The sequence below is a fragment of the Malonomonas rubra genome (genome assembly GCF_003247215.1).
GTDB classification, from domain to species: Bacteria; Desulfobacterota; Desulfuromonadia; order Desulfuromonadales; family Geopsychrobacteraceae; genus Malonomonas; species Malonomonas rubra_A.
This window is the reverse complement of the sequence record NZ_QKAP01000121.1, coordinates 1-84273: the sequence shown is the minus strand read 5'-3', so window position 1 is coordinate 84273 and position 84273 is coordinate 1. Positions and strand designations below refer to the sequence as shown.

Annotated in this window: 92 protein-coding genes and 3 tRNA genes; 82 read left to right on the top strand and 13 right to left on the bottom strand. The window is 50.8% G+C overall.

Features of this window, described 5'->3' with window-relative positions; all coding sequences use genetic code 11:
• The first annotated feature begins 234 nt into the window (after positions 1 to 234).
• From Q7J88_RS12910 to Q7J88_RS12855, 12 genes are all read left to right on the top strand, one after another.
• Positions 235 to 864, top strand: coding sequence for a CerR family C-terminal domain-containing protein (locus Q7J88_RS12910; RefSeq protein ID WP_303722644.1), 630 nt, complete (start codon positions 235 to 237; stop codon positions 862 to 864).
• 10 nt (positions 865 to 874) lie between these two features.
• On the top strand, positions 875 to 2311 hold the full coding sequence (locus Q7J88_RS12905; protein ID WP_303722643.1) for an efflux transporter outer membrane subunit: 1437 nt from the start codon (positions 875 to 877) through the stop codon (positions 2309 to 2311).
• Positions 2308 to 3591, top strand: coding sequence for an efflux RND transporter periplasmic adaptor subunit (locus Q7J88_RS12900; protein ID WP_303722642.1), 1284 nt, complete (start codon positions 2308 to 2310; stop codon positions 3589 to 3591). The genes Q7J88_RS12905 and Q7J88_RS12900 overlap by 4 nt, the downstream gene beginning before the upstream one ends.
• Before the next feature lie 11 nt (positions 3592 to 3602).
• Positions 3603 to 4307 (top strand): ABC transporter ATP-binding protein, encoded by a 705-nt coding sequence (locus Q7J88_RS12895; protein ID WP_303722641.1) that lies wholly within the window; start codon positions 3603 to 3605, stop codon positions 4305 to 4307.
• Positions 4307 to 5509 carry an ABC transporter permease gene (locus Q7J88_RS12890; RefSeq protein WP_303722640.1) on the top strand — a complete coding sequence of 401 codons (1203 nt, stop codon included), beginning with the start codon at positions 4307 to 4309 and terminating at the stop codon, positions 5507 to 5509. Before Q7J88_RS12895 ends, Q7J88_RS12890 begins: the two co-directional genes overlap by 1 nt.
• 124 nt (positions 5510 to 5633) lie before the next feature.
• Positions 5634 to 6005 carry a hypothetical protein gene (locus tag Q7J88_RS12885; RefSeq protein WP_303722639.1) on the top strand — a complete coding sequence of 124 codons (372 nt, stop codon included), beginning with the start codon at positions 5634 to 5636 and terminating at the stop codon, positions 6003 to 6005.
• Positions 6005 to 6403, top strand: a complete 399-nt coding sequence (locus Q7J88_RS12880) for a DUF2721 domain-containing protein (protein WP_369682036.1) — start codon at positions 6005 to 6007, stop codon at positions 6401 to 6403. Before Q7J88_RS12885 ends, Q7J88_RS12880 begins: the two co-directional genes overlap by 1 nt.
• Positions 6404 to 6411: 8 nt before the next feature.
• Positions 6412 to 7317, top strand: a complete 906-nt coding sequence (locus tag Q7J88_RS12875; RefSeq protein ID WP_303722637.1) for an AEC family transporter — start codon at positions 6412 to 6414, stop codon at positions 7315 to 7317.
• Positions 7318 to 7542: 225 nt separating this feature from the next.
• Positions 7543 to 7716: a DUF362 domain-containing protein gene (locus Q7J88_RS12870; protein ID WP_303722636.1), complete on the top strand. Its 174-nt coding sequence runs from the start codon at positions 7543 to 7545 to the stop codon at positions 7714 to 7716.
• Between the two features lie 72 nt (positions 7717 to 7788).
• Positions 7789 to 9102, top strand: coding sequence for a multiheme c-type cytochrome (locus Q7J88_RS12865; RefSeq protein WP_303722635.1), 1314 nt, complete (start codon positions 7789 to 7791; stop codon positions 9100 to 9102).
• 176 nt (positions 9103 to 9278) lie between these two features.
• Complete coding sequence (locus Q7J88_RS12860; protein WP_303722634.1) at positions 9279 to 9503, top strand: MoaD/ThiS family protein; 225 nt, start codon at positions 9279 to 9281, stop codon at positions 9501 to 9503.
• A 42-nt stretch (positions 9504 to 9545) separates the two neighbouring features.
• On the top strand, positions 9546 to 11384 hold the full coding sequence (locus Q7J88_RS12855; RefSeq protein WP_303722633.1) for an aldehyde ferredoxin oxidoreductase C-terminal domain-containing protein: 1839 nt from the start codon (positions 9546 to 9548) through the stop codon (positions 11382 to 11384).
• A gap of 55 nt (positions 11385 to 11439) precedes the next feature.
• Here the strand turns inward: Q7J88_RS12855 and Q7J88_RS12850 are convergent, their stop codons facing one another.
• The 7 genes from Q7J88_RS12850 to tmk all read right to left on the bottom strand — a co-directional run bounded on the left by Q7J88_RS12850 (position 11440) and on the right by tmk (position 18877).
• A complete protein-coding gene (locus tag Q7J88_RS12850) occupies positions 11440 to 11661 on the bottom strand; it encodes an Rdx family protein (RefSeq protein ID WP_303722632.1) in 222 nt (73 codons plus the stop codon).
• Between the two features lie 17 nt (positions 11662 to 11678).
• Positions 11679 to 13052 carry a glutathione-disulfide reductase gene (gorA, locus tag Q7J88_RS12845; RefSeq protein ID WP_303722631.1) on the bottom strand — a complete coding sequence of 458 codons (1374 nt, stop codon included), beginning with the start codon at positions 13050 to 13052 and terminating at the stop codon, positions 11679 to 11681.
• 18 nt (positions 13053 to 13070) lie between these two features.
• Positions 13071 to 14459, bottom strand: coding sequence for a TatD family hydrolase (locus tag Q7J88_RS12840; protein WP_303722630.1), 1389 nt, complete (start codon positions 14457 to 14459; stop codon positions 13071 to 13073).
• A gap of 68 nt (positions 14460 to 14527) precedes the next feature.
• Complete coding sequence (metG, locus tag Q7J88_RS12835; RefSeq protein ID WP_303722629.1) at positions 14528 to 16057, bottom strand: methionine--tRNA ligase; 1530 nt, start codon at positions 16055 to 16057, stop codon at positions 14528 to 14530.
• 45 nt (positions 16058 to 16102) lie between these two features.
• Complete coding sequence (locus Q7J88_RS12830) at positions 16103 to 17230, bottom strand: stage 0 sporulation family protein (RefSeq protein ID WP_303722628.1); 1128 nt, start codon at positions 17228 to 17230, stop codon at positions 16103 to 16105.
• A gap of 25 nt (positions 17231 to 17255) precedes the next feature.
• Entirely contained in the window at positions 17256 to 18227 is a 972-nt protein-coding gene (gene holB / locus Q7J88_RS12825; RefSeq protein ID WP_303722627.1) for a DNA polymerase III subunit delta', read from the bottom strand.
• Positions 18224 to 18877, bottom strand: a complete 654-nt coding sequence (gene tmk / locus Q7J88_RS12820) for a dTMP kinase (protein ID WP_303722626.1) — start codon at positions 18875 to 18877, stop codon at positions 18224 to 18226. Before tmk ends, holB begins: the two co-directional genes overlap by 4 nt.
• Positions 18878 to 19096: 219 nt before the next feature.
• Between tmk and rnc the strand changes: the two genes are divergently transcribed.
• From rnc to holA, 19 genes are all read left to right on the top strand, one after another.
• Complete coding sequence (gene rnc / locus Q7J88_RS12815) at positions 19097 to 19807, top strand: ribonuclease III (RefSeq protein ID WP_303722625.1); 711 nt, start codon at positions 19097 to 19099, stop codon at positions 19805 to 19807.
• Positions 19797 to 20690, top strand: coding sequence for a GTPase Era (gene era / locus Q7J88_RS12810; protein ID WP_303722624.1), 894 nt, complete (start codon positions 19797 to 19799; stop codon positions 20688 to 20690). Before rnc ends, era begins: the two co-directional genes overlap by 11 nt.
• A gap of 12 nt (positions 20691 to 20702) precedes the next feature.
• The gene (gene der / locus Q7J88_RS12805; RefSeq protein WP_303722623.1) at positions 20703 to 22022 is read left to right on the top strand and encodes a ribosome biogenesis GTPase Der; all 1320 of its coding nucleotides are present in this window, start codon (positions 20703 to 20705) and stop codon (positions 22020 to 22022) included.
• A gap of 123 nt (positions 22023 to 22145) precedes the next feature.
• Positions 22146 to 23207 carry a DUF4388 domain-containing protein gene (locus Q7J88_RS12800; RefSeq protein ID WP_303722622.1) on the top strand — a complete coding sequence of 354 codons (1062 nt, stop codon included), beginning with the start codon at positions 22146 to 22148 and terminating at the stop codon, positions 23205 to 23207.
• A gap of 74 nt (positions 23208 to 23281) precedes the next feature.
• Entirely contained in the window at positions 23282 to 23647 is a 366-nt protein-coding gene (locus Q7J88_RS12795; RefSeq protein WP_303722621.1) for a response regulator, read from the top strand.
• 13 nt (positions 23648 to 23660) lie between these two features.
• The gene (locus Q7J88_RS12790; protein ID WP_303722620.1) at positions 23661 to 25799 is read left to right on the top strand and encodes a chemotaxis protein CheA; all 2139 of its coding nucleotides are present in this window, start codon (positions 23661 to 23663) and stop codon (positions 25797 to 25799) included.
• A complete protein-coding gene (locus Q7J88_RS12785) occupies positions 25792 to 26595 on the top strand; it encodes an ExeA family protein (protein ID WP_303722619.1) in 804 nt (267 codons plus the stop codon). Before Q7J88_RS12790 ends, Q7J88_RS12785 begins: the two co-directional genes overlap by 8 nt.
• Positions 26596 to 26671: 76 nt before the next feature.
• Positions 26672 to 27343 (top strand): chemotaxis protein CheW, encoded by a 672-nt coding sequence (locus Q7J88_RS12780; protein ID WP_303722618.1) that lies wholly within the window; start codon positions 26672 to 26674, stop codon positions 27341 to 27343.
• A gap of 86 nt (positions 27344 to 27429) precedes the next feature.
• Positions 27430 to 27798 carry a response regulator transcription factor gene (locus Q7J88_RS12775; RefSeq protein ID WP_303722617.1) on the top strand — a complete coding sequence of 123 codons (369 nt, stop codon included), beginning with the start codon at positions 27430 to 27432 and terminating at the stop codon, positions 27796 to 27798.
• Between the two features lie 10 nt (positions 27799 to 27808).
• Entirely contained in the window at positions 27809 to 28330 is a 522-nt protein-coding gene (locus tag Q7J88_RS12770) for a chemotaxis protein CheW (RefSeq protein WP_303722616.1), read from the top strand.
• Between the two features lie 7 nt (positions 28331 to 28337).
• Complete coding sequence (locus Q7J88_RS12765) at positions 28338 to 29135, top strand: hypothetical protein (protein WP_303722615.1); 798 nt, start codon at positions 28338 to 28340, stop codon at positions 29133 to 29135.
• 23 nt (positions 29136 to 29158) lie between these two features.
• A complete protein-coding gene (locus Q7J88_RS12760; protein WP_303722614.1) occupies positions 29159 to 31135 on the top strand; it encodes a HEAT repeat domain-containing protein in 1977 nt (658 codons plus the stop codon).
• Positions 31136 to 31140: 5 nt separating this feature from the next.
• Entirely contained in the window at positions 31141 to 32010 is an 870-nt protein-coding gene (locus Q7J88_RS12755) for a protein-glutamate O-methyltransferase CheR (protein WP_303722613.1), read from the top strand.
• Positions 32004 to 33068, top strand: coding sequence for a chemotaxis response regulator protein-glutamate methylesterase (locus Q7J88_RS12750; protein ID WP_369682035.1), 1065 nt, complete (start codon positions 32004 to 32006; stop codon positions 33066 to 33068). Before Q7J88_RS12755 ends, Q7J88_RS12750 begins: the two co-directional genes overlap by 7 nt.
• A gap of 78 nt (positions 33069 to 33146) precedes the next feature.
• Entirely contained in the window at positions 33147 to 33527 is a 381-nt protein-coding gene (locus Q7J88_RS12745) for a response regulator (RefSeq protein ID WP_303722611.1), read from the top strand.
• A 99-nt stretch (positions 33528 to 33626) separates the two neighbouring features.
• Complete coding sequence (gene infA / locus Q7J88_RS12740) at positions 33627 to 33845, top strand: translation initiation factor IF-1 (RefSeq protein WP_072905543.1); 219 nt, start codon at positions 33627 to 33629, stop codon at positions 33843 to 33845.
• 164 nt (positions 33846 to 34009) lie between these two features.
• Complete coding sequence (gene leuS, locus Q7J88_RS12735; RefSeq protein ID WP_303722610.1) at positions 34010 to 36565, top strand: leucine--tRNA ligase; 2556 nt, start codon at positions 34010 to 34012, stop codon at positions 36563 to 36565.
• The gene (gene lptE / locus Q7J88_RS12730; RefSeq protein WP_303722609.1) at positions 36562 to 37068 is read left to right on the top strand and encodes an LPS assembly lipoprotein LptE; all 507 of its coding nucleotides are present in this window, start codon (positions 36562 to 36564) and stop codon (positions 37066 to 37068) included. Before leuS ends, lptE begins: the two co-directional genes overlap by 4 nt.
• The gene (holA, locus tag Q7J88_RS12725; RefSeq protein WP_303722608.1) at positions 37065 to 38075 is read left to right on the top strand and encodes a DNA polymerase III subunit delta; all 1011 of its coding nucleotides are present in this window, start codon (positions 37065 to 37067) and stop codon (positions 38073 to 38075) included. Before lptE ends, holA begins: the two co-directional genes overlap by 4 nt.
• Before the next feature lie 47 nt (positions 38076 to 38122).
• On the opposite strand, the gene rpsT is transcribed toward holA, so the two are convergent.
• Entirely contained in the window at positions 38123 to 38386 is a 264-nt protein-coding gene (gene rpsT, locus Q7J88_RS12720; RefSeq protein WP_303722607.1) for a 30S ribosomal protein S20, read from the bottom strand.
• Positions 38387 to 38542: 156 nt separating this feature from the next.
• Between rpsT and murJ the strand changes: the two genes are divergently transcribed.
• Entirely contained in the window at positions 38543 to 40114 is a 1572-nt protein-coding gene (gene murJ, locus Q7J88_RS12715) for a murein biosynthesis integral membrane protein MurJ (RefSeq protein WP_303722606.1), read from the top strand.
• A 2-nt stretch (positions 40115 to 40116) separates the two neighbouring features.
• On the opposite strand, the gene Q7J88_RS12710 is transcribed toward murJ, so the two are convergent.
• Together Q7J88_RS12710 and Q7J88_RS12705 are read right to left on the bottom strand one after the other, a co-directional pair.
• Positions 40117 to 40509, bottom strand: a complete 393-nt coding sequence (locus Q7J88_RS12710) for an FxsA family protein (protein ID WP_303722605.1) — start codon at positions 40507 to 40509, stop codon at positions 40117 to 40119.
• A 258-nt stretch (positions 40510 to 40767) separates the two neighbouring features.
• On the bottom strand, positions 40768 to 41463 hold the full coding sequence (locus tag Q7J88_RS12705; protein ID WP_303722604.1) for a MazG family protein: 696 nt from the start codon (positions 41461 to 41463) through the stop codon (positions 40768 to 40770).
• Positions 41464 to 41703: 240 nt separating this feature from the next.
• Between Q7J88_RS12705 and Q7J88_RS12700 the strand changes: the two genes are divergently transcribed.
• The 18 genes from Q7J88_RS12700 to Q7J88_RS12615 all read left to right on the top strand — a co-directional run bounded on the left by Q7J88_RS12700 (position 41704) and on the right by Q7J88_RS12615 (position 56003).
• Positions 41704 to 42261, top strand: coding sequence for a DUF177 domain-containing protein (locus tag Q7J88_RS12700; RefSeq protein ID WP_303722603.1), 558 nt, complete (start codon positions 41704 to 41706; stop codon positions 42259 to 42261).
• A 71-nt stretch (positions 42262 to 42332) separates the two neighbouring features.
• Positions 42333 to 42515 (top strand): 50S ribosomal protein L32, encoded by a 183-nt coding sequence (gene rpmF, locus Q7J88_RS12695; RefSeq protein ID WP_303722602.1) that lies wholly within the window; start codon positions 42333 to 42335, stop codon positions 42513 to 42515.
• Between the two features lie 23 nt (positions 42516 to 42538).
• Positions 42539 to 43519: a phosphate acyltransferase PlsX gene (gene plsX, locus Q7J88_RS12690; protein ID WP_369682034.1), complete on the top strand. Its 981-nt coding sequence runs from the start codon at positions 42539 to 42541 to the stop codon at positions 43517 to 43519.
• 51 nt (positions 43520 to 43570) lie between these two features.
• Positions 43571 to 44548 carry a beta-ketoacyl-ACP synthase III gene (locus Q7J88_RS12685; protein WP_303722600.1) on the top strand — a complete coding sequence of 326 codons (978 nt, stop codon included), beginning with the start codon at positions 43571 to 43573 and terminating at the stop codon, positions 44546 to 44548.
• Positions 44549 to 44589: 41 nt separating this feature from the next.
• Complete coding sequence (gene fabD, locus Q7J88_RS12680) at positions 44590 to 45504, top strand: ACP S-malonyltransferase (protein ID WP_303722599.1); 915 nt, start codon at positions 44590 to 44592, stop codon at positions 45502 to 45504.
• Between the two features lie 39 nt (positions 45505 to 45543).
• Positions 45544 to 46281 carry a 3-oxoacyl-[acyl-carrier-protein] reductase gene (fabG, locus tag Q7J88_RS12675; protein WP_303722598.1) on the top strand — a complete coding sequence of 246 codons (738 nt, stop codon included), beginning with the start codon at positions 45544 to 45546 and terminating at the stop codon, positions 46279 to 46281.
• A gap of 45 nt (positions 46282 to 46326) precedes the next feature.
• Positions 46327 to 46560: an acyl carrier protein gene (gene acpP / locus Q7J88_RS12670; RefSeq protein WP_303722597.1), complete on the top strand. Its 234-nt coding sequence runs from the start codon at positions 46327 to 46329 to the stop codon at positions 46558 to 46560.
• A gap of 141 nt (positions 46561 to 46701) precedes the next feature.
• Positions 46702 to 47934: a beta-ketoacyl-ACP synthase II gene (gene fabF, locus Q7J88_RS12665; protein WP_303722596.1), complete on the top strand. Its 1233-nt coding sequence runs from the start codon at positions 46702 to 46704 to the stop codon at positions 47932 to 47934.
• A 5-nt stretch (positions 47935 to 47939) separates the two neighbouring features.
• Positions 47940 to 48383 carry a ribose 5-phosphate isomerase B gene (rpiB, locus tag Q7J88_RS12660; RefSeq protein WP_303722595.1) on the top strand — a complete coding sequence of 148 codons (444 nt, stop codon included), beginning with the start codon at positions 47940 to 47942 and terminating at the stop codon, positions 48381 to 48383.
• A 56-nt stretch (positions 48384 to 48439) separates the two neighbouring features.
• Positions 48440 to 49693 carry a serine hydroxymethyltransferase gene (glyA, locus tag Q7J88_RS12655; protein ID WP_303722594.1) on the top strand — a complete coding sequence of 418 codons (1254 nt, stop codon included), beginning with the start codon at positions 48440 to 48442 and terminating at the stop codon, positions 49691 to 49693.
• An 11-nt stretch (positions 49694 to 49704) separates the two neighbouring features.
• On the top strand, positions 49705 to 50163 hold the full coding sequence (locus tag Q7J88_RS12650) for a cytidine/deoxycytidylate deaminase family protein (protein ID WP_303722593.1): 459 nt from the start codon (positions 49705 to 49707) through the stop codon (positions 50161 to 50163).
• Complete coding sequence (gene nrdR / locus Q7J88_RS12645; protein ID WP_303722592.1) at positions 50160 to 50618, top strand: transcriptional regulator NrdR; 459 nt, start codon at positions 50160 to 50162, stop codon at positions 50616 to 50618. Before Q7J88_RS12650 ends, nrdR begins: the two co-directional genes overlap by 4 nt.
• A gap of 86 nt (positions 50619 to 50704) precedes the next feature.
• Positions 50705 to 51820, top strand: coding sequence for a bifunctional diaminohydroxyphosphoribosylaminopyrimidine deaminase/5-amino-6-(5-phosphoribosylamino)uracil reductase RibD (ribD, locus tag Q7J88_RS12640; RefSeq protein WP_303722591.1), 1116 nt, complete (start codon positions 50705 to 50707; stop codon positions 51818 to 51820).
• Positions 51805 to 52455: a riboflavin synthase gene (locus tag Q7J88_RS12635; RefSeq protein WP_303722590.1), complete on the top strand. Its 651-nt coding sequence runs from the start codon at positions 51805 to 51807 to the stop codon at positions 52453 to 52455. The genes ribD and Q7J88_RS12635 overlap by 16 nt, the downstream gene beginning before the upstream one ends.
• 42 nt (positions 52456 to 52497) lie before the next feature.
• Positions 52498 to 53703, top strand: coding sequence for a bifunctional 3,4-dihydroxy-2-butanone-4-phosphate synthase/GTP cyclohydrolase II (locus Q7J88_RS12630; protein WP_303722589.1), 1206 nt, complete (start codon positions 52498 to 52500; stop codon positions 53701 to 53703).
• Positions 53704 to 53731: 28 nt separating this feature from the next.
• Positions 53732 to 54196: a 6,7-dimethyl-8-ribityllumazine synthase gene (gene ribE, locus Q7J88_RS12625; protein WP_303722588.1), complete on the top strand. Its 465-nt coding sequence runs from the start codon at positions 53732 to 53734 to the stop codon at positions 54194 to 54196.
• A 4-nt stretch (positions 54197 to 54200) separates the two neighbouring features.
• On the top strand, positions 54201 to 54674 hold the full coding sequence (gene nusB / locus Q7J88_RS12620) for a transcription antitermination factor NusB (protein ID WP_303722587.1): 474 nt from the start codon (positions 54201 to 54203) through the stop codon (positions 54672 to 54674).
• Positions 54675 to 54692: 18 nt separating this feature from the next.
• Positions 54693 to 56003, top strand: a complete 1311-nt coding sequence (locus Q7J88_RS12615; protein WP_303722586.1) for a homoserine dehydrogenase — start codon at positions 54693 to 54695, stop codon at positions 56001 to 56003.
• Between the two features lie 77 nt (positions 56004 to 56080).
• Here Q7J88_RS12615 and Q7J88_RS12610 read toward each other — a convergent pair whose 3' ends face one another.
• The gene (locus Q7J88_RS12610; protein WP_303722585.1) at positions 56081 to 57943 is read right to left on the bottom strand and encodes a long-chain fatty acid--CoA ligase; all 1863 of its coding nucleotides are present in this window, start codon (positions 57941 to 57943) and stop codon (positions 56081 to 56083) included.
• A 215-nt stretch (positions 57944 to 58158) separates the two neighbouring features.
• Here Q7J88_RS12610 and Q7J88_RS12605 point away from each other — a divergent pair.
• The 29 genes from Q7J88_RS12605 to Q7J88_RS12465 all read left to right on the top strand — a co-directional run bounded on the left by Q7J88_RS12605 (position 58159) and on the right by Q7J88_RS12465 (position 80914).
• Positions 58159 to 58233, top strand: a tRNA-Val gene (locus Q7J88_RS12605).
• Positions 58234 to 58312: 79 nt separating this feature from the next.
• Complete coding sequence (gene thrS, locus Q7J88_RS12600) at positions 58313 to 60229, top strand: threonine--tRNA ligase (protein WP_303722584.1); 1917 nt, start codon at positions 58313 to 58315, stop codon at positions 60227 to 60229.
• Between the two features lie 91 nt (positions 60230 to 60320).
• A complete protein-coding gene (gene infC, locus Q7J88_RS12595) occupies positions 60321 to 60833 on the top strand; it encodes a translation initiation factor IF-3 (protein ID WP_303722645.1) in 513 nt (170 codons plus the stop codon).
• A 46-nt stretch (positions 60834 to 60879) separates the two neighbouring features.
• The gene (gene rpmI, locus Q7J88_RS12590) at positions 60880 to 61077 is read left to right on the top strand and encodes a 50S ribosomal protein L35 (protein WP_303722583.1); all 198 of its coding nucleotides are present in this window, start codon (positions 60880 to 60882) and stop codon (positions 61075 to 61077) included.
• 119 nt (positions 61078 to 61196) lie between these two features.
• Positions 61197 to 61553 carry a 50S ribosomal protein L20 gene (rplT, locus tag Q7J88_RS12585; RefSeq protein WP_303722582.1) on the top strand — a complete coding sequence of 119 codons (357 nt, stop codon included), beginning with the start codon at positions 61197 to 61199 and terminating at the stop codon, positions 61551 to 61553.
• 165 nt (positions 61554 to 61718) lie between these two features.
• Complete coding sequence (pheS, locus tag Q7J88_RS12580; RefSeq protein WP_303722581.1) at positions 61719 to 62735, top strand: phenylalanine--tRNA ligase subunit alpha; 1017 nt, start codon at positions 61719 to 61721, stop codon at positions 62733 to 62735.
• Positions 62736 to 62755: 20 nt separating this feature from the next.
• Positions 62756 to 65161, top strand: coding sequence for a phenylalanine--tRNA ligase subunit beta (pheT, locus tag Q7J88_RS12575; RefSeq protein WP_303722580.1), 2406 nt, complete (start codon positions 62756 to 62758; stop codon positions 65159 to 65161).
• A 101-nt stretch (positions 65162 to 65262) separates the two neighbouring features.
• Positions 65263 to 65547, top strand: a complete 285-nt coding sequence (locus Q7J88_RS12570; RefSeq protein ID WP_303722579.1) for an integration host factor subunit alpha — start codon at positions 65263 to 65265, stop codon at positions 65545 to 65547.
• 17 nt (positions 65548 to 65564) lie between these two features.
• The gene (locus tag Q7J88_RS12565; RefSeq protein ID WP_303722578.1) at positions 65565 to 65924 is read left to right on the top strand and encodes a MerR family transcriptional regulator; all 360 of its coding nucleotides are present in this window, start codon (positions 65565 to 65567) and stop codon (positions 65922 to 65924) included.
• A 9-nt stretch (positions 65925 to 65933) separates the two neighbouring features.
• Entirely contained in the window at positions 65934 to 66683 is a 750-nt protein-coding gene (gene surE / locus Q7J88_RS12560) for a 5'/3'-nucleotidase SurE (protein WP_303722577.1), read from the top strand.
• Positions 66683 to 67336 carry a protein-L-isoaspartate(D-aspartate) O-methyltransferase gene (locus Q7J88_RS12555; RefSeq protein ID WP_369682033.1) on the top strand — a complete coding sequence of 218 codons (654 nt, stop codon included), beginning with the start codon at positions 66683 to 66685 and terminating at the stop codon, positions 67334 to 67336. Before surE ends, Q7J88_RS12555 begins: the two co-directional genes overlap by 1 nt.
• A 17-nt stretch (positions 67337 to 67353) precedes the next feature.
• Positions 67354 to 67950: a YqaA family protein gene (locus tag Q7J88_RS12550; protein WP_303722575.1), complete on the top strand. Its 597-nt coding sequence runs from the start codon at positions 67354 to 67356 to the stop codon at positions 67948 to 67950.
• A gap of 23 nt (positions 67951 to 67973) precedes the next feature.
• Complete coding sequence (locus Q7J88_RS12545) at positions 67974 to 68783, top strand: M23 family metallopeptidase (RefSeq protein WP_303722574.1); 810 nt, start codon at positions 67974 to 67976, stop codon at positions 68781 to 68783.
• Between the two features lie 62 nt (positions 68784 to 68845).
• Positions 68846 to 69841: an RNA polymerase sigma factor RpoD/SigA gene (locus tag Q7J88_RS12540; RefSeq protein WP_303722573.1), complete on the top strand. Its 996-nt coding sequence runs from the start codon at positions 68846 to 68848 to the stop codon at positions 69839 to 69841.
• Between the two features lie 15 nt (positions 69842 to 69856).
• Entirely contained in the window at positions 69857 to 70372 is a 516-nt protein-coding gene (locus Q7J88_RS12535) for an adenine phosphoribosyltransferase (RefSeq protein WP_303722572.1), read from the top strand.
• Between the two features lie 57 nt (positions 70373 to 70429).
• Positions 70430 to 70506, top strand: a tRNA-Arg gene (locus Q7J88_RS12530).
• Positions 70507 to 70569: 63 nt separating this feature from the next.
• Positions 70570 to 71913 (top strand): UDP-glucose/GDP-mannose dehydrogenase family protein, encoded by a 1344-nt coding sequence (locus tag Q7J88_RS12525; RefSeq protein ID WP_303722571.1) that lies wholly within the window; start codon positions 70570 to 70572, stop codon positions 71911 to 71913.
• Positions 71906 to 72322, top strand: coding sequence for a PaaI family thioesterase (locus Q7J88_RS12520; RefSeq protein ID WP_303722570.1), 417 nt, complete (start codon positions 71906 to 71908; stop codon positions 72320 to 72322). Before Q7J88_RS12525 ends, Q7J88_RS12520 begins: the two co-directional genes overlap by 8 nt.
• Positions 72323 to 72331: 9 nt before the next feature.
• Positions 72332 to 72883 carry an HD domain-containing protein gene (locus Q7J88_RS12515; protein ID WP_303722569.1) on the top strand — a complete coding sequence of 184 codons (552 nt, stop codon included), beginning with the start codon at positions 72332 to 72334 and terminating at the stop codon, positions 72881 to 72883.
• A gap of 68 nt (positions 72884 to 72951) precedes the next feature.
• Positions 72952 to 73026 (top strand) — tRNA-Val (locus Q7J88_RS12510).
• A gap of 59 nt (positions 73027 to 73085) precedes the next feature.
• The gene (gene lipB / locus Q7J88_RS12505) at positions 73086 to 73745 is read left to right on the top strand and encodes a lipoyl(octanoyl) transferase LipB (RefSeq protein WP_303722568.1); all 660 of its coding nucleotides are present in this window, start codon (positions 73086 to 73088) and stop codon (positions 73743 to 73745) included.
• A gap of 44 nt (positions 73746 to 73789) precedes the next feature.
• On the top strand, positions 73790 to 74572 hold the full coding sequence (locus Q7J88_RS12500) for a TIGR00266 family protein (protein WP_303722567.1): 783 nt from the start codon (positions 73790 to 73792) through the stop codon (positions 74570 to 74572).
• An 89-nt stretch (positions 74573 to 74661) separates the two neighbouring features.
• Entirely contained in the window at positions 74662 to 74823 is a 162-nt protein-coding gene (locus Q7J88_RS12495; RefSeq protein WP_303722566.1) for a hypothetical protein, read from the top strand.
• A 631-nt stretch (positions 74824 to 75454) separates the two neighbouring features.
• A complete protein-coding gene (locus tag Q7J88_RS12490; RefSeq protein ID WP_303722565.1) occupies positions 75455 to 76198 on the top strand; it encodes a TlyA family RNA methyltransferase in 744 nt (247 codons plus the stop codon).
• A complete protein-coding gene (locus tag Q7J88_RS12485) occupies positions 76191 to 76967 on the top strand; it encodes an SAM-dependent methyltransferase (protein WP_303722564.1) in 777 nt (258 codons plus the stop codon). The genes Q7J88_RS12490 and Q7J88_RS12485 overlap by 8 nt, the downstream gene beginning before the upstream one ends.
• Positions 76964 to 77920 (top strand): peptidase U32 family protein, encoded by a 957-nt coding sequence (locus Q7J88_RS12480; protein ID WP_303722563.1) that lies wholly within the window; start codon positions 76964 to 76966, stop codon positions 77918 to 77920. The genes Q7J88_RS12485 and Q7J88_RS12480 overlap by 4 nt, the downstream gene beginning before the upstream one ends.
• 26 nt (positions 77921 to 77946) lie before the next feature.
• Positions 77947 to 78294: a histidine triad nucleotide-binding protein gene (locus tag Q7J88_RS12475; RefSeq protein ID WP_303722562.1), complete on the top strand. Its 348-nt coding sequence runs from the start codon at positions 77947 to 77949 to the stop codon at positions 78292 to 78294.
• A gap of 62 nt (positions 78295 to 78356) precedes the next feature.
• The gene (locus tag Q7J88_RS12470) at positions 78357 to 79760 is read left to right on the top strand and encodes an HD domain-containing protein (RefSeq protein WP_303722561.1); all 1404 of its coding nucleotides are present in this window, start codon (positions 78357 to 78359) and stop codon (positions 79758 to 79760) included.
• Entirely contained in the window at positions 79760 to 80914 is a 1155-nt protein-coding gene (locus Q7J88_RS12465) for a polysaccharide deacetylase family protein (protein WP_303722560.1), read from the top strand. The genes Q7J88_RS12470 and Q7J88_RS12465 overlap by 1 nt, the downstream gene beginning before the upstream one ends.
• Here Q7J88_RS12465 and Q7J88_RS12460 read toward each other — a convergent pair.
• Positions 80852 to 81751 carry a glucosaminidase domain-containing protein gene (locus Q7J88_RS12460; protein ID WP_303722559.1) on the bottom strand — a complete coding sequence of 300 codons (900 nt, stop codon included), beginning with the start codon at positions 81749 to 81751 and terminating at the stop codon, positions 80852 to 80854. The genes Q7J88_RS12465 and Q7J88_RS12460 overlap by 63 nt on opposite strands.
• A 170-nt stretch (positions 81752 to 81921) precedes the next feature.
• Here Q7J88_RS12460 and Q7J88_RS12455 point away from each other — a divergent pair, with 170 nt between their 5' ends.
• Genes Q7J88_RS12455 through Q7J88_RS12445 form a run of 3 tightly spaced genes read left to right on the top strand, consistent with a single transcriptional unit; the run spans position 81922 to position 83068 of the window.
• A complete protein-coding gene (locus Q7J88_RS12455) occupies positions 81922 to 82341 on the top strand; it encodes a secondary thiamine-phosphate synthase enzyme YjbQ (RefSeq protein WP_303722558.1) in 420 nt (139 codons plus the stop codon).
• Positions 82342 to 82400: 59 nt separating this feature from the next.
• Positions 82401 to 82565 carry a hypothetical protein gene (locus tag Q7J88_RS12450; RefSeq protein ID WP_303722557.1) on the top strand — a complete coding sequence of 55 codons (165 nt, stop codon included), beginning with the start codon at positions 82401 to 82403 and terminating at the stop codon, positions 82563 to 82565.
• A 26-nt stretch (positions 82566 to 82591) separates the two neighbouring features.
• Entirely contained in the window at positions 82592 to 83068 is a 477-nt protein-coding gene (locus Q7J88_RS12445; RefSeq protein ID WP_303722556.1) for a ferritin family protein, read from the top strand.
• A gap of 84 nt (positions 83069 to 83152) precedes the next feature.
• Here Q7J88_RS12445 and Q7J88_RS12440 read toward each other — a convergent pair whose 3' ends face one another.
• On the bottom strand, positions 83153 to 84076 hold the full coding sequence (locus Q7J88_RS12440) for an IS1595 family transposase (protein ID WP_303722555.1): 924 nt from the start codon (positions 84074 to 84076) through the stop codon (positions 83153 to 83155).
• Positions 84077 to 84273 lie beyond the last annotated feature (197 nt).

The window sequence follows — 84273 nt, the reverse complement described above, 5'->3', positions numbered from 1 at the left end:
TAAAGTCCCATGTTGAGTCTGTTATGAGGTGGAAGTGGTCGTTTTGTCGGTTTCTCTTTTTTGTTTCAGTGAAATGCCAATGATACGTTAATGGTACAGTTGATGGGGGTATTAATGAACCTTTCGGTTGGTCTGCAGGTAATCTCATTTTTTTCTTTACATCCAAATGACCATTTGAAATATTTGTTTTAAATCGAAGCTTTGGTCGGTCAAATTATGTATGTGGAGTTCCTAATGGCGAGGCAAAAGACTGTTACAACAAAGGAAAAACTGCTTATGGCAGCAAGCGAGGTTTTTGTTGAGAAGGGTTTTCGCGATGCAACGGTTGCAGATATCTGCAATCGGGCAGGTGCAAACGTTGCGGCGGTAAACTATCACTTCGGCAGCAAAAAAGCTCTTTATCAGGAAGCTTGGCGTTTTTCATTCACCGAATCAATGAAGGCTTATCCTCAGGACGGTGGCGTGGCCAAAGATGCTACCGCTGAGGAGCGCCTTCGGGGCCAGTTGATGGCCCTGATTGGACGGATTTCAGATGAGGCAAATAGAAATTTTCGAATTTCGCAAATGGAGTTTGCCAACCCCACAGGCTTGTTGGATGAGGTTGTAAGGTCCGAGGTGGTTCCTTTGCGGGAAAAGACTCTGTCCTTGGTGAGGGAGTTACTTGGCCCCGATGCTACTGAACAACAGGTTGTCTTTTGTGAAATGTCCATTATCAGCATGTGTATTCATCCAATTCTAATGCAACAGCACAGTAAGAAAACTACAAAGTTGGATGTTCCTTTGGTAATCGACGATATCGAAGCTTTTACTGAGCACGTCGTGAACTTCGCTCTTGCTGGCATAAACGCAGTGAAGGGTGGATAAGGCAAACGGTATGCGCACTATTTATTTTAAGCAGATCTTGATCGTGTTTCTTTGCCTGTCAAGCACTGCATGTATTTCCGTTGGCCCTGATTACCAGCAACCAGCGATGGATGTAACGTTTGACTGGAATGGCGCTGATGGAAACGCTGTGCTGTACACAAAAGTCGAGGGTTCGGAAAATCTGAGTCAATGGTGGCAAACATTAAATGATCCGCTGTTGTCTGAACTGGTGGAAGAGGCATTACGGTCGAGCCCGGATCTGCGTACTGCCCGATCTCTTTTGCGCCAAGTTCGGGCACAACGAATCGTAGCCGCTACAGAATATTATCCGACTGTGTCAGCGACTGGCTCGACTAGCCTCAGTAAGTCGGATGGCGAGGCAACGCGTGAATCGTATAGCGTTGGCTTTGATGCGAGCTGGGAGCTCGACCTGTTTGGTGGCGTCCGGCGTAGCGTTGAAGCTTCTCAGGCCAGTCTGGATGCCAGCGAGGCGAATCTGCAGGATACCCAGGTTTCACTTGCTGCTGAAGTCGCGACCAATTATTTTGAAGTGCGTTCACTTCAGAACCGTCTTAAGATTGCTCTGGAAAACCTGGATAGTCAGGGTGAAACTCTGCAACTTACAAAATGGCGCGAACAAGCCGGTCTAATCGACAGTCAGGACGTAGATCAGGCGCAGAGCAATATGGAGCAAACGCGAGCGCAAATCCCGAGCTTGAAGACCAGCCTGGCCGAAGCGGAACACCGTCTGGAGATACTGCTCGGCAAATTGCCTGGTTCACTGCATCAACGGCTCTCTTCGGGAGGGGAGCTGCCGGTAGTTCCCGGTCAAATTGTTCTGGGAATCCCTGCGGACACCTTGCGGCAGCGGCCCGATATTCGTGCAGCAGAACGCAAGCTCGCTGCTGAAACTGCGCGCGTAGGAGTTGCCGAGGCTGCACGCTATCCTTCGTTTAAGCTCTCTGGCTCGATAGGGCTTGACGCCTTAACCCTCAGCGGACTTGGGGAGAGTGGCGCAGGCTCGTTGTCTTTGCTAGGAGGCATTACTGAGCCAATATTTAATGCGAAGCGACTGAAGAAACAGGTGGAAATTCAGGATGCTGTGCGTGAACAGGCCCAGATCGCCTATGAACAGACCGTGCTTAATGCCCTTGGAGAAGTTGAAAACGCCCTCGTTAACCTGTATCGCAGCCAAGAGCGAACGTCATCCCTCGACCAAGCCACAATATCTATTGAAAAGGCTGCTGCAATAGCACGACAAAAGTACGCCGCCGGCTTGATTGATTTCCAATCTGTGCTTGATACGGAACGCTCTGTGCGCAACCTGCAAGACAGTCTCGCAACCTCCCGAACCAATAGCGTCCTCGCACTTATTAGCCTCTACAAGGCGTTAGGGGGCGGTTGGTCGTCACAGGGTTCCGACATACAAAACAAGGACCAGTTATGAATACAAATACGCAAGAGAATCCGGATGCGGCGACATCTTTAGAGGAGCTTATTGGCTCCCAAACGGGCAGGCGATCGAAGAAAAGTTGGTGGTGGCTGCTCGGTTTGCCCGCTCTCGTTGTTGTTGCTGTCCTGTTCTTCCTTATTACAGAAGAGGAAAAAACAGTACCTGTCTACTCGACCAGGGACATCAAAACCGGGAAATTAGTCGTAACGGTAACAGCGACTGGAAACCTGCAACCGACTAACCAAGTGGAGGTGGGGAGTGAACTCTCAGGCATTGTCGAGGAAATATTTGTTGATGTAAACGACCATGTCAAAAGCGGCCAGGTGTTGGCCCAGCTTGATCGATCCAAACTGAATGATGCAGTGACCATGTCGCGGGCCAATCTAGTTGCAGCTCAAGCACAAGTTTTACAGGCTGAAGCTACTGCTGAGGAAGCTCGCGCCGCACTCGGGCGGTATCAGCGGGTCGCGGAACTCTCTGGCGGTAAAGTTCCATCTAAAAACGAAATGGATGTTGCGGAAGCGACTTTGAAACGGGCAGAAGCGAACGTTTCCAGTGCAAATGCGGGTGTCTTGCAGGCCGAGGCCAACCTGCAGTCGGACGAAACCAACCTGGAAAAAGCGCGGATCCGGTCACCGATTGATGGCGTGGTCCTGGAACGTGACATCGATCCGGGGCAGACGGTAGCGGCCTCTTTCCAGGCGCCGGTGCTTTTTTTGCTGGCCGAAGATCTGTCGAAAATGGAACTGCACGTGGATATCGATGAAGCCGATGTCGGTCAGGTGAAGGAAGGGCAGACGGCAACGTTCAGTGTTGATGCCTGGCCGGGACGTCAATATGAAGCGGTCATTACCCGTGTTGAATATGGCTCGCAGGAAACCGATGGTGTCGTCTCTTACCGTACAGTTTTGGCTGTTAAAAATGACGATCTTAGCTTGCGGCCGGGGATGACTGGGACTGCCGATATCACCACCCTGATCCATGAGAATGCTGTACTGGTTCCCAACGCAGCGCTACGTTTTACGCCCCCTGTAGCAAGTGGTGAAGAGTCGAAACAGTCAGGTAGCGTGGTGATGAAGCTTTTCCCCAGGCCTCGGATGCAAAGCCACAAAAAGCAGATCGCAAGCAATGGTGCTTCTCCGCGGGTCTGGGTATTACAAGAGGAGCGACCGATGGCCATAGATGTTACCGTCGGCTCCACCGACGGACAGTCGACCGAAATTCTTGACGGATCATTGAAGCCTGGCATGCAGGTCATCACTGAAGCATTGTAAAGGTTATGGGCATGAACGAGTTTCCGCTCATCAAACTTTCCAGAATCACGAAAACCTACGGGCAGGGGCAGGCTGCTTTTCTGGCGCTCAAGGGTGTCGATTTGTCCATCGACCAAGGTGAGTTCGTTGCCATCATGGGGCCGAGTGGTTCCGGTAAGTCTACAGCGATGAATATACTTGGTTGCCTCGATATTCCCAGTAGCGGCAGTTATCGATTTCAGGGAACCCCGGTCGAAGAGATGGACCGCAATCAGCGGGCATTGCTGCGGAGACACTTCCTCGGCTTCGTCTTTCAGGGATTTAATCTGTTGCCGCGAACCTCTGCGCTGGAGAATGTAGAACTGCCGCTCATCTACAGGGGGGAAAAAGCATCCGTCCGTCATGCCGAAGCACGCACTGCATTGGGAAAAGTCGGCCTGACCGGCTGGGAAGATCATACCCCGGCAGAACTGTCTGGGGGACAGCAGCAAAGAGTGGCTATTGCTCGTGCGCTCGTTACCCGTCCGAAGGTGCTGCTGGCCGACGAGCCAACCGGCAATCTTGATACGCAGACAAGTGAAGAGATCATGGAGCTTATTGGTTCGTTAAACCGTGAGCACGGCATTACGGTGTTGATGGTCACCCATGAGTCGGACATGGCGGCCTATGCAAAGCGTATTGTCCATTTCGTTGATGGCAAAGTCGATCATGACCGTCAAAATGGGGAGCAGTCCTGATGCTTTGGAACACGTTGCTACTCGCGGTGCGGGCCATCCGGCGTAATCTGATGCGCTCCTTTTTAACGATCTTGGGGATCGTCATCGGGGTTGCCGCCGTTATCACCATGGTGACCTTGGGGAATGGTGCTACCCAATCCATTTCTGACCAGATTTCTCGGATGGGAAGCAATATTCTGATGGTGATCCCTGGGCAACGGTTTGGTCCGGGCGCAGCAAGTGCGCCGAAGTTTAAATCCTCAGATGTCGATGCAATTAAAGGCCAGATTTTCAGCGCCAAATGGGTTGCCCCGGTCGCCAATTCTCAGGCTACCGCTGTTTTCCAGGCGAACAACTGGTCGACCACAGTAACCGGTAGTAACAACGACTTTTTCCCTGCCGGGAACTGGGAATTGGCCTCCGGCCGGGATTTCAGTGAAACCGAGATGCGATCTGGCAAGGCTGTCTGCGTGATGGGGGAAACGGTCAGGGAGAAACTTTTCGGCAAGCAAAATCCGGTCGGTAGCAAGATCCGGCTCAAGCAGTTCTCTTGCGAAGTGATCGGACTTCTCAAGTCCAAGGGACAATCAGGAATGGGACATGATCAGGACGACTCAATTATCATGCCGTTAAAGACCGTCCAGCGCCGCCTCACCGGGGACAAGGACATCAACCGGATTACCGTATCGGCACGGAACAGCGATGCGATTAACACGGTAAAAAATCAGCTGGAACTGCTGCTGCGGGAACGGCGCAATGTCAGTGCCAACGAGGATGACAACTTCCGCGTCATGGATACGCGGCAAATCACCGAAACTCTCACCGGCACCACTAAAATTCTGACCATGTTGCTCGGCTCGGTAGCCGCTGTAAGCCTGTTGGTCGGTGGTATCGGCATTATGAATATTATGTTGGTTTCAGTCACCGAGAGAACCCGGGAAATAGGCATCCGCCTTGCCATCGGCGCGTTAGAAAGGGAAGTATTGCTGCAATTTCTGATTGAAGCGGTTGTCCTGTCCAGCATCGGTGGGCTTATTGGCCTTGCTATAGCGACCGGAGCATCGGTTGCCATTGCCAAACTGATCGCAGTCCCTTACATCTTCAGCCCCGGTATTAACCTGCTGGCTTTTATCTTCTCCGCGGCCATCGGGGTTATATTCGGGTTTTTCCCAGCCCGACGGGCGGCAAAGCTCAATCCGATCGACGCGCTCCGCCACGAATAATTTAACTGCAAGCATAAATAGGCAGATGCCTTGGAGTTGTTCGAGGTAAAATGATAGAAGATTTATTTCGGCGTATTTCTTGCTGTTTGTAAGGAGAGGAAAAACAGACAGTAGGAGGTTCGTGATGATGTTTAACTCCCCAAGTAGTTATTTGTTGTTGATAGTTTCGGTCCTGTTTCTCATGCCGGTTCTTTGTTTTATAAAGAAAAACAAGCTAAAAGCCTGGTTGAATGTGGTGGGGTGGTTGACGGTTGTTGGAGGCTTGCTGCTTATCTATTCCCAGTTCAGTACCTACGGACCGGTTGCTTTGATGGCAGGGCTGAGTCTTGTGCTGGCGGGTGGATTGGTTGCCTGTTATGATCATGCTATTGATTTTGAAAATGGCCGTTCCCTGACTTTGGCAGCAAAAGAATGCATAAATATTGATCAGGTAAAAATCAGTTCTGCGAATGAAACATCTTTGTGGATGGATGAGGAATTAATCGGAAAATCATGATGGAACTGACGACTCCCGCTTTGCTGTTCCCTGCTATATCTCTCTTGCTTCTCGCGTACACCAACCGCTTTCTGGTGCTGGCGCAACTGATCAGGCAACTGCATGGGCAGTCTCAAGAGCAAATTCATGATATTACTCTCCGGCAAATCGCCAACTTGCGCCTGCGGATCGTTTTGACCAAGGTTATGCAGGGTTTCGGTGTGCTGAGTTTTATCCTCTGTACGCTGGCCATGTTTTTTCTCTTTCAAAAATTGCCGTTTCTCGCCAAACTCAGTTTCGGGGTCAGTCTGTTGCTTTTAGTGGCCTCCTTGCTCGTCTCTCTGTATGAGATTGTGATCAGCACCAAGGCTATCGAGATTGAACTGGAAGCTCTCGAAAGCCGCTCAAATAAGAATTAGATGTTTTGATGGCGTTCTTAATCATCTTCCAAAAATCGGTTCTGCCGCTTTTCGTTATTATTTGTGTGGCACTTGTCTATCAGCGGTTTTTCAAGCCGGACATCAAAGAAATCACCAGTTTGACTTTGACGGTGTTTGCACCCGTTTTTGTGTTCGATGCCATTGTTAAGCACAATATCAGCTTCGAGGCCCTGAAACTCCCGTTTGTTTTTATGCTGATTTTGACGGGGGTTCTGCTGGTGATGTCTTACTACGTTAGCCGTCTTCTGCAGTTGCAAAGCAACGACCGAATCTCTTTTATCCTCTCCTGCAGCATGATCAATATCGGGAATTTCGGTCTGCCGCTGATTTACTTCACCTATGGAGAACAGGCCGTTTCCTATTCGGTGGTCTATTTTGTTGCGTTTAACCTTTCCCTCAGCACTATCGCCATTTACGTCAGCAGTAACGCTTCCGGTTTTAAGCCAATCATGCTGGATCTGTTAAAAATGCCGCTGTTTCATGCCTTTTTTTTGGCAATGATCGTGGTCCAGTGCGCCGTTCAACTCCCTGAATTTGCTCTGAAGAGTTTTTCCCTCATCGGTCAAGCTACCATCCCGTTATTGATTTTTATTCTAGGCTTGCAGCTTGCCACCACCCGGTTTCAGGCAAAATTTCTAAAAATCATTGCTGTCGCCGTGATCATCCGTTTATTGCTCTCCCCTGCGGTCACTTACCCCTTACTTGGAGTTCTGGGTGTGTCCGGCCTGGAACAGAAGATTGCTACTCTGCAGACTTCAGCCCCTTCCGCCTTACTGCCCCTGATGTACGCGATCAAATTCAACCGCTCGCCAGACCTGCTTGCATCGATCATTCTTGCCACGACAGTCCTCTCTAGCATTTCATTGACCGGTTTAATTCAATCGATGGGCTGAGAGGGTGTGGCCTAAAGCAACTAGCCTGAACGCTCGATACAGACCTCCAGCTCAACCTAAAATATCTGTAGATTGATCCCCTCAATTCTCTACCTACAATCTGAGTTTCATATTTTATTAGTCCTCATAGAAGTTGTACCTTTTTTGACTTGGGTCAATTGTATGCTGAATGGTTCCTGTTAATCTTGCCCTTAACATCTAATTAAAGAGGGAAAGGAGAGAGGAATGGGAACTCATTGGATTGATGAAGGTTGTATCAACTGTGGGGCCTGTGCTGAAGTTTGCCCGGTCGATGCAATCAGCGAGCAGGGAGACGTGCATGTAATCGATAAAGAAGTCTGCACCGATTGTGGTTCTTGCGACAGCGTCTGCCCGGTAGATGTAATCAAATGGGATTAGCAGAAACGCAATTCAAGCCATAACGGTTTACTACGCGCTCAACGACCCCTATATCGTCAAGGAGGCAATATCGTGAAAAAGATAGCTTTTTTAGGATTACTGTTGTTTGTGGGAGCCTATGCAGCCGGCTCTTCATTTGCGGCGACTGACTGTATCAGTTGCCACAAAGAGAGTAATCCTGGGCTGTATCTGCAATGGAAAAATTCAAAGCATGGGCAGAGCGAGATTGGCTGCCTCGATTGTCACGGTGCGGACGCTGCTGATGTTGATGCTTTCGAACATAATGGCGCCACTATCGCGACCCTAGTGACCCCAAAGGATTGTGGCAAGTGTCACCCGAAAATCGAGCAGGAGACCTCCGCTTCCTACCATGCTCATGCCGGCGAGATTCTGGAGTCGAACGACGCCTATTTGGCACATGCAGCGGGCGGTGAGCCGGTGGCTATTGTCGGCTGTGCCTCTTGTCACGGTGGCAAGGTGGTGATCGATCCTGATGCCCCGAACAAGTTGTCGCCGAAAACCTGGCCCAACAGCGGCATCGGCCGCATCAACCCAGATGGTTCCAAGGGGGCGTGTAACGCCTGTCATGCCCGCCATTCGTTCTCGGCCGCCCAGGCCCGCCAGCCTGAAAACTGCGGCAAGTGCCACCTCGGTCCCGATCATCCGCAGAAAGAGATCTACGAAGAGTCGAAACATGGCATCGCTTACTTCAACAACAAGGAAAAGATGGCCCTCAACAGCGATGACTGGGTGGTCGGCAAGGACTATTATGAAGCCCCGACCTGCGCCACCTGCCACATGTCGGCGACAGCGGATATGCCGATTACCCATGATGTTGGCCAGCGGATCTCTTGGACTCTGCGTCCGCCGGTCTCTAAGAACAAAGACAACTGGGAGAAAAAACGTCAAAACATGCAGAACGTTTGTCTGAATTGTCACCAACAGCGTTTTGTTGATGGCCACTATTTCCAGTATGATGCCCAGGTCAAACTCTATAACGAGAAATTCGCCAAACCGGCCGGAGAGATTATCAAACTGGTCAAGGAAGAGAAGTTGCTCGAAAACGTAGCCGCCTTTTCCAACCCGATCGAGTGGGAATACTGGGAACTCTGGCACCATGAGGGTCGTCGCGCCCGGATGGGAGCCGCAATGATGGCCCCCGATTATGCCTGGTGGCATGGGATCTACGACGTAGCTCACAACTTCTACTTCAAGCTGATCCCAGAAGCGCGTAAGTACAACAACGCGAAGGTTAATGCCTACATCGATAACCTGCTGAAAAACGATCCGATGCATACATGGCTGAGCACTAATACCGGGGAGATCAAAAAAGCGATCAAAACCGGCGATTTTCAGCAAATTTACAGCAAGTTGTTTGCTCAGTAGCCTTTCGAATATCTTAAATATACAAACCCCGCTGTCAGGCGGGGTTTGTATTTGTCACAATATCAGAGCAATAATTTCATAAGTCGCCTCAACTCGGCAGTTTGGATTTTCCTGCTGGTCGTTTTTTGTTATGCTGCATACGTTTTTGTATACAGAAAAGGTGCAAGGTTGTTGTGATGCAGATCAGGGTACGGTTGGTCGGAGCGTTTCGCGTTGGTCGGTTTACCGAACAAACGCAAGATTACCCCTGCGGCTCGTCAGTTAAAGATGTCGTTGCTCGTTTACAATTGCCGGAACAGATTCTCGGTATTGCCTTGATCAATGATACCCATGCGACCTTTACCGATCTGTTGCATGACGGGGATAAGCTGACGCTGCTACCGATCCTGGAAGGTGGTTGAGTAATCCGTTGCAGTTTTTGATGCTATGACAGGGAGAGTGCTATGAATATCTTGACGAACGATCCTACAGCAAATCCGTCCGCAGTTCTGTATAAGCGCTGTACGGTTGATCTGAAAACCGGGGAAATGGTTTTTGTCGAGGTGCCATGCCGGAATCTGGAAGATGTCCTCGGCGGCTTCGGGCGTTCCTTTCAGGACTTGGCTCTGCGAAAAATCACCCACGCCTATTGTGAGCAGAACCCGCTGATCGTCAATACCGGCCTGCTGACCGGCTCAACCGCGATGACCGGCATGCGCACATATTTCTCCGGTTATAGCCCGATCAAGGGTTCGAAAATCGGCTTGCCCGCAGCGATGTGGTCGACCGGCAGCGGAAAATTTGGCGCCAAATTCAAGTGGGCCGGCTTGGATGAGCTGATTTTCGAGAATCGCTCAGAGGAGCCGGTCTATGTTGTTATTACGGAGAGTAAAGCCGGCCCCCGTGTCGAGTTGAAACCGGCCGAGCAGCTGCTGGGACTTTCTACCCACGACAAAATTATGGCCCTGCAGAAAGACTATCCTGATGCCCACTTCGCCGCCATCGGCCCCGCAGGTGAGAACTGGGAACATAATTATATGGGCGCGGTGGCCCTTTCCACCGAAAATCAGCTGAAATCCAAAGAAGACAAGTGCCGTTTTGCAGGTCGCGGTGGGATGGGTTCGCTGATGGGCTACAAGAATATCCTTGCTCTGGTTGCGCAGAGCAAGGATAAGGTTAAACCGGTTAGCGATGCGGTCAAGGCGGTGAATCTCAATGTCATCAAGGGAGGTGGCTCGGCACGCATTCAGCCGATCAGTCGCGGTGGCGGTGGCGGTACCTGGGCCGCCTACGATGTGTTGCAGGAATTTAACGCGGTGCCGGTCAACAATTTCCGGCCTCAGGGAAATGCATTGCCGGAGAAACTTTTCCGGGAAAATGTCGAGAAAGAATACGACATCAAGTCGGAAGCTTGTTTCCGTTGCGGGATCACCTGCCACAACAACATCTCTGAACGGAACGCCGATGGCAGCAAAGGCGAGTTTCTAGCCAAGTTCGACTATGAGCCGTTAAACCTGCTCAGCACCAATCTCGGCATTCACGATGCGGGACAAGCCGCGCGGCTGATTCAACTAAGCGACAACTACGGGATGGATTCGATCTCGCTTGGAGTAACGATCTCCTACGTGATGTCCTACAACGAGCGGCACCCAGAAAATCCGCTTCTGAACGGGGCAACCTTCGGTGATTATGAAAAGGCGAGGGAGCTGATCATCACTGCAGGAACCGGGAAATGCCCTGAGGTCGGCAAAGGCTCGATGCGGTTGTCCGAGCAGCTTGGAGAAACATCTTACGCCTATCATGTCAAGGGGCTGGAACTGCCCGCCTACCAGCCGGAAAGCAACCCCGGCTATGCCTGGGCGATCGCCGGCGGCCATATGTCGATGGGCACCTACGGCCTGCTGACCCGCGAAGGGAAATCCGATCTCGATTCCTGGGTGCAGGGGGTCACTGAAGATAAGCTGCATATCGTCGGTTTTGACATGATCGGCCTGTGCAAGTTTTTCGATATCGCTAAGGGGATCGGTACGCAGATGGTGGTCGATTGCCTGAAGAGCGAATTCGACTTCGATTTGACCACCGAACAGATTAGGGCTGCCGTGCGCCGCGCGTTCTTGCGCGGGTTGGCTTTGGAGCTTCGGCAGGGGTACACCAAGGCCGAATTTTCACTGCCTGCCGAGGTGATTGAAAATCCGAACCGGAACATCAAGTTGCCGAACATTACCACCCCGGAATTTATCGAGAAGTTGGAGAAGCGGGTCTGGGAGATCTTCGAGCCAGAACTTAAGGGGGTTTTGAATTGATCGGTTGATCCGAGAAAGAAGGGCGCTGGCAAAAAAGCCAGCACCCTTCTTTTTATCACTTGGTCGCGAGTTCTTCCAGTAGCTGATCTTCGACCGGAAACTGACCGGTGGCCTTTTTCGAAAAGATCAGTTCTCCCTCGACGGTAACTTCAAAAACACCGCCGCTTGATTCGATCAGTTGAACTTCTGCTGCAAATTTCTGCTTCATTTTTGCTGCCAGACTGGTAGCACGATCGCGATAGTTTCACTCGCCGCAGTATTCAATAGTCGCTTTCATAAGTTGCTCCTTTTCGATCAGTGTTCTTTGGTTACGGTTCTGGTTTTGCTCCGCATGGTGACGAACTCCTCGGCGCTGGTCGGGTGGATGCCGATGGTTTTGTCGAAATCGCTTTTAGTGGCACCGGCTTTCAGGGCGATGGCAATCCCCTGGATGGTTTCTCCGGCCATCTCGCCCGCCATATGGGCGCCGACGACTCTGTCCGTGGTCGGGTCGACCAACAGCTTCATCAACACCCGCTCACCGCTTCCGGAAAGAGCATGTTTCAGGGAGCGGAAATTGGCGGTGTAGACGTCGACCTGCGGATAGCTTTCGAGCGCTTCTTCTTCCGTCAAGCCGACCGTGCCGATATTCGGCTGACTGAAGACGGCCGTGGGGATCAGGGTGTAGTCGAGCGGATCTGCGCCGCCTTTATAAAGATGGCGGACCAGGGTCATTCCTTCAGCCAGGGCGACCGGGGTCAGCTGCATCCGGTTGATCAGATCACCAAGGGCATAAATTGATGGGATGTTGGTTTGGTAGAAATCATCGACAATAACCGCACCATTGTTCGCTACTGCGACACCGGCATTATCCAAACCGAGATCTTCAGTGTTGGGGATGCGACCGGTGGCCGCTAGGATCAGGTCGGTCTGCAGACTGCTGCCATCCTGCAGGGTAACGGTTAAACTGCCGTCACGGTTTTTCCCCACTTGGCGCAGATCGCAGTTGAAGCGCAGATCGATATTTTTTTTGCGCATTTGTTTGGCAACAAATTCGCGGATCTCGCCATCGAAGCCACGCAGGAAAAGTTTCCGGCGGTAGATCTGGGTGACGTCCACACCGAGACCGTGGAAGATGCCTGAAAATTCGGTAGCGATGTAGCCGCCGCCGACGATCAGCATCCGTTTCGGCAACCGCTCCAGATCAAAGATCTGGTCGGATGTCAGTAGATGCTCTTTGCCCGGAATGTCGGGCAGGGAGGGGCGACTGCCGGTGGCGAGCAGGATCCGTTCCGCCGAAAATTCCTTGCCATTCACCGAGACTCGGTTGGCGTCGAGGAGTTTGGCGTGGCCTGTAATCATCTCCACACCGGCATTGCTGAGCATCTCGCCGTACAGGCCATTCAGTTCGCTGATGGTTTCCGACTTGTTGTCGCGCAAGGTCAGCCAGTCGAGCAGCGGTGCTGGGCTCTGCCAGCCGAAGCCGGAGGCCTGGAGAAAACCGGCTCCGTACTCAGCGGCGTGAACGTAGAGTTTTTTCGGCACGCAGCCGAGGTTAACACAGGTGCCGCCCGGTTTACTCTGCTCGGCGATGGCGACCTTAATCCCTTCGGCAGCGGCCATCCGCGCGGTACGCACCCCGCCGGACCCGGCGCCGATGACAAACAGATCGTAATCGTAACTGGCCATAATGCCCTCTCTGTCGGTTCAGCCGACTTCCTGGTATTCACGAACGCGAAACTGCACCCCCAATTCCTCGGCGACCTGTTCACAAGCGGCGATATCGACACCCGGATAGGTGACGGCTGTAGCGATCACTTCCGGGATATATAGTGGCGCCTGCTGCAGGAAATCTTTCACCGCCTGGTAGCTCTTAACTCCGAAACTCGATTGGCAGAGCTGCTGGTATTCTTCCCCATTCGGAGCGTTGAGTGAGATCGAGATGGTATCGACCAGTCCCTGTAACTCCGGCAGGATATTGCGCTTGTGCACCAGATTCGCCTGTCCGTCGGAGTTAATACGAATTTTAACACCTTGTTGCTTGAGTTGCCCAGCGACCTCTTTGATCAGGTCGAGGCGTAGCAACGGTTCTCCGTAACCGCAGAAGACCACTTCGTCATAGCCGCTGGGATCGCCGACCGCCTGCATCACCTCTTCGGCAGTCGGTTCGCGTTCAAGAAACAGTTCATGCCCCTTGACGACGAAATCCTCGAATTTGGCGCAGAAGATACAGTGGTTGGTGCAGCGGTTGGTGATGTTCAGATAAAGCGAATTGCGGATCTGGTAAGCAATCTTGCTGCTCTGGTCGACCTCGCCGAAGCCAAATAGGTCGAAACAGTTGCGGCTGGTCACCCGAGCGACATCCTCGATCGTCAGCCCTTTGATTTCTGCGACCTTTTCTGCAGTGTAACGCACGTAGGCCGGCTCGTTCCGTTTGCCGCGGAACTTTTGTGGCGAAAGATAGGGGCAGTCAGTTTCGACCAGCATCTTATCAATCGGCACCGCCTTGACTACATCGCGGGCGGCATCATTTTTCGGGTAGGTGATGGTGCCGGGAAAAGAAAGATAGAAGCCCATTGCTAGACATTTTTTCGCCATCGCCACGTCGCCGCTGAAGCAGTGCAGTACCCCGCCGACTTCGGCTGCATTCTCCTCAAGCAGAACCTGCAGGACCTCGTCGTGGGCGTCGCGGTCGTGAACGATGATCGGTTTGCCGACCTGCTTGGCGAGGCGGATCTGCTGTCGGAATGCTTCCTGCTGTACATCGCGCGGTGAACGGTCACGGAAGAAGTCGAGGCCGATCTCCCCCAGCGCGACAACCTTAGGCCGAGAAAGCAGTTCTTTTAGTTGCTTCAGGCTATGCGCGTTGATTTCACTGGCATCGTGGGGGTGAACTCCTACCGCGGCATAAATCTTTTCATGCTTGGTTGCGATCGCCACGCTGGCCGCCGAGCTTTCCAGGTCGCAACCGATCGTCAGGATATGGCTGATACCATTTTCATAGGCGCGCTGGATGGTTTCGTCCCGGTCGTTGGCGAACTGCTCGCCGTCAAGGTGGGCGTGGCTATCGACCAGTAGCGGAAGATGTAGTGACATTTCGATACTCCAAAAACAGCGGGGCGCATTAGAGCGCCCCGACAGGTTGTAACTATATAACTTTGATTTTACTCGGTTTCAATGCGCGGGAAAAGGGGGCTGGCCTTTTCGATCTGGGTACCAGGCTGCAGCCCGCCCCACTGGTCCTGCCCCTCGAGGTTCAGGTTGTCGCTGTCGCAACCAAGGATCTGCATGATTTTGGCGGCTGTTTCCGGCATGAACGGAGCCACCAGCAGGCCGATAATACGGATCGCTTCAAGCAGGGTGTACATCACAGTACCGAGTCGCTCTTGCTGTTCCGGATCTTTCGCCAGCGCCCAGGGGGCGGTGTCGTCGATGTACTTGTTGCCGGCCGAGATCAGCTCCCAGATCGCCATCAGCGCCTTGTTAAAGGCCATCTCTTCAAGCAGTTCGTCAACTTTCTGCAGCGCGGCGGGGAAGCAGTCTATCAGCGACTGATCGATGTCGGACAGGGAGCCTGTTTTCGGCAGTTCGCCGTTGAAATACTTGTCAAGCATCGCGGTCGAGCGGCTGACGAGGTTGCCGAGGTCGTTGGCCAAGTCGGAATTGATCCGGTGGATCAGGGAGTTGTGTGAGAAGTCACCGTCAAGCCCGAAGGGAACTTCACGTAGCAGGAAGTAGCGGATCGCATCGACGCCGTACTTATCGACCAGCATGTTCGGTTCGACCACGTTGCGCAGACTCTTGCTCATCTTCTGTCCTTCGACTGTCCACCAGCCGTGGGCGACCACCCGCTTCGGCAGCGGTACGCCCGCGGCCATCAGGAAGGTCGGCCAGTAGACAGCGTGGAAGCGCAGGATGTCCTTACCGATGACGTGAACTGCCGGCCAGAACTTCTCGAATTTACCTTCCTGGTCTTCCGGGTAGCCGAGCGCCGAGATGTAGTTGGTCAGGGCGTCGAACCAAACGTAAAGCACGTGCTTGTCGTTGCCGGGAACCGGAATGCCCCAGGAGAAGGAGGTCCGAGAGATCGACAGGTCGCGTAAGCCCTCTTTGACGAAGCTTAAGATCTCATTGCGCCGGGTTTTCGGTTGGATAAAGTCCGGATTCTCCTCGATATGTTTAAGCAGCTGGTTCTGATATTTGCTCATCTTGAAGAAGTAGGACTCTTCCTTCAGCTTGGTGGTCTCTCGGCCGCAGTCGGGGCAGTTGCCATCGATCAGCTGCGTTTCGGTCCAGAAGGTTTCGCACGGGGTGCAGTACCAGTCCTCATACTCGCCGAGGTAGATGTCGCCTTTGTCGAGGATCGTCTTGAACTGCTCCGAGACGGTGTGCTTGTGCCGCTCTTGGGTGGTGCGGATGAAATCGGTGTGCGAGCAATTCAGTTTCTCCCACAACGCCTGAAAACGCTTGACAACCCGGTCAGCCAATTCCAGTGGCGTTTCGCCGTTCGCTTTGGCGGCGGTTTCGACCTTCTGCCCATGCTCGTCAGTGCCGGTCAGAAAGGCAACCTCAAAACCGCGCGAACGCTTGTAGCGGGCCATGACGTCACAGGCCAGGGTCGTGTAGGCATGGCCGATGTGCGGGACGTCATTGACGTAATATATCGGTGTGGTGATGTAAAAAGTCTTGCTCATAAAAAGCTCCCCTTGAAAACGGATTGCATTGAAACTTCAAACGAATTAACTGCTCGATTCCGGTTGCTTCGGCTTATTGGACCTGCGCCGTGGCCGCCGCTTGCGCCGCCGGGCTTGATTTTTTTCCTGGTCGGGCTTGCTGCCTTGTTGTTTCTCGGCAACATTTTCCTGATTGGGGCGCTGCTGATTTTTTTCCTGTTGCTGCTGGGGAGATTTTTTCGGCCGACGGGGGCGATTTCCCTGCCGGCGACCACCACGGTTCTCCTCTTTTTCCTTTGTATTTTCAGCAGCAGTTTTACGCTGATCTGGTTGCGGTTTTGTTTCTGCTTTTTTCTCGTCTGACTTTGCTTTGTCTGCAGAGGGTTTGTCAAAGCCTTTTTTCAGGTCATCGACGTGTATCGTGCAGCGCTCACCATCTGCACAGCAGAGGGTCATTTTTTGTGCCAATACATCAACGGCGACAACTTCTGCAGGGCCCGATTCAAGTTGGAACTTCTTGCCGCATTTCGGCAGGTTTTTCCGCAGATCGTTATAGGTCTCGTATTCGTAAGCCAGGCAGCAGAGCAGCCGGCCGCACTGGCCGGAAATTTTTGCCGGGTTCAGCGCCAGGCCTTGCGCTTTGGCCATCTTGACCGAGACCGGGGCAAAATTGCGCAGATAGCTGGCACAGCACAGCTCGCGACCACAGACTCCCAGGCCGCCGACCAGCTTCGCTTCGTCCCGGACACCGATCTGACGCATTTCGATCCGGGTGCGGAAATGCTGTGCCAGATCGCGCACCAGTTCGCGGAAATCGATTCGGCCATCGGCGGTAAAATAGAAGATGATTTTCGAGCCGTCGAACAGGTATTCGGCACGCACCAGTTTCATCTCCATGTTGCGCTGGTTGATCCGCTCCTGGCAGAATTTGAGGGCTTCCTCTTCGCGTTGTGCGTTATTGCTGGCCATCTCCTGGTCAGTTTCGTTGGCCAGTCGCTGCACGGCCTTTAGCTTTGGAGGTGCGTCCTCAGGGGATATTTCCCGAACTTCTCGTGTTACCGTTCCGAGAGCGCGCCCACGTTCGGTTTCCACCACCACCATGTCGCCAGGTTTGAGTTCGAAGTCTTTGGCGTCGAAGTCGAACAGCTTGCCGGCGGTGTGGAAGGAAATACTGACTATACGTAAAGTTTCCATTGTGATTATCGATATCCTTATGTTGTCACGCGGTGGTCATGGTCATCAGCATGATTTCCATAGCCAGTTGCCGGTTGACATTGCGTTGCAGGTGATAACGTCCCGCATTGAGCGCTTCAAGCTTCTTTAACAAGGTTGGCGTTGTTTCATGCATGATCTGCCGGTAAAGCGTCTCTTTCATGTCGAGATTGACCAGTTCCTGCTCCGGTCGTCCATGCTTGAGTAGCAGCAGGTCGCGGTAAAAGGCCTGAAGGATCTCCAGGATTTCCACCAAGTGATCTTTGTCGGCTGCGAGTTCGTCGGCCAGTTTGAACAGGGGGATAATACTACCGGATGACAGTGCCATCAAGTTTCTCAGTATTTCGCGGCGGCGTTCGAGGTAAAGTTCACGGTTTTGTCCAAGGGCTTTTTTGAAGCTGCCTTCAGAGAGGGCGGCCAAAACGGCGGCTTCCGTTTCCTGCAGGTCGAGCCGGTCGGCGAGGATTTCGGTCAGTCGTTGTTTCGGCAGTCGCTTGAAGGGGAGCCTCTGGCAGCGGGACCTGATGGTGATCAGCAGGGCCTCCGGTTGGCTGCTGAGCAGTATGATCAGGGTGTTTGGCTGTGGCTCCTCCAGGGTCTTTAATAGCGCATTGGCGGCGGCCGGGTTGAGGTGGTGGGCGCCATCGATCAGGCAGATTTTATATTCGCCTTCCAGCGGTTTCAGCGACAACTGTTGTTGCAATGTGCGGATCTGATCGATCTTGATGGCCGCTCCTTCGGCGTCGAGTAAATGGATGTCGGGATGATTGTTATGATCGACTTTCCGGCACGTAGGACAGACTCCGCAGCCGCGACCCGAATCGCAAAGCAGCGCCCGCGCCAGGGCAAGGGCGACCAGCCGCTTGCCGATGCCGTCCGGGCCCTCAAACAGATAGGCGTGGGCGACCCGATTGTTCTGCAGGGCACGACGCAGAATGTTTTTTTGTGGTTCGTGACCAATAATCGAATCGAACGTCATATTGCCTCTTCCTGCTGGCTCAGGAACTCGTCAATCACGGAGAATACCTGCAGGGAAACATCTGCAGCCGGTTTCTCGGCATCGATTATTCTGATACGTTGAGGTTCGGCCTTAGCCAGAGCAAGATAACCCTCACGGATTCGCTTGTGAAAATCGAACTTTTCCCGCTCGAAGCGGCCTTCCGAGCTGTCCTGGGTTTCTGTCTCTCGTTGTTTGGCTCTTCCAAGGCCGATCTCCACCGGCATATCAAACAACAGGGTCAGGTCGGGAAGGCAATTGCCGGTCGCCAAGCGGTTGAGTTGCAGGATCAGGTCACGATTCAGCCCGCGCCCATCCCCTTGATATGCCAGGGTCGCATCAGTAAAGCGATCACACAAAACTATTTTGCCTGTTTTCAGTGCCGGCCGGATGATCTGTTCTATGTGCTGGGCGCGGGCAGCAGCGTAAAGCAACAGCTCGGTCCGCGAATCCATTGAGGCGTTGTCGGGGTGGAGTAGGATGCCGCGGATCTGATCGGCGATCGGACAGCCCCCAGGCTCGCGGGTCTGTACAACCTGTTGGTTCTGGTTGGTTAAGCGCTCTGCTAGTAGGCGGATTTGAGTTGTTTTTCCTGAGCCTTCGATCCCTTCGAAGGTTATGAATGGGGCCATTTATAAAGATCCAGATTTTAATAGTTGATGGCAGGATGCGACGTCACCTGAATCTACCACACCCCCGCGCTAAAAGTAGAACATTATAGAGAAAGCTTTGTGACTGAATCAAGTTGAAACATTTGCAGTACTGGAGCGTTTTTGACCGGTAAAGGGTTTGAACTGTCAGCGCCTTTTGGCTATACTTCGCAACAATTACCTCATAGTTTGGAGAAACGAGTGTCTGACTACTGTTCTGCCTTGGAAACTTCGATCGGTTATCAGTTCAAAAATCCCACTCTGCCACGACAGGCTTTGACCCATAAATCTTACAGCAACGAACAGGCCAATCCGGCTCCACATAACGAACGGCTGGAATTTTTAGGTGATGCCGTCCTCGAACTGGCGATCAGTGATTGGGTTTATCGCAATTATCCGGATATCCCCGAAGGAGGCTTGACCCGCATCCGCTCCGAGGTGGTTTGTGAAAGTGGACTGGCTGCGGTTGCGCGGCAGTTGGGGTTAGGCGATGGAATGCGCCTCGGCAAAGGGGAGGAGAAGAGTGGCGGACGGCAGAAGGCCAGCTTGCTTTCCGATGCGCTGGAGGCGCTGCTAGGGGCGGTGTACTGCGATGGTGGTTTTGCTGCGGCTTGTGCTGTTGCCGAGCAGCTCTTTGCCGAGTTGATCGAAAAGACCGCCCGGTCACGTTATGGAACCGATTATAAAACCTGCCTGCAGGAACGGCTGCAGGCAGGATACGGACGATTGCCCGAATATGTTCTGACGCAGGTGAGCGGGCCGGATCACGAGCGGGTTTTTTCGATGGAGGTTCGGTTTGACGGCAAGCTGCTCGGTAGCGGTAGCGGACCGAGTAAAAAACGTGCCGAGCAGCAGGCTGCTGCTGTGGCGCTCGATCACTCGATAATTAGAAAGTGCGAGAATGGTAAATGATTTTAAATCCGGGTTCATTGCGATCGTAGGCCGGCCGAATGTCGGCAAGTCGACCCTGCTCAATCGCATCCTCGGTCAGAAAATTGCGATCACTTCCAATAAACCGCAAACCACCCGCAACCGGATTCTCGGAATTCATAATTTCGAGGGCGGACAGGCGCTGTTTGTCGATACCCCCGGGATTCATAAACCGCAAGGGAAGTTGAACCGTTACATGGTCGATCAGGCGATCAGCGCCTGCAGTGATGTCGATCTGGTGCTGTTCCTGGTTGAAGCGAACGACCAGCCGGGAGGTGGCGACGAATACATCCTGCGACTGCTGGAGAAGGGCAATGCTCCGGTATGTTTGGTGATCAACAAGATCGATATGGTTGAGCCACCGAGCCTACTGGCGCTGATTGATGCTTATTCGCAGCGTTTCCAGTTTAAGGAAGTGGTTCCGATCTGCGCGGAAAAAGGTGATGGTGTGCCGCAGCTGTTGAAGGCGATCGAACCCTATATCCCGGCGGGGCCGCAATATTATCCGGAAGATATGCTGACCGATCAGCCAGAGCGTTTTATCGTTGCCGAGATGGTGAGGGAAAAGGTGATGCGCCGGATCAGCGAAGAAATTCCCTATGGCGTTGCGGTGCGGGTAGAAACCTTTGAAGAAAAGCCGGAGAAAAACCTGGTCGTGATCCAGGCGACCATTCATGTGGAGCGGGACAGCCATAAGAAAATCATCGTCGGCAAGCAAGGGCAGATGATCCGGACCTTGGGCAAGGAGGCGAGAATTGAGATTGAGCGTTTCCTCGGCACCCGGGTGTTTCTCGAACTTTTCGTTCGGGTTGATAAGGATTGGAGCCAGAGCGAGCGGATGTTGCGTGAACTTGGTTACGAGTAGGAAGATAATCAGATGTTACCTGTAGTAGCTTTAGTCGGTCGACCGAATGTCGGCAAATCGACCTTGTTTAACCGCCTGCTCGGCAAGCGCAAAGCGATCGTCGAGGATTTTCCCGGTGTTACCCGTGACCGGCATTATGCCGAGGTGACCCGTTTTGCCAAGCCGTTCTTGTTGATCGATACCGGTGGTTTCGAACCGGCCAGCGAAGATCGTTTGTTGACTCAGATGCGCGAACAATCGCGATTGGCGGTTGAAGAGGCGGATATTATCTTTTTTCTGATGGATGTGCGTGATGGTTTGACTCCTTCCGATGAAGAAGTCGCCAAGATGCTGCGTAAGATCGACAAACCGGTCTTTTACGTGGTCAATAAGGTAGACGGCGAGAAGCAGGAAGTCAGCGCCAGCGAGTTTTATGCGCTTGGCATTGACAAGGTCTATTCCGTGTCGGCCGAACATGGTCGTGGTGTCACCGACCTGATAGCTGATCTGGAACTGCTGCTGCCACCGCCCTCGGAAGTGGCAGAGCAGGAGGATGAAGTGCGGATGGCGGTAATCGGCCGGCCGAATGTCGGTAAGTCCTCACTGGTCAACAAGTTGCTCGGCTACGAGCGGGTGGTCGCCAACCCAACCTCCGGTACTACCCGTGACAGCATCGATACTCCATTCGAATTCGACGGTAAACGCTATGTATTGATCGATACTGCCGGGATCAGACGCAAAGGTAAGGTTAGCCAGACTATCGAAAAGTACAGCGCGGTCACAGCGCTGAAGGCGATGGATCGTGCGCATGTAGTGCTGATGGTGATTGATGCCGAGGAAGGGGTAACCGATCAGGATCTGTCGGTCGCGGGGTATGCTTTCGAGAGAGGACGGGCGCTAATTCTGGTAGTCAATAAGTGGGACCTGCCGGAAAAAGATGAAAAAACCATGGGTAAGTATGTCGAGGAGGTACGGCGGCGTTTTAAATATCTTCCCTTTGCTCCGCTGATCTTTGTGTCGGCACTGACCGGACAGCGAATCAACAAGATTATGCCGATCGTGGCCGAGGTGTTCGAGGAGTTCAACCGGCGTGTGCCGACGGCGCAGCTCAATAAAGGGCTCGAAGAGTTTCTGCAGAAAAATCCGCCATCGATGGTGCGTGGGCAGCGGATCAAGTTTTATTACGCAGCTCAAGGGGCTGTTCGGCCGCCGACCTTTGTCCTGTTTACAAGTCGGCCGGATGAGGTGCATTTTTCCTATCAGCGCTATCTGACAAATTGTTTTCGGGAAAAGTTCGGCTTTGATCGTGTTCCGATCCGGGTGCAGTTCAAGGGGCGCGGAAAACAGGCCTGAAACTGAACAAAAACTTTACTCGTAAGGGTTTCTTAGTTATCTTATATTAATTCTTGCGATTAAATGGTAGGGATCGGAAGCCAGGCTGCAAAGCTAAGCCTATCGGTTCGGGGGTTTTCGATTATGGGACTAGAAGGTTGTCTTGAGGATTTGGGGATCGCAGAAATTCTTCAGATCATCAGCTTAAGCAAAAAATCAGGTAAGCTTTCATTGCGGGAGGGGGAGGATTCCGGAACCATCAGTTTTGTTGATGGCCAGGTCGTCCAAGCAGCCTCTACTTATTATCCCGAAACTCTCGGTCAGTTGCTCAAAAAGGCGGGCGTTGTCAGCGAAAATCAGATTGAGGCAGCCTTGGGAAAGCAGCAAATGCTTGAGCCTCACCAGCCTTTGGGAGCTCTCCTGAGTGACTCTTGCCAGATTGCCCCAGAGGTGATTGAAGAAATCGTCGAGCGGCAAATAGAAAAAATCGTTTTCAATTTTTTTACTTGGTCCAAAGGAAAGTTTTCTTTTCAGCTTGGTGACCCATCTGTTATCGGCACGGCCTTGCTCAATCCCTTTGATTTGCTGCTTGACAAGGGACTTTCTTCGCATCGGTTGGTTGTCAAGGGTGAGCATTTTGCCGTAGGTTCGGAGGGCGAGGTCGCTGTTGACGAAGTTGCTTTGGAAAGTGAAATCCAGCAATTTGAGGATCGCTTGGAGGGTCAGAGTTTGACTCTGCTGCGTGGCATGTTGGCAGAACTGGATAATCCCTACATCGGTGGTGGTATTATTATGCTGATTTTGCGTTACGCTAGCGAATTAATGAATCGCGCTATTGTCTTCGATGTGCGTGGTCGCCAACTAGTCGGGGTAGGGCAATTCGGCTTGACCAGCTCGTCTTCGGCAGCGGATGAGATTGTTCGAAAACTGCGTTTTGAGGCGGAGCCGGGGTCGCTGTTTGCTCGTGCCTTGCAGGACAAAGACGTTGTTTATTCAAAACTTAACGATAGTTCTTCAGAAAAAACATTAATAAAGCTGTTGGGCGGGGCAGCGGATGAAGTGTTCCTTGCCCCCTTGGTCAGTGATGGGAGGACGGTCGCATTGATCTATGGTGACAACTATCCTGAGAGTGGGCCGATCGGGGAGGCTAGGGAATTCGAGGTTTTTTTGACGCAGGCAGGGTTTAAAATGGAGCAGGCGTTGTAAAAGAGGTGGGTTGCGAATTATTTTTTTTAAATGTTGATATCCGATGCACTACAGACTGGATCTAAGGATTGATTTTGAAAAAAATATTGATTGCCGATGATTCTTCGACAATGCGTTCATTAATTGCATCAACCCTTGATGCAATGGACGATTTTGAATTGATTGAAGTCGCTAATGGATTTGAGGCGCTGCGGATTCTGCCGCGTGAAAAAGTCGATCTGGTTTTAACCGATATCAATATGCCCGATATCAACGGTCTGGAGCTGGTCAGTTTTGTGCGCAACAACCCATTGTACAAAGACACGCCATTGATCATTATCAGCACAGAAGGCAGCAAACGTGACCGTGAGAAAGGTCTGGCGCTGGGAGCCAATGCTTATTTGGTTAAACCGTTTCGCCCAGAAGAGTTACAGCAACTCGTCGCCGAACTGCTGAACTGAGGGGCCCATCAAAATGTCCGATCAGGCCATTGACGACTTCCTTGCCGAATCTGAAGAGCTGCTGGATAAACTGAATCAGGATCTGGCAGAGCTTGGTGATGGCGCGGCGAGTGGGCAGGTGAATCCAGATCTGCTCAACGGAATATTCCGCGATGCTCACTCGATCAAGGGGCTATCCGGAATGTTCGGGTTCGATGATGTTGCGGAGCTGTCCCATCACCTGGAAAACCTGCTCGATCATCTACGTATGGGGAAGGTTGATCTGTCCGAAGATCTGCTGACCTGCCTTTTCGATACCTTGGCGGGGGTTGCCGGGCTCATTCGTGGGAAAGCCGATGACCCAGAATTCACGCAAGATGTCTCTGCCTACCTTTCCCGCATCGAACAACTGCTTACTAGTTCTCCAGATGCTAGCGATTACCCTTTCTCCGAGCTGAATATCGATCCAGCCTTGCTTGATGTCTTGACCGAATATGAAGAACACCGCCTGCATGAAAATCTCAAGCAAGGCAAGTATCTTTATCTGATCAAGGTCGCTTTTTCGCTGATGACCTTTGATACCGAACTCGTTGACCTAACCGAAATGTTAAAGGGTTGTGGGGAAGTCATCAGTACTTTGCCGGGAGTCGACAATGATAATCCAGAGATGTTGACGTTCCAGATTCTGTGCGGTGCAGATGTCAAGACAGCGGAGCTTAAGTCGTTACTCAATTTTGAAAACCTCGCCATCGATGTGGTGTTCGGTTGTGCCGGTGCGGGAGCTGAGGAGTCAGAACCCGAACCGAAAACCTTCCCGGTGGCAGCTTCTAAATTTGATGGCGAGCAGTCGTTGCGCGCTTCTTCTTCCGCTGAGGTTCCTGCACCAATTATCGAAAAAACTGTTGCCGATTTAAAGCTACAGGGAGAACCGAGAAAACTAACTGAAGCCGGGGCGGGGAATGATGACGGGTCGGCTCGCTCTTTTACCAGCACTGTTCGCGTCGATATCTCGAAACTCGATTATTTGATGACGATAGTCGGCGAGTTGGCTCTAGCGAAAGGCTTGATTGCGCAACTGTGTAACGAGGTGCTCACTGCGGGGTTACCGGTTGCTCGCGACTTGGAAAAAGCGGTACATGCGTTGGAGCGGCGGCTTAATGACTTGCAGGCCGGAGTTATGGATGTGCGGATGGTTCCAGTTCGTCAACTGTTTGACAAAATGAACCGCATCATCCGTCGTATGGCGCAAGAGTTGGGAAAGAAGGTCAAGCTGAACATTCAGGGTGGTGATACTGAACTTGACAAGTTGATCGTTGAAGATCTAGCTGACCCATTGATGCACATTATTCGCAATGCATTGGATCACGGCATCGAGCCCCCCTCTGAACGACTTAAAATAGGCAAGCCGGAAAGTGGCACTATATCGCTGATTGCATCGCAGAAGGGGAACCATGTTGTTATCGAGGTGCGCGATGATGGCAAGGGGATCGATCCGGAAGTGCTGCGCACCAAAGGAATAGAGATGGGTCTGATTAGCGCAGATATGCATCTCAACCGGCAGGATCTTTTCGGCCTTTTGTTTCATCCCGGTTTTTCAACCCGCGAGGAAGTCAGTGAGTATTCCGGGCGCGGCGTCGGGATGGATGTGGTGAAGAGCAATATTTCAGCCCTTTCAGGGATGATTGATATGAGCAGCGAGGTTGGCAAAGGGACGGTGATGAGCCTGACACTGCCGATCACTCTGGCGATTATCAAAGCGTTGGTGGTCAGGGTGAAGGGGATCGATTACGCGATCCCACTCAACTCGGTTCTGGAAACCTTGATGCTTGAACCGGGAATGCTCCAGACGATCGAAGGTCGCGAAGTGATGGAGCTTCGTCAGCAGACCCTCTCTTTATTGAGGATTGATCGACTGTTCTCATTGCAGGGGAGAGAAGACACAGGAAATCAGTTTGTGGTTGTGGTCGGTTTTGCCGACAAACGGATGGGGATCGTGGTTGATGAGCTGCGTGGTCAGCAGGATGTAGTCATCAAATCCCTCGGCAAGGCACTCGATTTTGTCAAAGGGATTGCCGGTGCAGCTGATCTTGGTAATCAGAAGACCATTTTGGTTCTGGATGTCAGTGACCTGATGGGTGAGATTCTGCAGCGCGAGGGTGGGTTAGGTGTATAAGGATTTTTTTGGCTTCAAGGCTCGGCCCTTTGCGAAGACACCCGATCCGAAGTTTCTGTATATGTCCCGCAGCCACCGCGAGGCGTATGCGAGGCTGCTGCATGCCGTCGAAGAGCACGATATGGTTCTGCTGACCGGCGGAATCGGCTGTGGTAAGACGACCCTTTCCAGAAAGTTGATGGATGAACTAGAAGGCAGATATCGGATTGTGCTGCTGACCAACCCGCGGTTGTCTCCGTTGGAGTTCTTGCACGTGTTGGCACTGCGGTTGGGGGTAGAAAAGCCGGCCAATAATAAGTCGGAACTGTTGGAGCAGCTGGGTACACAGCTTTTTCAGCTTTACCAGGAGGGACAGCATCCGGTGCTGATTATCGATGAGGCGCAGCTTATTCCGCACAAGGATGTGTTTGATGAAATTCGCCTGTTAACCAACTATCAGCTCGATGATGTCAACTTGATCAGTGTAGTTTTGATGGGGCAGCCCGAGTTGAATAAACGTCTGGCTCACTCGGTTTATGAGCCGCTCAGACAACGGATCGGAATCCAGTTTTCGTTAATGTCGCTGCAAAGTTCCGAGGTTGCTGAATATCTGGCACACCGCCTTGATTGTGCCGGCGGTCGCCGGGACCTGTTTGCTCCTTCCGCGGTCAAGGCGATCAGCCGTCACTCAGGCGGCATTCCACGGCGGATCAATCAATTGGCGTCATTGGCGCTGCTGGAAGGGTTTGGCCGAGGAGTAGCGCAAATCGATGCGGATGTGGTGGAATCTGTCGCTGACGAACTTGAGGGCCTCTAGGCTTTTTATTTGGTTGGCCATGAGAAGCGATTTAGTTTTTGCTATAGTGTTATCCGATAAGGCGAACGGATAGTCGATGGATCTTGCTGAAATCAGAAAAAAAGCCCAGCAGAAACCTGTACTCCAGCAGACGGCATCTGTTGAAGAAAAGGCGTTGCTTGAACCGACTGTCGAGGCCGAGATCCACGAAGCACAGGTTCTGGACAACGATTTTCTGCAAGGAAGTCCTGCTGGTGGAAAGGGCATAAATCAGTTTTTCCCTGATCTGATTTTCGCCTCTGAAGAGGATTATATCCAGGGGATTTCCGGCGCTGAGAAGAGGCTTGAAGTCGAAACGGTTCAATGGCTGACTTTTTTTCTTGGCAAGGAAGAGTATGCGTTAAGCCTTGATGTTGTGCTGGAACTGATCAAACCACGCACCTATACCGATCTTCCTGATGTCCCTGAGTACGTTCGTGGCATCTTGTCACTTCGTGGAGAAGTTGTTCCAGTCATCGACCTACGAACTCGTTTGCAGCTTGGGAAGAGCGATGAGAGCAGCTATCAGCGGATTATTGTCTGTGAAGGTGAAGAACAATCAATCGGATTACTGGTCGACCGAATCACCCAAGTTGTCAGAATGCCGAAGGATGCAATCGAGCAGTCTCCTTTGGTCGTTAAAGATGGTGAAAATTATGTTTCCGGTGTCGGACGTTATCAGGGCAGGATGCTGATTCTATTGAACCCGGATGATGTTTTGAAAATTTGATTTAGATCCATACAGTATTCGTGTTGGACCAAGGGGCTGTGGGTATTGCATTCGGTTTTAAAGCCGATAATCCAGGGAGCTGACTTATGCAAAAGAAAATTCTCGTTGTAGAGGATGAAGAAAGCCTGTTGAAGCTGGAAAGTATTCTTTTGACTACCAAGGGATACCTTGTTCAGGGGGTGACCACCGGTGTGGCTGCGCTGGAGGCAATTGATGAAGAAATGCCCGATCTGGTGCTGTTGGACGTTATGCTACCTAAAATGGATGGTTTCGAAGTCTGTTCACGGATTAAGGAAAACCCGGCAACCAAGCATATCCCGGTCATTCTGCTTACCGCCAAGAAAACCCCGGAAGACATCGGTCGAGGGCAGGAAGTAGGCGCCGATGAATACATTACGAAGCCTTTTAAATCGGCAATGGTGATGGAAACGATTGCCAAACTGATCAACGGTTGAAAGATAGTAGATGCGTCAGGACAAGTCGACGGGTACCTCGGAAACTCTTGCACAACAGCTGTTGAAGGTCGCTTGTTTGCGAGTGGGACAACAATTTTATGCACTCGATATCATGTGTATAAAAGAGATTATTCGTCCCTTGCCGATAGTTGCCGTGCCGAAAGCTCCTGAGTATGTTGATGGTGTAATCCACCTACGCAAAGCGGTAATCCCCGTGGTCGATCTACGCAGTCGCTTAGGTCTGGAGAAAACGGGTTCCGACTCTAAAGGACAGCGGATTGTCATTTGTGTCATCGACGGGCGGATAGTAGGCCTTTTGGCAGACGAGGTGACTGAAGTGGTTTCCTGCTTGTCGAGTGACGTCCGACCTACTCCCTATTACCTATCCGGGAAGGAAGCAGAATTCTTTCCCGGAGTTTGTCGCAAAGGGGACCGCTTGATGATGCTGCTCGATCCGCGAAAAATAGTGGCTTACGAAAAAAGGATTGATATGAGCTCGCTTGAATCTGCATCTCTGACTGAGGATGTTTAATTGCTAGATGATTGTTAAGTGTCCAAAATGTAAGGTCCGTCTGCGTTCTCCGCAAAATGTGTCGAAGTCGTCTTTACAGGTAAGTTGTCCCCAGTGCCGAACCAAGTTCAAGATCAGAAAAAAATATTTAGAAGTTACCGTCCTAGTTGCCCATGAAGACGAAGTGGTTTGTCAGCTGTTGAGAGAACGGTTTGGTCAGCTTGATTTGGATTGCCTAGTTTGTAGAAATGACAGCGAAGTTTTTTTTCACCTGCAGGAAGACCGATGCACCGTCTTGCTGTTGGATGTTGCCTTTAACGGGACTTTTCCCTTTCAGCTGATCGAGCGTGTTAAAGCATCGAGGAATGTGCGCCATAAAGTAGTGTTGCTGCCATCTGTTTACAACCGAACTGCTTATAAGAAGCGCCCTGAATCTCTGTACGGTGCTGATGCCTACCTTGAACTGCACCATATCGGTGATAGGTTACTTCCTCTACTGGGGGAACTGCATCCTGAACTGGCTGCTCGCTTTGCTGCAGTTGATGCTCCAGCTGCAACTACTGGTGGTGAACGGAGTTTGCGGCAGACCGATGTTCATGGGCAGGCCAGCATTTTGGCAAAATTATTGGTGGCCGATATCCTGCTCTATAATCAGGAGTTGTTGGAAAATGGTTTGGAGTCCGGCCAGCTTGAACAGTTGTTTGCTGAACAGTTGGACGAGGGACGGCGAATGCTGGTTTCCCGTCTGCCGGCTGCAGAGGATTTTTCAGTCGATTTTATTCAGCAGGCATTCGACGCCGCCTGTCAAACTTATTCCTGTAATTAACCGCTGTAACAATGGAGTTGTTGGTGGAAAATAAAGAACTTAAGGCATTGTTGATGGATGAACTGGTTGAAAAGCGCTTGCAGGCAACGCGTGAGCTGGTGCTGTTGAATGGATTTGATCAGCCTTTGTTCCTGATTGCCTTAGGGGATGAGGACTGGCGGGTCCGCAAAGAAGCGATCAATTATTTTATGCAGCAGCCCAATGCCATTTCGCGGGCTGACATTGTCATCGACCAACTGAGTCATCCAGACAATGCGGGGTTACGCAATGCTGCAATCGAAATATTGATTGGTCTTGGAGCGCAGATTGCAGACAATCTTTTGCCCCGTCTAGATTCCTCAGATGCCGAGGTGCGAAAATTTATCGTTGATATCCTTGGTGAGATCAGCTGTCCCTGGTGTGTTAACAAGTTGCTGCCTTATCTGCAGGACAAAGATGAAAATGTTCGCTATGCAGTTGTCGAAACGCTCGGGAAATTACGCTCCGTAGATGCGGTCGAGGGCCTGTTGAAATTATTGGAGACCTCTGAGCCCGGTTTACAATTCACCATTTTTGAAGCCCTGACATCTATTGGTAAAGGGGTGCCTGCGGCACAGATTCTGCCCTATGCGCAGAATGCTCTGTTGCGGAAAGCGGTCTTTAATTGCTTGGGGCAACTTTGTGATGTAGCAGCCATTCCGGTTTTACAAAAAGGTCTGTCAGATCCAATGCGGAAAAACAGAGAGGTTGCCTTGCTCTCTTTCGGACAGCTGGTCAAGTCTTTGGCGCTGGATGGGGGGCTCTCTGTTGAAAGGGAAACGGATGAAGTTATCGAGCGGTTGCTAGATTATCTCCGGCATGAACAGTTGGAATACCGACGTGCTGCCTGCTACGTGCTTAGTCTGTTCCCGGATGCTCCGGTTGTGAGTCATATCCTGCCGCTGCTGGCAGAAGAGGAGTTGCGTGCCGATGTTGTCTGCGCAGCACGAAATGTTCCCAAAACGGTTTTTGCCGGATTGCTGGAGTCGACAAAGTTAAACGATGAAAGCGCACTTTATCTGATCTATCTACTCGGAGAGTTGGGCTGTTCAGAGATTGAACCGTTAGCACTAGAAGGGATTCAGGCCGAGGATCCGCAGTTTCGTTACGCTTCGATTATTGCTTTAGGTGAAATCGGTACGGAAAAAGCGATTCCTCTGCTCGGAGATGCACTTGAGGACGATATCGCTGAGTTGCGGGATGCCGCTTCGGATGCCCTCCGCCTGATTGGCAGGAAAGTGCCGAGGGAGGTTGTGCAGACGATCTCTCCTTATTTAGAATCGCCGGAGTCGGAGTTGCGTTTGCTCGCTGTACGCACCCTTGGGAACATGCCGGTAGGTAATGTCGAAAGTTTTTTGTTACTAGCATTAAAGGATGCTACTCCAGCAGTACGCTGTGAAGCCTTGCGCAGCCTTGCGGGACATAATTCTCCTCGCCTCCTTTCCGGTCTTTCGCTCGCTTTGACCGATGAGGTTGCCGACGTAAGGCGCTTGGCTGCATCGGCGCTTGGTTCTTTTCCGGCGCAAAAATCGACATCGATTTTAAAGCATGTTCTGGAAGACTCCGATCCTTGGGTGCGGATGGAAGCGATCAGAGCTTTAAACTTGGGGGAGGAAACTGAGACCCTGGCGATTCTTGAGCGGGGACTCGCTGACCCTGTCGGTTTAGTTGCTATTGCTACCTTGGAAACGATGCAGCGATTACTGCCGAAGAAGTCTGCCGATATGTTGCTGCGGTCGTTGAATCATGAGGATCCGGAGGTTGTCGGCACGGCGGTTCGTTTGTTTTGTGTTGAAGAATCCTGCCAGCAGTTGTTAACTCATGCGCGGCCGTTAGTGCGTTTGCAGGCGGTAAGTTTGCTGCGTCGAGCCGATTGTAGGGACCGGATTAGCCTGTTCGAAGAGTGCCTTAAAAAGGAAACCGACGTTCAGGTGCGTCAGGCTCTTGAAGACGCTTTGCGGAAAGGCGTAGCAGGAGGCTGAAGCTTATGTTTGTCTTTAAGTCGGACATAAAAATGTCGGATGACGAGTTTCGGCAGATTCGCGATTTCGTGTACGATCATTGCGGGTTGTTTTTTGATATTGAATCGAAATACATGCTCGAGAAGCGCTTGAACAAGCGACTTGTAGAGATGCACCTCAGTAGTTTCAAGGATTATTATTATCAATTGCGCTACAGTCGTGATCGTGAAGATGAATTGTCGACGGTCATCGATTTGCTGACGACGAATGAAACCTACTTTTTTCGCGAAAATTTTCAGCTAAAAACTTTTATCGATGAAATCCTTCCGGAAGTCATGGAAAAAAAGCGTGGTTCAGGAGACCGTAGCCTGAGAATTTGGAGTGCCGGGTGCTCGTCGGGTGAAGAACCCTATACGCTGGCGATGCTGATGTTGCAGAATCCTGAACTGCGGCGCTGGAATGTAGAAATTATCGGCACCGATATCAGCAAACAGGTATTGTCCTTGGCTCGGGAAGGGGTGTACGGAAAAAACTCTTTCCGCGGTACCGATCAATATTATATTGACCGGTATTTTGTTGAGGCTCAGGGGAAGCTGCGTATTTCAGATCAAGTTAAAAAGTTGGTGACCATCAGCCATCTCAACTTGCTTGATCATCGGAGGGTTTCGTTGCTGGGGAAGATGGATGCGATTTTCTGTCGCAACGTTATCATCTATTTCGATCTCGAAGCGAAAAAGAAAGTCATTTCGTGCCTTTATGATCAACTGAACAGCAGTGGTTTCCTGCTGCTTGGCCATTCCGAATCGTTGATAAATATCAGCACCGATTTTGATCTACGTCACTTTACCCATGATATGGTCTATCAACGACCTGCAGGTTCTGCTGGAGGATTTTGATGATCAGTGTTCTGGTGATTGATGATTCGGCTTTCAGTCGTATATCGATCGGCAAGATGCTAGAAGGTGATTCTCGGATCAATGTTGTGGGCTATGCGGTAGACGGTGAGGAAGGGCTGAAAAAACTGATCGATCTGAAGCCGGATGTGGTTACCTTGGATCTGGAAATGCCACGCATGAGTGGTTTCAGCCTGCTGCGCTTGATCATGGAGAACCATCCTGTTCCGGTGATTGTCATTTCTTCGCAAAATGGTCGACAGGATGTTTTTAAGGCATTGGATTTAGGTGCTTTCGATTTTATTGCCAAGCCGGCCAGAGCAAAAAGTTCAGAACTCTATAATATTCAGCGTGATTTGATCGGGAAGGTTGTCGAGGCTTCACTCCTTAGCGGTGAAAAGATCAAGCAGCGCCTGGAAGTTGTTGAGGAGCCTAAATTTAGGCAAAAGCCGGAATGCTATACTGCAGAGCATCGTTCTACCGTAGTGCTGATAGGTGCTTCCACTGGAGGACCTCCCGCACTGCATCATATCTTCAGTTCATTTCGGGAAAAACTGCCGGTCCCGGTGGTCGTCACTCAACACATGCCGGCCGGGTTTACCAAATCGTTTGCCCAACGTTTGGACGATTACTCTGTAATGTCGGTTAAAGAAGCGGAACAAGGCGACCAGCTGGTTCCGGGAACTGTTTATGTTTGCCCTGGATGCAAAAACCTCGAATTACAATATTACGGTGGTGTGGTGCGCGTCCGGATTGTCGATCCGCCGGAAGATCAGATATACACACCATCGACCAATGTCCTGTTCCGCACGGCCGCTTATATTTATGGTTCCAAAGCGTTGGCGGTTGTGTTGACTGGAATGGGTAATGATGGTGCTGCCGGTGCAGAGGAGGTTGCTAAATATGGTGGGCGGGTTTTAGCCGAAGCAGAAGAGTCCTGTGTCGTTTACGGTATGCCGAAAGAAACCGCTCAGACCGGGGTGGTTGAAAAAGTGGTACCGCTAAAAAGGATGGCGCACGAGATTGAACTGTGCTGCCGACCCTTTGTTTCTGTGGATTGATTCTGTGATGCTGGAATTTGTTATATCAAGCTGTTAAAGTAACTTGTTTTTTTAAAAGCTATTGAGGGGATGCTTTATATGCAGACAGCTCGTATATTGGTGGTTGATGATTCGCCAACCATGCGACAACTTATCGTTTTCGCCTTGCACCGCATCCCTGGCTTACAGGTTGAAGAAGCAGGGGACGGGGTTGCCGCGCTGAAGATGTTGTCGAATGAGATTTATGACCTGCTGCTGACCGATATCAATATGCCGATCATGGACGGCTTGAAGCTGATCAGCCTGCTTCGTAATGATGCTCAATACAATGCACTGCCGATAGTTGTCATCACTACAGAAGGGACTGTTCTGGATCGTGAAAAGGCAACGGCACTGGGCGCAAATGAGTATCTTGCCAAGCCGATTCAGACTGCACGTATCATAGAAGTTGTAAGACAACTGCTTGAGATCGACAGATGATGGAAATGCGGTTTGTTCCAGACTTGACAGTTGGCTGCGAACATGTAATAAGTCCATTCCAGATTGAATTGTTAAGAAGTTAAATTTCAGGAGGATCCTTTGTCTAAGGAAGAAGCAATTGAGGTTGAAGGAACAGTTGTCGAGCCGTTGCCGAATGCGATGTTTCGAGTCAAACTTGATAATGATCATGTAGTGCTGGCACACATTTCCGGAAAGATGCGTAAATACTATATTCGTATTCTGCCCGGCGACCGTGTAACCGTGGAGCTTTCCCCATATGACCTTACTCGCGGCAGAATTACCTACCGGGCCAAATAATTCGATCCAGTAGGGGCTTCGGCTCAAGCAGAATCTACATTGGTTTGGTGATTTCTCCGACCTGATACGATAAACTCGATACCGGCACATGCCGGTTTTCGTGTATATACTCACAAAGTTTAGATTGAAATGTGTGGCGGCGTTCGTGCCGTTATGGAGGATATATGGATAAGCAGTACATCCCGAAGGATATCGAGCAGAAATGGCAACAGCGGTGGCAGCAGAATCAGTCTTTCCGGGTTACTGAAGATTCAGATAAGCCGAAGTACTATCTGCTAGAAATGTTCCCCTATCCATCCGGCCGTATTCATATGGGGCATGTCCGCAACTATGCCATCGGTGATGTGGTCGCTCGTTTCAAACGGATGCAAGGCTTCAATGTTCTTCACCCGATGGGCTGGGACGCCTTTGGGATGCCGGCGGAAAATGCTGCGATCGAAAACAAAACCCACCCAGCGGAATGGACCTACGAGAATATCAACAGCATGCGGCAACAGCTACAGCGGATCGGGCTGTCCTATGACTGGCAACGCGAATTCGCAACCTGTCATCCCGACTACTACCGGTGGGAACAGCAGGTCTTCCTAAAGATGTACGAGCGCGGACTTGCCTATAAGAAGGGGTCCTCGGTCAACTGGTGTCCCGACTGCGCGACGGTTCTGGCCAATGAACAGGTTGAAGATGGTTGCTGCTGGCGTTGTCACAGTTTGGTTGAACAGAAAGAGCTGGAACAGTGGTTCTTCAAGATCACCGATTATGCGGATGAGTTGCTCGACTTTACTGAAAAACTTCCCGGCTGGCCGGAACGGGTGCTGGCGATGCAGCGCAACTGGATTGGCAAGAGCTACGGTTGCGAAATCGAATTTCCGGTTGCCGATACCAGTGCAAAGGTCAAGGTTTTTACCACGAGGCCAGATACTCTGTTCGGTGCCACCTTTATGAGTTTGGCTCCTGAACATCCGATGGTCAAGCAGTTGGTGACCACTGAGCAGCAGGGGGCGGTAGAAGAATTTATCGCCAAGGTCGAACGTCAGGATAAAATAGAACGGACCAGCGGAGATCTGGTAAAGCTTGGGGTGTTTACCGGCACCTACTGCATCAACCCTCTGACTGGCAACAAAATCCCAGTTTTTCTCGCCAATTTTGTCTTGATGGATTACGGCACCGGTGCGGTTATGGCGGTCCCGGCTCATGATCAGCGTGATTTCGAATTTGCCCGCAAGTATGATCTGCCGATCCAAGTGGTTATCCAGCCAGAAGGAGATGCTCTGATTGCTGCCCAGATGGAAGAGGCCTATGTCGGTCCAGGCCAGCTGGTTAATTCCGGACAGTTCAATGGGATAGAGAACGATACTGCCAAAGAAAAGATCGCAGCTTATCTGGATGAGCGGAACGAGGGACGGAAGACCGTGAACTTCCGTCTGCGTGATTGGGGCGTATCCCGTCAGCGTTACTGGGGAACCCCGATTCCAATAATTTACTGTAGTTCCTGCGGTGCTGTGCCGGTTCCTGAGGACGATTTGCCTGTTGTCCTGCCGGACGATGTGGAGCTGACCGGTGAAGGCGGCTCGCCGTTGGCCAGACACGAAGCTTTTCTCAATGTGGATTGCCCGACCTGTGGCAAGCAGGCCCGCCGCGAGAGCGACACTTTCGATACCTTTGTTGAAAGTTCCTGGTATTTTGCTCGCTACGCCAGCCCCAATTACACTGACGGGCCGCTCGACAAAGAGGCGGCCAACTACTGGTTACCGGTCGACCAGTATATCGGTGGTATCGAGCATGCGGTCATGCACCTGCTTTACGCGCGCTTCTATACCAAGGTCCTGCGCGACCTCGGAATGCTCGATGTCGATGAGCCTTTCACCAACCTGCTTACTCAGGGGATGGTCTGCATGGAAACCCAGAAGTGTTCGGAACACGGCTGGCTCTACCCTGAGCAGGTTGCAGACGGCAAGTGCATCAACTGTGGCCAGACCGCAGAGTTGGGCCGGACCGAGAAGATGAGCAAGTCGAAAAAGAACGTCATCGACCCGAATGCCCTGATCGATCAGTATGGGGCGGATACCGCGCGGTTATTCTCCCTGTTTGCAGCGCCACCGGAAAAAGATCTGGAATGGAACGAGCAAGGGGTTGAAGGGTGTTCACGCTTCCTCGGTCGGGTTTGGCGTGCCGTGCTCGATAACCTTGAATTGATCGGTGGTGCTGATATTCCGACCGACGCTTCCGGAGCGGCAGCTGATCTGCGGCGTAAAACCCATCAGACAATCAAGAAGGTAACAGAAGATATCGATGGCCGCTTCCACTTTAATACTGCGATTGCCGCGGTTATGGAGCTTGTCAATGCTATCTATTCCTTCAAGGATGGCGACCAGCATCCGGGTGTTTTGCGAGAAGCGCTTGAGGCGGTGGTGCGACTACTTAATCCGTTTGTACCACATGCTTGTGAAGAGCTTTGGGAAGCACTTGGGCACCGTGAAAGTATCGAGACAACTGGTTGGCCGAAATTGGATGGGGCAGCTCTGGTGTCCGATGAAATTACTCTGGTTGTGCAGGTGAACGGTAAAGTGCGTGGCAAGGTGTCGCTTGCTGCTGATGCTGACAACGCAGCCGCGGAGGCGGCTGCGTTGGTGGAACCGAACGTGCAGCGTTTTGTCGCCGATAAACAGGTCCGGAAAATCATCGTTGTGCCGGGTCGCTTGATCAATATTGTGGTGTCATGATGAAATATCTGGCGGCGGTCATCTTTCTTCTTCTAATCGGTTGCGGGTATCATTTCCCTGGCAAGGGTGGTTCCCTCCCGGGCAAGGTGAAGACGGTCTACATACCCCTGTTCGTCAATAAAACCAAAGAGCCACAGTTGGAAAGTCTGGTCAGTAATGAGATCAGCGTTGTTTTTGGCCGTAACAGTAATATTTCACAGGTTGAAAGTCTTGATCAGGCAGAGGCCGTTCTGGAGGGGGTGGTCAGCTCTTACGCCAGTAAGCCGATCGCTTACGATACCAGCGACGACATCAGTGAATATCGCGCAACCATGACGATCGATGCAGTGTTGCGTCAGGTATCAGATGGGCGACTACTTTGGCAGGGGAATGTTTCCTGGAAAGAAGAGTATCTTGCCGATGACGATAAGGCCATACAAGAAGATTTCGAGCGCGAAGCGATTGATGAGATCAGTTTGCGCATCTCTGAAGAACTTCTTTCCCGTATGCTGGATGATTTTTGAGCGGTAACCTGATGACCGCTGACGAGCTGTTTAGCAATCTGAAAGTCGGAAAAATCCCAGAGCTTCTTTTTCTCTACGGGAAAGAAACTTTCCTTGTACAGCGCGCAGTGCGACTGGTCCGTCGTGCTGTTCTTGAGTCCGATAAGGACGATTTCAACGATAATCAGTTTTACGGCAAGGATGCTGCTGCGACCAGCATTATTGAGTCAGCTCGTACCTTGCCGTTTTTTGCATCTAGGCGGTTAGTAACCATTAAGGACGCTCACCTGCTTCCTGCCGCCGAACTGGATGAACTGCTCCCTTATTTGAAAGAGCCGGTCCCAGAAACCTGCCTGCTGTTCGTTGCCGAGAAGATTGATAGCCGGCGCAAGTTTTTCCAGAAATTCAAAAAGTCCGGTACCATGGTTGAGTTTAGGCCACTGTCAGAGCGTGAATTGCCGGGACATATCCGGAGTTTTCTCGACACGCGAGACTACCGTATTTCTGCTGATGCACTTGAGCTTTTTTGCAGCATGGTGGGGGAGAGTTTGCATGAGGTTCATGCGGAACTGGAGAAGTTGCTGACCTATCTTGGTGAGCGGAGATTGGTTGATCTAACCGATGTCCACGCAGTGGTTTCCAAAGGGCGGGCCGAAAATATTTTCAATCTGGGCAACGCGGTCGGTTGCGGTGATGTTGCCAAATCACTCAGCCTGGCTAAACAGCTGGCCGATGCAGGAGAAGCGCCCTTGAAAATCCTGTCGCTACTAGTGCGCCACTTTAGGCAGCTATGGAAAGTTCGTGAACTTCAAGTTCAGAACAGGGGGGTACGGGATATTGCAAGTGTTGCCGGAGTGCCGTTTTTTGTTGTTCAGTCGATGATCAGCCAAGGGAAGCGGTTTTCGCGAAATGACTTTTATAGGGCGTTTCAGCTTTTTTTAGAGACCGATTTGGCAATGAAATCGAGCGGGGCAGATGCTGAGGCTTTGTTGGAGAACCTGTTGCTGCGGTTAAGCCGAAAGGGTTGATAAAAAAGGGGCTGCAAGAGCCCCTATTTTTAAGTTTATTGCGAACCTTAGCCGATGCTGTTGACCAACTTGGCCAGCCGAGAAATTTTCCGGCTGGCGGTCGCTTTGTGGATAACACCCTTGGTTGCCGTTTTGTCAATGTAGGGAATCGCTTTTTTTAGCGCTTCTGCTGCCGCATCCTTTTCGCCTGCTGCTGCTGCTTCGCGGACTTGTTTAACCAGGGTGCGCATGGTGGAACGAATATGGTTATTGCGGACATTACGGATCGCATTTTGTTTGTTGCGCTTTTCTGCCGATTTGTGATTGGCCACGTTGCTTCTCCTTGATTTGTTGGTGTATCTATCTAAAAGTCACGGGATAATAGTCGCGAAGCTCTTCTCTGTCAAGTTAGAAATTGATAATCCGATAGAGTTTTTTTCGTAGCTTCAGTAGGTTATCGATTTTAATCAAAGGATTAATTTTTTTAAATGTCAATTCAGAAAAAAATAGCGGCAGCAACCCTGGTCATGGCGTTTGCTACCTCGTTGAGCCGCATTGCCGGGTTGGTGCGTGATGTCATCGTTGCCCGTATGTTTGGTGCCGGTTTTGCGACTGATGCATTTTTCATGGCATTTACCATTCCGAACCTCTTGCGGCGTTTTTTCGGCGAGGGATCTTTGACCGCTGCCTTTGTGCCGACCTTTTCCGAAGTTTTTCATCAGCGTGGTGAAGCAGAGGCACAGAGGCTAGCCAATCGCTGCGTCACGATATTATTGTTGGTGATGCTGGTGGTGGTCACGGTCGGAATCGTTTGTTCTCCCTGGATCGTACAGGGAATCGGTTATGGTTTTGGCCATATTGAGGGAAAGCTCGAGTTGACCGATCGGTTGAATCGTTTGATGTTTCCGTATGTCGGGCTAGTCTCTCTTCTTGCGTTGATTACTGGGATTCTCAATGTGCGTGGCCATTTTTTTCTGCCGTCGCTATCTCCCCTGTTTCTCAATCTGTCCATGATCCTTAGTGCTTTATGCTTAGGGTTTTTGTTCGAACAGCCGATTTTTGCCTTGGCGGTCGGCGTGCTGGCCGGGGGGGTAGTGCAGCTCTTGCTGCAATTTCCGGTTATGTTGAAGTATCGCATCCGCTTCAGCTTTGAGTTTGATTTCTGGCGCGATAAACAACTACGAAAAATAGTTTCCCTGATGTTGCCAGGAATTGCGGGCGTTGCGATTTACCAGATTAATATTATTGTCAGTCGCTTGCTCGCTTCACTTTTGCCGGAGGGCAGTGTTTCTTATCTTTATTACGCACAGCGCTTGTTCGAGTTCCCACAGGGGATATTTATTGTTTCTCTTGCGCAGGCGGCGTTGCCGATGATGAGTCAGCAAGTTGCTGACAAGGATCTTGCCGGGATGAGGCGTTCGTTGGGCTTTGCGCTGACGCTGATCACGATTTTTACCCTGCCCGCAATTGTCGGGCTGGTGTTGTGTGCGATACCTGTCTACTCGTTGTTTTTTCTTGGTGGGGAGTTCGATTCGATTGCCTTGCAGAATACAGCGTGGGCGTTGATCTGTTATGCTCCCGGCCTGTTGTTTGTCGGTTATAGCCGGATCGCTTCGCAGACCTTTTACGCCCTAAAAGATACCCGTACGCCGGTCTGGGTTTCTTTTTGGACGCTGCTGGTCAATCTGCTACTGGGAGTGGTTCTGATGCAGTTTTTCCAGCATCTCGGCTTGGCGGTTGCGCTGACGTTGGCCTCGCTGTTTAATGCAGTTCTATTGCTTGTTCTACTGCGCAAGCAAGTTGGTCCGCTGGTGCAGGTCTCACTCTGGACGCCTTTTTTTAAAGTTGTCCCGGCCAGCCTGCTGATGGCGGCGGTGGTCCATTTTCTACTTTCCTTTGCTGAGTGGCAGCAGGGTGGAGACAAGCTGTGGCAGGGTGGGGTACTATTGGCTGCAGTCGGTTCTGGTGTTGCTGTTTTCCTCGGTGCCTGTCTGTTATTAAGAATAGAAGAATTGCAACAGGGGCTGCGCTTGTTGAAAAAACGCAAGTCGGCAAACTAAAACTAAAAACGTCTGAAGTGGATTTCTCCACGAGCGATCTTTCTCTCCAGCCATTTCTGCAGCCAGCCCTTAAAAATTGCACGGGTTGCTGGGGTCAGTAGGCAAAAGCCGATCAGGTCGGTACAGAATCCGGGGGTGAGTAACAGTAGCCCCCCGGCCAGAATCATTGCCCCATCCATCATCTCGCTAGCGGGAACGCGGCCTTCATTTAAATCTTTCTGAATTCTGCCGATCAGGCTGAACCCCTGACTTCTTGCCAGATAGGCTCCAGCGATGCCGGTAATAAAGATCATGGCGATCGTAGGCCCCACTCCGAGTTGGCGGCCTGCTTCAATCAGGACGTAAAGTTCAATGACCGGGACTAAGGTGAAGATAAATAGGAGTTTTATAAACATCAACCGCTTCTTTCGTAAGAAATTGTAAATTAAACTTGTTCGCTATTTGGTAAATTTCATATTTAACAGACCTTGTATTGTAACTTACTGAAAATACTAAATAAAATAAATGGTTAAAAAATAGGCAACCCGCAGAAGGAGTCAGTAAATGCCAAGGTTTAGTTTTATTCAACAGGGTTTTCAACAAGTTTTCCACAAATATTGTGGACGGTCTCCAAAAGTGTTTGTTTTTCGATAACTTTAGAAGTTGTGACCCTATTACAGGTTGTGCTTTGAGTCAATTTCGTAGATGAGTTGACTGGTTTTTTTTCTCAGAAGATCTTCAGGATCGAGATTGATTACTGCAGCCAACTTGCAGGCAGCAAGCAGTAGTTGGCTCATTTCCTCTTCCAGTTCGGATTTTTTGGATTTATATTCCATTGTTAAAAATCCAATATTTTTTAGTGACATATGCATTCCTGCCAAGATTTCGGTTGAAGTTTTTTGGGGACACTTCTTAGCAAATTTCGTACATCGTTTAAGTGCTGGGAGGGTTTTCGGAAGGCGCTGGGCGAGGGTGTCCGGCAGTCCTTTTTCGCTGCGCTCCTGGCGCTTGATTTCTTCCCAGCGCTGTTCGTGTCCCTCGTAGCTGGCGTCGTCGAAAATATGCGGGTGGCGGCGTTTGAGCTTTTCGCTGATCGACTTTGCAACATCGGCAATGTCGAAATTTCCCTTTTCAGAAAAAATCTGCGCTTGGAAAACAATTTGAAGGAGTAGATCTCCGAGTTCGTCACATATGTCATTCGGGTTGTCGGTATCGATCGCTTCCAGAAGTTCATAGGATTCTTCAAGGATATGCTTCTTTAAGGATTCGGGGGTCTGCTGGCGATCCCACGGGCAGCCATTTTCTGACCTGAGTAGGGCCATGATATCGATTAGTTCACGGAAGGTCTTCAGTTGTTTATCGGCGCTCATTTCTGTGTTCCTGTAAAATGTTTTAAAATTCTATAGATTTTGATGGGTTGACTTGCCTGAGAGGTACTTGGTTGCCAGTTATATTGATAGCATTTTCTCGTTCAAAAAAAACCTTGCAAATTACCCGACGATGGGCTAAGAAAACTCGCCGTTCTCTGTCAGCATAATTGGAGCCCTTTTCCCTTGACATGATTAAGGCTCTCTTTATACTGTTCACTTTTTGCTCTGGAGCTGAATTTGATGCACCTTGAGTTGAAAGACATTAAAGAAGCTGGTCTAAATCGGGAAATGGTCTGCAACGCTGCAGATTTTCCGGTTTTGGTGAAAATGGAAGGGCAGGAAGAGGTTCGTTTCGTCGCCCCGGTCATTTTTCAATTGCGGTTTCAGAAATTGGGACAGCTTGTAGAAGTCGATGGTCATTTTAAGTCACGGGTCAATCTGATTTGTGGTCGCTGCCTGCAACCGTACGATATTGATTTGTCAGGCGAGTTCGCCTTCACCTTCACGCCGCATGTTGCTGATGAAAATGCTGCAGAGGAGGGCGATGAGGTTGAACTGGAGACCGATGAACTAGGGCTTGTTTATTATAAAGACGAATCCCTTGAGTTGCTGCCGCCTCTGCAGGATCAGTTGGTGATGGCATTGCCGATCAGTCCACTCTGCTCTGAAGATTGTGCCGGTTTGTGCAGTGAATGTGGCTGCAATCTGAATGTTGAGAAGTGTCATTGCGAAAAGAAGGTTTTTAACAACAAGTTTTCGGCCCTTGCCGGTCTGAAAATAGAGTCGTCCGATAAGTAGGGCGAGCGGGCGAACGCCTGATCATAATAAAACTGCTGAGCTTTAAGACGTTCGGCTGCAAGGAGACAAAAATGGCTGTACCAAAGAGTAAGAAATCAAAAGCAAAAAAGCATACCCGTCGTGCGCATGACGCAATTAGCGCTCCTGGTATTTCAACCTGCCCGCAGTGCCAGGAGCCGAAGCAACCGCATCGTGTCTGTGCAAATTGCGGCACCTATAAAGGTAAAGAAGTTATCAATAGCGACGAAATCTAATCTTCGACAAGGCGCGTATGTCGTTGAAAATTGCTATTGATGTAATGGGTGGAGATGCCGCCCCGGCTGCAGAAGTGGCCGGGGCGGTGTCCGCTGCCCGGCAGTGGGGTTGTTCCGCGATTCTTGTCGGTGATACAGAAAAGATTCAGCAGGAACTGGCGAAACATCAAACAGAAGGTTTGTCCCTTGAAATCCAACATGCCAGTGAAGTGGTTGGTATGGAGGATTCGGCGTCGGATGCGGTGCGAAAGAAGAAAGACTCTTCTATCCGTGTCGCGTTCGATTTGGTCAAACAGGGTAGGGCTGCAGCCGTAGTCAGTACCGGGAACTCCGGGGCGACGATGGCTGCCGGCATGGCTGTTTTGCGTCGTGTCAAAGGGATTGATCGGCCGGCAATCGGTACTCTGGTGCCGACCTTGGAAGGCCAAACAATGGTGCTCGATATGGGCGCTAATGTCGAGTGCAAACCGATCAACCTTCTTCAGTTCGCATTGATGGGGAGTATTTATGTCGAGCAGGTGCTCGGTAAACCTCGTCCGAAAGTTGGACTTTTGTCCAATGGCGAAGAAGAAAAGAAAGGTAATGACCTGACTCGTGAGACGCATCAGCTACTCAAAGAGACCGATTTGAATTATGTCGGCTACGTTGAGGGTGGTGACGTTTATAACGGATCGGTCGATGTCGTTGTTTGTGACGGTTTCGTCGGCAATGTGCTGTTGAAAGTATCAGAAGGTCTTGCGGTTGCGATCGGCACCATGTTGAAGCGGGAAATCGAAAGTCGTTTCCTGGCTAAAATCGGCTACCTGCTTAGTCGGTCAGCCTTTAATGCTTTCAAGAAGAAAATCAATCCTGCCGAATATGGCGGAGCTCCGCTGCTTGGGATTGCCGGGACCGGAATTATCTGTCACGGCAGCTCTGATCCTGTGGCGATCAGTATCGCTATCCGGCAGGCGACTGAGTTTGCCAAGATTCGGATCGAAGAACGTTTGGCTGAGCTGTTGTAATTTTGTAGTGTTTTGCTTTGTGATGATGTCTCTGGAAAAGGAGAACCAGCTATGAAATCACGTATCATCGGTACGGGATCTTATACTCCGGAAAAGGTATTGACCAATTATGATCTCGAAAAGATTGTCGATACGAATCATGACTGGATCGTCACGCGAACCGGAATAGAGGAACGCCACATTGCTGCAGAGGGCGAGTTTACTTCCGATCTTGCGGCCATAGCGGCCAAGCGTGCTCTGGATGCCGCCGGCCTGTCTGCTGAAGAAATCGACCTGATCGTCGTTGGTACCATTACTGGTGACTATCCCTGGCCTGCGACTGCCTGTGTTGTGCAAGCCAAACTTGGTGCCAAAAACGCCTATGCCTATGATGTTTCCGCCGCTTGTAGTGGTTTTCTTTTCGCCCTTGCCAATGCTGATGATTACTTGATCGCAGGGCGGGGAAAAAAGGCGCTGGTTATCGGAGCGGAAACTTTCAGTCGCTCGCTCGATTGGACTGATCGCAATACCTGTGTTCTGTTTGGTGATGGAGCTGGTGCCGTCGTCCTAGAAGCTCAAGATGGCGATGCTGGTGTGCTAGCTTCCCATCTGCATACCGACGGCAATCATATCGAGCTCCTTTACCAGCCTGGCTTTGGCGCAGTATATCCGGCTTCTGCAGAAGGCCTGGAGAAGCGGCTTCCGTACCTGAAAATGCAGGGGAATGAGGTTTACAAGTTTGCTGTTCGCATGATGACGGAGGTCTCTAAAGCGGTTCTTAAAGAGCAAGGTTTCCGCTGCGCCGATGTTGACCTGTTTATCCCGCATCAAGCAAATATACGTATCCTCGAAGCGACCGCCAAACGTTTGAAACTGACTGATGATCAGTGTTTTATAAATGTCCAAAAGTATGGTAACACATCGGCGGCGACCATCCCGATTGCCATTGATGAAGCACAGCGTGAAGGGCGTTTAAAAGAAGGTAATCTGCTGTTGCTGGCCGCGTTTGGTGGTGGTTTCACCTGGGGCGGGACCTTGGTTCGTTGGTAAACTTGAGCTGAACTTAAAATTTTCAGATACGGATTAATCATATGAACGCATTTTTGTTTCCCGGTCAGGGTTCTCAGTATTCAGGAATGGGCAAAGATCTGGCGGAAAATTTTCTCGTCGCCAAGCATGTTTTCCAAGAAGCGAACGACTCCCTCGGTTTTGATCTTGCGGCCATGTGTTTCAGTGGTAGTGAAGATGAGCTGAAGCTGACCGCCAACACACAACCTGCCATTCTCACTACCAGTATTGCCGCGTTACGAGTTTTGGAGCAGGAAACAGACCTGCAGCCCGCTTTTGCTGCCGGACATTCGCTCGGCGAGTATTCGGCGCTAGTTTCGGTCGGGGCGCTTTCTCTGGCAGATGCCGTCAAGACCGTCCGTCAGCGTGGCACCTTTATGCAGGAGGCGGTGCCGGTCGGTTTCGGCGCCATGGCGGCGATCATGGGGATTGATGCTCCAGAGTTGACGCTGATCTGTGAAAAAGCAGCTGAGGGAGAGATCGTGGCTCCGGCTAACTTCAACAGCCCTGGACAGATCGTTATAGCCGGTCACGCTACCGCAGTTGAGCGTGCCATGACCCTTGCCAAGGAAGCTGGCGCAAAGCGGGCATTGCCGTTGCCGGTTAGTGCTCCGTTCCATTCTGCCTTGATGGAGCCGGCAGCCAAGCGTTTGGCTGAAGTCCTTGAAGGTGTCACGATCGGTGAATTCAAGTGTCCGGTTGTCGGCAATGTTGAAGCTGCCCCATACCTGGGTCCTGAGCGGGTTAAGCCGTTGTTGGTTGAGCAGGTCTGTGCTGCTGTGCGCTGGGACGAATCGGTGCTGAAGATGCAAGAGTTGGGTGTCACCAACTATATAGAGATCGGTCCCGGTAAAGTGCTCTCCGGTTTGGTAAAGAGGATTGCTAAAGGCACGACGGTACAGAATATTGCTGACATCGACAGCCTGAAAAAACTTTAGCTCTCTAGAAAAAATTACGTACAAATAAGGAGAATGAATATGGTACAGGATAGAGTTGCTGTTGTGACTGGTGCCTCACGAGGTATCGGACGCAGCATTTCCTTGGCGCTGGCAAGTCAGGGAGCAAAGATTGTCGCTGTAGATATCGATCCAGAAGCAACCGAGGCCTTTGTTGATGAACTGAAAGAAAGCGGTGCTGAGGCGGTTGCCGTGACCGGTAACGTTACCGACGCAGCTGATGTTGAAAATATGATCAAGGTCGCCAAGGAGACTTTCGGATCGGTCGACATCTTGGTCAACAATGCCGGTATCACTCGTGACGGTTTGCTGTTGCGAATGAAGGATGAGGACTGGGATGCTGTTCTCAGCGTCAATCTGAAAGGTGCTTTCTTGTGCACCCGCGCTGCCGCCAAGGTAATGACCAAGCAGCGTAGCGGCCGGATTATTAACATCGCTTCGGTTGTTGGGCAGATGGGCAATGCCGGTCAGGCCAATTACTGTGCCAGTAAGGCGGGGTTGATGGGGTTGACCCGTTCCAATGCCCGTGAATTGGCCAAGCGTAACGTGACCGTAAATGCGGTTGCCCCCGGCTTTATCGCCACCGCCATGACTGACGCGCTGGCAGAAGACAAGCGTCAGGAACTGGCTGCTCAGATTCCTCTTGAGCGTCTCGGTTCGGCGGACGATATCGCCAACGCGGTTCTTTTTCTAGCTTCCGACAACTCCGGTTACATTACCGGGCAGGTTCTCGGGGTCAACGGCGGAATGTACATGTAAACAAAATGGCTTATTCATAGCCGAAACCAAACAGGAGGAAAGCAGATGGCTTCTATCGAAGAACGTGTAAAGCAGATTGTTGCGGAGCAACTGGGTGTTGACGAAGACCAAGTAACCCCTGATGCAGCCTTCATGGACGATCTAGGTGCCGACTCTCTCGACACCGTTGAACTAGTTATGGCTCTCGAAGAAGAGTTTGACGTCGAAATCTCCGACGAAGACGCAGAGAAGATCCAGAAGGTTCAGGACGCAGTTGACTACATCAGCAACGCTTCCTAAGAAAAAAGCGGTGGCAGCGGATAGGTTCCGTTGCCACCGTTCTACTTTCTGCCGTACTGTAAAGAAGAAAAACAGTTACTCCGCTTATTTTAAACAGTTTCTGCTTCGGTTCGCCGAATAGACGATTGAAAAGAGAGAGTTATGCGTAGAGTTGTGGTCACCGGTATCGGTATCGTGTCCCCGCTTGGGACCGGTGTTGAGAAGAACTGGACAGCCATTACTTCCGGGCAATCCGGATTAGGGCCAATTACCCGTTTCGATGCCTCCGAACTGCCAAGCCAGATTGCCGGCGAAGTCAAGGATTTCAATGCTGAAGACTTTATCGAAAAGAAAGAGATCAAGAAAATGGATCTCTTTATCCAGTACGGGCTGGCTGCCGCTGAAATGGCGTACAATGATTCCGGTTTGCAGATTACCGAAGAAAACGCTGAGCGCGTCGGTGTTCTGGTCGGTTCTGGATTGGGGGGGTTGCCGACGATGGAAAAATACCACGATGTGCTGAACGAGCGGGGGTATAAGAAAATCTCGCCGTTTTTTATCCCGATGCTGATCATCAATCTGGCTCCGGGACACATTTCGATACGTTTCGGTGCGAAGGGGCCGAATCTCTCGTCGGTTTCCGCCTGCGCGACGGGCACCCATTCGATCGGAGATGCGTATCACATGATTGCGCGCGGTGATGCCGATGCCATGTTTGCTGGTGGTACCGAGTCAACTATCACACCGCTGGCAATCGGCGGTTTCAATGTCATGAAGGCGCTATCGACCCGTAATGACGACCCACAGGGAGCCAGCCGCCCGTTCGAAAAGAATCGCGATGGGTTCGTTATGGCGGAAGGTGCCGGGATCGTTATCTTAGAGGAGTACGAGCAGGCCAAGGCCCGCGGTGCCAAGATCTACTGCGAGGTCGGTGGGTACGGCATGAGCAGCGACGCCTATCACCTGACTCAACCGGCAGCAGGTGGTGAAGGCGCTGCACGTTGTATGAAGATGGCGCTGAATAATGCCGGGGTAAAGTCGGAAGACGTCGACTACATCAACGCGCATGGCACCTCGACCCATTTCAACGACCTTTACGAAACGATGGCGGTCAAGTCTGTTTTCGGGGATAGTGCGAAAAAACTGATGATCAGCTCGACCAAGAGTATGACCGGACACGGTCTTGGCGCGGCGGGTGGTTTCGAAGCGGTTTATATGGCGCTGTCTATTGCCAACGGCGTCATTCCTCCGACCATTAACTATGATGAGCCGGATCCGGATTGCGATCTTGATTACGTGCCTAACGTAGCTCGCGAGGCTAAGTGCGACATCGCCATGTCGAACTCCTTCGGCTTCGGTGGAACTAACGCCACCTTGTTGTTCAAGAAAGTTTGAAAACGATGAAAATAGCAGTTGGATCCGACCATGGCGGCCTTGAACTGAAGCAGGCTCTTTTTAATATGTTGCAGCAGCGCGGGCTCGAGGTCGAAGACTTTGGTGCTTTTACTGATGACTCGGTTGACTACCCTGATTTCGGCGTCAAGGTTGCTAGTGCAGTATCCAAGGGAGTGGTCGAACGGGGCATTCTTGTTTGTGGCACCGGAATCGGCATGTCAATCATCGCCAACAAGTTTTCGGGAATCCGCGCAGCGCTGGTGCATGATGAATTCACTGCGCAGATGTCGAAAGAGCATAATAACGCTAATATCTTGGTAATGGGCGGACGGATTTTGACGGTAGCGCAAGGGGTCCGGTTAGCCGAAATCTGGCTTGATACGAAATTCGAGGGGGGCCGACACCAGAACCGGCTGTTGAAGATTGCCGCCGCAGAGCAGGCTGAATAAAAAACATTGAAGCGGGGCAGTTGACTGTCCCGCTTTTTACGTATACGGAGAAGAAAATGTCTGAAAAAAATCTATCTGTTGTTGATCCAACCATCGCTGAAATTCTGGTTGAAGAGACCGAGCGTCAGGAATACAACCTCGAATTTATCGCTTCAGAAAACTTTGTTAGTGAGGCTGTTCTTGAGGCCCAGGGGTCAGTATTGACTAACAAATACGCTGAAGGTTATCCGGCCAAGCGTTACTACGGTGGTTGTGAAGTGGTTGACAAGGCAGAACAACTTGCGATCGATCGCGCCAAGGAACTGTTCGGTGCAGAGCATGTCAACGTGCAGCCGCACTCCGGGTCCCAGGCCAATATGGCGGTTTATATGGCTGTATGTGAGCCGGGCGACACCGTTCTCGGCATGAACTTGGCTCATGGTGGTCACCTGACGCACGGTTCACCGGTCAATTTCTCTGGCAAACTCTACAATATCGTCCCTTACGGGGTGAAGGAAGAAACTGGCACCATCGATTACGATGAGGTCGAGCGCCTTGCCAAGGAGCATAAACCGAAGATGATCGTCGTTGGTGCCAGCGCCTATGCCCGCGAGATTGATTTTCCGGCTTTCCGCCGCATCGCTGATGAAGTAGGCGCGGTGGTGATGGTCGACATGGCTCATATCGCTGGGCTGGTCGCAGCCGGTGTCCACCCAAATCCCGTCCCCTATGCCGAGTTTGTTACCACCACCACTCACAAGACTCTGCGCGGGCCCCGTGGCGGCATGATTCTCTGCACGGAGGAATGGAGTAAGAAGCTGAACAGCAACATCTTCCCCGGAATTCAGGGCGGCCCGCTGATGCACGTCATTGCCGCCAAGGCTGTGGCCTTCAAGGAGGCACTCTCTCCGGAGTTCAAACAGTACGCGCAGCAGGTGGTCAACAACGCGCAGACTTTAGCCAAAGAACTGGTCGCCAAAGGGTACAAGCTGGTCTCCGGTGGCACCGACAATCACCTGATGCTGCTCGATTTTACCGGTACCGAGTTGACCGGTAAGGTTGCTGAAGCGGTTCTGGAAGAAGCGGGCATCACCGTGAATAAAAACGCCGTGCCGTTCGACAGCCGTTCGCCGTTCGTTACCAGCGGTATCCGTATCGGCACCCCGGCGACGACCAGCCGAGGCCTGAAAGAACCGGAGATGGTCAAGGTTGCCGGTTGGATCGATCGTGCATTGAAGAATATCGACAACAAAGAGGAACTGGCGAAGATCCGCGCCGAGGTCAAGGAACTTTGCAAGGCGTTCCCGCTGTACGCTCATCGCCTGAAGTAAGGAACTATCCCGTGCAACGACCGAGTTGGGACGAATATTTCATGCAGATCACCGAGCTGGTTGCCAGCCGATCGACCTGTATGCGTCGTAAGGTCGGGGCGATTCTGGTAAAAGAAAAGAATATCCTGGCAACCGGATACAACGGGGTGCCGAGTGGCATCACCCACTGTGATATTACAGGTTGCCTGCGTGATCAACTCAATGTTCCTTCCGGTGAGCGCCACGAACTCTGCCGCGGTCTCCATGCCGAGCAGAACGCCATTATCCAGGCGGCTCGGCATGGCATCAACATCGATGGTTCGACCCTCTACTGTACCGATTCTCCCTGTATTATTTGCGCCAAGATGCTGATCAATGCCGGTGTAGGCGGGGTGGTGTTTAAGCGTGGTTACCCGGATGAGCTGTCGTTGCAGATGTTACAAGAGGCCGGTATCGAATTTGTGCAGTTCGAACAAGATGAGGACCTATGAAGTGCCCTTTCTGTCAACATGATGATACTCGCGTGGTCGATTCCCGCCTCGGCAAAGAAGGGAATAGCGTCCGTCGTCGTCGCGAATGCCCTGCCTGCGAGCGTCGTTTCACCACCTACGAACGGGTCGAAGAGATCCTTCCTTGGGTGATCAAGAAAGATGGTCGCCGAGAGGCCTTCGATCGAATGAAGATTATTGCCGGAATGCAGCGTGCTTGCGAGAAACGACCGGTTTCGGTTGAGCAGATCGAGGAGATGGTCGACCAGCTCGAGCGCAGATTTCAGGAGCGGGGCGATAAGGAGATCGATGCCAGCCTGATCGGTGAAGCGGTCATGGATACTCTACATTCGGTTGACGAGGTCGCCTATGTGCGTTTTGCTTCTGTTTACCGCCAATTCAAGGATATTAACGAATTTATGACTGAGTTGACGGATTTGTTGAAGAACTCGAACTAGGAGATTCCTCTGTAGATTTTTCTAAACAGCCGGGATATCGTGGGTATTCCGGCTGTTGTGCTTTTAGAGGTTAAAAGGAAGTGGAAATGGATCTCGACATCCATCGACAGTATATGCAGCAGGCGATCGGTCTGGCTCGCCGGGGAGAAGGACGAACATCGCCGAATCCGCCGGTTGGGGCCTTGATCGTACGTTCCGGCAAGGTCGTTGGTCAAGGATTTCATCCCAAGGCGGGTGAGCCGCATGCCGAGATTTTTGCGCTACGCCAAGCTGGCGGGCTGGCCAGAGGTGCTGATGTTTATGTCACTCTTGAACCCTGTTCGCATCACGGGAGGACCGGTCCCTGCGCCAACGCTCTGGTCAAGGCCGGTGTCGGGAGGGTGTTTGTCGGGGTACAGGACCCGAACCCGTGTGTTTGCGGGAGAGGAATTGAGAAATTGCGGCAGGCCGGGATTGAGGTGACCATCGGGATTGAAGAGCAAGAGTGTCGGCGGCTGGTGATGCCGTTTGCCCGGCTTCTCTCATCTGGAATGCCTTACACAATCTATAAGGCAGCAATGACCTTGGATGGCAAGACCGCTACGGCAAGCGGAGACTCAAAATGGATTACCGGTGAGCAGAGTCGCCTGCGGGGGCATCTCCTGCGCAACAGGGTCGAGGCGATCATGGTCGGAGTGGAGACCGTTCTTGCTGATGATCCTTTGTTGAATACCCGTTTACCCGATGGCGGAGGACGTGATCCGCTGCGCGTGGTGGTGGATAGCCACTTGCGGATGCCAGCTGACGCAGCGATGCTGCAACAACATTCGACGTCCTGGACCCTTATTGCGACCATTAGTGACGATGAGGAGAAGATCCTTCGTTTGCAGCATGCTGGAGCAGAGGTCGTCAAGTTTCCTGCTGATGAAGGTAAGGTTTCTCTGCCCCATCTTTGGCATGAACTGGGGAAGCGAGATGTGCAACGTTTGTTGTTGGAAGGTGGTTCGACTTTGGCCGGAGCGGCCTTAACTGCCGGTTTGATCGATCAGCTACAGGTTTTTGTTGCCCCTAAGTTGATCGGTGGGGCCGTCACTTACGGAATCTTTTCCGGCAGCGGCTGCACGGTATTGGCAGAGGCGATACCGCTGGGAGATCTTCGCTATGAACAGGTTGATAAAGATCTTTTGATTGTAGGAGAGGTTGAACGATGTTTACGGGGTTGATTCAAGCGGTTGGTACTGTACGTAGTCTCAAACGGCAGGGGAATTCCGCAGTGTTGCAGATCGCCAGCGAGTTGGCAAGAGAGGAGTTGCATCTGGGAGAAAGTATTGCGGTCAATGGTGTTTGCCTGACTGTTGTTTCCTGGGACGAGCATTCCTTTTCGGCCGATGTTTCGCCTGAGACTCTCGATTGCAGCAACCTGGGCAGCTTGAGAGCAAACATGCAGGTCAACTTGGAGCGAGCATTGCGGCTTTGCGACCGGCTTGGTGGACATTTGGTCAGCGGCCATATCGATTGTGTTGCGATCGTGAAGAAGCGTTTTCAGGATCAGAACGCGGTCCGTTTTGAATTCAGTGTGCCGGAAGAGGCGCTGCGTTATCTGGTTGCAAAGGGATCTGTAGCAATTGATGGCATTAGTCTGACGGTGAATACTGTGAGCGAAGACAGTTTTTCGGTGGCGATCATCCCTCACTCGTTGGAGATGACAACTTTGCAGCACTGCCGCGAAGGGGCAAGAGTGAACATCGAAACGGATTTGGTCGGTCGCTATGTCGAGCGGTTACTGGAGGCAAAATCTGACAGCAAGCAAGGGGAAGGCATCAGTCTTGAGTTCCTTGCCAAGAACGGATTTATGTGAGATATTTCCCGGCTAACGTCTTTAATTCGGAAGGAAGAATCAATGCCGACTGCGAAAATAGAAGCTGCTCTCGAAGATATCCGTCAAGGCAAGATGGTGATCTTGGTCGATGATGAAGACCGTGAGAACGAGGGTGACTTGGTTGTTGCGGCCGAATACGCAACCCCTGAGATCATCAACTTCATGGCTCGGGAAGGGCGGGGCCTGATCTGCCTCTCTTTAACCGAAGCGCGGGCCGACGAACTGGACCTGCCATTGATGGTGTCCGATAACAGCTCATCCTTCGGCACCGCATTCACAGTTTCGATTGAGGCGCGGCGTGGGGTCACAACTGGAATCTCCGCCGCCGACCGGGCGCATACTATTCAGGTAGCCGTCGCCGATGAGACGACTGCACGTGATCTGGCTCGACCGGGACATGTCTTCCCGCTACGTGCAAAGAAGGGGGGGGTACTGGTGCGGGCCGGTCAGACTGAAGGCTCGGTTGACTTGGCACGGTTGGCGGGGTTGAAGCCGGCTGGAGTGATCTGCGAGATCATGAACGAAGACGGCACGATGGCACGGATGCCGCAGCTTAAAGAGTTTGCCAAGCGGCATGAGCTGAAAATTATCACCATCGCCGATATGGTTGAGTACCGCATGCGCAAGGAGATGTTGGTACGGAAAGCCGTAGAAACAATCATCCCGACGGAGCATGGTGGTGATTTCAAGGCGATCGTCTATGAGAACGATGTTGATAAGGCGCTGCATCTTGCCCTCGTTAAGGGGGAGATCGGTCCGGATGAGCCGGTACTGGTGCGGGTGCACTCTGAGTGCCTCACTGGAGATGTTTTCGGCTCACAGCGTTGCGACTGTGGGGATCAACTGCACTCTGCGATGGCAACCATCGAAAAGGAAGGCTGTGGAATAGTTCTCTACATGCGGCAGGAAGGGCGTGGTATAGGCCTGGTCAATAAACTTAAGGCTTACAACCTGCAGGATCAGGGTTGCGATACGGTAGAGGCGAACGAAGCGCTAGGTTTTGCTGCAGATTTGCGTGATTACGGGATCGGCGCGCAGATGCTGGCCGACCTGGGCGCGCGGAAATTGAGGTTGATGACCAATAATCCGAAAAAGATTGTCGGCCTCGAAGGGTACGGTCTGGAAATTGTTGAAAGGGTGCCGATCGAGATGGTACCGGTCTGTACTAATGTAGAATATTTGAAAACCAAACGTGAAAAAATGGGCCACATGCTGGAGAATCTCTAGTTGCTGCCAGTGACGATAGGAGGAAAAGATGCCTGAGTTTATCGAAGGTCAATTGGATGCCAAAGGCTACCGCTTCGGGTTGATTGTAAGCCGGTTTAACAGTTTTATCTGTGATCGTCTGCTGGAAGGTGCAATAGATACTCTGACCCGTCATGGTGCGGAAGATAAAAACCTGACCGTCGTGCGAGTCCCCGGTGCCTTTGAGATCCCGCTGTTGGCCAAGAAGATGGTCGCTACGGGCAAGTACGATGCGGTGATCACCCTTGGGGCTGTAATTCGTGGCGGAACACCACATTTCGATTATGTCTGTGCTGAGGTTTCAAAGGGGGTTGCTTCGGTTTCCCTCGACAGTGGGGTGCCGGTGGCCTTTGGTGTTTTGACCACTGATTCTGTTGAGCAGGCGATCGAGCGTGCCGGTACCAAAGCTGGTAACAAGGGGGTCGAGGCGGCGATGAGCGCCATCGAAATGGTTAACCTGATGGGTACGGTCTGAGCTGATGTCGAGCAATAACCGCCGCATCGCTCGGGAATGTGCGTTAAAAATTCTGTTTGCCTTGCGTCTGGACGAGCAGGCCGATGCCAGCCGTTTGCTGGCTGATTTTTGGGAAAATTTTAGATTTGCGGATGATGCGCTTGGCGAACCTTTGGATACAGCCGATAGACCCCTGTCGACAGCTGCCCGCACTTTTGCGGAGGTTCTGGTCAAGGGGGTGGTTGAATCTCGTGCAGTTATCGATAAGCTGATCCGCGAGGTTGCCAAGAACTGGTCGCTGGAGCGGATGGCTCCGGTTGATCTGTCAATTCTGCGTATTTGTACCTATGAACTGCTCTATCAACCCGATATCCCAAAGTCCGTTGCAATCAACGAAGCGATCGAAATTGCCAAACGATACGGAACTAAGGAGTCGCCTTCATTTATTAATGGATTGCTTGATAGGGTTGCTCAAAACGTGCGGGAAGATAAAGAATAGTTTTTCTGGAGAGGATATATGAACTCGATTAAGATTGGTTTGCTTGGTTTTGGAACCATCGGCACTGGTGTTATCCGGGTGTTGCAGAAAAATGCGGATTTGTTGCAACAGCGTTTGGGAACAACGCTTGAACTTGCTAAAATCATCGATCTCGATATTACCACTGATCGCGGGGTAAAGGTTGACACCGCTTTGTTGAGTACGGATGTCGAAGAGATCATCAGCAATCCCGAAATCGATATCGTGATTGAGCTGATTGGTGGCTATGAGCCGGCAAAGTCTTTCATCCTCAAGGCTATTGCCAACGGTAAGCACGTTGTCACTGCCAACAAGGCTCTGATGGCGCTGCACGGGCAGGAGATTTTGGCGGCCGCCGAAAAACAAGGCGTTGACGTGATGTTCGAAGCGGCGGTCGGTGGTGGTATCCCGGTGATTTCGGCAATCAAGGAAAATCTCTGTGCGAATAATTTCAGCAATGTGCTCGGTATTCTCAATGGAACCTGCAACTATATCCTCACCGAGATGACTGAAAACGGTAGCGATTTTGCTCCAGTGTTGCAGTCTGCACAGGAACTTGGTTATGCCGAGGCCGATCCGTCCTTCGATATCGAGGGGATCGACACGGCGCATAAAATTGCTTTACTGGCGGCTCTGTGCTTCGGGACCAAGGTCGATTTCGACAATGTTTACACCGAAGGGATTACCAAGGTCGCTGCGATCGATATCCAGTTCGCCACGCAAATGGGATATAAGATCAAACTGTTGGCAATCGGCAAGAACCTTGGCGACCAGATTGAGGTACGGGTCCACCCGACCATGATCCCGGCCAGTTATCAGCTGGCGGAGGTGGATGGCGTTTTCAATGCAATTCGCCTGTCGGGCGATTTTCTCGGTCCGGCACTCCTGTACGGTAGCGGGGCGGGGATGGATGCCACTGCTAGCGCCGTAATGGGGGATGTGATGTCGATCGGTCGCGATATGCTCGCTGGCGCCAAGAGAAGGACTCCGATCATGGGCTACTGTGCAGAGCAGATTGTAGAGTTGCCGATCAAGCCGATGAGTGAAATCGTCAGCCACTATTACCTGCGTTTTACCACGGTTGACAAGCCGGGAGTCCTGGCGCAGATTTCCAGTATCCTTGGCAAGTACGACATCAGTATCCAGTCTATGATTCAGCCGGAACGCCATGAAGCAGATGCTGTGCCGATTGTTATCATGACTCATGATGCGAAAGAGGCCAACATCAACCAGGCGCTGGCCGAAATTGATCAGTTGGAGATTGTGCAGCAGCCGACGCGCTTGATCCGGGTAGAGAACAACCTGGGCTGAATCGAAAAGTTAGAAATGCAAAAGCCGGGTTCCGTAAATGTGGATTCCGGCTTTTTTTGTTGGGAAAGTTTAGTTGTTTAGTCGGTAGAGATTTTCGGTTCAACCACGTATCGCTTGATTTTCCTAGTAGTTGTTTTCGGGAACTCCTCCTCCCGCAGAGTGAACTTTTTCACCCGTTTGTAATCTGCCAAGTCTTTGCCGTATTTCAGGACTTCGCCACGCAGAAGGGTTTCGATCTCAGTTTCGCTAAGCGGTCCGTTGCCCAGGTCCTTTTCGTAATTGAACAGGCTTTCTTCGTCTGGGAAGATGACGGCGTAGACCTCTTCCGCGGTGGGGCCTACTTTGTGCCCGTAGACCATGATTTCAGCTATAAATGGGCTCTTCAATAGCTGGTTTTCAACCTCTTCCGGGTAGACGTTTTTACCGTTTGGGGTGACGATCAGGTTTTTCACCCGGCCACAGATTTGCAGCATTCCATCTTCATCGAAGCGGCCAAGGTCGCCGGTGTGATACCAGCCGTTCTGCAGAACTTCCATGGTGGCTTTTTCATTCTTGTAATAGCCAAGCATCACGTTAGGGCCTTTGACCAGGATCTCTCCCTCGCCGTCGGCATTGGGACGGTCGATCTTGACAGTCACGCCATCCATTGCTTCTCCGACTGTTCCCGGTTTGCTCTTGAACGGGCTCTCTGCTGAGATGACTGGTGAAGTTTCGGTGATGCCATAGCCTTGTAGAAGGGTCAGGCCTAGTTTTTTGAAACCGGCAGCTATGGCCGGGTCGAGGGCCGCACCGCCGCTGACAAAGGTGGTGGTTTTTCCTACTGCCTGTTGGACCTTTACGGCAACAATTTTGCGGGTCACAGGAAATTTGTAAAGGAGTCGCGATGCTGTTTTTGAATCAATGTTCTTGGTGATCCGATCGAGCAGTAAACGGTAAACGGCGGGGACTCCGAGTAGAAAGGTCGGTTTGATCTCATTGAGATTGTCGCCAAGTTTCTTGATCGATTCGGCGAAACTGACTTTCCCGCCCAGCGAAAGAGGCAGCAAGATACCACAGACCTGCTCGAAAACATGGTTGATTGGCAGAAAAGATAACGTTGAAATCGAGCTGTCGAGATGGAAGCGATCGCAGGCGGCTTTGATGTTGCTGACAATGTTGCGATGGCTGAGCATTGCTCCTTTCGAGCGACCGGTGGTGCCGGAAGTGTAGAGGATAACCGCAACCTCATCCGGTTGGTTGTTCGCCTGTTCTAGCTTTTTTTCATGGAAGAGGCTTTTGTAGGCAAGCAATCGCCCTTCTTTCAGTAGTTTGTTGCGCGAAGTCGCTGATCGGGAGAGGAAATTGGCTTTTTTCTTTTCGCCACCATCCGGCTCTTCCTGCGCGGTCAGCAGGGCATGTGCCTCGATCGCCGCTGCTTCGATTTGTTTTTTCTTCCCTGCCGGGATGTTGCAGACTTCTGTCAGTTCCTGCCAAAGGGAGGAGAGTTTTTCCAGCACGCCGGCAATGTCGGAGCGGTCGCTGATGTTAGACAATGGAATGTCGAGCAGGATGATCTTCTGCAGCTTTGGCAGGTCATCGATAATATCGATCAGGATTTCAAATTGCGCTTGCCCGACGAATATCGCTTCGGCATCTGCATCATCCAGAATTTGCCTTAGTTCGGCCGCTTTTAGTTCCTTGTCAACAGGAACGGCCACACAGCCGGCACGAAGGATCGAAAGATAGGCGGCGACCCAGCGGGGTGAAGATGGGCCGAGTAAGGCAATATGGGCTTTATGCTCTATTCCTTGAACGCGCAACCCGGAAGCGAGCTTCTCTACTGAGAGCCAGAGCTTTTGATAGCTGAGGGGTTTCCACTTGCCACGGTTTTTGCTCTGCATGGCAATATTGTCGGAATGCCGCTGACAGCTCTCTTGAATAAATTGATCGATCGACTGCACAATAAAATACCTCATGACAGATAAAGTGCGATGAATAGCTGTTGCACTTAGGTCAAACGGTGGTTTACTCTAACCCTGTCACTTCTGTCACGCAAGCCAGAAAACTTCATGGTTGATGCTGTTTGGCTGGGGTGGTAAAAAAACCAAATAAATTTAAGAAAATGGCTTGACAGTATTGACGGCGATTTGATAAATATCACGCCGCGGTTGGTTGCAGGCACGTAGCTCAGTGGGAGAGCACTACCTTGACACGGTAGGGGTCGGCGGTTCAATCCCGCCCGTGCCTACCATGACCGGCACCCGCAATCACTGCAATGAATGTCGAGGCATCTTTACAAGATGCCTCTTTTTGTTTCAGGAGAATGGATTATGGCGATGTTGCAGATTGAACTACCGGATGGGTCAGTCAAAGAGGTTGAGTCGGGTTCGACTCCCTATGATGTCGCTTTGACGATCGGTGAAGGCTTGGCGCGCCAGGCAGTCGCCGCACGTTTCGAAGGCGAGATGATCGACATGACCCGGCCGCTTTCAGCTTCCGGCAAGCTGGAACTGGTCACCCAGAACTCTCCCGAGGCATTGGAATTGATTCGACACTCCTGTGCTCACCTGATGGCCCAGGCGGTCAAAGATCTTTTTGGGGATGAGGTTCAGGTCACTATCGGTCCTGCCATTAAAGATGGTTTTTACTACGATTTTTACAGTGAAACCAAAAAGTTCGTCCCGGAAGATTTCGAGGTGATCGAAAAGAAGATGGACGAGTTGGCCAAGGCTGACCTGCAGATCGTTCGAGAAGAACTTTCCCGAGACCACGCGATCAAGATGTTCCGCGAGATGGGCGAGGACTACAAGGTCGAGTTAATTGAAGATCTGGATGAAGAGCAGGTATCGATTTATCGTCAGGGTAACTTTGTCGATCTCTGTCGGGGGCCGCATATCCCACGCACCGGGTTTCTCAAGGCATATAAACTGACCAGTCTGGCCGGTGCCTACTGGCGTGGTGATGAGAAGAATGCCATGCTGCAGCGGGTTTATGCCACTGCCTTCCAGAACAAGAAAGATCTTAAGGCCCACCTGAACCGGCTTGAAGAGGCGCGTAAGCGTGACCACCGCAAGCTTGGCAGGGAGCTCGACTTGTTCTCCTTCAGTGAAGAGGCTGGCGCAGGTCTGGTGATCTGGCATCCTAAGGGCGCCATGCTGCGTACCATTATTGAAGATTTCGAGCGTAAAGAGCATCTCAAGCGCGGTTACGATATTGTCATGGGGCCGCAGATTCTCAAGACCGAATTGTGGCAAACCTCCGGGCACTACGAGAACTACCGCGAGAATATGTATTTCACCGAGGTCGACGAGCAGGGTTATGGGATCAAGCCAATGAATTGCCTGGCACACATGTTGATCTATAAGTCGAAGCCCCGCTCCTATCGGAATCTGCCATTGCGTTTCTTCGAACTCGGTACCGTGCATCGGCACGAGAAGTCGGGTGTGCTGCACGGGTTGTTGCGGGTACGCGGTTTTACCCAGGATGATGCCCACATCCTCTGTCGTCCTGATCAGATCGATGCCGAGGTTAAGGCGATCATGCAGTTTGTGCAGGAAGTCGCTGGAATCTTTGGCTTTGATTACACGATGGAGCTCTCGACCCGACCTGACAAGTCGATCGGCAGTGATGAGGATTGGGAGCGGGCAACCAATGCTTTGCGCTCCGCTTTGGAGTCGAGCGGGCAAGAGTATGAAATCAACGAAGGGGACGGCGCTTTCTACGGTCCGAAGATCGATGTGAAGCTCAAGGACGCGCTTGACAGGGAATGGCAGTGTGCTACAATCCAGTGCGATTTTACCCTGCCTGAGCGTTTTGATCTGAATTATATCGGCGCCGATGGGGAAAAACATCGCCCGGTTATGTTGCATCGAGTCATTCTCGGCTCGATTGAGCGGTTCATCGGTGTACTGATTGAGCATTACGCAGGCAGCTTCCCGCTCTGGCTTTCGCCGGTTCAGGCGATTGTTGTTAATGTTACCGACAATCAGGCTGAGTACGCCGAAGAGGTTTATCGACAGTTACGCGCTGCAGGTGTCCGGGTAGAGCTGGATTTGCGCAACGAGAAGCTCGGTTTCAAGATCCGTGAGGCGCAGGTGGCAAAAATTCCGTACATGCTGGTCATCGGCGATCGGGAAATGGAAGAAAAGACAGTTGCTCCACGGTTCCGTAACGGTAAAAACCTGGAGTCGATGAGCGTGACCGATTTTATCGGTTTCGTTGAAAAGGAAGCAGCTGCATATAGATAAGCAAGAAAGGGCCCGTGGTGGGTCTTTTCGCCGTTGTGCGATGTGATTTGTTGCTGCAGAAAACTGCATTCAGAGTAGAGGAGACAGACCCATAGCTAAGGAAGCGAACATCAACGAAGCCATCAAGGCCCGTGAAGTTCGGGTGATTGATGATGAGGGTGGCCAGCTCGGAATTCTTGATACCCGAGATGCTTTGCGTATGGCTGAAGAGCAGGGACTTGATCTGGTGGAGGTTTCGCCACAGGCCGAGCCTCCGGTTTGCCGGATCATGGATTACGGCAAGTATAAATATCAGCAGGCTAAACGCGCTTCTGAGGCCAAAAAGAAGCAGGTCAAGGTTGAGATTAAAGAAGTTAAGATGCGACCAAAGACCGACGAGCATGATTTCAACTTTAAAATCAAGCATGCTCGCCGCTTCCTTGAGGAGGGGAATAAGGTCAAGCTGACCATCATGTTCCGTGGTCGCGAGAATGCCCATCCGGAACAAGGCATGATGCAGTTGGAAAAAGCTGTCGACGCGCTCAAGGATGTTGGACAGGTCGAGTCTCAGCCGAGCAAGATGGGTCGTTTCATGACGATGATGATCGGCCCTTTAAGGAAGTGAACCGGGATACCGGAGCATATAAACAAAAGGTAACAGGAGAGTAGTAATGCCAAAGATTAAGACCAATCGTGGTGCGGCCAAGCGTTTCCGCAAGACCGGCACCGGAAAGATCCGTCGGAACAAGGCTTTTACCAGCCACATTCTGACCAAGAAAACCACCAAGCGGAAGCGTGATCTGCGTCAGGCAGTTCTTGTTCATAAAGCTGACGAGCGTAATATCAATCAGCTGATTCCGTACCTGTAACAATTTACCCGCCCCATGCATGGGGTGAGTTTGGTTGTGAACTGTGGGGACTTATCTCCCCCTGCAGATCCGACCGCGGCGTATGCCGAAACTAACTTTAAAGAGAAGGAGCAAGTGAGATGCCAAGAGTAAAAAGAGGCTTTAAAGCCAGACGTCGTCGGAATAAAGTACTTAAGCTTGCCAAAGGTTACCGTGGCGCCCGCAGCAAGTTATTCCGTTCAGCGACCGAAGCAGTCGACCGTGCCCTGAATTACGCTTTTCGTGACCGTCGTGTCAAGAAGCGGGATTTTCGTGCCCTGTGGATTGCTCGTATCAATGCCGCAGCCCGTGAAAACGGACTCTCCTATAGCCGCCTGATTCATGGTTTGAAACAGGCTGAGGTCGCACTTGACCGTAAGATTATGGCAGATCTTGCTGTTAACGACCCCGCAGGTTTCAGCACTGTTGTTGAAACCGCCAAGGCGAAACTGCAGTAATCAGTTTTTAAGCCTTCAAGGGGAGATGGACATAAGCTCCATCTCCCTTTTTCGTTTCCGGTTCACTCCCTTTTTGTAAATAACTGACGCCGGCTTGCCGGCGTCAGTTTCTTTGAATCATCGAACTGGCAAACTGCTATGGTTTGCCCAGACGTGGATTAACTGATGAAAGAACAGATTGAGCAATTACAGGAAAAGGCCCTCAGCGACCTGCAGCTAGCTGCTGATTTAAAAGCGCTGCAGGATGTGCGTGTGCAGGTACTGGGCAAAAAAGGTGCTCTAACCGAAGTGATGAAGGGGATGCGCGACCTCGCTCCTGAAGAGCGTCCGGTGGTCGGCAGTCTGGTTAATACCTTGAAAGATCAGTTCGAAACTCGTTTTGCCGAGCGGCAGGCAGAGCTGCAGCAGCAAGCGATTGCGGGCAAACTGGCCAGCGAGAAAATTGATGTTACCCTGCCTGGCCGACGTGCAGTGCTTGGCAGTAAACACCCGGTTACCCTGGTCTCGGAGGAAATCGTCGATATCTTCTCCCGGCTCGGATTTATGGTCGAGGAAGGACCGGAGATTGAGCAGGACTTCTACAACTTCGAAGCGCTCAATATTCCCAAGGATCACCCGGCCCGCGACATGCAGGATACTTTCTATATTACAGATGATCTGGTGTTGCGGACGCATACCTCGCCGGTGCAGATCCGCGCCATGCTCAAGCACAAGCCACCGTTGCGGGTGATTGCGCCCGGGACTGTCTATCGCCGTGACTCTGACCTGACGCACAGCCCGATGTTTCATCAGATTGAAGGGTTTCTGGTCGATGAAAAGGTTACTTTCGGTGACCTGAAAGGGATTCTGACCCACTTCCTCCGTGAGTATTTCGGCGAAGGTCTCGGTGTCCGCTTCCGTCCGTCCTTTTTCCCCTTCACCGAGCCGAGTGCCGAGGTCGATATCGAGTGCGTTATTTGTGGCGGTGAAGGCTGCCGCGTCTGTAGCCGGACTGGTTGGCTGGAGATCCTCGGATGCGGCATGATCGACCCTGAGGTTTTCGGCTCGGTCGATTACGACAGCGATAAATATAGTGGTTTCGCCTTCGGTATGGGGCTGGAGCGGATCGCCATGCTCAAATATGGCGTTGGTGATTTGCGGCTGTTTTTTGAAAATGACCTGCGTTTCCTCAAGCAGTTTTGAGATTGGGGAAGGACTGAAAAATGATTGTTACCTATAATTGGTTAAAAGAATTTGTCGATTTCGATTATAGCCCGCAGGAGCTTTGTGATCGTCTGACGATGGCGGGTCTTGAGGTCGATGCACTGGAAGAAATCGGCGGCGGGCTCGATTCGGTTATCGTTGCCAAGTTGGAGTCGGTAGAAAAACATCCGGATGCGGATAAATTGACAGTTTGTCAGGTCAACAACGGAAACGAAGTGGTACAGGTGGTCTGCGGGGCGACCAACCACAAAGCCGGTGATCTGGTCGCATTGGCTCAACCTGGTTCGGTTCTGCCCGGGGATTTCAAGATCAAGAAATCGAAAATCCGTGGGCAGATTTCCATGGGTATGCTCTGCTCGGAAAAGGAGCTGGCATTGGCGGAGGATTCCGCTGGTATCCTGATTTTGCCGCAGAGTTTGCTACTCGGTCAGCCGGTGTTCGATGCGTTGAACCTGAAAGATTTTATGATCGAGATCGGCCTGACGCCGAATCGCCCTGACTGTCTGAGTGTGGTCGGGGTAGCGCGTGAAGTTGCAGCAATGTGCGATCAGGAATTAATACTACCAGCCCCACAGATTACCGAGTCGGCGGTGAAGATCACAGATCAGACCTCCGTTGTTATCGAAGATGCTGATTACTGTCCGCGTTATGCGGCGCGGATGATCAAGGGCGTCAAAATTGGCCCTTCGCCCGATTGGATGGTACGTCGTCTTGAGGCGGTCGGCATGCGCTCGATCAACAACGTGGTCGATGTTACCAACTACGTGATGATGGAATTGGGGCATCCGATGCATGCTTTCGATTTCAAGTATCTCGAAGAGGGGCGGATTGTCGTAAAACGTGCTCAGCAGGGAGAGAAGTTCATCTCTCTCGATGATCAGGAACATGAAATGATCGCCGAGGACCTGATGATCTGTGACGGAAAGAAGCCGGTCGCCATGGCCGGGGTCATGGGGGGGCAGAACTCCGAGGTGCAGGACGATACGGAAGATATACTGCTCGAGGCGGCCTATTTCAAACCGACCGCGATCCGTCGGACCAGTAAGCGGCACGGACTACATACGGAGTCTTCACATCGGTTTGAGCGTGGTGCTGATATCGATATGATTCCGGTTGCTCTCGACCGTGCTGCCAGCCTGATTGCAGAGCTGGGACAGGGTGAGGTGCTTGCCGGTGTGATTGATAATTATCCGCAGCCGTTGCAGATTCCGGTGTTAACCCTGAATGTGGGAAAAGTGAAGACATTGCTAGATGTTCCGGTTGACCGTGAAACGATTCAGGTATTGCTTGAATCGATTGGACTGCGGGTTGAGGATGGTGAAAACCTGGAGCAGTTGCTGGTTGCCGTGCCAAGTTTCCGTCCTGATCTGGAGCGAGAAGTCGACCTGATCGAGGAGGTCGCCCGGCTCTACGGTTATGATCGGATTCCTGTGACCATGCCAACCGGTACCGTCGATGCGACTGTGCCGCCTCAGCGTCAACGGGTGCAGAGCAGCCTGCGTAATGCAATTGTGGCCTGCGGTTTTTCCGAGGCGATGAACTATTCATTTTATGGTGCCGATTCGGTTGAAAAACTTGGGTTGGGAGAGGATGACCAGCGCAGGCAGCAGGTGAAGATTCTTAATCCATTGTCGGAAGATCAATCGGTGATGCGTACCAGTTTGGTGCCGAGCCTTTTGGAAACCGTTGCCTACAATCTTGCATATCGCAGTAACGATTTACGTCTTTTTGAGCTGCGTCCGGTATTCCTTCCTGTGGGCGAAAATGCTTGTCAGGAGCGGTTGACCTTAACGGCTGTAGCTTGTGGCCGCCGACAGCCGGAAGGTTGGGCGCAAACAGGTGAGCTAGTAGATTTTTATGATCTCAAAGGGGTAGCTGAAGAGCTGTTGTCGGCTGTGTGCATAAACGATGTTCAGGTTACCGTTGAGACTCCTGAGCCATATCTTCACCCGGGAAAGTCATGTCGATTGATGCACTCTGGGAAATCGCTTGGTAGTATTGGCGAGGTACACCCGCAGGTGTTGGCAGTATTCGACATCGAACAGCCAGTTTATTTGTTGGAGCTTGATGTTGAGGAGATGCTTGCCGCTGTCGGTGAATATAGTCAATTCAAGCCCTTATCCCGCTATCCGGATGTGATTCGTGATAGCGCACTGTTGCTGGATGAGTCGATTGCGGCTGCACAGGTGATGGAAGTTATCGGCCGAACCAAGGTCAAATATATCGAAAATGCTGTGTTGTTCGATCTTTATACCGGAAAGGGGATTCCTGAAGGGAAGAAAAGCTTGGCGGTTCGGGTCCGCTATCGTGACTTGGAAAAAACCTTGACTGAAAATGAGGTTGCCAAGGGGCATGACAAGCTGATAAATGCAATTTGTCAGCAGTTGGGGGCAGAAATTCGCTGATAGCTGTTGCGCGGACCGTTTCTCTGTGGTATAAATCCTGAAAAATCAAGTAGATAGTAGAATTCAATAAACACACCTGCTGAATGGATGCGGGAGGGATTATGACTAAAGCAGATCTTATAGAAAGCGTTTATCTGACCACCGGTTTTTCTAAAAAGGAATCGGCAGCAATTGTGGAAATGGTTTTCGACCTGATGAAGAACACTTTGGAAGCAGGTGAGAAAATCAAGATTGCCGGATTTGGTAACTTTGTCGTGAAGGAAAAAGCCTCCCGTCGTGGTCGTAATCCGCAAACCGGCGATGAGATCGAAATTTCCGCCCGGAAAATTTTGACTTTCAAACCGAGTCAGGTTTTGAAGGCTTCGATCAATGGCGAAGACGCCTAAATTGTTTTTTGACCTAAATGATGGTCGAGATACCTGATAAACTCTATTTTAAAATCGGCGAAGTGGCCGCTTTGCTGAAAGTAAAAACTCATGTCCTTCGTTACTGGGAGACTGAGTTTACCATTTTACAACCGGTGAAGAGTCGTACCAATCAACGTCTCTATCGCCGTAAAGATGTAGAGACAGCCCTGTTGATAAAAGATTTGCTTTATCGGCAGGGCTTTACCATTGCAGGTGCGCGGAAGAAACTCTGTTCCGACCCGCATGTAGCCGACCTGCCTGAAAGCAGTAAATCTCAGACGGAAATCCTGAAGTTGATTAAGCATGATCTGCAACGGATTCACCGTCGCCTGAGTCGTAGCCTCGCCGATGAGTAAAGGGTTTCCGTGTTAATTCTGGTGACGAATGATGATGGTGTTCGCTCACCGGGAATCAGGGCTTTGGCCGATGCCCTAAAAGGCTTGGGGCGTGTTGTTGTGGTTGCCCCCGATCGGAATCGTAGTGCGGTTGGCCATGCGTTGACGCTGGAAAGGCCGTTGCGGGCCGAAGAACTCAAGCCGGATGTTTACGCTGTCGATGGAATGCCGACAGATTGTGTGAATCTGGGGATTCATGGCTTGATTCGTCAAACCCCCGATCTGGTTGTTTCCGGAATCAACTGTGGTAGCAATGTGGGGGATGATATAACCTATTCGGGAACCGTTTGTGCGGCTATGGAAGCGTCGCTGATGGGTTTGCCCGCCTTTGCAATTTCCCTCGATTGTACGCAGTTCAATCAGGATGATTTGACACTCGCTGCTGGATTTTCACGCCAAGTGGCAGAGCATGTTTTATCGAAAGGACTTCCGCCCGATACTTTTTTGAATGTGAATGTGCCGGCGGGGGGATGTCGCGGGATGCAGCTGACGCGACAAGGAAAACGTAAATATGGTGATTTGGTGACCACTAATAAAGATCCACGCGGACGACACTATTACTGGATTGGGGGTGGTGATGTCGGATTTGAAAGTATCCCCGGAAGTGACTGTAATGCGCTGCACGAGAAGATGATCTCTGTGACTCCGCTGCACACCAACCTAACCAATGATGATTCTTTTGCTGCTCTGCAAGATTGGGCACTTGGAGTAAAAGCTTGATAGATTTCGCTATCGCTCGCCGACGTATGGTAGAGCAACAGATCATCGCACGTGGGGTTGATGATCAGCGGGTTATTGATGCTATGATGCAGGTGCCGCGCCATCTCTTTGTTGAATCCGGTTTGCAGAGCCATGCCTACAGTGACGCTTCCTTGCCGATCGGAGAGAAGCAGACCATTTCTCAACCTTATATGGTTGCTGCGATGTCGGCTGCCCTTGATCTGCAGGGGCATGAGCGGATTCTTGAAATCGGAACCGGCTCAGGTTACCAGAGCGCGGTTTTGTCATTATTGGTCAAAAGAGTATATTCGATTGAACGAATTTCAGTGCTGGCAGGCCGCGCTCGTAAAGTGCTCGATCAACTCTGCATGAGTAACATCAATATCAAGGTTGGGGATGGTACGATCGGTTGGCGTGACCAAGCGCCATTTGATGGGATTCTGGTTGCGGCTGGAGCTCCTGATATCCCTACGAAATATCTTCAGCAGTTGGATGTTGGTGGGAAACTAGTTCTGCCTGTTGGTGACCGGTCACAGCAAATTTTGATGCGGGTGACCCGCTTGGGAGATGATAAGTTCAAGCGTGAGCAGTTAATGGACTGCCGCTTTGTCCCTCTAATAGGTGAGCAGGGCTGGCTAACTGATGAGGATTGATTATTCCAATTACACTTATGATGAAGATCGTTCGCCGTTTATATGACTGGGTGCTCTCTTGGGCGGAAACACCCTATGGGATTCCCGCTCTGGGGGTGTTGGCTTTCGCGGAAGCCAGTTTTTTTCCTGTGCCGCCTGATGTTCTGTTGATTGCCTTGTGTCTGGCCATACCGATGCTCTCTTACCGCTTTGCATTGGTGGCTACACTCGGTTCGGTAGCCGGTGGAGTACTCGGTTACGGGATTGGTTGGGGCGTCTGGGACTTGATTAGTTTCTACTTCTTTCAATATGTACCTGGTTTTTCGGCTGAAGGTTTTGCTCAAGTCAAGACCCTTTTTGATCAATATGATTTCTGGACGGTTTTCGCTGCTGGGTTTACACCGATTCCTTACAAGATTTTTACCATTGCCTCCGGAGCCTTTCAGATCAATTTTCCGGTTTTTGTCGGTGCTTCACTTGTAAGCCGAGGTCTGCGATTTTTTCTTGTTGCAGGACTGTTTTATTACTTGGGGCGTCCTGCCAGGGTTTTTATCGAAAAATACTTCAATCTACTGACCATTCTGTTCTTGGCTCTGCTGATAGGAGCTTTACTGCTCATAAAATACTTACATTAATCCATTTAGTCTGCAGGAGTTTGATGTTCGCGGCGTGGCTCAAATACGATAACCCGAAAAGCAGCATTCCTATATGCTGGTGCTTCTTCCTGCCGTTATTTCTTCTGTTGCTGCTGTCGGCCTGTGATCTGGGAATCTATCATACAGTTAAACCGGGGCAGAATCTTTATCGAATCAGTTTGGCATATGGAGTCAGTGAGGCGGAGATTTCTCGTGCCAACAATATTTCCGATCCGACAAAAATCAGGGTTGGAACTCGTCTCTATATCCCTGGCGCAGACCGAGTTCTCACGGTCCCAGTGGTAGCCACAGCCAAATCAGCACCCAAAAAAAAATCCTCGTCATCAGTCAGACGACAGCCGTTGCAAGTCGAAAAGAAACTGACCCGATCGACGGTTAAACAGACCACAATGCCTCAAAGAAATCCCGTTGCGAAGACCACTGAGAAGCCGACAGAAGCAAAGAAGCTGCAGTGGCCGTTGCGTGGAAACATCATACGTTCCTTCAGTTCTCGGGCCAAAGCTGGTAGTGGGAAAGGGATCGAAATCGCCGCCAAGGCTGGGTCCAGGGTGAATGCTGCAGAGGCGGGGAAGGTGATCTACAGTGGTGATGGTGTTATTGGATATGGGCATCTGATCATTTTGCAGCATGAAAATGATCTGTTTACTATTTATGGTTTTAATCAGCAAAATTATGTTTATCAAGGGGATTTTGTCAGTAAAGGGGAACGTATAGCGGTATCTGGAGTCCCCCCTGCGGGGGGGGCTCCAAGGCTGCACTTTGAAGTCCGTAAGGGGAAGCAGGCTGTTAACCCGATTTTGTACTTGCCTTAAGCTTTCTTCATCCCCTAGACTGCGATTAAATATGCCGATGCTATTTATTCGGGGAGGGCAAAATGGATGAAATGACATCAGAGTATGACCGCAGTGACCTTGGCTCAGAGAACGAGAATGACCTAGATGGTTTTTCTGTTGTCGAGGCTCCTGAAAATTCCGGTGATGATGAAGAGGATGAAGAGGATGATTCCGATTCTTCCGATAGCACCAACTATAAAGAAGAGTACGTCGCTGCCGATGCAATTAAGCTGTATCTGAAGGAAATTCAGAAAAGTAAGTTGCTGACCGCTGAGGATGAGCGCGAACTGGCCGGGCTTATAGCTCAAGGTGATGAGGCTGCACGTGCGCGGATGATCGAGTCGAACTTGCGGTTGGTGGTGAAGATTGCCAAGCGGTATATGAACCGGGGCCTGCCATTTCTTGACCTTATCGAAGAAGGCAACATGGGTCTGATCAAGGCGGTCGAGAAGTTTAAGGTCAGCAAGGGCTGCCGTTTCTCGACTTACGCGACCTGGTGGGTACGTCAGTCGATCGAGCGGGCGCTGGTAAATCAGAGCCGGACGATTCGACTGCCGGTCCATGTGGCAGATGACATCAATCGTTTGGTCAAGGTGAGTCGGGAACTGGTTCAGCGACTCAAGCGCGACCCAACCCTAGAGGAGGTTGCCGAAGCGATGGATACGGAAGTCGCTTATGTGAGACGAATGATGATTCTGCTGAAAAAGACCTATTCGATCGAGCACCCTATGGGGGATAACAACGATTACAGTTTGATCGACACTATCGAAGATAAAAACGTGATCAACCCGGGCAATATGATTGAGGATTTGGACCGTTTTGCTCATGTGCTCGAATGGATGGATGAGTTGACGGATAACGAGAAAGAAATTCTGGCGTTACGTTTCGGTCTGGATGATCGTGAGCCGCAGACTCTGGATACCATCGGCCAGCAGTTTGGGGTAACACGTGAGAGAATCAGGCAAATTGAAGCGAAAAGTCTGGCCAAACTACGTAAGACTTTGGAAGAGCGTGTATTGAACGAAGAGAAGGACTAATAACCAGGAGTTGACATGGATCAGTTAAAAGACATTATTCGTGACATTCCCGATTTTCCCAAAAAAGGGATTGTTTTTAAAGATATAACAACTTTACTGTCCGATGCCAAAAGTTTCCACCGGATGGTTGATCTGTTGGCGCACCGTTACGTTGGTGAAAAAATAGATCAGATCGTCGGGATTGAAGCCCGCGGTTTCATCCTCGGTTCGGCATTGGCGTATAAATTGGGTACCGGTATCACCTTGGTGCGTAAACCAGGAAAGCTTCCCTACAACACCCGTAGTATCAGCTATGAACTGGAATATGGGTCTGACACGCTGGAAATTCACGAAGATGCATTCAAACCTGGCGACAAGGTGATCATTGCCGATGACTTGCTGGCCACCGGCGGTACTATGGCGGCGGTTGTTGACTTGGTGAAACAGTTCGGTGCCGAGATCCACGAGTGTGCCTTTATGGCCGAATTGGAATTTTTGAACGGTCGGGAAAAACTGCCAGAAGGTAAGGTGTTTAGCCTGCTAAAGTTCTAACGACTGTTTCAGTAAGAGCTTGAAAAAACAGCCTTGCCGCGGTATAAGCGTGCCGATGGCCCCGTAGCTCAGCTGGATAGAGCGGCACCCTCCTAAGGTGAAGGTCGGAGGTTCGAATCCTCCCGGGGTCGCCAACAATACAGAAATAATGGGCTACATTTGTAGCCCATTTCTCATTTCAGTTTGGAGAAATCAGGATGAATTTGACGGTGGTTGGGACCGGTTATGTCGGTCTGGTAAGCGGTACTTGTTTCGCTGAAATGGGTAATCGGGTTTATTGCGTTGATATTGACGAAAATAAGATTGCTGGATTGATACAGGGTCAACTGCCGATTTACGAGCCCGGGCTTGAATCAATGGTCCTGCGGAACCACGCTGAAGATCGATTGCTGTTCACGACCAGCCTTGCCGAGGCGATGGCTGATTCCAAGATCTACTTCATTGCTGTCGGAACACCTCCTGATGAAGACGGCTCAGCCGATCTCAAATATGTTCAGGCTGTTGCACGCCAGATTGGTCAGTTGATGACCGATTATTGTGTTATTGTTGATAAATCGACGGTGCCGGTTGGTACGGCAGATCTGGTCCGGGCTACAGTTTTGGAGGAGTTGGAGAAACGCAACCTTCAAATCGCGTTTGACGTGGTCAGTAACCCCGAGTTTCTTAAAGAAGGGGCGGCGATCGACGATTTCATGAAGCCTGACCGGATTATCGTTGGCAGTGACAGCGAGAAGGCTTGTGAACTGATGCGGCAACTCTATGCACCGTTTAACCGGAACCATGAACGGACCATGTTTATGGGGGTGCGCGACGCAGAAATGACCAAGTACGCAGCTAATTCGATGCTGGCAACAAAAATTTCCTTCATCAACGAGATTTCCAATCTTTGCGAGTTGCTGGGTGTCGATGTGGAAAATGTGCGCCGAGGGATCGGTTCCGATTCGCGAATCGGCTTTTCTTTTATTTACCCAGGTTGTGGGTATGGCGGTTCCTGCTTTCCAAAGGATGTTCAGGCGTTGATCCGTATGGCACATGATGTTGATTTCGAACCACAATTGCTGTTGTCCGTCGAACGACGGAATCAAGAACAGAAGAAATGGTTCGGCCGTCAACTAGCAAAGCGGTTTGGCGAAGATCTCTCGGGGATGGTGTTCGGGGTTTGGGGCTTGTCATTCAAACCGGGAACCGACGATATGAGAGAAGCGCCAGCCAAAATTCTACTCGCCGATTTGATTACCTCCGGTGCCAAGGTGTTGGCCTACGATCCAGTAGCTATGGAAACTGCCGAGCAAGAGTTGCCAGCGGAGTGGTTCGAAAAAGGTAATCTGCAACTGGTCGCTAACCAATATGAAGCTTTGCAGTCGGCTGACGCAATGTTGCTGGTTACCGAGTGGAGACCGTTCCGCAATCCCGATCTGGCTGCCATGAGCCGCTCGATGAAACAGCAGATTATTTTTGATGGCCGAAATCAGTACGATCCTGAATATATCCGTCAAGAAGGTTTTGAGTATTACGGCGTTGGGCGCTTATCCGATGAGTGAGGCCGCAAAACAGGAGGTTGAAGCCGATTCCGGATGCTTCGTTTGTGGACCGAAGAACCTTATTGGCTTACAGGCAGATTTTACGACAGATAATAGCCAAGGTGCCAGTTACGCGGTTTTGCAGTTGTCTTCCGACTATCAGGGTTGGAAGGGGGTGATACATGGCGGGATCATCGCCTCTTTGCTCGATGAGGCTTGTATTTATGCTTGCCGGGCAAAAGCTGATCGGTGCGTTACTGCTGAGTTGCAGGTCCGCTACCGTAAACCGGTGCCGGTCGAGGCTCAGGTTGTGGTGACCGGACGGCTGGAAGACTGCAGCCGAAAAGTCTGGCAGGCTTCGGCGCAGCTGAAGATTGATGACAGCCTTTACGCTGAAGCAACAGCAAAAGTGTTTGTCCTTGACCGGTGAGGAAACTTCGTGGGCTTCAATTTGGTGAATCTTGGTGAAAAAGATGTGCAGTTTCTCGAGCAGGTCCAACGAGCGATGGAAGCATATTTTGCATCCGATGCACGACGGATATCCCATGCTCATGAAGTGCACAAACACGCAAAAGCTCTGTTGAAGTATATAGATGCCGAACCGGTATTAACATTGACTGCAGCCTATCTGCACGATATTGGTATCCCTGAAGCGGAACGGAAATATGGTCGTTGTGATGGTAAACTACAGGAAAAGGAGGGTCCACATGTTGCCAGCATGCTACTGGCCAATATCGGTGCCGAAAGTCGATTCGTTGAGCAGATTTGTGAACTGGTAGCAAATCACCATACTCCGGCCGGTGTTGATTCTCCAGAATTCCGAATTCTGTGGGATGCCGATGCGCTGGTTAATCTTGCCGAGGTGGTTACAGGCAAGCCGCAACATGTTGTCGAGACAATTTTAGATAAGGCGCTGGTTACAGAAGCCGGTTATCGTAGGGCGAAGGCGATTTATGTTGATCAGAAAAAGAACCCGGATTCATTTCCTTAGGTTTTTTAGTATGCTGTAATCGTTTGTTGACACCTCGATATGATATTGCTATAAAATTCATCCCATCAGGGCGGTTAGCTCAGCGGGAGAGCATTCGCCTCACACGCGAAGGGTCACTGGTTCAATCCCAGTACCGCCCACCAGATTCAACAGGGAGTTACGCGATGCGTGAACTCCCTGTTTTATTTTCAGGTTTAAAATAATGAATTTATCAGATACTCCGACTCCGTTAATCGTCGAAGATTGGGGTCTGCTTAAATATGAGCAGTCTTTTGAGCGGCAAAACCGTTTGCTTCTTGAACTCCAGGCGGGCCAGCGGCCTGACACCCTCGTTATGGTAGAGCATCCGGCGGTTGTCACTCTCGGTCGCCGAGGGTCGGTCGAGGATCTTAAAATCCCGCAGAGTGAATTTAATAGTTCAGGAGTCGAACTAAAAAACATTAACCGGGGAGGGCTGGCTACCGCGCATGAACCGGGCCAGTTTGTTGCATATCCGATTGTTGTCTTAAAGAAAAAGGATTTGCGTTGGTATGCTGACTCATTACTCAAAGTGGTTGTTGCGGTCTTGCATGAATACGGTCTGGAAGGGGTTTTGAAAAAAGGAGAGCCGGGTGTATGGGTGAATGGGGGGAAAATCTGCAGCTTTGGTATCGCGGTCAAAAAATGGTGTTCCATGCACGGCATCGCTTTGAATGTGAATAATGATTTGAAAACTTTCGGGCTGATAGTTCCCTGTGGCCGTCCTCAAGAAACTGTTACCTCGATAGTACGTGAATTAGGTAGCCCAGTGGATATGGATGAATTGAAACAATATTTCGTCAGTAAATTTTGCACGACTTTCTCATATCAACCAAAAGCCTGATAAAGTTTAAACCTGTTTTCGTTTTTCAGCGGGTGGAGGAGACGATGAAGTGTCATGAAGTTGATTATCAGATCATCGGTGATGATATGCAGATGGTTGAAATTGAACTTGACCCACAGGAAACAGTGATCGCCGAAGCCGGTGCCATGACCTACATGGAAGCAGGAATCAATTTCGAGTCACGGATGGGGGATGGCTCAGAGCCAGAGCAGGGAGTGTTCGGCAAATTGCTTGGTGCCGGGAAGCGGGTGTTGACCGGGGAGTCGGTTTTTATGACCCACTTTACCAATGTCGGTTCAGGGAGGCAGCATGTTGCTTTTGCCGCACCCTATCCAGGCAAGATTATCCCGCTTGATCTGGCGACTGTTCCCGGGAACCAGATCCTTTGTCAGAAGGACTCCTTTCTGTGTGCCGCATCCGGAACCAGTATCGGTATCGCATTTCAGAAGCGGTTAGGGGTTGGTTTTTTCGGTGGCGAAGGATTTGTCTTGCAGAAACTGCAAGGGGATGGAATGACCTTTATTCATGCTTGCGGAACCATCATCAAAAAGGATCTGCAAGGAGAAACATTGCGGGTAGATACCGGATGTGTCGTTGCCTTTGAGTCTGGCATTGAATACAGTATCGACCGCGCTGGCAGTTTGAAAAGCATGCTTTTTGGTGGAGAGGGGTTGTTTCTGACCACCCTACGTGGAACTGGGCGGGTTTGGTTGCAGAGTCTTCCCTTCAGTCGTTTAGCAGATCGGATTATCTCCCATGCTCCGACTGCTGGTGGAGATCAGAAAGGCGAAAGTTCTCTGTTCGGACGAATGTTAAATGGTGACTAATTTATTATGTCCGTCTGGGTGAGGTGGTTTCGAGTGGCCCCGCTGTATCTGCATGGCTGTTAAAGATAGTAAACTAAGCCTTTTACAGCATGTCATGTAAAATCAAAACCTTTGATCATGCGATCTCCGTGGTTTGTGAGCGTACCTTTCGTAGTCTGGTGCTTGCTGCAAGTCTTAAGGGGATGAATAAATCCTACGGGTTGCTTGAGAAGATGCTCTGGGAAGATTCGATCGGTAGTGCGATTGGTTGACTAATTCTTGCCCATAAGTTTTCCATTGTCGACCAGGAAAAGGCTTTTCTGGTCAGGTTATTCAGTCACTTGAGTAAAGTGATCATAAATAATGACAATGCTGACAACTATCGGGTATAGATTGAGGAGGTCTATTCGGGGGCGGGAACTTTACTACACTGGAGGAGAATTATTCTTCCGCGGTTGTCGGAGCTGCAGTGCCTGATAAATGGAATTTTAACTGTTCATTGGTAAGGACGACTCTGCATCAATCATGATTTGAAAATTCCGGTAGAAGAAGAGAGGGTTGAGGATAGACGATTTACCGTTTTACGGCAACAGTCAATCTCTCTGACCCTATCTGTGGCAAACTGGAGATTGGCCAGCGGAGCCCGGATAACACTATTGAAGTGGCTGGCAGTCAAGGGGCTTTTGCATTGGACCTGAGTGAAGAAGAAGTTTGCGAAGCGATTGCAGAGGTTGAAGAGGTTTTCTCAGAAAATAGATATTTCTTTTTGAGTTAGTTTGTTAAAAGGAAACTTGTAAAGGGAGGCCTGGAAGCCTCCCTTTTTTGTAGGGAGATAGTTATCCTGTTTGGTAGGATAAATTACCTTATGTTAAGGTGTTAAGTAGGTATTGTTTGTGAGTAAGCATGAAGGAACGACTCGATAAATTGCTTGTGGAACTCGGGCTTGTTGCCTCTAGGGAACGGGCGCGGGCGCTTATTTTGGCCGGTAAAGTCGTTGTTGATGATCATCGGATCGATAAGGCTGGAATCCGTGTTGATGTCGACGCAAAGATCCGCCTTAAGGGGGAGGATTTGCCGTACGTATCTCGCGGTGGTTTAAAGCTGGAAAAGGCCCTCAGGAGCTTTCCGGTCGAGATTTATGATCGGGTGGCGATTGACGTCGGAGCCTCGACCGGTGGTTTTACCGACTGCTTATTGCAAAACGGTGCAGCCAAGGTCTACGCTGTTGATGTCGGTTACGGGCAGTTAGCGTGGAAACTGCGCGAAGATAGGCGGGTGGTCAACATGGAACGGTGTAATATCCGTTCACTGACGGCGGATCAATTGGATCCTTTGCCGTCGCTTGCTGTGATCGATGCATCCTTCATCTCCCTGTCAAAGGTGTTGCCGAGCACTTTGCCGTTGCTGACCAAGCAGGGCTCAGTTATCGCTCTAATAAAGCCGCAATTCGAAGTCGGTAAGGGAATGGTTGGCAAAGGGGGGGTGGTCAAGGATCCAGAACTGCATCAACAGGTTATCGAAAAGATTGAACAGCTTGCCATCGTGTTGCAATGCCGAGTCTTGGGTGTCGAAGAAAGCCCTATTATGGGCCCGAAAGGTAATCGGGAGTTTCTCATCTATCTGCAAAAGGAGCAGGTGTGTGAATAAGGTTTATTTTGTCGGTGCCGGACCAGGTGATCCGCAAATGCTGACTCTGCAGGGGGCTGCAGCTCTGGAGAAGGCGACAATCGTGTATCTGCCGCTTCCCTACGATGAGACGTTTGCTGAACTGTTGCAAGGAAAACAGATTCTGATTCCGTTCGACTACGATTTTGCAGAACTGCTTTCGCTTCTCGAAATGCAACTTGAGTCCTCAGCCGTGGCTTTTTTGATTCCCGGTGATCTGACCTTTTATTCACCTTTTCAGGGACTCATCAATCATTTTGCCGAGCGTGCTGAAGTGATTGCCGGTGTTGGTATAGCCAACGCCGCTTCCGCGAAATTGAAGCGGACGCTCGATTTGCCGTCGGTTTGTGATCGGGCGCTTATACTTTCGCCCAAAACGTTAGGCAACAAAGAAGATGCTCCAAAATTGGAGGACTTTGCTGCTCCTGGAGCTTCTTTACTGATTTATATGAACAATTTGCCGCTGGAGGAATTGGTGACCAAATTGCGCAATGGCTATGGTAAGGACGTGCCGATCGCCCTGCTGCACAAGCTTGGTCTGCCAGGAGAGAAGATTATCGAAGCGACCTTGGACAGCATCGTTGCCGCCTGTGACGGATTCGATTATTTTTACCTAGATGATCCGAGCAAAAAACCGGCCCTGACCTTTCTGATCGTTGGGGAAACCCTGCAGGCCGAGGTTGATGGTGGGTGGTGGGATTATCGTCGTGAAACAATGTGGAAACAGCGTAAAGTGGCTGAAGGTAGATGAAACTGATTTCGCCGATAGATCAGCTTGCCGAAGTGGATGCTTTGCTGCAGGCTGGTGCAGATGAACTTTATGGCGGCTACGTTCCTCCCGAGTGGCAGCAACGCTTTGGGATGCTCGCTAGCATCAATCAGCGCACGTTTGCCGGTGCACAAATCAACTCTTTTGCTGATTTGGAAAAGATCGTTGCTAGCTGCCATGAACAAAACCGCGATTTTGCTTTGACCTTGAACGCGCCATTCTACTCTGACAAGCAAGTACCGTTGCTGATCGATTATGTTGGTGAGGCAGTTTCCGCAGGAGTTGCCAGTGTGATTTTGGCTGATCTCGGTTTGTTGCGTGTTTTGAAACGAGAATTTCCTGATCTGCTCTATCATGCCAGCACACTGGCACATCTCGGCAATTCAGCGGCGGTTGAGTTTTACCGTCAGCAAGGCATTGGGCGAGCGGTACTGCCGCGCCATCTGCAACTTGCCGAAATTGCTGAGATTGTCAAAAAGGTCAAAGGAATCGGTTTCGATGCTTTCTTGTTGGTCGGGAAGTGTCCTAATACAGAAGGCTACTGCACTTTTCACCACTCAAGCTTGCGGAAAATATGGCCATGCGAAATACCGTATTGCATTGAGCCGGTTGGTGAAACTAGCCCGCAGCTGCAACTGGCGATCGCCAAACAGCAGAGCTGGTCGCAGACGGACCGTCGGCACGGTTGCGGCTTGTGCGCGATTCCGAGACTGATGACGGCCGGGATTTCAGGTTTGAAGCTTGTCGGACGTGGTGCACCTTTGCTCAGAAAGGTCAAAAATCTGCAACTCGCCAAGGAGTTTCTACGTTTGGCGGCAGAAAAGCTGCCGTTTGCTGAATATCATAGGCGGGCAGTGGCTGCTCATCGTAAACATTTTGGGATAGGCTGTAGTGAAAATGTTTGTTACTATCCCGAACTCTACCGATCAAATTAAGAGATAGCCCAGAAAGGAGAACAACCATGGCGACCAATTGTCTTTTCTGCAAGATCTCTGCTGGTGAAATTCCCGCCACGATCCGTTACGAAGATGAGGATCTGATAGCTATTGAGGATATCACACCGCAGGCGCCGCACCATCTTCTGATCGTGCCACGTAAGCATATTCGTACCACTCTAGATTTAACCACTGCCGATAACAACCTGATCGGGCATGTTTACCAAGTTGCAGGAAAACTGGCGAACGATCTCGGTTTTGCCCAGGACGGGTTTCGGATCGTAAATAATTGTAATGAAGCGGGCGGGCAATCGGTTTGGCACCTGCACTTCCACCTTCTGGGAGGCCGCGATTTTAGCTGGCCTCCTGGTTAGCAGGGACAACATCCGCATCGACAGATCTGATGACGAAGTTTGACACAAAAACAGAAAAACGCATGATCACAGAGATCATGGAATTACTGGTTACCCATTTTGGCGCCAGTCTTTCAGAAGATGAACTCGATCATGAACTGGGGCGGGTTGAACAGGCACTGGCAGATGCCCGTTCTTCCCACCAGGGACAAATGCGCAAGTCAGGGGAGCCGTATATCTTCCATCCGTTGCGGGTCACTCATCTGGCCGCACGGCACTGGATGGATTTTTCATCTGTTATTGCCGCTTTACTTCACGATGTTGTTGAGGACACGCCAGTTACTCTGGATGATGTTGAGAAAAAGTACGGCAGCGAGGTTGCTCATTTGGTTGATGGCTTGACCAAGGTGACCTCGGAAGTAAAATCACGCGATGAACTGAAAAAAGAGACCTACCGTAAGACTGTTCTGGTGGCGATTGACGATATTCGGGTGCTGTGTCTCAAGTTCTGGGACCGGATCGACAACCTGTTGACGATCGACGCGCTGCCGCCGCAAAAGCAGAGTCTGATTGCCGAAGAGACCCGTACCATCTATGTCCCTTTGGCGCAACACCTTGGCATGGGACATGTTGCGACGGAACTAGAGTCTCTTTCCTATAACTTGCTCTACCCGAAACGTGGTGAAAAATACAACCAGAAGATTGAGTTGCTAAAAAAGGAAAACACCGAATATTTGCGTAAGACGCGCGCCAAAATCATGACGGCATGCGAAAAGCAGAAACTATCGGTGCAATTGAAAGATCGCTGGCGTTCGTTCTCGGTTGCTGCTGTTCAGGATATGCCGCGCGGATTCGCAACTCTCTATACACTGGAAGTGCAGGTCGACCGGATGATGGATGCCTATATTTTTCTAGGCCTGCTGCATGGTCTCTTCCCGCCGATTCCCGGCAAGCTGCGTGACCATCTTAACCTGACATCAAAACATGGCTATCAGGCGCTAAAAACCACGGTGCAGGTTGGTGAGCAGCGGATGCGGGTCGAAATAACCACCCGCAAATTTGCACGTTTCAATCATTCCGGTGTGTTGGCGCCAGGCTTTAAGTTCCGGCATGATAATTTCCGTTCTTTGATGAAATCGCTGCTCGATGGGGAATCTGCGTTCGATACCGAAGCGCTGAAGCTGGCATCTGCAACCATTCAGGTTTACACGCCGCGCGGTGAAAGCCGCACCCTTCCGGAAGGGAGCAGCTTGCTTGATTTCGCTTTTGAAATCCACGAATCACTTGGCCTGCATGCTCGCCGTGGCCAGATCAACGGTCGCACCCGACAGCTGAAAACCCGCTTGCTGGATGGGGATCAGGCTGTCATCGAAACTTCGGAAAAACCCGAAGTATTGCCGAAGTGGCTGGAGTGGGCGGTGACGCCGAAGGCACGTAATACCATCCGCCGCTACCTGCGAAATAAAGTCAGATCTTCCCAAAGTTGATGAAAATTCTTACCTGTAAATCGATTTTCGTCTGTCTGTGGTTTGTCTTCGTATTTTGTTTGGCGGGTCAAGCTTTAGCGGTTGGGCAGGTCAACGCGTTTATCTATCACCGATTCGGTGAAAGTCGTTATCCCTCGACAAATATAGAAGTTGAAGCTTTCCGACAGCAATTAACCTACCTGAGGGAGCATGATTATCAGGTGTTTTCTCTCGAGGAGGTTGTACGTCGTTTGCGGGCAAGCGAAAACCTTCCGGAAAAAGCCGCCGTATTGACGGTCGACGATGCTTTCACCTCCTTTGCCGAAGGGGGGATGCCGATCGTTCGCGAGTTCGGTTTTCCGATTACCCTTTTTGTGAATACTGATGCTGTCGGGGATCATGGTTATCTCGACTGGGAACAGATCAAAGCTTTACATGAAGAAGGGGTGGAGATAGGGAATCATACTGCCAGCCATGCCTATTTGGTTGAGATGGCGGAGGGAGAGGGTTTTGACGACTGGCGAAAGCGGATTGTAATGGATATTGAGAGGGCTCAGCAGGAATTTGCCGGGCACCTTGGGTTTACGCCAACAACGATTGCTTACCCCTATGGCGAGTATGCAGATGAAGTGGTCGAAATTGTCAAACAGCTTGGATTTAAGGCTGCTTTAGCTCAGCAGTCGGGGGTTATTCATTCAACTTCAGATCTCTATGCCTTACCCCGTTTTCCGATGGGTGGCCCCTACGCTACGCTGAAAGAGTTTGCTGATAAGCTACTGATGAAGCCATTGGCGGTGATTGGGGAAGAACCCTATAGCCCTATCCTCCAGGAAAATCCGCCGAAATTACTGTTGCAGATCGACGTGACGGATGTCGACATGCGACGTGTCAACTGTTTTGTACAGGGGGAAAATAGCTGTCGTGTCGAAGTTGTAACAGGGCAGGAAGGCTGGTATCGTGTCCAAGCTGATCTGCCGCTAAGCAGTAGCCGTCGTAATAAATATACCTTGACCGTACCGGGAAAGAAGGGAGGCTGGCACTGGTACAGTCACCTGTGGGTGAACGCGAAATCGCCAGCGCTGAAGAACCGCAGGAACAACGGGCAGGAAATGTCAGCCGCGAGTCCGCAGGCCGACGTCGGTGAAGCGATTCAGTCGGTTGGCGCGAATCAATGACTGCAGGTCTTTGACATACTCTTCCCCGCGGATTGAATAGCGAAACAACCCTTCAGCCAGCTTGGAGCCATCAAGCGGTTGCCCATCAGCACGAGTTTCTGCGCGCAGCAAGCGAAGCTCCCTATAGGCGAAGTGGGTATTCAGGTTGTGCAGATAGGAGCGGATTGACTCGTAAATCGATTCAAAGCGGCGTACTTCATAGGTTGCCCCTTCGGGGCGGTCTTCAGGAATGATTCCTGCTCCTGGTTGGAAAGTCCATTCACCGAAAAGGTTGTTTGCCAATTGAGAAAAACGAGATGTTCCCCATGCTGATTCGTTGGCGGCTTGGGCCAGGGCGAGTTCGGCAGGGATTACATCCGCGCGCAATAAAAGCTCTTTGAATGCCTGTTTGGATGTCAATGCGCCTCTTTTGATTTTGTAACGAGTGGCCAAATCGGCTAATTGCTGAAGTTGATGCTCTTTCAGCTGTGTTTTATTCAGTACCAGCTTTTGCAGCTCCAGGATTTGCTTGCGTTCATGGCGAATTTCATTGTTGGCCAGCAGGATCATAGGCAACAAGGACTTAAAGAAAATCTGTTTTTTCCTGTATTTTGATTTGATATTGGACAGATCTTTCGGCAGGGTTTGCAAGATCAGTGGCGGAACCCCGTGATCAAGCTCTTTAAGATCGTAACTCTGGCGTTTAAATTCTTGTTCAAGCCCCTCTGCAGAAGACGTGCGCAAAAATTTGATGTCTGGACCCTGATAAATCGGAGCAGCACTGTCTGAGCAGCTGGCCAGTAACAGCGACAGCATGCAACTGAAATAGAATATGGTTTTGATCGAAAGTTTTGTCATGGTTCGTTTTTTGCCCTTTAATTAAAAAATACGACTGGGCAGTGTGCTTTATATAAAAACCGTTTTTACGAGTCAATGATAATCTGGAGTGTCCCAGGATTGCCTGAAGATGGTTTTATGTAACTTCCTGTAATTATGACTGATATCTAGTTGTTAAAAAGGATTTTGAAATGAAAACTTATCGTAAAGAAATATGGTTCGATATCCCTTTGCGGCGTGAGTTTCGGAATATTACCCATGAGATTGAAGGATGCTTGCGGGATAGCGGCATCAAGGAAGGCTTGCTCCTCTGCAACGCTATGCATATTACGGCATCCGTATTTATCAACGACGATGAGCGAGGCTTACATCATGATTTCGAACGGTGGCTGGAAGGGCTTGCTCCACATGAGCCGCTTAGTGACTATCAACATAATAATACCGGTGAGGATAACGGAGATGCCCATTTAAAAAGGACCGTCATGGGGCGAGAGGTTGTTGTCGCTGTTACTGACGGGAAGCTTGATTTCGGGCCTTGGGAGCAGATTTTTTATGGTGAGTTTGACGGCCGACGCAGGAAAAGAGTTCTGGTGAAAATCATTGGAGAGTGACTTTGTATACAACAATGTGGTAAAATTTTTTATTTAAATTCAGTTTGTAAGAGGGCTTGATGGAGACGGTCAAAACAGCAAGTTTTGAATACTTGATAGGGTTGGCAAAGGAAAAGCCCGATGGGGGCTATACGTTCGTGCTTGATGGGAGCAGTTATGAGATTGAAGATGTGCTGGAAATCTCCAGAATAGCTGAAAAGCACGGTTATATCGTTATTTATTGAGCATTTGATGAACGGGAGAAGTTGAGATGAGTTTAGAAGAAGGTGTTTGTTATACTTATGAAGCTGCTTTGGAAAAAGCAATCGAGATGGAGGAAGAAGGATTTCGCAACTATCTTTACGCCATCAAAATAGTTAAAGATCGTCAGGCTAAAATGATTTTGCGTGACGCCGCTGCTGATGAACTGATCCATAAACAGAAACTTGAGATGGCACTGCTTGAAGGGCATCACGAAAGCAGTGACGAGATGAATAAGCCGGTTCCAACCATGAATCTTGACTATGTGTTCGAGCAGAAGGAAATTACCCCTGATGCAGATGCACGTCAGTCATTGGCTTATGCAATCCATCTGGAAAAAGGGGCGGTCGATTTTTACCAGCGTTTGATTAACGGTTGTGCTGGTGCACCGATGGCTCCAATTTTTGAACGTTTGCTCGCTGACGAAACCCGCCATTTGAAGTCTCTTGAAGATTTTTATGAGAAATACTTTTTAGCGGAAAACTAGTAATAACAGCTTTTTGAAGACTTGATTCGTTGGGGGCATCACTATGGTGGTGCCCCTTTTTACTTATCTGGTTCTCTACTTCGCTCAAGTGATCGGTTCCAGAACCAGATTTTTCAGAGGAACTGGAACTGATTGAGCGGCTTGTTGCATGATTCGCCAAAATCGCTTGCCAACGGCTCTGCAGTTCCGGCGATTAAAGCGAAAGACATATTCATCCAGGTAGCGCTGCAAATACTGCGAGTCAAATCGCCCCTGGAAGGTGCCTAGCATAACCCGTTTCGCTAGTGACGTTACCAGATGAATACCCGGCAGCACGCTTTCTTTGTCAGCAGTCTTGCTCTGAACGATGGCTTTGTGAGAATAGCCTTCACCCTGCAAGCCGCTGTAAGCACCCCAGCCATCAGTCGTTATCTGGCTGCCGGCGGTGATGTTCGTTTTGATAAAAGACGTCAGTTCGTCTGCACTGCAGCATTCAATGACCTGCATGCGCAGTCGGCCGAGCTTGCGACCTTTGCGTTCGACGGCAATAGCAACTTTGCATTTATGTCCGGCCCCACGGCCACGCTTGCCGCTGTGTGCGCCGCCGAAAAAGCATTCATCGACCTCTACGGAACCGGACAGCTTGGTTCGATCCGGGAAAACCGTGCAGGTTCGTAATTTTTGCAACCAGCACCAGGCCGTTTGGTAGCTTCGAAACCCAAGCAAGGCTTGCAATGCGGTGGCATTGACTCCGTTCTTGCGGGTTGAAAACCACCACATGGCCTTGAACCAGTGAGTCAAGGGCTTCCTGGTACCATGAAAGATTGTTCCTGCCGTCACTGAGTGCTGATGTTCGCAGTGCCTGCAGAGATAAAGTCCTCTGGAACTCATCCAGTATCCATCATGGCCGCAGCGGGAGCATCTGAACCCCTCTGGCCAGCGAAGTTGAAGGAGATAGTCTAGGCAGGCTTCTTCTGAATGGAACCTGCGGTCAAATTCAACTTCATTGTTTGGAAAATCTTCAGTCATGGCTGGCCTCCTCTTTGAGATGAGGCCAGTTTGTACCCACTACGTGACAGCTAATGTCTCAACTGGAGCGAAGTGGACAACCAGATTACAAAATAGTCGTAGGGAAAGCCTCTTCTTTTAGAGGGGGATGGGAGATGACGAACAGTACTTGAATTTATCTCTGGAATATGAAATAATTCCAGCAATGTATAAAGAGA

Coding starts and splice junctions, on each gene's coding strand:
- rpiB (WP_303722595.1), top strand. CDS start 47,940: ATGAAAATAGCAGTTGGATCCGACCATGGCGGCCTTGAACTGAAGCAG.
- tmk (WP_303722626.1), bottom strand. CDS start 18,877: ATGGCCCCATTCATAACCTTCGAAGGGATCGAAGGCTCAGGAAAAACA.
- Q7J88_RS12755 (WP_303722613.1), top strand. CDS start 31,141: ATGTTTGTCTTTAAGTCGGACATAAAAATGTCGGATGACGAGTTTCGG.
- Q7J88_RS12710 (WP_303722605.1), bottom strand. CDS start 40,509: ATGTTTATAAAACTCCTATTTATCTTCACCTTAGTCCCGGTCATTGAA.
- Q7J88_RS12465 (WP_303722560.1), top strand. CDS start 79,760: ATGAAAATTCTTACCTGTAAATCGATTTTCGTCTGTCTGTGGTTTGTC.
- Q7J88_RS12870 (WP_303722636.1), top strand. CDS start 7,543: ATGGGAACTCATTGGATTGATGAAGGTTGTATCAACTGTGGGGCCTGT.
- Q7J88_RS12775 (WP_303722617.1), top strand. CDS start 27,430: ATGCAAAAGAAAATTCTCGTTGTAGAGGATGAAGAAAGCCTGTTGAAG.
- Q7J88_RS12525 (WP_303722571.1), top strand. CDS start 70,570: ATGAATTTGACGGTGGTTGGGACCGGTTATGTCGGTCTGGTAAGCGGT.
- ribE (WP_303722588.1), top strand. CDS start 53,732: ATGCCTGAGTTTATCGAAGGTCAATTGGATGCCAAAGGCTACCGCTTC.
- Q7J88_RS12455 (WP_303722558.1), top strand. CDS start 81,922: ATGAAAACTTATCGTAAAGAAATATGGTTCGATATCCCTTTGCGGCGT.
- Q7J88_RS12450 (WP_303722557.1), top strand. CDS start 82,401: ATGGAGACGGTCAAAACAGCAAGTTTTGAATACTTGATAGGGTTGGCA.
- holB (WP_303722627.1), bottom strand. CDS start 18,227: ATGACGTTCGATTCGATTATTGGTCACGAACCACAAAAAAACATTCTG.
- gorA (WP_303722631.1), bottom strand. CDS start 13,052: ATGGCCAGTTACGATTACGATCTGTTTGTCATCGGCGCCGGGTCCGGC.
- ribD (WP_303722591.1), top strand. CDS start 50,705: ATGGATCTCGACATCCATCGACAGTATATGCAGCAGGCGATCGGTCTG.
- pheS (WP_303722581.1), top strand. CDS start 61,719: ATGAAAGAACAGATTGAGCAATTACAGGAAAAGGCCCTCAGCGACCTG.
- pheT (WP_303722580.1), top strand. CDS start 62,756: ATGATTGTTACCTATAATTGGTTAAAAGAATTTGTCGATTTCGATTAT.
- Q7J88_RS12765 (WP_303722615.1), top strand. CDS start 28,338: ATGATTGTTAAGTGTCCAAAATGTAAGGTCCGTCTGCGTTCTCCGCAA.
- thrS (WP_303722584.1), top strand. CDS start 58,313: ATGGCGATGTTGCAGATTGAACTACCGGATGGGTCAGTCAAAGAGGTT.
- metG (WP_303722629.1), bottom strand. CDS start 16,057: ATGAGCAAGACTTTTTACATCACCACACCGATATATTACGTCAATGAC.
- Q7J88_RS12445 (WP_303722556.1), top strand. CDS start 82,592: ATGAGTTTAGAAGAAGGTGTTTGTTATACTTATGAAGCTGCTTTGGAA.
- Q7J88_RS12790 (WP_303722620.1), top strand. CDS start 23,661: ATGTCCGATCAGGCCATTGACGACTTCCTTGCCGAATCTGAAGAGCTG.
- lipB (WP_303722568.1), top strand. CDS start 73,086: ATGAATTTATCAGATACTCCGACTCCGTTAATCGTCGAAGATTGGGGT.
- murJ (WP_303722606.1), top strand. CDS start 38,543: ATGTCAATTCAGAAAAAAATAGCGGCAGCAACCCTGGTCATGGCGTTT.
- leuS (WP_303722610.1), top strand. CDS start 34,010: ATGGATAAGCAGTACATCCCGAAGGATATCGAGCAGAAATGGCAACAG.
- Q7J88_RS12480 (WP_303722563.1), top strand. CDS start 76,964: ATGAAACTGATTTCGCCGATAGATCAGCTTGCCGAAGTGGATGCTTTG.
- Q7J88_RS12475 (WP_303722562.1), top strand. CDS start 77,947: ATGGCGACCAATTGTCTTTTCTGCAAGATCTCTGCTGGTGAAATTCCC.
- Q7J88_RS12890 (WP_303722640.1), top strand. CDS start 4,307: ATGCTTTGGAACACGTTGCTACTCGCGGTGCGGGCCATCCGGCGTAAT.
- Q7J88_RS12535 (WP_303722572.1), top strand. CDS start 69,857: ATGGATCAGTTAAAAGACATTATTCGTGACATTCCCGATTTTCCCAAA.
- Q7J88_RS12895 (WP_303722641.1), top strand. CDS start 3,603: ATGAACGAGTTTCCGCTCATCAAACTTTCCAGAATCACGAAAACCTAC.
- Q7J88_RS12540 (WP_303722573.1), top strand. CDS start 68,846: ATGGATGAAATGACATCAGAGTATGACCGCAGTGACCTTGGCTCAGAG.
- Q7J88_RS12830 (WP_303722628.1), bottom strand. CDS start 17,230: ATGGAAACTTTACGTATAGTCAGTATTTCCTTCCACACCGCCGGCAAG.
- Q7J88_RS12855 (WP_303722633.1), top strand. CDS start 9,546: ATGAATATCTTGACGAACGATCCTACAGCAAATCCGTCCGCAGTTCTG.
- lptE (WP_303722609.1), top strand. CDS start 36,562: ATGATGAAATATCTGGCGGCGGTCATCTTTCTTCTTCTAATCGGTTGC.
- fabD (WP_303722599.1), top strand. CDS start 44,590: ATGAACGCATTTTTGTTTCCCGGTCAGGGTTCTCAGTATTCAGGAATG.
- Q7J88_RS12700 (WP_303722603.1), top strand. CDS start 41,704: ATGCACCTTGAGTTGAAAGACATTAAAGAAGCTGGTCTAAATCGGGAA.
- Q7J88_RS12910 (WP_303722644.1), top strand. CDS start 235: ATGGCGAGGCAAAAGACTGTTACAACAAAGGAAAAACTGCTTATGGCA.
- Q7J88_RS12550 (WP_303722575.1), top strand. CDS start 67,354: ATGATGAAGATCGTTCGCCGTTTATATGACTGGGTGCTCTCTTGGGCG.
- Q7J88_RS12470 (WP_303722561.1), top strand. CDS start 78,357: ATGATCACAGAGATCATGGAATTACTGGTTACCCATTTTGGCGCCAGT.
- Q7J88_RS12565 (WP_303722578.1), top strand. CDS start 65,565: ATGATGGTCGAGATACCTGATAAACTCTATTTTAAAATCGGCGAAGTG.
- Q7J88_RS12860 (WP_303722634.1), top strand. CDS start 9,279: ATGCAGATCAGGGTACGGTTGGTCGGAGCGTTTCGCGTTGGTCGGTTT.
- Q7J88_RS12520 (WP_303722570.1), top strand. CDS start 71,906: ATGAGTGAGGCCGCAAAACAGGAGGTTGAAGCCGATTCCGGATGCTTC.
- Q7J88_RS12840 (WP_303722630.1), bottom strand. CDS start 14,459: ATGTCACTACATCTTCCGCTACTGGTCGATAGCCACGCCCACCTTGAC.
- Q7J88_RS12880 (WP_369682036.1), top strand. CDS start 6,005: ATGGAACTGACGACTCCCGCTTTGCTGTTCCCTGCTATATCTCTCTTG.
- Q7J88_RS12630 (WP_303722589.1), top strand. CDS start 52,498: ATGCCGACTGCGAAAATAGAAGCTGCTCTCGAAGATATCCGTCAAGGC.
- Q7J88_RS12635 (WP_303722590.1), top strand. CDS start 51,805: ATGTTTACGGGGTTGATTCAAGCGGTTGGTACTGTACGTAGTCTCAAA.
- Q7J88_RS12770 (WP_303722616.1), top strand. CDS start 27,809: ATGCGTCAGGACAAGTCGACGGGTACCTCGGAAACTCTTGCACAACAG.
- fabF (WP_303722596.1), top strand. CDS start 46,702: ATGCGTAGAGTTGTGGTCACCGGTATCGGTATCGTGTCCCCGCTTGGG.
- Q7J88_RS12490 (WP_303722565.1), top strand. CDS start 75,455: ATGAAGGAACGACTCGATAAATTGCTTGTGGAACTCGGGCTTGTTGCC.
- nrdR (WP_303722592.1), top strand. CDS start 50,160: ATGAAGTGCCCTTTCTGTCAACATGATGATACTCGCGTGGTCGATTCC.
- acpP (WP_303722597.1), top strand. CDS start 46,327: ATGGCTTCTATCGAAGAACGTGTAAAGCAGATTGTTGCGGAGCAACTG.
- Q7J88_RS12875 (WP_303722637.1), top strand. CDS start 6,412: ATGGCGTTCTTAATCATCTTCCAAAAATCGGTTCTGCCGCTTTTCGTT.
- fabG (WP_303722598.1), top strand. CDS start 45,544: ATGGTACAGGATAGAGTTGCTGTTGTGACTGGTGCCTCACGAGGTATC.
- rpmF (WP_303722602.1), top strand. CDS start 42,333: ATGGCTGTACCAAAGAGTAAGAAATCAAAAGCAAAAAAGCATACCCGT.
- nusB (WP_303722587.1), top strand. CDS start 54,201: ATGTCGAGCAATAACCGCCGCATCGCTCGGGAATGTGCGTTAAAAATT.
- Q7J88_RS12440 (WP_303722555.1), bottom strand. CDS start 84,076: ATGACTGAAGATTTTCCAAACAATGAAGTTGAATTTGACCGCAGGTTC.
- Q7J88_RS12460 (WP_303722559.1), bottom strand. CDS start 81,751: ATGACAAAACTTTCGATCAAAACCATATTCTATTTCAGTTGCATGCTG.
- der (WP_303722623.1), top strand. CDS start 20,703: ATGTTACCTGTAGTAGCTTTAGTCGGTCGACCGAATGTCGGCAAATCG.
- Q7J88_RS12500 (WP_303722567.1), top strand. CDS start 73,790: ATGAAGTGTCATGAAGTTGATTATCAGATCATCGGTGATGATATGCAG.
- Q7J88_RS12615 (WP_303722586.1), top strand. CDS start 54,693: ATGAACTCGATTAAGATTGGTTTGCTTGGTTTTGGAACCATCGGCACT.
- Q7J88_RS12780 (WP_303722618.1), top strand. CDS start 26,672: ATGGATCTTGCTGAAATCAGAAAAAAAGCCCAGCAGAAACCTGTACTC.
- Q7J88_RS12495 (WP_303722566.1), top strand. CDS start 74,662: ATGTCATGTAAAATCAAAACCTTTGATCATGCGATCTCCGTGGTTTGT.
- Q7J88_RS12905 (WP_303722643.1), top strand. CDS start 875: ATGCGCACTATTTATTTTAAGCAGATCTTGATCGTGTTTCTTTGCCTG.
- rpmI (WP_303722583.1), top strand. CDS start 60,880: ATGCCAAAGATTAAGACCAATCGTGGTGCGGCCAAGCGTTTCCGCAAG.
- rplT (WP_303722582.1), top strand. CDS start 61,197: ATGCCAAGAGTAAAAAGAGGCTTTAAAGCCAGACGTCGTCGGAATAAA.
- Q7J88_RS12570 (WP_303722579.1), top strand. CDS start 65,263: ATGACTAAAGCAGATCTTATAGAAAGCGTTTATCTGACCACCGGTTTT.
- Q7J88_RS12745 (WP_303722611.1), top strand. CDS start 33,147: ATGCAGACAGCTCGTATATTGGTGGTTGATGATTCGCCAACCATGCGA.
- Q7J88_RS12885 (WP_303722639.1), top strand. CDS start 5,634: ATGATGTTTAACTCCCCAAGTAGTTATTTGTTGTTGATAGTTTCGGTC.
- era (WP_303722624.1), top strand. CDS start 19,797: ATGGTAAATGATTTTAAATCCGGGTTCATTGCGATCGTAGGCCGGCCG.
- Q7J88_RS12545 (WP_303722574.1), top strand. CDS start 67,974: ATGTTCGCGGCGTGGCTCAAATACGATAACCCGAAAAGCAGCATTCCT.
- glyA (WP_303722594.1), top strand. CDS start 48,440: ATGTCTGAAAAAAATCTATCTGTTGTTGATCCAACCATCGCTGAAATT.
- Q7J88_RS12685 (WP_303722600.1), top strand. CDS start 43,571: ATGAAATCACGTATCATCGGTACGGGATCTTATACTCCGGAAAAGGTA.
- Q7J88_RS12705 (WP_303722604.1), bottom strand. CDS start 41,463: ATGAGCGCCGATAAACAACTGAAGACCTTCCGTGAACTAATCGATATC.
- Q7J88_RS12900 (WP_303722642.1), top strand. CDS start 2,308: ATGAATACAAATACGCAAGAGAATCCGGATGCGGCGACATCTTTAGAG.
- Q7J88_RS12800 (WP_303722622.1), top strand. CDS start 22,146: ATGGGACTAGAAGGTTGTCTTGAGGATTTGGGGATCGCAGAAATTCTT.